Source organism: Streptomyces odontomachicola, from assembly GCF_039605595.1.
In the GTDB taxonomy this organism is placed as follows: domain Bacteria; phylum Actinomycetota; class Actinomycetes; order Streptomycetales; family Streptomycetaceae; genus Streptomyces.
The window spans coordinates 403,700-516,603 of sequence record NZ_JBCFOK010000003.1 but is presented as its reverse complement, the minus strand read 5'-3'; the positions used below and the strand labels follow the sequence as shown (position 1 = coordinate 516,603).

101 protein-coding genes, 1 pseudogene and 1 riboswitch (2 of these 103 running past the window's edge) are annotated in these 112,904 nt (G+C 72.6%); of the genes and pseudogenes, 56 read left to right on the top strand and 46 right to left on the bottom strand.

Annotated features, from left to right (window positions below; genetic code table 11):
* The 13 genes from ABEE00_RS07505 to ABEE00_RS07445 all read right to left on the bottom strand — a co-directional run.
* On the bottom strand, nucleotides 1-364 hold the beginning of the coding sequence (locus ABEE00_RS07505; protein WP_345744473.1) for a WbqC family protein. Its footprint begins 578 nt before the window's first position; 364 of the gene's 942 nt are visible here — the first part of the coding sequence; the start codon lies at nucleotides 362-364; its stop codon lies beyond the left edge, outside the window.
* A complete protein-coding gene (locus tag ABEE00_RS07500) occupies nucleotides 361-1,638 on the bottom strand; it encodes a hypothetical protein (protein ID WP_345744472.1) in 1,278 nt (425 codons plus the stop codon). The genes ABEE00_RS07505 and ABEE00_RS07500 overlap by 4 nt, the downstream gene beginning before the upstream one ends.
* Nucleotides 1,635-2,804: a phosphotransferase gene (locus tag ABEE00_RS07495; RefSeq protein ID WP_345744471.1), complete on the bottom strand. Its 1,170-nt coding sequence runs from the start codon at nucleotides 2,802-2,804 to the stop codon at nucleotides 1,635-1,637. Before ABEE00_RS07495 ends, ABEE00_RS07500 begins: the two co-directional genes overlap by 4 nt.
* Complete coding sequence (locus tag ABEE00_RS07490; protein ID WP_345744470.1) at nucleotides 2,801-4,342, bottom strand: Gfo/Idh/MocA family protein; 1,542 nt, start codon at nucleotides 4,340-4,342, stop codon at nucleotides 2,801-2,803. The genes ABEE00_RS07495 and ABEE00_RS07490 overlap by 4 nt, the downstream gene beginning before the upstream one ends.
* Before the next feature lie 70 nt (nucleotides 4,343-4,412).
* On the bottom strand, nucleotides 4,413-6,893 hold the full coding sequence (locus tag ABEE00_RS07485; RefSeq protein WP_345744539.1) for an SDR family NAD(P)-dependent oxidoreductase: 2,481 nt from the start codon (nucleotides 6,891-6,893) through the stop codon (nucleotides 4,413-4,415).
* 21 nt (nucleotides 6,894-6,914) lie between these two features.
* Complete coding sequence (locus ABEE00_RS07480; protein ID WP_345744469.1) at nucleotides 6,915-11,231, bottom strand: beta-ketoacyl synthase N-terminal-like domain-containing protein; 4,317 nt, start codon at nucleotides 11,229-11,231, stop codon at nucleotides 6,915-6,917.
* A complete protein-coding gene (locus ABEE00_RS07475; protein WP_345744468.1) occupies nucleotides 11,228-12,205 on the bottom strand; it encodes an SDR family NAD(P)-dependent oxidoreductase in 978 nt (325 codons plus the stop codon). The genes ABEE00_RS07480 and ABEE00_RS07475 overlap by 4 nt, the downstream gene beginning before the upstream one ends.
* Nucleotides 12,202-13,065 carry an acyl carrier protein gene (locus tag ABEE00_RS07470; protein WP_345744467.1) on the bottom strand — a complete coding sequence of 288 codons (864 nt, stop codon included), beginning with the start codon at nucleotides 13,063-13,065 and terminating at the stop codon, nucleotides 12,202-12,204. The genes ABEE00_RS07475 and ABEE00_RS07470 overlap by 4 nt, the downstream gene beginning before the upstream one ends.
* Before the next feature lie 75 nt (nucleotides 13,066-13,140).
* Complete coding sequence (locus ABEE00_RS07465; RefSeq protein ID WP_345744466.1) at nucleotides 13,141-13,902, bottom strand: ABC transporter permease; 762 nt, start codon at nucleotides 13,900-13,902, stop codon at nucleotides 13,141-13,143.
* The gene (locus ABEE00_RS07460) at nucleotides 13,886-14,800 is read right to left on the bottom strand and encodes an ABC transporter ATP-binding protein (RefSeq protein ID WP_345744465.1); all 915 of its coding nucleotides are present in this window, start codon (nucleotides 14,798-14,800) and stop codon (nucleotides 13,886-13,888) included. Before ABEE00_RS07460 ends, ABEE00_RS07465 begins: the two co-directional genes overlap by 17 nt.
* A gap of 23 nt (nucleotides 14,801-14,823) precedes the next feature.
* Nucleotides 14,824-15,387 carry a hypothetical protein gene (locus ABEE00_RS07455; protein WP_345744464.1) on the bottom strand — a complete coding sequence of 188 codons (564 nt, stop codon included), beginning with the start codon at nucleotides 15,385-15,387 and terminating at the stop codon, nucleotides 14,824-14,826.
* Nucleotides 15,388-15,454: 67 nt separating this feature from the next.
* The gene (locus tag ABEE00_RS07450) at nucleotides 15,455-16,600 is read right to left on the bottom strand and encodes an LLM class flavin-dependent oxidoreductase (protein WP_345744463.1); all 1,146 of its coding nucleotides are present in this window, start codon (nucleotides 16,598-16,600) and stop codon (nucleotides 15,455-15,457) included.
* A 99-nt stretch (nucleotides 16,601-16,699) separates the two neighbouring features.
* On the bottom strand, nucleotides 16,700-17,692 hold the full coding sequence (locus ABEE00_RS07445; protein WP_345744462.1) for an Ldh family oxidoreductase: 993 nt from the start codon (nucleotides 17,690-17,692) through the stop codon (nucleotides 16,700-16,702).
* A 660-nt stretch (nucleotides 17,693-18,352) separates the two neighbouring features.
* Between ABEE00_RS07445 and ABEE00_RS07440 the strand changes: the two genes are divergently transcribed.
* On the top strand, nucleotides 18,353-19,219 hold the full coding sequence (locus ABEE00_RS07440; protein WP_345744461.1) for a PIG-L deacetylase family protein: 867 nt from the start codon (nucleotides 18,353-18,355) through the stop codon (nucleotides 19,217-19,219).
* Nucleotides 19,220-19,323: 104 nt separating this feature from the next.
* Here the strand turns inward: ABEE00_RS07440 and ABEE00_RS07435 are convergent, their stop codons facing one another.
* Complete coding sequence (locus tag ABEE00_RS07435; RefSeq protein WP_345744460.1) at nucleotides 19,324-20,355, bottom strand: PhlD; 1,032 nt, start codon at nucleotides 20,353-20,355, stop codon at nucleotides 19,324-19,326.
* A 408-nt stretch (nucleotides 20,356-20,763) separates the two neighbouring features.
* Here ABEE00_RS07435 and ABEE00_RS07430 point away from each other — a divergent pair, with 408 nt between their 5' ends.
* From ABEE00_RS07430 to ABEE00_RS07410, 5 genes are all read left to right on the top strand, one after another.
* Entirely contained in the window at nucleotides 20,764-22,323 is a 1,560-nt protein-coding gene (locus tag ABEE00_RS07430) for an arylsulfotransferase family protein (RefSeq protein ID WP_345744459.1), read from the top strand.
* A 70-nt stretch (nucleotides 22,324-22,393) separates the two neighbouring features.
* Nucleotides 22,394-23,284 carry a 3'(2'),5'-bisphosphate nucleotidase CysQ gene (locus ABEE00_RS07425; RefSeq protein WP_345744458.1) on the top strand — a complete coding sequence of 297 codons (891 nt, stop codon included), beginning with the start codon at nucleotides 22,394-22,396 and terminating at the stop codon, nucleotides 23,282-23,284.
* Nucleotides 23,281-23,916 carry a sulfotransferase family protein gene (locus ABEE00_RS07420; RefSeq protein WP_345744457.1) on the top strand — a complete coding sequence of 212 codons (636 nt, stop codon included), beginning with the start codon at nucleotides 23,281-23,283 and terminating at the stop codon, nucleotides 23,914-23,916. Before ABEE00_RS07425 ends, ABEE00_RS07420 begins: the two co-directional genes overlap by 4 nt.
* Before the next feature lie 82 nt (nucleotides 23,917-23,998).
* Nucleotides 23,999-25,564 (top strand): glycosyltransferase family 39 protein, encoded by a 1,566-nt coding sequence (locus tag ABEE00_RS07415; RefSeq protein WP_345744456.1) that lies wholly within the window; start codon nucleotides 23,999-24,001, stop codon nucleotides 25,562-25,564.
* Nucleotides 25,565-25,766: 202 nt separating this feature from the next.
* Nucleotides 25,767-26,975, top strand: coding sequence for a hypothetical protein (locus tag ABEE00_RS07410; RefSeq protein ID WP_345744455.1), 1,209 nt, complete (start codon nucleotides 25,767-25,769; stop codon nucleotides 26,973-26,975).
* 79 nt (nucleotides 26,976-27,054) lie between these two features.
* On the opposite strand, the gene ABEE00_RS07405 is transcribed toward ABEE00_RS07410, so the two are convergent.
* Nucleotides 27,055-28,308: a cytochrome P450 gene (locus ABEE00_RS07405; RefSeq protein ID WP_345744454.1), complete on the bottom strand. Its 1,254-nt coding sequence runs from the start codon at nucleotides 28,306-28,308 to the stop codon at nucleotides 27,055-27,057.
* Nucleotides 28,286-28,951: a PadR family transcriptional regulator gene (locus ABEE00_RS07400; protein ID WP_345744453.1), complete on the bottom strand. Its 666-nt coding sequence runs from the start codon at nucleotides 28,949-28,951 to the stop codon at nucleotides 28,286-28,288. The genes ABEE00_RS07405 and ABEE00_RS07400 overlap by 23 nt, the downstream gene beginning before the upstream one ends.
* A 162-nt stretch (nucleotides 28,952-29,113) precedes the next feature.
* Between ABEE00_RS07400 and ABEE00_RS07395 the strand changes: the two genes are divergently transcribed.
* Entirely contained in the window at nucleotides 29,114-29,839 is a 726-nt protein-coding gene (locus ABEE00_RS07395; RefSeq protein ID WP_345744452.1) for a response regulator transcription factor, read from the top strand.
* 60 nt (nucleotides 29,840-29,899) lie between these two features.
* Here ABEE00_RS07395 and ABEE00_RS07390 read toward each other — a convergent pair whose 3' ends face one another.
* Nucleotides 29,900-31,735, bottom strand: coding sequence for a GAF domain-containing sensor histidine kinase (locus tag ABEE00_RS07390; protein WP_451918511.1), 1,836 nt, complete (start codon nucleotides 31,733-31,735; stop codon nucleotides 29,900-29,902).
* A gap of 274 nt (nucleotides 31,736-32,009) precedes the next feature.
* Here ABEE00_RS07390 and ABEE00_RS07385 point away from each other — a divergent pair, with 274 nt between their 5' ends.
* Both ABEE00_RS07385 and ABEE00_RS07380 read left to right on the top strand, forming a co-directional pair.
* Entirely contained in the window at nucleotides 32,010-33,500 is a 1,491-nt protein-coding gene (locus ABEE00_RS07385) for an NCS1 family nucleobase:cation symporter-1 (RefSeq protein ID WP_345744450.1), read from the top strand.
* A gap of 68 nt (nucleotides 33,501-33,568) precedes the next feature.
* A complete protein-coding gene (locus tag ABEE00_RS07380; RefSeq protein ID WP_345744449.1) occupies nucleotides 33,569-34,294 on the top strand; it encodes an aspartate/glutamate racemase family protein in 726 nt (241 codons plus the stop codon).
* Nucleotides 34,295-34,319: 25 nt separating this feature from the next.
* Here ABEE00_RS07380 and ABEE00_RS07375 read toward each other — a convergent pair whose 3' ends face one another.
* Nucleotides 34,320-35,507, bottom strand: a complete 1,188-nt coding sequence (locus ABEE00_RS07375) for a carboxylate-amine ligase (protein WP_345744448.1) — start codon at nucleotides 35,505-35,507, stop codon at nucleotides 34,320-34,322.
* Nucleotides 35,508-35,647: 140 nt separating this feature from the next.
* Nucleotides 35,648-36,283: an NAD(P)-dependent oxidoreductase gene (locus tag ABEE00_RS07370; protein WP_345744447.1), complete on the bottom strand. Its 636-nt coding sequence runs from the start codon at nucleotides 36,281-36,283 to the stop codon at nucleotides 35,648-35,650.
* 171 nt (nucleotides 36,284-36,454) lie between these two features.
* Between ABEE00_RS07370 and ABEE00_RS07365 the strand changes: the two genes are divergently transcribed.
* The 3 genes from ABEE00_RS07365 (at nucleotide 36,455) to ABEE00_RS07355 (ending at nucleotide 38,829) form a co-directional block, all read left to right on the top strand.
* Entirely contained in the window at nucleotides 36,455-37,414 is a 960-nt protein-coding gene (locus ABEE00_RS07365; protein ID WP_345744446.1) for an AraC family transcriptional regulator, read from the top strand.
* An 85-nt stretch (nucleotides 37,415-37,499) separates the two neighbouring features.
* Nucleotides 37,500-38,075: a TetR/AcrR family transcriptional regulator gene (locus tag ABEE00_RS07360; RefSeq protein ID WP_345744445.1), complete on the top strand. Its 576-nt coding sequence runs from the start codon at nucleotides 37,500-37,502 to the stop codon at nucleotides 38,073-38,075.
* A 55-nt stretch (nucleotides 38,076-38,130) separates the two neighbouring features.
* Nucleotides 38,131-38,829: a nitroreductase gene (locus ABEE00_RS07355; RefSeq protein WP_345744444.1), complete on the top strand. Its 699-nt coding sequence runs from the start codon at nucleotides 38,131-38,133 to the stop codon at nucleotides 38,827-38,829.
* A 14-nt stretch (nucleotides 38,830-38,843) separates the two neighbouring features.
* On the opposite strand, the gene ABEE00_RS07350 is transcribed toward ABEE00_RS07355, so the two are convergent.
* Entirely contained in the window at nucleotides 38,844-39,545 is a 702-nt protein-coding gene (locus ABEE00_RS07350) for a response regulator transcription factor (protein ID WP_345744443.1), read from the bottom strand.
* A gap of 414 nt (nucleotides 39,546-39,959) precedes the next feature.
* A complete protein-coding gene (locus ABEE00_RS07345) occupies nucleotides 39,960-40,550 on the bottom strand; it encodes a LysM peptidoglycan-binding domain-containing protein (RefSeq protein WP_345744442.1) in 591 nt (196 codons plus the stop codon).
* A gap of 972 nt (nucleotides 40,551-41,522) precedes the next feature.
* On the opposite strand from ABEE00_RS07345, the gene ABEE00_RS07340 reads away from it, so the two are divergent.
* The 7 genes from ABEE00_RS07340 to ABEE00_RS07310 all read left to right on the top strand — a co-directional run bounded on the left by ABEE00_RS07340 (nucleotide 41,523) and on the right by ABEE00_RS07310 (nucleotide 48,059).
* Nucleotides 41,523-42,668, top strand: coding sequence for an acyl-CoA dehydrogenase family protein (locus tag ABEE00_RS07340; protein ID WP_345744441.1), 1,146 nt, complete (start codon nucleotides 41,523-41,525; stop codon nucleotides 42,666-42,668).
* Between the two features lie 209 nt (nucleotides 42,669-42,877).
* On the top strand, nucleotides 42,878-43,963 hold the full coding sequence (locus ABEE00_RS07335; protein WP_345744440.1) for an SDR family oxidoreductase: 1,086 nt from the start codon (nucleotides 42,878-42,880) through the stop codon (nucleotides 43,961-43,963).
* Complete coding sequence (locus ABEE00_RS07330; protein ID WP_345744439.1) at nucleotides 43,960-45,267, top strand: aspartate aminotransferase family protein; 1,308 nt, start codon at nucleotides 43,960-43,962, stop codon at nucleotides 45,265-45,267. The genes ABEE00_RS07335 and ABEE00_RS07330 overlap by 4 nt, the downstream gene beginning before the upstream one ends.
* Before the next feature lies 1 nt (nucleotide 45,268).
* Nucleotides 45,269-45,817: a type II toxin-antitoxin system RatA family toxin gene (locus ABEE00_RS07325; protein ID WP_345744438.1), complete on the top strand. Its 549-nt coding sequence runs from the start codon at nucleotides 45,269-45,271 to the stop codon at nucleotides 45,815-45,817.
* 1 nt (nucleotide 45,818) lies between these two features.
* Nucleotides 45,819-46,337, top strand: coding sequence for a flavin reductase family protein (locus ABEE00_RS07320; RefSeq protein ID WP_345744437.1), 519 nt, complete (start codon nucleotides 45,819-45,821; stop codon nucleotides 46,335-46,337).
* A 94-nt stretch (nucleotides 46,338-46,431) separates the two neighbouring features.
* On the top strand, nucleotides 46,432-47,373 hold the full coding sequence (locus ABEE00_RS07315; RefSeq protein WP_345744436.1) for an SDR family NAD(P)-dependent oxidoreductase: 942 nt from the start codon (nucleotides 46,432-46,434) through the stop codon (nucleotides 47,371-47,373).
* Nucleotides 47,370-48,059: a sterol desaturase family protein gene (locus ABEE00_RS07310; RefSeq protein ID WP_345744435.1), complete on the top strand. Its 690-nt coding sequence runs from the start codon at nucleotides 47,370-47,372 to the stop codon at nucleotides 48,057-48,059. Before ABEE00_RS07315 ends, ABEE00_RS07310 begins: the two co-directional genes overlap by 4 nt.
* A 118-nt stretch (nucleotides 48,060-48,177) precedes the next feature.
* On the opposite strand, the gene ABEE00_RS07305 is transcribed toward ABEE00_RS07310, so the two are convergent.
* The gene (locus ABEE00_RS07305) at nucleotides 48,178-48,945 is read right to left on the bottom strand and encodes an SDR family NAD(P)-dependent oxidoreductase (RefSeq protein ID WP_345744434.1); all 768 of its coding nucleotides are present in this window, start codon (nucleotides 48,943-48,945) and stop codon (nucleotides 48,178-48,180) included.
* 104 nt (nucleotides 48,946-49,049) lie between these two features.
* Here ABEE00_RS07305 and ABEE00_RS07300 point away from each other — a divergent pair, with 104 nt between their 5' ends.
* Together ABEE00_RS07300 and ABEE00_RS07295 are read left to right on the top strand one after the other, a co-directional pair.
* The gene (locus ABEE00_RS07300) at nucleotides 49,050-49,691 is read left to right on the top strand and encodes a TetR/AcrR family transcriptional regulator (RefSeq protein ID WP_345744433.1); all 642 of its coding nucleotides are present in this window, start codon (nucleotides 49,050-49,052) and stop codon (nucleotides 49,689-49,691) included.
* A gap of 124 nt (nucleotides 49,692-49,815) precedes the next feature.
* Nucleotides 49,816-50,391 (top strand): cysteine hydrolase family protein, encoded by a 576-nt coding sequence (locus ABEE00_RS07295; RefSeq protein WP_345744432.1) that lies wholly within the window; start codon nucleotides 49,816-49,818, stop codon nucleotides 50,389-50,391.
* A 91-nt stretch (nucleotides 50,392-50,482) separates the two neighbouring features.
* Here the strand turns inward: ABEE00_RS07295 and ABEE00_RS07290 are convergent, their stop codons facing one another.
* On the bottom strand, nucleotides 50,483-53,176 hold the full coding sequence (locus ABEE00_RS07290; RefSeq protein ID WP_345744431.1) for a GH92 family glycosyl hydrolase: 2,694 nt from the start codon (nucleotides 53,174-53,176) through the stop codon (nucleotides 50,483-50,485).
* A 178-nt stretch (nucleotides 53,177-53,354) separates the two neighbouring features.
* Here ABEE00_RS07290 and ABEE00_RS07285 point away from each other — a divergent pair, with 178 nt between their 5' ends.
* Entirely contained in the window at nucleotides 53,355-54,221 is an 867-nt protein-coding gene (locus ABEE00_RS07285; protein WP_345744430.1) for an LLM class flavin-dependent oxidoreductase, read from the top strand.
* Nucleotides 54,222-54,231: 10 nt separating this feature from the next.
* On the opposite strand, the gene ABEE00_RS07280 is transcribed toward ABEE00_RS07285, so the two are convergent.
* Nucleotides 54,232-55,320 (bottom strand): sulfite oxidase, encoded by a 1,089-nt coding sequence (locus ABEE00_RS07280; RefSeq protein WP_345744429.1) that lies wholly within the window; start codon nucleotides 55,318-55,320, stop codon nucleotides 54,232-54,234.
* Nucleotides 55,321-55,537: 217 nt separating this feature from the next.
* Between ABEE00_RS07280 and ABEE00_RS07275 the strand changes: the two genes are divergently transcribed.
* The gene (locus ABEE00_RS07275; RefSeq protein ID WP_345744428.1) at nucleotides 55,538-55,825 is read left to right on the top strand and encodes a hypothetical protein; all 288 of its coding nucleotides are present in this window, start codon (nucleotides 55,538-55,540) and stop codon (nucleotides 55,823-55,825) included.
* Between the two features lie 51 nt (nucleotides 55,826-55,876).
* Here the strand turns inward: ABEE00_RS07275 and ABEE00_RS07270 are convergent, their stop codons facing one another.
* Nucleotides 55,877-56,035 (bottom strand): hypothetical protein, encoded by a 159-nt coding sequence (locus tag ABEE00_RS07270; RefSeq protein WP_345744427.1) that lies wholly within the window; start codon nucleotides 56,033-56,035, stop codon nucleotides 55,877-55,879.
* 118 nt (nucleotides 56,036-56,153) lie between these two features.
* Between ABEE00_RS07270 and ABEE00_RS07265 the strand changes: the two genes are divergently transcribed.
* The 4 genes from ABEE00_RS07265 (at nucleotide 56,154) to uppS (ending at nucleotide 60,117) form a co-directional block, all read left to right on the top strand.
* On the top strand, nucleotides 56,154-56,831 hold the full coding sequence (locus ABEE00_RS07265; RefSeq protein WP_345744426.1) for a hypothetical protein: 678 nt from the start codon (nucleotides 56,154-56,156) through the stop codon (nucleotides 56,829-56,831).
* 187 nt (nucleotides 56,832-57,018) lie between these two features.
* The gene (locus ABEE00_RS07260) at nucleotides 57,019-58,185 is read left to right on the top strand and encodes an NAD(P)-binding domain-containing protein (protein WP_345744425.1); all 1,167 of its coding nucleotides are present in this window, start codon (nucleotides 57,019-57,021) and stop codon (nucleotides 58,183-58,185) included.
* A 45-nt stretch (nucleotides 58,186-58,230) separates the two neighbouring features.
* Nucleotides 58,231-58,443: a helix-turn-helix domain-containing protein gene (locus ABEE00_RS35790; RefSeq protein ID WP_451918516.1), complete on the top strand. Its 213-nt coding sequence runs from the start codon at nucleotides 58,231-58,233 to the stop codon at nucleotides 58,441-58,443.
* 54 nt (nucleotides 58,444-58,497) lie between these two features.
* On the top strand, nucleotides 58,498-60,117 hold the full coding sequence (gene uppS / locus ABEE00_RS07255; protein ID WP_345744424.1) for a polyprenyl diphosphate synthase: 1,620 nt from the start codon (nucleotides 58,498-58,500) through the stop codon (nucleotides 60,115-60,117).
* Between the two features lie 21 nt (nucleotides 60,118-60,138).
* Here the strand turns inward: uppS and ABEE00_RS07250 are convergent, their stop codons facing one another.
* Nucleotides 60,139-60,816, bottom strand: coding sequence for a hypothetical protein (locus ABEE00_RS07250; protein WP_345744423.1), 678 nt, complete (start codon nucleotides 60,814-60,816; stop codon nucleotides 60,139-60,141).
* 319 nt (nucleotides 60,817-61,135) lie between these two features.
* On the opposite strand from ABEE00_RS07250, the gene ABEE00_RS07245 reads away from it, so the two are divergent.
* Entirely contained in the window at nucleotides 61,136-61,543 is a 408-nt protein-coding gene (locus tag ABEE00_RS07245) for a hypothetical protein (protein WP_345744422.1), read from the top strand.
* A 136-nt stretch (nucleotides 61,544-61,679) separates the two neighbouring features.
* Nucleotides 61,680-62,189, top strand: coding sequence for a peptidylprolyl isomerase (locus ABEE00_RS07240; RefSeq protein ID WP_345744421.1), 510 nt, complete (start codon nucleotides 61,680-61,682; stop codon nucleotides 62,187-62,189).
* 128 nt (nucleotides 62,190-62,317) lie between these two features.
* Here ABEE00_RS07240 and ABEE00_RS07235 read toward each other — a convergent pair.
* Together ABEE00_RS07235 and ABEE00_RS07230 are read right to left on the bottom strand one after the other, a co-directional pair.
* A pseudogene (locus ABEE00_RS07235) lies at nucleotides 62,318-62,674 on the bottom strand (transposase); the annotation flags it as partial.
* 424 nt (nucleotides 62,675-63,098) lie between these two features.
* Entirely contained in the window at nucleotides 63,099-64,097 is a 999-nt protein-coding gene (locus ABEE00_RS07230; RefSeq protein ID WP_345744420.1) for a LacI family DNA-binding transcriptional regulator, read from the bottom strand.
* 225 nt (nucleotides 64,098-64,322) lie between these two features.
* Here ABEE00_RS07230 and ABEE00_RS07225 point away from each other — a divergent pair, with 225 nt between their 5' ends.
* On the top strand, nucleotides 64,323-65,309 hold the full coding sequence (locus ABEE00_RS07225; RefSeq protein WP_345744419.1) for a nucleoside hydrolase: 987 nt from the start codon (nucleotides 64,323-64,325) through the stop codon (nucleotides 65,307-65,309).
* A gap of 14 nt (nucleotides 65,310-65,323) precedes the next feature.
* Nucleotides 65,324-66,355, top strand: coding sequence for an adenosine deaminase (gene add, locus ABEE00_RS07220; RefSeq protein WP_345744418.1), 1,032 nt, complete (start codon nucleotides 65,324-65,326; stop codon nucleotides 66,353-66,355).
* Between the two features lie 65 nt (nucleotides 66,356-66,420).
* Here the strand turns inward: add and ABEE00_RS07215 are convergent, their stop codons facing one another.
* Nucleotides 66,421-66,672 carry a hypothetical protein gene (locus ABEE00_RS07215; protein ID WP_345744417.1) on the bottom strand — a complete coding sequence of 84 codons (252 nt, stop codon included), beginning with the start codon at nucleotides 66,670-66,672 and terminating at the stop codon, nucleotides 66,421-66,423.
* A 72-nt stretch (nucleotides 66,673-66,744) separates the two neighbouring features.
* Here ABEE00_RS07215 and ABEE00_RS07210 point away from each other — a divergent pair, with 72 nt between their 5' ends.
* Nucleotides 66,745-67,428: an adenosylcobinamide amidohydrolase gene (locus tag ABEE00_RS07210; RefSeq protein ID WP_451918510.1), complete on the top strand. Its 684-nt coding sequence runs from the start codon at nucleotides 66,745-66,747 to the stop codon at nucleotides 67,426-67,428.
* A 38-nt stretch (nucleotides 67,429-67,466) separates the two neighbouring features.
* On the opposite strand, the gene ABEE00_RS07205 is transcribed toward ABEE00_RS07210, so the two are convergent.
* Genes ABEE00_RS07205 through ABEE00_RS07195 form a run of 3 tightly spaced genes read right to left on the bottom strand, consistent with a single transcriptional unit; the run spans nucleotide 67,467 to nucleotide 69,119 of the window.
* A complete protein-coding gene (locus ABEE00_RS07205; protein ID WP_345744416.1) occupies nucleotides 67,467-68,093 on the bottom strand; it encodes a hypothetical protein in 627 nt (208 codons plus the stop codon).
* 47 nt (nucleotides 68,094-68,140) lie between these two features.
* Nucleotides 68,141-68,623 (bottom strand): HIT family protein, encoded by a 483-nt coding sequence (locus ABEE00_RS07200; protein ID WP_345744415.1) that lies wholly within the window; start codon nucleotides 68,621-68,623, stop codon nucleotides 68,141-68,143.
* 34 nt (nucleotides 68,624-68,657) lie between these two features.
* Nucleotides 68,658-69,119, bottom strand: a complete 462-nt coding sequence (locus ABEE00_RS07195) for a MarR family winged helix-turn-helix transcriptional regulator (protein WP_345744414.1) — start codon at nucleotides 69,117-69,119, stop codon at nucleotides 68,658-68,660.
* Between the two features lie 156 nt (nucleotides 69,120-69,275).
* On the opposite strand from ABEE00_RS07195, the gene ABEE00_RS07190 reads away from it, so the two are divergent.
* The 3 genes from ABEE00_RS07190 (at nucleotide 69,276) to ABEE00_RS07180 (ending at nucleotide 72,000) form a co-directional block, all read left to right on the top strand.
* Nucleotides 69,276-69,833 (top strand): quercetin 2,3-dioxygenase, encoded by a 558-nt coding sequence (locus ABEE00_RS07190; protein ID WP_345744413.1) that lies wholly within the window; start codon nucleotides 69,276-69,278, stop codon nucleotides 69,831-69,833.
* A complete protein-coding gene (locus ABEE00_RS07185) occupies nucleotides 69,830-70,726 on the top strand; it encodes an alpha/beta hydrolase (protein WP_345744412.1) in 897 nt (298 codons plus the stop codon). Before ABEE00_RS07190 ends, ABEE00_RS07185 begins: the two co-directional genes overlap by 4 nt.
* A 149-nt stretch (nucleotides 70,727-70,875) precedes the next feature.
* Entirely contained in the window at nucleotides 70,876-72,000 is a 1,125-nt protein-coding gene (locus ABEE00_RS07180) for an FAD-dependent oxidoreductase (RefSeq protein ID WP_345744411.1), read from the top strand.
* Between the two features lie 27 nt (nucleotides 72,001-72,027).
* On the opposite strand, the gene ABEE00_RS07175 is transcribed toward ABEE00_RS07180, so the two are convergent.
* Nucleotides 72,028-72,786, bottom strand: coding sequence for an SDR family NAD(P)-dependent oxidoreductase (locus ABEE00_RS07175; protein ID WP_345744410.1), 759 nt, complete (start codon nucleotides 72,784-72,786; stop codon nucleotides 72,028-72,030).
* A 275-nt stretch (nucleotides 72,787-73,061) separates the two neighbouring features.
* On the opposite strand from ABEE00_RS07175, the gene ABEE00_RS07170 reads away from it, so the two are divergent.
* The 6 genes from ABEE00_RS07170 (at nucleotide 73,062) to mmsB (ending at nucleotide 80,417) form a co-directional block, all read left to right on the top strand.
* The gene (locus tag ABEE00_RS07170; RefSeq protein WP_345744409.1) at nucleotides 73,062-74,228 is read left to right on the top strand and encodes a mandelate racemase/muconate lactonizing enzyme family protein; all 1,167 of its coding nucleotides are present in this window, start codon (nucleotides 73,062-73,064) and stop codon (nucleotides 74,226-74,228) included.
* The gene (locus tag ABEE00_RS07165; protein WP_345744408.1) at nucleotides 74,225-75,292 is read left to right on the top strand and encodes a zinc-dependent alcohol dehydrogenase; all 1,068 of its coding nucleotides are present in this window, start codon (nucleotides 74,225-74,227) and stop codon (nucleotides 75,290-75,292) included. Before ABEE00_RS07170 ends, ABEE00_RS07165 begins: the two co-directional genes overlap by 4 nt.
* A gap of 124 nt (nucleotides 75,293-75,416) precedes the next feature.
* Nucleotides 75,417-76,388 (top strand): hypothetical protein, encoded by a 972-nt coding sequence (locus tag ABEE00_RS07160; RefSeq protein ID WP_345744407.1) that lies wholly within the window; start codon nucleotides 75,417-75,419, stop codon nucleotides 76,386-76,388.
* Complete coding sequence (gene chvE, locus ABEE00_RS07155; protein ID WP_345744406.1) at nucleotides 76,385-77,575, top strand: multiple monosaccharide ABC transporter substrate-binding protein; 1,191 nt, start codon at nucleotides 76,385-76,387, stop codon at nucleotides 77,573-77,575. Before ABEE00_RS07160 ends, chvE begins: the two co-directional genes overlap by 4 nt.
* 47 nt (nucleotides 77,576-77,622) lie before the next feature.
* Nucleotides 77,623-79,194: a multiple monosaccharide ABC transporter ATP-binding protein gene (gene mmsA, locus ABEE00_RS07150; RefSeq protein WP_345744536.1), complete on the top strand. Its 1,572-nt coding sequence runs from the start codon at nucleotides 77,623-77,625 to the stop codon at nucleotides 79,192-79,194.
* Complete coding sequence (gene mmsB, locus ABEE00_RS07145; RefSeq protein WP_345744405.1) at nucleotides 79,191-80,417, top strand: multiple monosaccharide ABC transporter permease; 1,227 nt, start codon at nucleotides 79,191-79,193, stop codon at nucleotides 80,415-80,417. The genes mmsA and mmsB overlap by 4 nt, the downstream gene beginning before the upstream one ends.
* A 104-nt stretch (nucleotides 80,418-80,521) precedes the next feature.
* Here mmsB and ABEE00_RS07140 read toward each other — a convergent pair whose 3' ends face one another.
* From ABEE00_RS07140 to ABEE00_RS07125, 4 genes are all read right to left on the bottom strand, one after another.
* Nucleotides 80,522-81,580, bottom strand: coding sequence for a PI-PLC domain-containing protein (locus ABEE00_RS07140; RefSeq protein ID WP_345744404.1), 1,059 nt, complete (start codon nucleotides 81,578-81,580; stop codon nucleotides 80,522-80,524).
* A gap of 191 nt (nucleotides 81,581-81,771) precedes the next feature.
* Nucleotides 81,772-82,662 (bottom strand): SMP-30/gluconolactonase/LRE family protein, encoded by an 891-nt coding sequence (locus ABEE00_RS07135; RefSeq protein WP_345744403.1) that lies wholly within the window; start codon nucleotides 82,660-82,662, stop codon nucleotides 81,772-81,774.
* A 47-nt stretch (nucleotides 82,663-82,709) separates the two neighbouring features.
* Nucleotides 82,710-83,501, bottom strand: a complete 792-nt coding sequence (locus ABEE00_RS07130) for an IclR family transcriptional regulator (RefSeq protein WP_345744402.1) — start codon at nucleotides 83,499-83,501, stop codon at nucleotides 82,710-82,712.
* A gap of 290 nt (nucleotides 83,502-83,791) precedes the next feature.
* A complete protein-coding gene (locus tag ABEE00_RS07125) occupies nucleotides 83,792-84,709 on the bottom strand; it encodes a SigB/SigF/SigG family RNA polymerase sigma factor (protein ID WP_345744401.1) in 918 nt (305 codons plus the stop codon).
* 448 nt (nucleotides 84,710-85,157) lie between these two features.
* On the opposite strand from ABEE00_RS07125, the gene ABEE00_RS07120 reads away from it, so the two are divergent.
* The gene (locus tag ABEE00_RS07120; RefSeq protein ID WP_345744400.1) at nucleotides 85,158-85,952 is read left to right on the top strand and encodes a VOC family protein; all 795 of its coding nucleotides are present in this window, start codon (nucleotides 85,158-85,160) and stop codon (nucleotides 85,950-85,952) included.
* A gap of 129 nt (nucleotides 85,953-86,081) precedes the next feature.
* Here ABEE00_RS07120 and ABEE00_RS07115 read toward each other — a convergent pair whose 3' ends face one another.
* Both ABEE00_RS07115 and ABEE00_RS07110 read right to left on the bottom strand, forming a co-directional pair.
* Entirely contained in the window at nucleotides 86,082-87,359 is a 1,278-nt protein-coding gene (locus tag ABEE00_RS07115; protein WP_345744399.1) for a GNAT family N-acetyltransferase, read from the bottom strand.
* 299 nt (nucleotides 87,360-87,658) lie between these two features.
* Complete coding sequence (locus ABEE00_RS07110) at nucleotides 87,659-88,468, bottom strand: alpha/beta fold hydrolase (protein WP_345744398.1); 810 nt, start codon at nucleotides 88,466-88,468, stop codon at nucleotides 87,659-87,661.
* A 97-nt stretch (nucleotides 88,469-88,565) separates the two neighbouring features.
* Here ABEE00_RS07110 and ABEE00_RS07105 point away from each other — a divergent pair, with 97 nt between their 5' ends.
* A complete protein-coding gene (locus tag ABEE00_RS07105; RefSeq protein ID WP_345744397.1) occupies nucleotides 88,566-89,627 on the top strand; it encodes a MerR family transcriptional regulator in 1,062 nt (353 codons plus the stop codon).
* 24 nt (nucleotides 89,628-89,651) lie between these two features.
* Here the strand turns inward: ABEE00_RS07105 and ABEE00_RS07100 are convergent, their stop codons facing one another.
* Complete coding sequence (locus ABEE00_RS07100; RefSeq protein WP_345744396.1) at nucleotides 89,652-91,313, bottom strand: ABC-F family ATP-binding cassette domain-containing protein; 1,662 nt, start codon at nucleotides 91,311-91,313, stop codon at nucleotides 89,652-89,654.
* 270 nt (nucleotides 91,314-91,583) lie between these two features.
* Here ABEE00_RS07100 and ABEE00_RS07095 point away from each other — a divergent pair, with 270 nt between their 5' ends.
* A complete protein-coding gene (locus ABEE00_RS07095; RefSeq protein ID WP_345744395.1) occupies nucleotides 91,584-93,704 on the top strand; it encodes an ankyrin repeat domain-containing protein in 2,121 nt (706 codons plus the stop codon).
* A 64-nt stretch (nucleotides 93,705-93,768) separates the two neighbouring features.
* Here ABEE00_RS07095 and ABEE00_RS07090 read toward each other — a convergent pair whose 3' ends face one another.
* Complete coding sequence (locus tag ABEE00_RS07090; protein WP_345744394.1) at nucleotides 93,769-95,391, bottom strand: ATP-binding protein; 1,623 nt, start codon at nucleotides 95,389-95,391, stop codon at nucleotides 93,769-93,771.
* Between the two features lie 228 nt (nucleotides 95,392-95,619).
* Entirely contained in the window at nucleotides 95,620-96,141 is a 522-nt protein-coding gene (locus tag ABEE00_RS07085; RefSeq protein ID WP_345744393.1) for an EF-hand domain-containing protein, read from the bottom strand.
* A 223-nt stretch (nucleotides 96,142-96,364) separates the two neighbouring features.
* Between ABEE00_RS07085 and ABEE00_RS07080 the strand changes: the two genes are divergently transcribed.
* From ABEE00_RS07080 to ABEE00_RS07070, 3 genes are all read left to right on the top strand, one after another.
* Entirely contained in the window at nucleotides 96,365-97,033 is a 669-nt protein-coding gene (locus tag ABEE00_RS07080) for a DUF2165 domain-containing protein (RefSeq protein WP_451918509.1), read from the top strand.
* Between the two features lie 402 nt (nucleotides 97,034-97,435).
* Nucleotides 97,436-97,717 (top strand): hypothetical protein, encoded by a 282-nt coding sequence (locus ABEE00_RS07075; protein ID WP_345744392.1) that lies wholly within the window; start codon nucleotides 97,436-97,438, stop codon nucleotides 97,715-97,717.
* Nucleotides 97,718-97,968: 251 nt separating this feature from the next.
* Nucleotides 97,969-98,124: a hypothetical protein gene (locus tag ABEE00_RS07070; RefSeq protein ID WP_345744391.1), complete on the top strand. Its 156-nt coding sequence runs from the start codon at nucleotides 97,969-97,971 to the stop codon at nucleotides 98,122-98,124.
* Nucleotides 98,125-98,331: 207 nt separating this feature from the next.
* Here ABEE00_RS07070 and ABEE00_RS07065 read toward each other — a convergent pair whose 3' ends face one another.
* Together ABEE00_RS07065 and ABEE00_RS07060 are read right to left on the bottom strand one after the other, a co-directional pair.
* Nucleotides 98,332-98,700 (bottom strand): hypothetical protein, encoded by a 369-nt coding sequence (locus ABEE00_RS07065; RefSeq protein ID WP_345744390.1) that lies wholly within the window; start codon nucleotides 98,698-98,700, stop codon nucleotides 98,332-98,334.
* Nucleotides 98,701-99,109: 409 nt separating this feature from the next.
* On the bottom strand, nucleotides 99,110-100,165 hold the full coding sequence (locus tag ABEE00_RS07060) for a LacI family DNA-binding transcriptional regulator (RefSeq protein WP_345744389.1): 1,056 nt from the start codon (nucleotides 100,163-100,165) through the stop codon (nucleotides 99,110-99,112).
* A gap of 312 nt (nucleotides 100,166-100,477) precedes the next feature.
* On the opposite strand from ABEE00_RS07060, the gene ABEE00_RS07055 reads away from it, so the two are divergent.
* From ABEE00_RS07055 to ABEE00_RS07040, 4 genes are all read left to right on the top strand, one after another.
* A complete protein-coding gene (locus tag ABEE00_RS07055; RefSeq protein WP_345744388.1) occupies nucleotides 100,478-101,815 on the top strand; it encodes an extracellular solute-binding protein in 1,338 nt (445 codons plus the stop codon).
* Nucleotides 101,812-102,840 (top strand): carbohydrate ABC transporter permease, encoded by a 1,029-nt coding sequence (locus ABEE00_RS07050; protein ID WP_345744387.1) that lies wholly within the window; start codon nucleotides 101,812-101,814, stop codon nucleotides 102,838-102,840. The genes ABEE00_RS07055 and ABEE00_RS07050 overlap by 4 nt, the downstream gene beginning before the upstream one ends.
* Complete coding sequence (locus ABEE00_RS07045) at nucleotides 102,837-103,685, top strand: carbohydrate ABC transporter permease (RefSeq protein ID WP_345744386.1); 849 nt, start codon at nucleotides 102,837-102,839, stop codon at nucleotides 103,683-103,685. The genes ABEE00_RS07050 and ABEE00_RS07045 overlap by 4 nt, the downstream gene beginning before the upstream one ends.
* A gap of 115 nt (nucleotides 103,686-103,800) precedes the next feature.
* On the top strand, nucleotides 103,801-105,492 hold the full coding sequence (locus ABEE00_RS07040) for a glycoside hydrolase family 13 protein (RefSeq protein ID WP_345744385.1): 1,692 nt from the start codon (nucleotides 103,801-103,803) through the stop codon (nucleotides 105,490-105,492).
* A gap of 65 nt (nucleotides 105,493-105,557) precedes the next feature.
* On the opposite strand, the gene ABEE00_RS07035 is transcribed toward ABEE00_RS07040, so the two are convergent.
* A complete protein-coding gene (locus tag ABEE00_RS07035; protein WP_345744384.1) occupies nucleotides 105,558-106,889 on the bottom strand; it encodes a hypothetical protein in 1,332 nt (443 codons plus the stop codon).
* A 249-nt stretch (nucleotides 106,890-107,138) separates the two neighbouring features.
* Nucleotides 107,139-107,855, bottom strand: a complete 717-nt coding sequence (locus tag ABEE00_RS07030; RefSeq protein WP_345744383.1) for a heparin lyase I family protein — start codon at nucleotides 107,853-107,855, stop codon at nucleotides 107,139-107,141.
* Between the two features lie 351 nt (nucleotides 107,856-108,206).
* A riboswitch (cobalamin riboswitch) is annotated at nucleotides 108,207-108,393 on the top strand.
* Between the two features lie 29 nt (nucleotides 108,394-108,422).
* Here ABEE00_RS07030 and ABEE00_RS07025 point away from each other — a divergent pair.
* The 5 genes from ABEE00_RS07025 to ABEE00_RS07005 form a co-directional block, all read left to right on the top strand.
* Entirely contained in the window at nucleotides 108,423-109,178 is a 756-nt protein-coding gene (locus ABEE00_RS07025; protein ID WP_345744382.1) for an energy-coupling factor ABC transporter permease, read from the top strand.
* Nucleotides 109,175-109,651 carry an energy-coupling factor ABC transporter substrate-binding protein gene (locus tag ABEE00_RS07020; RefSeq protein ID WP_345744381.1) on the top strand — a complete coding sequence of 159 codons (477 nt, stop codon included), beginning with the start codon at nucleotides 109,175-109,177 and terminating at the stop codon, nucleotides 109,649-109,651. Before ABEE00_RS07025 ends, ABEE00_RS07020 begins: the two co-directional genes overlap by 4 nt.
* Before the next feature lie 6 nt (nucleotides 109,652-109,657).
* A complete protein-coding gene (gene cbiQ, locus ABEE00_RS07015) occupies nucleotides 109,658-110,416 on the top strand; it encodes a cobalt ECF transporter T component CbiQ (RefSeq protein ID WP_345744380.1) in 759 nt (252 codons plus the stop codon).
* 75 nt (nucleotides 110,417-110,491) lie between these two features.
* Nucleotides 110,492-111,442, top strand: coding sequence for an energy-coupling factor ABC transporter ATP-binding protein (locus ABEE00_RS07010; RefSeq protein ID WP_345744379.1), 951 nt, complete (start codon nucleotides 110,492-110,494; stop codon nucleotides 111,440-111,442).
* 200 nt (nucleotides 111,443-111,642) lie between these two features.
* Nucleotides 111,643-112,904 carry the 5' portion of a family 4 glycosyl hydrolase gene (locus ABEE00_RS07005; protein WP_345744378.1) on the top strand. 97 nt of this gene lie beyond the right edge of the window, so the window shows 1,262 of its 1,359 coding nt (coding positions 1-1,262); its start codon is at nucleotides 111,643-111,645; its stop codon lies beyond the right edge, outside the window.

The following is a 112,904-nucleotide window of genomic DNA, read 5'->3' as shown; positions in this document are numbered from 1 at the left end:
CCAGGCGGGGCGCGTAGCGGGCGAAGTAGGGGGTGGAGCGGTAGAGGGAGCTGAGGGTGGCCCAGTGGTCGCGGAGGACGCCGTGGTCGGCGATCCGCTTGTCGCGGATCGGCTCGCGGCCGCGGTTGACCGGTACCGACAGCCAGCGCCGCTCGCCGCCGCGCACGAACACCTGCCGGTTCTGCCACTCGCGGGCGGCGAACTGCACGGTGTCCAGGGAGACGAAGACGTCGGAGACCGCCATTTTGTAGAAGTAGTACAGGTGGCGGTGGTAGCCGGGTTGGTGCGCTGCTACGCGGACGGTCTGCGCGGAGGGTGCTGTGCGGTCGCGGGGCTCTGCACCGGTGGCGGGATGCGGGCTCACCGCGTGGCCGTCCTCAGGACGATCGCGCTCTTCAGGCGCCGCCCCTCCAGGCCCCGCCACCGGAAGTCCGCCGTCTCGTCGCGCGGCCACTCCAGGTAGTGCATGCTGCCGAGCACCCTCGCCTCCCCCTTCTCCAGAAAGCCGATCTTCGAGGACTGGCCGCCGTCCAGGTGGTGCGTCTCGTCGGGCGGCATGCCGTCGGCCGCGCACAGGCGCACGGCCTCGGCCGGGGTGACCCCTTGGAAGGTCTCGGTCAGCGGCGCCCCGTCGAACACCCGGAACCACACCTCGCCGCCGCCGATCCGTACGAGGGTGCGCGCGTAGCGCACGTCGCGGAACGGCGAGAGCCCGAGCGAGGCGTCGTACGCGGCGACGCGCCCGGCCGCGGCGTCCGCCGCGCTGGGCCCGACCGACATGCCGCTGGAGATCTCCGAGGCGTCCAGCCCTCCGATGCCGAGCACCCGCACCGGCGCGCCCTCGCGCAGCACCGCGCCCTGCGAGACGTGCCCGCGCAGGACGAAGGAGCCCGCGAACAGGTCGGCCCCGCCGCCCTGCCGGACAGCGGAGATCACGTGACCGCCCCCGGGGAGGCGGACCACGGTGCAGTCGAGCGCGCCGGGGTCGGCCGGCGTCACGTTGCCCCGGCGGTCCACGAACCGTACGAAGCCGGTGCGGGGGTGGTCCTCGTACTCCACGCGGCAGTTGGCGGCGTTGAACACCCGGAGGGCTGCGGGCTCTTGGGCGGCATCCGCGGGGGCGGCCTTGGAGCCGCGCCAGGTGTACGTGGTCTCCCCCACCCGTACCCGTCCCTCGGCGGGGAGCGCGCGCAGCACCGGACGGTCGCGGTGTACGAGGAAGGCGGGCTTGGGCGCCGTCGGCAGGCTGACGATCTCGCCGTCCCGGCAGCAGAAGTCCAGGCACGGTTCGGCCGGCTGGTAGGAGGGATCGTCGGAGATGAAGGAGAACGAACCGCTCACGGCCACCGACACTCCGCAGGTGCCGAGGAGGTCGCGCAGGTAGAAGCCGGACGCGCTGGAGGCGACGGCCGCGGATGCGCGGTCCAGCCGGATGCGGAGGGTGAAGACGTTGGTGAAACACCCGCCGCCCAGCTCCACGGTCTTCGCCTCGAACCGTACGCCGGGTGCCGGACGCAGGCGCCGGGGCGGCACGCGGACGGCGAAGTCGCCCTGGTCCTTCGCGAGGGACTGGATGTCGGCGACCTCGTAACCGTGCGCGCGCAGGACCTGCACCGCCCGCCGTTCCTCTCCCGTCACCGGCGGTCCTCTCCTGGGGCGTCGGGTACTGGTGTCGCGGGCACTGGGACGTCGGGCGCCGGCCTCGCGGTGGTCCTTCCCCCGCCGGTCGGGCCCTCGGGCAGGAGGGCCACCGCGCGGCTCAGCTCCCGCAGCCCGACCGTGCCGTGGTCGAGCAACGCCACCACGCGGCCGTGCAGTTCGCGGCGCTGGACGGGGCCGAGGGGCAGTTCGTAGGGGACGGCGCCGTTGACGAGGCGGTAGAGCATGACGCCCGCGGTGACCTTGAGCATCAGGGCGTGGTCGTCCGCCGCGATCCCCTCGGGCCCCGCGTACCCGTGCAGCAGCGCGCGGGTCAGCACGTCCAGGCGCCCTGCGGCGGGGCCCGGGTGGTGGATGAGTACGTGGGCGAGGAGATAGCCCAGGTCGTACAGGGGCCAGCCGTGGTGCACGTTGTCCAGGTCGCAGATGGCCACGCCCCCGCCGGCGAGGCTGAGGTTCTTCGGACAGCAGTCGCCGAGGATGAGCTGCTGCCCCCTGACGCGGCGCAGTTCCCCGCACGCAGCGGTCAACGCCGGGTGCGGGGTGCTGCCGAGGCAGAACCCGAAGGTGTGCTCGCGGAACCACACGTCGCCCTGCGACCTGATGGGCCGGCGCTCCGCGCGGGTGGCCTCGTGCACGCGGCGCAGCGCGGCGCCCAGGCGCTCCAACTCCCGTGACGTCGCGGGCCGTTCGAGCAGGTGGTCCTGGTAGGTGCGGCGGTCGGGGAAGACGTCGGTCATGATCATGGCGTGCGCCTCGGGCAGGAAGTCCAGCACCCGGGGGAAGAGGGAGGGCGCCGCCGCCCCGTACACCTCCAGGGCCCGCCGCTCGTCGGCGATCAGCGCGGGGTCGGTGCGCAGTTCGGGCATCCGCGCGAACCTGTCGGTGCGCACCTTGAGGACGACGGTGCCGCCTTCCCCCTCCACCCGGAACACGTGGCTCACGTTCCCGCCCGTCAGACGCCGCACACCGGTCACGGCGCCGGTGTGCCGCGCGCAGCGGTCGAGCAGGCGGTGCCGCGCCCCGCCGGGGATGTGCGGGGGCCGCGTACGGGCGCCGGGCTCGGGCTCGTGCTCCGACTCCCTTGCGCGGGGCGGGTCCTGGGGCAGCCACGGGCCGCGCCGTGCTCCGGTGGGGGCGCTCACAGCGGCAGGTCCAGGAGACCGCGGGCGGTGGCTGAGCTCGGGCCGGTGCGGGACGGCTGGTCGGCGCTGGTGCGGAAGTCGAGCGTGGCGGTCGGGGAAGCGCCGGACCACTGCTGCGCGGTGGAGAGGTAGGCGCCGGCCATGAGGGTGGAGGAGCGCCGGTGGTCGGTGAGGTCGGAGACCATCTGCGCGCGGGTGCGCTTGCCGTTGAGGTACTCCAGGAACTCCTGCATGGCCCGTGCGCGGGACGACGACTGGGTGGGCTCGGCGCGTACCCCCTCCCACGCACCGTCCTGGGCCAGCTCCTCGTACCCGTACGTCGCGCACTTCTCCCAGCGCGGGTTGAAGCTGCTGTTGCGGAAGACGTGCACCTCGATGTGCTCGGCGCCGCCGACCTCGTAGGGGGCGCGGGGGCCGTCACCGCCGCCCAGCGACTGGAGCGAGTGGTAGTGGATGGCCTGGAAGGGGCCCTGTTCGATGATGTGGCTCTCGTGCCGTACCCGCCCGTTGCCCTTGTAGAGGTCGGCGTGCACGGGGGTCACGCTGCCGCGCTGCGAAAAGCCGTTGTGCACCAGGTTGATGCTGCCGAGCGTGAGGGTGCGGCCGCCGCTCTTGTACGCGGTGGAGACGAAGGCGTCGATCTCCCCGAACGCGCGGGTACGCGCGAGGAGTTCGGGCTCCGTGTAGGGGTTGGCGGCGGCGTACCCCGGAAAGAGGCGCTCGTAGTCGCCGACGCCGAGCTGGGCGAGGAAGTCACCGGGCCGGGTGACGTGGGTGTGCACCTCCACCTCGTCCAGCGTCTTGCCCTCGCTCTCCCCGGCCCGCAGCAGCCAGGGGACGATGTCGAAGAAGTGGTAGCCGGAGTGGGCGCACTTGCCGTAGCCCAGGTCGAAGGAGTGGTAGGAGATGTCCACCAGCTCGCCCGGCATGCGCCACTGTCCGTCGCTGTGGAAGGTCTGCACGGAGGTGACGGGGCAGCCGGTCTCGGCCGCCACCTCGGCGATCAGGTTCCGCATGGTGAGGAAGGCCGGGTGGTAGCGCCGCTGGCACTGGACGGTCACCAGCAGTTCGGGCCGCGCCTCGCGCGCACGCGTGTAGTGGTCCAGCATCCCGTCGAAGTCGGTGAGGATGGCGCGCGCCCTGGCGGGGTCGAGCGAGCAGTCGGCGTGCACGCTCAGCGGCTTGTCGAGCAGGACGTCCAGCCCGCGGTCGAGGGCCCAGTGCGTGTAGACCACGTGGAAGGACGGCTCGGTGGAGATCACCACCGCGTCGATCGCGCACCGGCGCACCAGCGCGTCCAGGGTCTCCCGCGCCGGGGGCGGCAGCTCCCGGCGTCCCGGCTCGAAGGGGTCGACCATCGCGACCGGGATGTCCTCGCCCTCGAAGGCCTTGTTGAACTGCGCGATCGCCTCGGACGCCGCCGGAATGTCCACCCCCGCGACCGTGCCGACCAGACCCGCCTTCTGGCCGGCGAGCAGCCCGGGTAAGTGGTTTCTGCGCGCGTGCGGCCCCACCCCGATCACCAGGATGTTCTTCACTTCGCCTCCCCCTTGACTGTGGACGGATCGCCCGGGCCCCCTGCCGCGGGCGCGGTGGCGCCGGCGCGTGTCATGCCGTGTCGGGACGCGTGAGCGTCAGATCGCGGACCTCCAGGAGGGTCCGGCCCCCGGTGTCGGCGAGCGTCACGTTCAACTGCTCGTCCTGTGCGTCGAGTACGGCCAGGCCCTCGGCGGTGGCGTCGCCGGGCCCCGCGTGCACCCGCAGTTCGGCCACCGCCGTGGGGAGGCCGCCGCGCCGTGTCGAGGGGTGGAAGCACAGCGACTGCAGGGCGAGGTCGAGCAGTCCGACGTTGAGCACGGACCGCCCGCGCACGTCCTCGTTCCAGTCGGCGAGGGTGCGCAGCTCCACGTGGTGCCGGGTGCCGTGGCGGCGGCAGGAGACGAGCTCCCGGAAGGCCGGGCCGTAGGTGATGCCGTTCGCCTCGAAGCGTTCGGCCAGGCCCTCCACCGGCACCTCGGCGGCGTCGTCGGGGAGCGCGGGCACCACGGCCCGCTGCCCGGGTGGCGGGTCGAGGCGCACGGTGGCGGTGAGGTGTTCCAGCGTGACGGGCAGCCAGGTGTGGTCGGGCAGCACGGGCGAGCTGGTCACGCACACGTCCAGCGCGGAGGGCGAGCGCCGTTCGACGGTGACGCGTACCTCCCTGCACCGCTCGGGCGCCAGGCTCAGCCCGCGCAGCAGCCGCAGGCCGGTGACGGTGAAGCCGCCGGTCTCCCCCAGGCACGCGTGCACCGACTGGCAGACCAGCTCCACGAAGTGCGCGAAGGGCACCCGCGCCGAGCCGCCGACGCGGTGGTCGGCGAGGCCCGCGTCCAGCTCGGGCTGGTAGGTCCAGCGCAGGTCCCAGGTGTCGGGCCCGGTCTCGTGGCAGGTGTCCACCAGCCGCAGGCGGCTGCGCGGCGCGGCGTTCCAGGGCGCGATGGTGCGGTTGCTGGTGGCCTCGGCCGGCATGCCCCGGTAGCCGAGGGTGAGTTGCGCCGGTACCCGTCCGGGGCTGCGCATCAGTGCGTCGGCCCAGGCCACGCCCTCCGCGACCTTCATGAACTCCACGTCGCGCTGCTCCAGCGCGAGCCGGGAGGAGGGCCGCACCGCCATGCCGACCTCGGCCCAGGCGGGCCAGGCGACCGAGCGGACCCGCGCTGCGGGGAAGTCCGCGGCGAGCCTGTGCGCGGCGACGGACAGGAACTCGCTCGCACCCGCGTAGTCGATCTGCCCGGGGCTGCCGTAGGTCCCGGCCGCCGAGCCGAACAGCATGACCAGCCGCGTCTCCTCGGACAGCAGCGGGGTCAGGTTGTAGAGCCCGCCGGTCTTCACGGCCGCCGTGCGCTCCCAGGACTCCCGCGTCTTGGAGCACAGCGCGCTGCTGGTCTCGATGCCGGCGCCGTGCAGCAGCGCGTGCACCGGCCCGGCGGAGGCGAGTGTCTCGTCGCAGAAACGCCGGGTGCGGTACGCGTCGGTGACGTCCAGGCGCACGTACTCGGCGCGTGCGCCCATGTCCCGCATCCGGGCCAGCGTGCGCAGGATCTCCAGGGAGTTGGTGATCTTGGACCAGTGGCGCTCGAAGGCGGGCGGCAGGAGCGTGCTGTCCTTCTCGCGCATGGCGGCGAACTGCCGCCGCTTGTGCTCGTCCAGCTGCTCGGCCGTCATGTGCAGCAGCTCGTCGCGGTCCCCCACGCCCAGCGCCGCACGGACGTTGGCCACCTCGGTCGTGCCCAGCAGCAGGTAGCGGCACGGCACATGGGAGGCCATCGTGCGCACCACCTCGGCCGTCACGCCGCGTGCCCCGCCCGTGGCCACGACCGTGCTGGTGCGGTCCAGCGGCAACTCGCCCTCGGCGCCCGGCAGGTCGGAGGGCTGCTCGAAGGCGGGGACCAGCGTCGTGGTGTAGGCGTGCGGCCCGGCAAGGCCCACCTCGCGGTGCGGGTGGCTGCCGTCGGACGCCAGGTCCAGCAGCCGGTCGGCCACCTGGCCCGCCGGTGTGGAGGGCGCCGCGTCCAGGACGACGGTGCGGATGACCGGCACCTCGCTGTGCAGGGCGCGGGCCATGCCGTGCAGGACGCCGGTGAGCGGGTCGAGGGTGCGCGCCCCGGACAGCCCGAACCTCCCGTCCGTCACGCTCACCACCGCGAAGCCCCCCGCGCCCCGCTCCACCCAGCGCCGCCCCAGCGGGGACAGGATGTGGAAGAGGGTGCGCATGGTCCCGGCCGCGTACATGCCGTCGGCCGGGTGGAAGGGCCGGTCCGTTCTGGCGCGCGCCGTGCAGCCGTCCAGGAAGAAGACCCAGTCCGGGAGGGTTCCGCCGGTCAGCCGCTGCGCCAGCTCCTCGGCGGTGACGGCCGCGCCCGCGTACCGTCCGGCGTGGTGGCGTACGGTCTCGCGCACCGTGACCACCTCGGCCTCGGCTCCGCACGCGGTCAGGCGCGCGGCGACCTCGCCGGCGAGTCCTTCACCGTCCGAGACCACCAGCACGCGTCGGCCCGCGAAGTCGTGCTGGACGGGCCGCAGGGTGCACGGGGTCGCTACCGGGATCATTCCGAGCACGTCGGCATCTCCTCACGCGGGGGTCGCGGCCAGGGCGCGTGCGGCCCCGCCCGCTCGTTCGCTGTCCGGCGGTACGGGGGCGGGGGCGAGGCCCAGGGCCCACAGCTGCGCCCGGGCGCGCTGGATCTGCGCGCGCTCGCCGCCCTTGGGGTGGAGCAGGGTCACCGTGCGCACGTCCGGCGCGTCGCCGAGGATCTCCGCGGCCAGCGCCGAGAGCGCCTTCTTGGGTCCTGCCTCGATGAACACCCGGGCGCCGCGGTCGTACGCGTCGCGGATCATGGTCTCGTAGTAGACGGGGAGCACGAACTGCTGCGCCAGGCTGTTCCGCAGCCGCGCGGGGCCCGCGTCGCGCGGGTAGGGCCGCGAGGTGAGCGTCTCGTAGACCGGCCGGTCCGGCGTGCGCAGCGGCACCGTGTCGAGGAAGGCGCGGTACGCGGGCACGGCTGAGCGGATCAGCGGCGAGTGGAAGGCACGCTCGATGGGCAGCGCGCGGCCCTCGACACCCCGCTCGGCCGCGCGCCCGAGCACCGTCCGCACCGCGTCGGCCGCCCCGGCGAGGACGCTCTGGCCGCGGCTGTTCCAGTTGGCGACGACCACGTCGGTGTCCTCGCCGATGAGTTCGGTGCCGGTGGCGCCCGAGGCGAAGAGCACGGCCATCGCCTGCTGACGCCCGCCGTCCGGCGCCTCGCGCGCCAGGCGGCCGCGGTGGTACGCGGTGCGCAGCGCGTCGGCGAAGGGGAGGCCGCCCGCCGCCGCGAGGGCGCTGACCTCGCCGAAGCTGTGCCCCAGGTGGCAACCGGCGGGCACCGACAGGCAGTTGAGCCAGTCGTCCAGCACGCCGCTCACCAGCAGGGTGGCGACCTGGCAGTGCGCGGTGCTGCTCAGCCACCGCTCGCCGCGCTCCGGGTCCGAGGTCCAGAAGCCCTCGCGCAGGTCGGGCACCTCCTCGGCGAGGACGGCCGCCGCCTCCTCGACGCGTTCGGCGGCGCCGGGCAGCACCTCGGCCGCCTGCCGCAGCATCCCCGCGTACGGGCTCCCCTGACCCGGATAGAGCCGGCAGACCGCACGGCGGTCCGGCGTGCCGGTGCCGAAGTAGAGCCCCATGTTGTCCCAGGGCGTGGTGCGCGCACCCTTCGCGGCAGCCGAGAGATACATGCGAACCCGCTTGCGCGCCTGAGCCAGGCCCTGCTCCCCCGGCTCGGTCACCAGGGCCAGCCGGTACGGGAATTCCGCGGGCGGCGGTCCGGACGGGGGCTCGCCTCCCGCAGCGAAGGCGTCGAGCGCGGCCGACAGCGCGCGGTCGTCTGGAGCTGCCCAGAGGTGGGTGGCGAGGGGGGTGTGCGGCGTGGGGGCTTCGGAGCGGTCGCGAGTCTCGCCGCGGCCGCTGACCTCCGCGTATGCGCCGGCCGGTGCCTCCGTACGGGTCCGCTCACGGTCGTCCGTCGGTGGCCGCTGCGGGCGGTACTCCTCCACGATCGCGTGGTAGTTGATGCCCGCCAAGCCGAAGGCGTTGACGCCCGCGCGCAGCGGTTCGTCGCCGTCGCGGGGCCACTCCCGGTCCTCGGTGACCACCTCGAACCGCTTGTCCGCCAGCCCCAGCGACGGGTTCGCGCGGGTGTATCCCGGGGTGGGCACCAGCCTGCCGTGCTGGAGGCACAGCACCGCCTTGATCAGCGCGGTCATGCCGGACGCGGCCTTCTGGTGGCCGAGGTTGCCCTTCACGCTGCCCAGGTAGACGGTCCCGCGGTTCTTCAACGAGGCGGAGAGCGCGTCCACTTCGGTGCTGTCGCCGAGCGCGGTCGCCGCTCCGTGCCCCTCGACGAAGCCGATGCCGGCCGGGTCCACGCCCGAGGAGCGGTACGCGCGCTCGATGGCCGTCCGCCGTCCCTCGGCGCTGGGCGCCAGCAGGCTGCGCCCCTTGCCGTCGCTGCTGCCGCATACCTCCCGCAGCACCGCCAGGATCTCGTCGCCGTCGCGCTCCGCGTCCTCCAGCCGCTTCATGCACAGCAGCCCGGCGCCGCCACCCATGATGAAGCCGTCGCCGTCCGCGTCGTACGGCCTGCCCACGCCCTGGGCGCTCAGCGCGCGGATCGCCGCCAGCGCGGAGTGGTTCATCAGGCCCAGGCCCATGCCGACCGCGCCGCACAGCACGAAGTCGAGGGTGTGCTGCCGCAGTTCCTGCGCGGCGAGCGAGACGGCGGCCAGCCCCGTGGCACAGGCGGCGCGCACCGCGTAGCTCTTGCCCCGCAGGTCGAAGGCGCTGGCCAGTACGGAGGCGAGGGTGGACCCGAAACCGGAGACCGAGGTGTCCTGGTCGACCGCGCGCAGCCGCAGCCCCGGGTCGTGCCACATCGCCTCGCGCAGCTCCGCCCACGGCACGTCGACGCCCTGCGCGCGGGCGAAGCGGCGCAGCGCGCGCAGCCACGGCCCGAAGCGCACGGACTGGATCAGCTCGAACTCGCGGTCCGAGTCGGGCAGTTGCCCCATCACGCAGCCGGCGCGGCCCCGTTCCATACCGGCGAGCAGCGTGTCGAGGCGGGGCGCGAGCCGGGAGGCGCAGGAGAGCAGCACGAGGATCTCGTCGCTCAGCTCCGGCACCTGGCGCGGCAGGATCCGCCACCTCAGGTGGTCCACGTCCCGCGACACTTCGGGGAAGGCGGCCCGGTGCAGGTATTCGCCCTGTTTCCGCAGGTCGGGGTCTTCCTGGTAGAGGTCGAGGTCCGCGATGAACTCCTCCAGCGCGGTCCCGGAGGCCACGCCGGCCCGCAGATTCCTCCAGAAGGCGGCCAGGTCGGGCGCTTCGGGGGCGACCGCCTCCATGCCGATGATGGCGATCGGCGAGCGGGCCGGGCGGAAAGCGGCCGTTCCCTTGGTTGCCGCGCCGGACCCCGTACGGGAAACCGTGCCGGTTGCAGGCGCGGAGGCGACACCGGCATCGCTTGCCGCGCCCTCGTCCTGTTCCAGCAGCAGGTGGTAGTTGATGCCCCCGTAGCCGAAGGCGCTCACGCCCACCCGCAGGGCGCGGCCGGGGTCGTCGGCGCCGAGCGGTGCCACCTCGCGCTGCAGGCGCAGCCGGTCGGCGGCCTCGGCCACCTCGGGGCGCGGCTGTCCGACGTTGAGCGTCGGGGGCAGGTGGCCGTGCCGGAAGAGGAACATCCCGCGCAGCATGCCGACCATCCCGGCGCTCTCCACGGTGTGCCCGATCATGCTCTTCGCCGAGCCGAAGGGCAGCGGCGCGGGGCGCCCGGCGGAACCGTACGTGCTGAGCATGGCGGCCAGTTCGGCCCCGTCACCCGCGTACGTCGAGGTGCCGTGCGCCTCCACGTAGTCCACGTCCCGCAGGCCGAAGGGCAGCCCCTCGAACGCGCCCCGTATCGCGCGCTCCTCGGCCTCGGCCGACGGCGCCCAGGTGGAGGTCGTACGGCCGTTGGTGCTGTGGCCGATGCCGCGGATGACCCCGAGCACGCGCCGGCCCGCGCGGCGCGCGTCCTCCAGGCGCATGAGCAGCATCATCACGCCGCCCTCCCCCGGCACCAGGCCGTCGGCCGCGGCGCCGAAGGGGAAGCTGCCGTTCTTGGAGAGGGTCTTCGCCGCGGAGTTGATGACGAAGACGTCGGGGGTGAGGATGCCGACGCCGGCCACGAGCACCGCGTCGAACTCCCGCTGGTGCAGACCCATGCAGCCGGAGTGCAGGGCGGCCAGCGAGCTGCCGCAGGCCGCGTCGATGCCGTAGTGGGTGCCGTGCAGGTCGAAGTAGTTGGCGATGCGCCCGCCGATGGTCGCGGACTCGCCGTTGATCGCCAGGTCCTCGCGCTTGTTCGGGTACTGCTCCCTGACCTGCTCCTGGAAGGCATCGAGTACGCCGTCGAGCGCGGGTTCGCAGCGGCGGGCGGCGGCGGCCCAGTGGGCGGTCTCCAGGTGCATGTTCGCGCCGACGCGGCTGCCCGCGCCGCCGGTGACGTTCGCGATGATGACCGCGGTCTCCTCGCGCGGCAGCGGCGCCTGCTCCTCGCCCTCCTCCAGCACGCGCTTGGCCAGGTCCATGGCCAGCATGTGCACCGGGTCCATCCGCTCGATGACCTTGGGCGCGATGCGGAAGGCGCCCGGCTCGATCCGCCAGGGAGAGAGGAATCCGCCGAGGTTGGTGTACGAGGTGTTGGGGTGGCCCCCGTCGTCCTTGTCGTACGCCTCGCAGCCGCGCCAGAAGGACTCGTCCGCCTCGCCGATGGAGCACACGCCGTTGCGGTTGTTGGCGAAGAACTCCTCCAGCGTCGCGGCGCCCGGGAGCCTGCACTCGGCGGAGACGATGGCGACCGGTTCGAAATTCATGACGTGCTCCCCCTCGACACGTGCTCCTGGTCGGCCCGTTCGGCGTGCTGCTCGGCTTCTTGCTCCGCGCGCTGCTCCCCGTTCTGCTGCACGTGTTGCTGCGCGTGCCCTTCCCCGTCCGGCTCGCGGGCGGAGAACGCCGGGCGGTGGACGGTGCTGAACCACCCGCCGTCCACGTTCACCACCTGGCCCGTCACATAGTCGGCGCCCGCGGCGCACAGCAGCAGCACCGTCTCCGCGATCTTCTCCACGGGGGGCGGGCCCATGGGCGTCTCGCTCTCGCACATCGCCAGCCACGCCTCGGCCTGGGAGAAGTAGCTCAGCGAGAGCGTGGGAAAGACGGTGGCGCGTACGGCGTTCACCGAGACGCCCCGCGGCGCCAGTTCGAGCGCGAGGGAGCGCACCAGCGATTCGCTCGCGGCCTTGGCGGCCCCCACGACCCCGTACCCCTCAGACGAGCGCACCGCTCCCACGCTCGTCATGTACAGCACCTTCCCCCCGCGCGGCATCAGCGGGGACAGGTGCCGCACGAGAGAGACGAGGGAGTACGAATTGACGGCCAGCGACCGCTGGAACATCTCCGCATCGGCGTCGATGACCCGCGCCTCGGTGCCGCCGGCCGCGCAGTGCACGAGGATGTCCAGCCTGCCGAAGCGCTCGCGGACCAGCGCCGCGAGCTCGGCTACCTGCGCCTCGTCGGCCACATCGGCGCGTACGTAGGTGGCGCGGCCGCCCTCGGCCTTGATCCTCTTGGCGACCAGCCGCCCGTCCACCGCCGTGTTGGCCGAGTTGAGGACCACGTGGGCGCCCTGCTCGGCCAGCAGTCCGGCCACGGCACGGCCCAGGCCGCGGCTGCTGCCGATCAGCAAGGCGACCTTTCCGGCGAAGCCCGGGAGTTCGGGCCGGCCCCTTTCCTCCCGGCTCGCCTCCACCCGGTCCGTTTCCGCCCGGCCCGCTTCCGCCCGCGCGGTCACGTCTCGGATTCCAGGCGCTGGGCTATGTACTCCGCGATCTTCCCGATGGTGGAGTAGTCCTTCATCAGGAAGCCCTCGTCCATCTCCAGGCCGTACTCCTCGCGCAGCCGGGCGAGCGTCTGCACCTGCTTGATGGAGTCGATGCCGAGGTCGACCTCCAGGTCGAGGTGGTCCTCGAAGATCTCCGGCGGATACCCGCTCACCTCGGCCACCAGCTCGATGAGCCGCGCCTTGACCTCCTCCACGGAGGCGGGCCGGTGCACGGCCGGCGCGGTCTCCTCGTCCTCGGGGTCGAAAAAGTCGATGCCGGCCTTTTCGGGGGGTGCGGGCGGTGTGGTCGGGGCGGCGGCCGGGGCAGTCGGAGCCGGTTTCGTCGCCAGGGTCGGTGCCGGTGTGGGTGCGGGTGCCGACGTCGGTGCGGGTGCCGGAGCCAGTGCGGATGCCGGCGCCGGTGTCGGCTCAGCTTCCTTTACGGCGGCGGGTGTTACGGGCGCCGCGGCTGGTGGTGAGGCGGGCGCGGCCGCCTGGACCGGAGCGGGGGTCGGAACGGGAGCCGCAGGCTCGGCGGAGGCGGCAGCGGTGGCCGTCACCGGAGCAGGGGGAGCCGTCTCGCGCGCCGGGACCGCCGGCCGTACCGCCGACGTCGCGGCGCCGTTGGAGCCCGGAGCCCCCGGAGCCCCTCCGGCGTCGGAGATCATCGACCAGGCGTAGAGCATCAGCCGTCCCCAGCGGTCCGGGTCCTCCTCGATGAACCGGAGGAATTTCTCGTCGGCCGCGTCGAGGAATTTCTCGCCCAACAGCACGCTGGCGGCGAGCTGTACGGAGACGGAAACGTCCTGGCGCACCTGCATCTCGGTCATGAGTCCCCCTCTGTGAAGAACCTCGGATTCGGTGAACGGCCTGGGGTTTCTACCGCTGTCTTCTGTCTGGTGCTTCTACTTCGCCTTCCATTGCATCTTGGAGCCCGCGACCCACAGGGTGACCGCGGTGAGTGCGGTCAGCACGCCGATGTCCAGCCACACTTGGCCGGTCACCGGGCCGACGAGCACTTCGCGCATGGCGTCGGCCGCGTAGTTGGTGGGGCTGAAATGGCTGACCGCGATGAGCCAGTCGGGAAGCCGGTCGGCCGGGATGATCACCGGCCCCAGGAAGAGCATCAGGATGGTCAGCATCAGCGTGAAGGAACTGGCTTCCTCCTGCGTCCTGGAGACCACCCCGATAATCGCCCCGATTCCCGCCAGGGGCAATACGCACAGCGGTATCACCAGAAGGACGAGCGGGCTCACCGACAGATCGACGTCCAGCACGAACGACCCGAGGAAAAGGGTCACCAGCACCGAGGGAACGGACAGCACGAAGAACGCCAGCACGGTGGCGAGGATGACGATGTAGCGGCGTATCGGAAGCGTGCCGAAGAAGTCCAGCGTCCCCATGGCCTTCATGAAGGAGAAGTTCTGCGCCACCTTGTTCTGGTTCTCGAACATGAGGGCCAGGACGATGCTTCCGGTCAACACGTACACCAGGGCCTGCTGCCCTCCGCTGCGCGCGAACGAGCCCAGCGCGATGATGCTCATCAGCGGGGTGATGATCCCGGTGACGACCATCGCGCGCCAGGACCAGCGCCAGTTGGAGAGCTGCATGAGGCCGAGGTCGATGAATTGGGGCAGCACGCCCGGGCGTTCATTCTGAGTTCGCATAATGCAGATACAAATCTTCCAGAGTCGCCGAGTAGAGCCTGTAGTCGATCGATTCGTTCAGCCGGAGCCCCGACAGGAGCGCGGGAACGTCCTCGCGCGGGACGGTGAGCACCACGTTGTCCGGCGACTTCCAGTGGTGCGGGAGCTGGAGGGGGAGGTCCGGGACCTCTCCGGGAGCCAGCCAGATCTCCAGCCGCATGTGGGTCTGGAGTTCCCGCTTCAGCTCCGCCGGCTGCCCCAGCGCGGTGAAGGAGCCGCGCCGCATGATCCCGACGCGGTGGACGATCCGCTCCGCCTCGATCGCGTCGTGGGTGATGAAGACGATGGTCGTGCCGTGCTCCGCGTTGCATTTGCGCAGCACTTCCCACACGTGGTTGCGGTTCACGGGGTCGAGGTCGTTCGTCGGCTCGTCCAGGATGACGACCGGGAGCCGGCCGGCCATGGCCAGCGCGAGCTGCATCAGCCGCCGTTGCCCTCCCGACAGGTGCGAGCTGGACTTGCCGCGCACCTCCCCCAGTTTCCAGGTCTCGATCAGCGCGTCGCGCTCCCTGGCGGCCTCCTTGCGCGGCATGCCCCGCAGGTGCGCCGCGAAGTAGAGGGCCTCGGAGACCTTCAGCCGGTTCAGCGCCATGCTGCTCTGCGGCATGAACGCGGTCGTCATGCTCACATGCAGCGGATTGTCCGGAACGGACTTCCCGTAGAGCCGTATCTCGCCGGAGGTCGAGCGCAGGAGATTGACCATCTGCCGTACGAGCGTGGTCTTCCCGGCACCGTTGTCGCCGAGGATTCCGAAGACTTCTCCGGTCCTGATGTCCAGGGACACGTGGTCGGTGGCGGCCTCGGTCTGGTTCGGATAGACCTTCACCAGGTCTTCGATTGCATAGGCGATGTCCGTCAATCCCGCTCCCGTTCCTGATCCGGTCAGAGTTCGTTGTAGACGCTGTGCGCCGGGTCGAGGGCCAGCCGGTCCTCGAGGACACGCACGCTGTACTTCCTGGACTGCTTCTCGTAGTACTCGAATTTCTTGTCCAGATGGATGTGCTCCGTCGCCACCGCGCTGAAGATCTGGTTCGGCGTCATGGTGAGCGGGTCGACCCCCATGCGCGAGAGGTCGAAACGCTTGAGCGCGATGGTCTCCTCGACCTCTTTGTTGAAGTAGTAGCCCCCCTCGACGAGCCGGGTCTCCCGGCTGCCGAAGTCCATCATGTAATCCTGCCCGTCCACCGTCATCTCCATGGCGATGTGCGCGGTGGACGGAATGAATCCGGGAACACGCCGCTCGTGGTAGACGACCATCGGGTGGATTCCGTGCCGGTTCATGAGCGCACAGGCCACCAGCGTGCGGTCCGGGCAGGGACCGAATGCCATGGCGTCGCCGTCGTCGAGGATCTGGTGGACATTGCGGTTGCCGAAGTCGTTCCGTAGCCGGTCGGAATCCCAGACGGTCTTCACCACGTGCTGGTGGATGAAATCCACCACGGACATCAGGACGTTGGACCCGGTCGCGCAGAATGCAGGAAAGGACGGTGCGTTCGCCATGCTCCCCCTCTCTCTAGGCCGGTTCGGCCGCCAGACCCTTGCGGCGCAGGCGCGGCAGCACGCCCTCGCCGACCCAGTACGCCTCCTCCAGGTGCGGGAAGCCGGACAGGATGAACTCCTCGATGCCGAGCTCCGCGTACTCCTCGATGCGCTCGGCCACTTCGGCATGGCTCCCCACCAGCGCGGTGCCGGCGCCGCCCCGCAGCAGCCCGATGCCGGACCACAGATTCGGGTAGACCTCCAGGTCGCGCGGCTCCCAGCCGGCGCGGAAGCCCGCGTGCAGCTCCCGCATCCTGGCCTGACTGGTCGACTCGCTGGCCGCGAGCGTCTGCTGGACCTTCCCGACGTGGTCCCTGTCCAGCCCCGCGAGCAGCCGTTCGGCAGCCGCCCACGCCTCGGCCGAGGTGTCGCGGGTGACCACGTGGAAGCGGATGCCGAAGCGGAGACTGCGCCCCTCGTCGGCGGCCAGCTTCCGGATGCGCCCGATCTTCTCGGCGGCCTGCTCCGGCGGCTCGCCCCAGGTGAGGTACGTGTCGATGTGCCGCGCCGCGACCGGCCCCGCCGCCTCCGAGGAGCCGCCGAAGTACAGCTCGGGCAGCGGCGAGGGCGGGGCGGACACGGTGGCGCCGGTCACCCTGTAGTGCGCGCCGTCGAAGTCGAAGGGCGTGCCGCTCCAGGCGCCGCGCAGCACGGAGAGGAATTCGTCGGTGCGGGCGTAGCGGTCGTCCTTGGACAAGTAGTCGCCGAATCTGGCCTGTTCGTCGGCCTCTCCCCCGGTGACCACGTTGAGCAGCAGCCGGCCGCGGGAGATGCGCTGGTAGGTGGCGGCCATCTGGGCGGCCAGGGTCGGCGTGATGAGCCCGGGCCGGAAGGCGACCAGGAATTTCAGGCGTTCGGTCTCGCGGATGAGCGCGGCCGTGGTCAGCCACGCGTCCTCGCACCAGGTGCCGGTGGGCGTGAGGATCGCGTCGAATCCCATGTGTTCGGCCGCACGCGCGATCTGCGCCATGTAGCCGATGTCGGGGGCGCGGAACCGGTCGGCCCCCTCCTCGCGGGCGCCCTCTCCCCCGTGGCCGGGGCCGTGCGTGCCGTGCGTGCCCACCGTCAGCGAGCGCCCGTCGCTGGCCGTCGGGAGGAACCAATGAAACCGGAGTGTCACCGTGCCTCCATTTCCTCCGGAGCCGGACCCCAGGGATCCGGATCGATCCCAGGGAGCCGGAACGTCAGTCGGTCCAGTCGCTTCAGTCGGTCAGTCGGTTCAGTCCGTGTCGAAATCACCCGCGGCGCGGGCGCGGAGTCGCGCGTGCAGTACGCCGTCCAGCGTCAGGTATCCGGATTCCAGCGCCGCCCGCATGCGCGCCTCCGACTCCCGCCCGGGAATCCGTACGGAGTCGCCCTCGCGGGTCGTGGCCTTCTCCATTGCCTCAAGGAGCCGTTGGTTGTCCGCGGCGAATGCGTTCAGGGCTCCGCCGAACGAGGGGTCGACCGCCATGAACGCGTAGCCGGTCTCCCATGTGGAGGTCACCTCGTGGCTCATCGGGAATCCGAAAAGGGAACCTGTCAGAATCTGCACCATCAGCGATACGGCGAATCCCTTGTGCCCGCCGAACACCACCGCGGACTCGGCCTCGTGCGGGTCCTCGGTGAAATCGCCGTGCGCGTCGACAAAGCAGCCCGGCGGCAAGGGAGTTCCACTGCGCCGGCACTCCCACAGCAGTCCCATGGGCGCCTTCGTGGTGGACATGTCGATCGCGACGGGCGCCTCGCGGGTGGGGAAGGCGAAGCTCAGCGGGTTCACGCCGAGGAACGGGGTGCGGCCGCCCTCGATGGTGCCGTCCGGCCTGGAGGTGTTCATCACCAGCCCGAACATTCCCTGGTGGGCAATGTGTTCGGCCCAGGGTGCGAGCACCCCGTACCGCTGCACGTTGAGCACCCCGACCATGCCGACGCCGGACTCGCGCGCCTTGCGCACCGCGGTGCGGACCGCGAAGTCCGCGCTCACGGGGCCCACTTCGCGCCGCCCGTCGACGACCGCCAGGCCGCCGTGCTCGTGCGTGATGCGGGGGCGGCCCTGCCGCTCGGCGAAGAAGCGGCATTCGAAGCAGAACTTCGCGATGCCGTGCGTCGGCTTTCCCCGCAGTTCTCCCTCCAGATAGTGGTCGACGACGAGATCGATGTCCTCTTCGGGGACCGCGGTGCGCAAGCACACCTCCGCCATCAGCGTTCTGATCTCCGCGATGCCGATGCGCATTGCTATATGCCCGGAGAAAGCCGCCGGACCGAAGGAGCACGGCCGGCGCTGCGGGGGCGGTGGGACTCCTCACGGGAGAGGCTTCGGGCGAGGTGCGAAGTCGTCCGATTCCCGGTGACCCGTAAGGAAGATCGTGAATGTCTCTGCATGCATGGTGTCGCATAAACACGAGGCATGTTGCAAACAGTGCCGTATCGCCCACCACCGGGGAAAGTCGGCGGTTTGTTGTTGGCCGGACGACGGATGTTCAAACACTGTACGGGCACCGTGCACCGGATCCCCCATGACCAGCGCCTTACGCCGCATCACCATGCACACCACTCGCCCCGACCGCCGCCACGATGTGACCCACGTCACCGCCGACTTGAGAGGTCTGTACCATTTTCTCCGTTTCCCCCGCCGCGTTTTCGGCCACTGTGTCAGGACTGGAGAAAGGGAATCCGCACCTCCGGAGATTCCGGATGCGCGAAGCGGCAAGAACACGAGCGCGGGATTCCCGGATTCACCCGCGCCTCCCCCGCATCACCTCGCAGGCCGTCAATTCCCTTCCCCGGAAGGGAAGATCGGGAAAGCGGCGGTCGCGGCGAGCGCGACTCCGCTTCCTCTTTCCTTCCGCGCAGCCGGTCAGCGGCACCGTGAGCGGTGCGGCAGGATGGCGGCATGGCAACGGTTCTGGCTTTTCACGCGCACCCGGACGACGAGGTGCTGATGACGGGCGGCACCCTCGCGCGTGCGGCGGCGGCCGGGCATCGCGTGGTCATCGTGGTCGCCACGGACGGGCTCATGAAGGAGGCGCCGGAGGACGGCGAGACCCCGCGCATGGGCGAACTGCGCGCGAGCGCGAGGCGGTTGGGCGTCTCCCGCGTCGTGCACCTGGGGTACGCCAGCAGCGGCCACGGCCCGGTGCTCTACCCCGACCCCGCCGACCGGCAGCGCTTCGTGCGCGCCGGCACCGAGGAGGCGGCCGGGCGGCTGGCGGCGATCCTGCGCGAGGAGGAGGCGCAGGTGCTGCTCAGCTACGACCCCAACGGCGGGTACGGCCACCCCGATCACGTGAAGGTGCACGAGGTCGGTCGCAGGGCGGCCGCGCTCAGCGGCGTGCCCCGGCTGCTGGAGGCCACCATGCCGCGCGACACGGTCGAGCGCCTGGTGCGTCTGATCCGCGCGCTGCGGATCCCGTTCCGCTTCGACGACGAGGCGCTGAGCAGCGCCTACAGCCCGCGCTCGGCGATCACGCACACCCTGCGGGTACGCCGCTTCGCCCGGGACAAGCAGGCGGCGCTCGCCGCGCACCGCTCCGAGGTGATGGGCCGCGGCCGCATCGCCCCCGTGATGCGCGCGCTGGTGCGCATGCCGGCCCCGCTCTTCGGCCTGCTGCTGGGCCGCGAATGGTACGTCGAGGTCACGGACACCGACACGGTCGGCGAGGTGTCGTCACGCGACATGGCGCAGGACCTCTTCGCACTCCTCCCGCGCGGCACCGGCACACCGGACCCGCACGGCGTCCACGTACAGGAGCGCGGCTAGCAACACCCGGCGTAGGGCGCCCGGTTCGAGCCATCGCGCACGGCGTTCCATGGCGCCTGCCGCACACGGCGCTCGACGCCCACCAGGCCGCCAGGCCCCCGCGCTCAGTTCCAGATTCCCCGTACGGCCGCCACCGTGAAGCCGGGGCCGAAGGCCAGCAGCAGGCCGCCGGTTCCCGGCGCGGGCGGCGACGCGTGGCTGCGGCGGAGGATGTCCAGCACCGCGTTGCCGCCCAGATTGCCGCTCTGCTCAAGGGAGTCGAGGGAGTGCCGGGCGCTGCCGGCGTCCAGGCCGAGGGCCGCGGTGGTGCCGGTGATGATGCGCGGCCCGCCCGGGTGGATCACGGCGAAGGAGGGCCGCCACCCGCGCAGCCACTCCAGCACGCGCGGCATCGCCTCGCCAGGGGCTGCCAACGCCTTCTTGGTGGAGTCGAAGTGCAGGCCGGCGGCGTCCACCCGGCCCCAGTAGCGGTCGAGGGAGTCGGGCAGCACGTACTCGAAGGTCTCCTCGACGGCCAGGCCGGGGCCCAGCGGCGCGTCGGTGACCACGCAGGCGCCGGCCGAGTCGCCGAACAGCGCCTTGTAGATCATGCTCTCCACGCTGTCCTCGTCCCTGTGGTAGATCGCGGAGAGCACCTCGGCCACCACGACCAGCACCTTCGCGCCCGGCCTGGCCTTGAGCAGGTCGGCAGCGCGGATGAGCGCCTGCGCGCCGCCGGCGCACGCGAGGGAGCCCATCGGGAGGCGGCAGATCTCGGGACGCAGGCCCAGCTCGGCGACCAGCCGTACGTCGAGATTCGGCACGGCCCACGAGGTGGTGTGGCTGGTGATCATCGCGTCCACCTCGGCGGCGTGCAGGCCTGTGTGCTCCAGCGCGCCCCGCGCGGCCTCCACGGCCAGCCCGGCGGCGTCGGTGAACGCCGAGGACATGCGGTGTGCGGCGCCGTTGGCCGCCACCACCTCCTCGAAGGGGCGGGTGAAGTAGCGCTCGGCCACCCCGCACCCCTCGATGACGCGGAGGAACACCGGGAGCCGCGGGTGCTCCGCGTGGCGCGCGCGGACGTCCGCGCCGATCTCGGCGGTGGTGACCTTGTACGGCGGTAAGACGGTGACGGGTTCGCTGACGTGGGCAGGCACGGTTCCCCCCGCGGTGAAAGTGGATGAGAGAGGCGAACTCTACTGCGTGACCCATGACGTACCGGAGGAAAACGGGTCGCCTACGACAAGGCGCATCTCCGGGTCTTGACACTCACTTCGGGCCGCGTCCACGATGCTTGCGCTGCGCGGTGCCGCATGCCCCGGACCCGGTGCGAGGTCCGGATCCGCGCCCCGCGCGCTTCTCGCCATTCCGCAGTTCCGTTTTCCGCTGTTCCGCTGTATTCAGCCCTTGCGCCCGTGCTCCGAGTGCCGATGCACGTACGGCCGATTCCCGGGCGCAGCACCACTTCTCACTTCCCGTACGCAGCGGGGGCGGGCTTTTCCGTACGCACACACCGCGCAGGACGACGGCATTCATCGACGGCATTCTTCGAAGGAGCGTCCAACGTGAGCGGCAGAGCACGGCACACGGCACGGGGGAACCGACGGCGCGGCACCCATCGGATGGTGCGCGCCGCGACGCTGTCCGTTCTCCTCGGCCTCTCCACCCTGACGATTCCCTCGGTCTCGGCGCAGCCCGCTCCCGAAAAAAGCCAGGCGGAGGACCAAAACCAGGACCAGCCGCACCAGTTCGTGACCCGCCCCGATCTGCGGCCCCCGCGCATCACCGTCCGCACGCCCGCGCAGGGCACCGCCCCGGGGTCGGTCTTCCTCTCGCCCAAGACCGACACGCTCTCGCTGGAGCCCGCGCTGCCGCAGGGCGGTCCGGAGATCGTGGACGACCAGGGGCAGCCGGTGTGGTTCGGCAAGCGCGGCGACGGCATGCTGATCCGCACGGCCGCGCTCCAGCCGCAGACCTACCAGGGCAAACCCGTGCTGACCTGGTGGGAAGGACTCCCCGTACAGGTCGACGAGCTCGGCAACCCGGTGTTCGGGAACTGGGTGGTCATGGACCAGTCCTACCGCGTCATCGCCCGCGTACGACCTGGCAAAGGCCTGCCGTTCTCGGACATGCACGACATGAAGATCACCCCGCAGAACACCGCCCTGATCCTGGTCTACAAGCAGACCCTGCGGAAGATCGGGAACGTCATCCAGCCGGTCATCGACAACGTCATCCAGGAAATCGACATCAAGTCGGGCCGGGTGCTCATGAATTGGAGCAGCCTCGACCACATCGGCATCCCGGAGTCCTATTTCCCGCGCAAGAACCTGGTGCCGTACCACTATCTGCACCTCAACTCGCTGACCCTGGACGACGACGGGAACATCCTCGTCAGCGGCCGGCACACCAGCACCGTCTACAAGATCGACCGGCATACGGGGAAGGTGCTCTGGCGGCTGGGCGGCAAGAAGAGCGACTTCACCCTCGGCAAGGGCGCGGCATTCGCCTGGCAGCACGACGTGTCCAGGGAGCGGGACGGCACGCTCTCCATGTTCGACAACACCGCCATCACGACGGGCAAGGAGGGCGGAGAGAAGCGGTCGCGCGGACTCGTACTCGATGTGGACGAGCAGAAGAAGACCGCCACGCTCAAGCACGAATACCTCAGCCCTGACGGCCTGCAGTCCGGAACGCAGGGCAGCATGCAGGTGCTTCCGAACGGCAACGCCTTCGTCGGCTGGGGAACGCACGGGTATTTCACCGAGTTCTCCCCGAAGGGGCAGGTGCGCTTCAACGCCTCCTTCGCCAAGGACCGCGTCAATTCCTACCGGGCCTTCCGCTTCCCGTGGCGGGGCAAGCCGGAGGACCGCCCTGCGGTGGCGGGCCGCGGCGAGGGCGGCGGCACGACCGCGTACGCCAGTTGGAACGGCGCCACCGACGTCGCCTCGTGGAGGTTCCTCGCCGGCCCGTCCCCGACCGCGCTCAAGGAGGTGAAGGAGGTGCCGAAGAAGGGCTTCGAGACCTCGGCCGGACTGGGCCGGAACGAGGCGTACGTCGCCGTGCAGGCGCTGGACGCGAAGGGCGGGGTCCTGCGCACCTCCGCCCCGGCCGCCGTGCGCTGAGCAGCACCCCCGTACGCCCCGCCCCGCCCCCGTACGCCACCACCAGGAACTCCCCCGGAAGGAACCGCCCATGGAGCCCGACCACGCCCTGCCCGACGAGCTCCCGCCGTCCGACGAGCCCTCGTTTGCCGACGACGCCCTGCTGGCCTCCCACCTGGCCGCCGGCGCCGGACGCGTACTCCTGGACCTCAGGCTCGAGCTGGGCTTCGAGGACCCGAAAGAGCTCAAAAGGCTCGGCGACCAGCGCGCCCACGAACATCTCACCGAGGCGCTGCGCCGCCACCGTCCGGCGGACGCCGTGCTCTCCGAGGAGGGCGCGGACGACGAGCGGCGCCTGTCGGCCCCGCGCGTGTGGATCGTCGATCCGCTGGACGGCACGCGGGAGTTCTCCGAGGAGGGGCGCACCGACTGGGCGGTGCACGTGGCCCTGTGGGAGAAGGGGGAGCTGGTGGCCGGGGCCGTGGCGCTGCCCGCGCGCGACACCGTTCTCGGCACGGGCGAACCGCTCCCGCATGCGTCCGCCCGGGCGGACGCCACCCGCACACAGGGCGGTCGCATCCGCCTCGCCGTCAGCCGTAGCAGGCCCCCGCGCCTGACCGCTCCCCTCGCCGCGGCGCTCAACGCCGAGCTGGTGCCCATGGGTTCGGCTGGCGTGAAGATCGCGTCCGTGCTGCTCGGCGAGGCGGACGCCTATGTGCACGCCGGCGGGCAGTACGAGTGGGACTCGGCCGCTCCCGTGGCGGTGGCGGCGGCGCACGGGCTGCACGCCTCGCGCATCGACGGAACACCGCTCACCTACAACAAACAGGGCGCCTGGCTGCCTGACCTGCTCGTATGCCGTCCCGAGCACCGGGACAGGCTGCTCGCCGCCGTCCAGGAGGCCTGCCTCGCAGAGCCAGAGCCAGAGCCAGGGCCCGCGTCAGAGCCAGGGCCCGCGTCAGAGCCGGAGGGAACCGCATGAAGGTCATAGGCGCCGGGTTCGGCCGCACCGGGACACTCTCGGTCAAGGCCGCGCTGGAACAGCTCGGATTCGGTCCCTGCTATCACATGCTGACCGCCTTCGAGCGGCCCGAACACCTCAGGCAGTGGCTGCGGGCGCGGCAGGGCGGCGGCGTCGACTGGGCCGGGCTCTTCTCCGGCTTCGAGGCCACCATGGACTGGCCGGCCTGCGACTTCTGGGAGGAGCTGCTGGCCGCGTTCCCGCAGGCCAAGGTCGTCCTCACGGTGCGCGATCCGGAGCGCTGGTACGAGAGCTTCCGGGCGACCCTCGCCCCGCTGTGGGACGGCGAGGGCGCGGGCGAGGCCCCTGCACCCGAGTTCCGCGCCTATCTGGAGCTGGTGCACCGCATCGCGAGCGACACCTTCGACGGGCGCCTCGACGACAAGGAGCACGTCATCTCCGTGTTCGAGGAGCACAACAGGAGGGTCCGCGAGAAGGTGCCGGCCGAGCGCCTGCTGGTGCACGAAGTCACGGAGGGATGGCAGCCGTTGTGCGACTTCCTCGGCGTGGACGTCCCCGCCGACACCCCGTTCCCCCGCCTGAACGACCGCGAGAGCTTCCAGGAATTGGTGCGCCGGCGCCTGTCGACGTGAACGGGGCCTCGTTACGGGGCGCTGGAAAGGGGACGACGGGCGGGCACGGGACGACGGTGACGGTTGCGGGGAGGGAGCGACGGTGACGTACGCGGCAGCCCGGCACCCGGGCGGGGCGCTCCACCACACGCGCACGCCGTCCCCCTCCCCGCCGCTCCCCCCGTTCGCGCGCCTCCCCGTGCTGGGCCTCGCCGCCGCGTTCGCGCTGGTCCTCCTCGTCACCAGCGGCCGCTTCGCTTACAAGGGCGACGAGCTGTACTTCCTCATCGCCGGGCGGCATCTGAGCTGGGGTTACGCGGACCAGCCGCCGCTCGTCCCGCTGCTCGCCCGCCTCATGGAGACGCTCGCGCCCGGCTCCCCCGTCGTGCTGCGCCTGCCGGTGACACTGGCGGTCCCCCTCGCCGCCGTCGTCACGGCCCTGACCGCGCGGGAATTGGGCGGGGGCAGACGCGCGCAGTTCCTGGCGGCCGCCACGTTCCTCACCGCGCCACAGGTGCTCAATGTCAGCCACAACCTGGTCAAGCGCCCCCTCGAACTGTGCCTCTGCGCGGTCATGCTGTGGCTGCTCGTGCGCTGGGTGCGTGCGCGCGACGACCGGCTCTGGCCGGCGATCGGCCTGGTCACCGCCCTGGCGCTGCAGAACAACTACCTCATCGGCGCCTTCTGGGCCGCCGCGGCTCTGGCGATCGCCGCGACGGGCCCACGTGAGGTCTTCCGCCGCCCGCTGATGTGGGCGGGCGCGGCGATCGTCGCGGTGTCCCTGGTCCCGGGCCTGCTGTGGCAGGCGGCGCACGGCTGGCCGCAGCTCGCCATGGGCTCGGTGATCGGCGCCGAAGTGGCCTCCGAATCGGGCCGGTTGCTGTTCGTTCCGCTGGTGTTCCTGGCCGCGGGGCTGGTCGGTTCGGCGCTGTTCTGTTCCGGACTGTGGTGGCTGCTGCGTTCCCCCGGCCTGCGCCCGTACCGCTTCCTCGGCTGGACCGTCCTCCTGCTCGCCGTCCTCATCTGCGCGGTGAACGGCAAGCGGGACTATCTGGCCGCCATGTCCTTCCCGCTGTGCTGGGCCGTCGCCGCCGTCCAGGTCGAGCGGCACGCCACGGCCCGGCTGTGGCGATGGCTCCCCACCCTCCCGGCGCTCGCCCTCTCGCTGCTGGTGTGCCTGCGCGGACTCCTCCCGTTGCAGGTCGACTGGATGTGGGGCGCCGACCGCTACCTCGTACTGACCCGCGACAGCGACTGGCACGCCCTGTCGGCCGAGGTCGCGGCGGCCTCCCGGGACCTGCCGCCTGACGAGCGGAAACGCACGGTGGTCATCGCCGGGGACTACTGGCGGGCCAGCGCGCTGGAGTGGCTGCGGCCCGAGTACCGCCTGCCGCCGGTGTACGGGGACATGCGCGGCTCCTGGTACTTCGGCACCCCGCCCGCGACCGCCCGCACCGTCGTGTACGTCGGCCCCGTGCCCGGCACGCTGCGGAGACACTGCGGGGAGCTCCGGCGCACGGGGGCCGTCTCGGGCGAGCGCGCGACGACCGCCCCGGGCACGGACGCCGACGCGCCGGTCTCGGTCTGCTCCGACCTGCGCACACCGCTCCCCCAACTCTGGCCAGCGCTGCACCACTTGGAACTGCACGAGAACGGCCGCACGCGATAGCCCGACCCGCACCCCGCAGCACGGCGGGGAACCCGGCGGGAGCCGCGCGCGTTCCGCTGCACGGGCGGCGCACGCGCGTGCCCGGCATGTCCTCCCACCCTCGCCGGGGTTCGGGGACTTCACTGCCCGCGGAAAGGAAGGAGCGGCCGGAGTCCGCCGCCGGACGGGCAGGCGCAGACGTGACCACCGGGCCGCGCAGCACGTGGGGCACACGATCCAGCGCCGTGCCGGGTGGAGCGCTCTCGCAGCGGCGGCGCTCACCGGTCTGCTCACCGCGGGGACGCTGCCCACCGCGGCGACCGAGGCCGCGCCGCGGGCCGGCGGGCGGTACGCCGACGCGCGCTTCCTCGACCTGGACATCGGCGAGGTGGGGCCGCTCGGCACGACCGGTTTCCGCGGCTCGTACGGTTCGGCGCACTCCGAGTCCACCGGACAGGACAGCGCCGACTACCGGGACCCGGACGGGGTGGAGCGGTACGCCAAGACCAGCGGGCAGAAGGTGACCCGCACCTCCTACAACGACGCGCAGCTCACCGCCGACAACTCCCTCACCGGGCTGGACCTGACGCTCGGCGACCCCGCGATCCGGCTGCTCCACATCGGCACGGTGCACACCCACGCGATGTGCGTGCCGGAGCCGTACGGGCCCTACGCGCAGGCGTATGTGCGCACCGACTCCAACACCATCAACGTGCTGGGCCGTCAGGTCCCGGTCGGCACCACCTCCTTGGAGGTCTCCGGCGCCGAGCTGGGGCACCCGGACACGCTGGGCACCAGCACGCTGAAGGTGAGTTACGAGCAGCACGAGGACCCGCCGGGCGGTGCGGCCGTACGGGGCAACGCTGCGACGGCGAGCGTGCGGATCACCGTGACCGGGCAGCTCAGGAACCGGCAGGGCGAAGTCGTGTACGACGGGCCGATCACCTCGATGGAGCTCGGGAAGGTGGAGGCGCGCTGCGGCGAGGACCGGCCGTCGCCCTCGCCGTCGGCGTCCTCCAGCCAGGTCCCGCCTCCGGAGTCCCCCGGGCCCCAGTCACCCGGCCCGACCGACCCGACTCCCGAGCCCAGCGACGAGCCGTCCAGCGAGACACCGGCCCCGACTCCCACGCCGAGTGACACGGAGTCACCGGAGCCCTCGCCGTCCGGGAGCGCGACACCGACGCCCAGCCCGACGCAGACCCCGACTCCGACCCCGAGCAGCACGGGCTCGGAGAGCGTCCCTCCGGCCACCGGCACGCCGAGCACGCCCAGCACGCCGACCGCCCCGAGCACACCGGGGAAGCCGGACAAGCCGGGCCCCTCCCTGCCGGACACCGGGCTCAGCTATCTCGCCGCCGCGCTGCTCGCGGGGCTGCTGGCCTCCGTGGGCCTGGTGCTCCTGTACGTCTCCCGGGGCCGCAGGCCGGAATGAGCGGCACGGGGGCCTCGTACGCGGCGTTCGTGCACCGGTCCCCGCGCGGAATCCCCGTACGCGCGGCCTCGTACGCCGCTCAGTCCCAGCGCACCGGCACCGCGTCCACGCCGCCCGTGACGCGGTCCGAGTGGACCGGGATCTCGTCGACGGGACGCGCCAGGCGCAGCGTCGGGAAGCGGGTGAAGAGGGCGGCGAAGACCGTGCGGAGTTCGATGCGGGCGAGGCTCGCGCCGATGCAGAAGTGCGCGCCGTGGCCGAAGGCCAGGTGCGGGTTGGGCTGGCGGTCCGCGTCGAACTCCTCGGGTGCGTCGAACGCCTCGGGGTCCCGGTTGGCCACGCCCGGCGGGATGAGCACGGCGTCGCCCTCGGGGATCGTCTCGCCGCTTGCCAGGACCACGTCCTCGTGCGCGTACCGGAGGATTCCCAGGCCGCCGGGTGACGCCAGCCGCAGCACCTCCTCGACCGTGCTGTTGACCCGGCCCTCGGGGTCGGCGGTCAGCGCGTCGCGCCGGGCCGTGTCGGTGAGCAGCATGAGGACGCCGAGGTCGATGCGGTTGACGGTGGTCTCGTGCCCGGCGAAGAGGAGCCCCGAGGCGATGCGGGTGAGCTCGTCGTGGCTGAAGATGGGGTCCTCGGCCTGGGCGCGGGCCAGGTCGGTGATGACGTCTTCGCCCGGGTCATCGAGCTTGGCCGCGGCGAGCCGGCCCATGTAGGCGCGGAACTCGTCCATGGCGTCCTGCGCGTCGCTTCCGGTGTCGATGCGGCCGACGCGCTCGGACAGGCCGCGGAAGTAGCCGCGGTCGGCGAAGGGGATGCCGAGCAGTTCGCAGATGACCATCACGGGCAGCGGGAACGACAGGTGCGCGTGCAGGTCGACGGGCTGGTCGGGGGCCTGCGCGCGGGCCGCCTCCATGGCGTCGAGGCAGGCGTCGACCAGCTCCCGCACGTGCTCGCCGAGCAGCCGCATGCGGCGGGCCGAGAACGCGGGGGTCAACAGGGCGCGCATGCGCCGGTGTTCCTCGCGCTCGGTCTCGTGGTCGCCGTTCGGGCCGCCCATGATCGCGGCGTCCGAGACCGCCGCCGCCTCCTCGGGGCGCGGGTGCGAGCGTCCGAGGCGTACGTCGGCGAAGAGCTCGCGCGCCTGGTCGTACCGGGTCACCAGCCAGGCCGTGTCCCCCGCGGGAGTGCGCACCCGCACGAGGGGCGCCTCCCGGCGCAGCACCGAATACAGCGGCGCGAGGTCCACCGCGTCGGGCCGGTCGAAGGGCAGGCGGGGCGCCTGTTCCGTCGCCGGGCCGCGGGTCGTTTCATGATCGAGTACGTCGCTCATGCGGTTCCTCCTCGCCTTCGGGTGGCGCGTGATCGCCTTCGGGTGGTGCGTTGCCGGTGCTCCGTGGGTCGTGCTCCGTGCGGTGTGCGGGCGCTGCGGGGTGCGGGGCGGGGCCGGCGGGGTGCGCGGCGGGACCGGCGTCTTCGACCTGCGCCAACACGCCGTCCAGCCAGCGCAGTTCGCTCCGTACCCGGCGCGTCACCTCGTCCAGCGCGACCCGGTGCCAGGTGCCCTCCTCCTGGGCCTCTCCCAGGGCGGCCACCCGGTCGTGGCGGCTCACCAGCGCGCGCCGGCGGGCGTGCAGGACCTGAGCCTGCTCCCCGGGCTCCAGCCAGCCGAAGTGGCTGAGGCGGGCCAGGAACTCCGCCTCGTCGCCCGCGAGTTCCCCTGGGAGGTCGGCGAGCATGTCGTGGAGGAGTTCGCGGCCGACGTCGGTGATCGTGTAGACGTGCCGGGGCGGGCGTCCTGGAAGCTCCTCGGCCGCCTTGTGCACCGCGCCGGCCTCGGAGAAGCGGCGCAGCGCGGGGTAGAGCGAGTTGTTGGAGAGCGCGAAGCCGCTGCTCTCCTCCACCCGTCTGCGCAACTCGTAGCCGTGCGACGGCCGTTGGGCCAGGTTCGCCAGCAGCACCACGTCCACCCACACCTAAGTCACCGTAACCTAGGGCACGGTGACACACCAGGGTCGGCGGCCGGACGGCTCGTGCGCCAGGGCCGTTCGGCCCTGGCGGGGATCCGTCCGTTCCGGGAGGCTCGTGGGCGGACAGGCACGTGCGTACATGCGGGAGGGGCCGGGATGAGTGCCGGTATGAGTGAGAGCGCACCGGAGTTCTCGGCGCAGAATCCGATCAGGGTCTTCCTGCTCGACGACCACGAGGTGGTACGCCGCGGGCTGGCCGATCTGCTCGGCACCGAGGGCGACATGACGATCGTCGGCGAGGCCGCGGGCGCCGAGCAGGCGCTCGCGCGCATCCCCGCGCTGCGGCCGCATGTGGCGGTGCTGGACGTGCGGCTGCCCGACGGGGACGGGATCTCGGTGTGCCGCGACCTGCGGGCGCGCTTCCCCGAGACCGCCTGCCTGATGCTGACCTCCTTCGACGAGGAGGACGCGCTGCTGGACGCGATCATGGCGGGCGCCGCGGGCTATGTGCTCAAGCAGATCGAGGGCGCCGACATCGTGGCCGCGGTGCGCACCGTGGCGTCGGGGCGCTCGATGCTCGACCCCAACACCACGGCGCGGCTGATGATTTCGCTGCGCCAGGAGCCGGAGGAGGCGCCGCCGGGCGATCCGCGGCTCTCGGCCCTCTCGCCGCGCGAACGCGACATCCTCCAGCTCATCGGCGAGGGCCTGACGAACCGCCAGATCGGCCTGCGGCTCTACCTGTCCGAGAAGACGGTGAAGAACAACATCTCCCGCATCCTCGCCAAGCTGGGCGTCCAGCGCCGCATCCAGGCGGCGGTGCTGGCGCCGCAGCTCGGCGCGTCCGGGGGCGGTGCCGGCGAGGGGTCCGGCGGCGGGTCGCACCGGGGCTGAGCCGCCGGAGCCGACCGGAAGCTTCTGCCTGAGCGGAGCCCGCCCGAGTGAGGCCCGCTCCTACGCGGGATCCTCCGGTCCGCTTCCGCCGAGGGCCGGCGCCCGCCACACCAGCCGCGTACCGGCTCCGGCTCCGCCTCCGTCGGCACTCCCGCCGCCCGCCGTACCACCCGCTGAACCGCCCACCGCGCCGTCCGCCGGGCCGACCTCGAAGGTGCCGCCGCACTGGCGTGCCCGCTCGGCGAGGTTCTTGAGGCCGCTGCGGTGGCCCGGCTCGGGGATGCCGCGCCCGTCGTCGGTGACGGTCAGGGTCAGCTCGCCCCCGGACACGGCCAGGTGTACGTCGACGGAGGACGCCTTCGCGTGGCGCGCCACGTTGCTCAGCGCCTCCTTGAGCACGGCCGTGACGTGGTCGGCGACCTGCCCGGACACCTCGGTCTCCACCAGGCCCTCCACGCGCAGCGCCGGCGGGAAGCCCAGCATCCCCGCCGCCTCCCCCACCGCGGCGGCGACCCGGGAGCGCAGCCCGGTGCTCTCGCCCGCCTCGTGGCTGCGCAGCCCGAAGATCGTGGAGCGGATGATCTTGATGGTGGTGTCGAGGTCGCTGACGGCCCGGGCCAGCCGTTCGGAGAGCTCGGGGTGGCCGGTGAGCCGCTGGGCGCTCTGGAGCGTCATGCCGGTGGCGAAGAGCCGCTGGATGGCCAGATCGTGCAGGTCGCGCGCGATGCGGTCGCGTTCTTCGAGGAGGGCGAGCTGCTCGGCGTCGCGGCGCCGCTCGGCGACCTCCATGGCGAGGGCCACCTGCCCGACGAAGGCGCGCAGCGCGCCGGTCTCCCCCTCGGTGAACGGCAGGCTGCCGACCGCGCGCGCCAGCGCCAGCACGCCCCGCGCCTCCCCGCCCGTACGCATCGGCACGGCCACGGCGGGCCCGAGCCCCTGCCACAGGTGCGGCTCCCCCGCGACCCTTCCGTCGTGCTGGATGTCGGCGCTGGTCACCGGCTCGGAGGTGCGGAAGGCGGCGGACATGAAGCCGTCCTGCCGCGGAAGCGTGATGCCCTGGTGCGCCTCGGCGCCCAGGCCCAGGGCCCGTCCCGTGCGCAGTCCGCCGCCGCCTTCGACGGGAACGGCGACCACGCCCAGGTCGGCCCGTACGCCGTCCATCGCGTGCCGGACGATGAGTTCCAGGACGTCGCCGCGCGGAGCCCCCGACAACAACGCGGCCGTCACCTCACCACCCGCCGCCGCCCAGCGTTCGCGCCGCCGCGCCTCCTCATACAACTGCGCATTCTCGATCGCCACCCCCGCCGCCACCGCCAGCGTCGACAGCACCGCCTCATCCTCGGCGTCGAACTCCTTCGCCCCCCGCTTCTCCGTCAGATAGAAATTCCCGAACACCTCATCCCGCACCCGGATCGGCACCCCGAGAAAGGAGTGCATCGGCGGATGGTTGGGCGGGAAACCGTACGACGCCGGATGCTCCGACAACTCCGAAAGACGCAACGGCTCCGGATGACGGATCAACTCCCCCAGAATCCCGTGCCCGCGCGGCAGATCCCCGATCACCGCCCGCTGCTCCTCACTCACCCCCACCGTCAAAAACTGCGCCAGCTCCTGCTCCTCCCCCACCACGCCCAGCGCCCCGTACTCGGCATCCACCAGCACCACCGCGGCCTCCACGATCTGCCGCAACACCTGCGACACCTCAAGACCCCGGCCAATGGAGAGCACCGCCTCCAACAAACCGTGCAACCGATCCTGCGTCCCCCGCACCGAACGGATGCGCCGCTCCATCTCCTCCAGCAACTCATCCAGGCGTAACCGGGGCACGCCCGTCGCCCCGCCGACCGCGCAGTCCTCACTCACCGATACCCCCACCAATGCCCCGCCGCAGGCCATTCGGGCCCTTGCGGACTCCCCTCACGCAATCCCCCGGGCCACAACGTAACTCCCCAACGCCCCGGGGTCTGAGCCGAGTTCGCGCCCTCGTGTGCGTTGTCCCGTTATGGGCGTGTACGAGGTGGACGAAGCCACGGCGGGGCCCTGCACGACCTGGCCGGACTCCGGTGAGATCGCACAAGGGCGGCTATTGACCGGCGCCGTTGCGCCTCCGTAGATTCCCGTTCCGCTAGAAGGACACTGCGTTTCACATGATGGAAACCTGGAGAGCCTGATGACTGCCGTCCACGATCAGTCTCCGGCGGGTACGAACAGCACGCACCCTCCCACGAGCCCCGATCTCTACAGCTACGACCTCGCCCCGACGAAACGGGAAGGCCGCAGGTGGGGCGCCTACAACGTCTTCACCCTGTGGGGCAACGACGTACACAGCCTGGGCAATTACGCCTTCGCCATCGGGCTGTTCGCGCTGGGGATGAGCGTCTGGGACATCCTGCTGTCCTTCGTGCTCGCCTCGGCGCTGCTGTTCCTCCTGCTGACCCTCTCCGGGTACATGGGGCACAAAACCGGTGTCCCCTTCCCCGTGATGAGCCGGATCTCCTTCGGCATCAAGGGCGCGCAGATACCCGCCGTGGTGCGCGGCGCCGTGGCCATCGCGTGGTTCGGCATCCAGACGTATCTGGCCGCGAACGTGCTGCGTACGCTGCTCAAGGCGATGTTCCCCGGGCTGGCCTCACTGGACGGCAACTCGCTGCTCGGGCTCTCCACGCTCGGCTGGATCACCTTCCTCGCGCTGTGGGCGCTCCAGGTGCTGCTCGTGAGCTACGGGATGCACGTCATCCGGCGGTACATGGCCTTCGCGGCGCCGACGATCCTCATCACCATGACCGTGCTGGCGGTCTGGATGTTCTTCCGCTCCGGCGGCTCGATCGCGATGTCCACCGGGCACGCGCCCACCGGCGGCGCGAAGTTCCTGCACATCTTCGAGAACGCGGCGCTCTGGGTCGTCATCTACGGCACCTTCGTGCTCAACTTCTGCGACTTCACGCGCTCCGCCAAGAGCCGCGGCGCCATCGTGCGCGGCAATCTGATCGGCATCCCGGTCAACATGCTCTTCTTCGCGGGCATCGTGGTGGTGCTCAGCGGCGCGCAGTTCAAGCTCAACGGCAAGGTCATCACGAGCCCCACCGACATCGTGCAGACCGTCCCCAACATGGTGCTGCTGGCCGCCGCCTCGCTGGCCCTGATCGTGCTCACCGTGGCCGTGAACCTGCTGGCCAACTTCGTCGCGCCGATCTACGTCCTGGTCAACCTCTTCCCGCGGAAGCTCAACTTCCGCAGGGCCGGGCTGGTCAGCGCCATCATCGGGCTGGTCATCCTGCCGTGGAACCTCTACAACAACCCGACGGTGGTCAACTACTTCCTCGGCGGCTTGGGCGCCCTGCTGGGACCGGTGTTCGGCGTGGTCATGGCCGACTACTGGCTGATCCGCAAGACCCGGGTGAACGTCCCCGCGCTCTACACCCAGGACCCCGAGGCCGACTACTTCTACCGCGGCGGCTTCAACGTCCGGGCCATCGGCGCCTTCGTGCCGGCCGCCGTCATCGCCGTGGTGATCGCCCTGGTGCCGTTCTTCAGCACCGTCTCCGGGTTCTCCTGGTTCTTCGGCGCCGGGATCGCCGCGCTCGTCTACCTGGCCGTCGCCGACCGCGACCGCCCGGCCCAGGACGTGGACGGCGAGCCCCTCGCGGTCGCCGCCGAGTGAGCCAGGGCCCTGCGACACCGGCCACCACCCCGCACCACCCTCCGCACCACTCTCCCGAAAGCCGAGCCATGCGCATTCTCGTCGTCAACGTCAACACCACCGAGGCCATCACCAAGGGCATCGGCGAACAGGCCGCGGCCGTGGCCTCGCCCGGCACCGAGATCGTGCCGCTCACGCCGAAGTTCGGCGCGGAGTCGGTGGAGGGCAACTACGAGAGCTACCTCGCCGCGATCGCGGTCATGGAGACCGTCCGCTCCTACCCCGAGCCCTTCGACGCGGTGATCCAGGCCGGGTACGGGGAGCACGGCAGGGAGGGCCTGCAGGAGCTGCTCGACGTGCCGGTCGTGGACATCACCGAGGCGGCGGCGACCACCGCGCAGTTCCTCGGCCACAAATACTCCGTGGTCACCAGCCTCGATCGCACCGTCCCGCTCATCGAGGACCGCCTCAAGCTCGCGGGCCTGACCGACCGCTGCGCGAGCGTGCGCGCCAGCGGCCTCGCGGTGCTCGACCTGGAGCGGGACCCGCGGGCGGCCGTCGAGGCCATCGCCGAGCAGGCCGTGCGCGCGGTCGAGGACGACAGGGCCGAGGTCGTCTGCCTGGGCTGCGGCGGCATGGCGGGCCTCGACGAGCGCGTGGTGGAGCGCACCGGCGTACCCGTGGTCGACGGCGTGAGCGCCGCGGTCACCATCGCCGAGTCGCTGGTGCGCCTGGGGCTGAGGACCTCCAAGGTGCGCACGTACGCGTCCCCGCGCCCCAAGACGATCGCCAACTGGCCGCCGCAGCAGGGCTGATGGGGCCGTACGTGGGAGGGCACCGCTAACCCACCGCGGTGTCCTCCCACGGCGAGTGCGCGACCGGCACGGCCAGCGCGTCCACCGCGTCCTCCAGCCGCCTCGCGGTGTGGAAGGCCGCGCGCTGGCGGGCAGCCCCTGTGCCCTGCTCGCCCAGATACCGGAGCCAGCCGCGTACCCGCCGGTCGTCGCCCGTCGCGGTGAGCTGCTCGTCGAGGAGGCCGGCCAGCGCGTCCGCCAGGTGCCTGGCCGGTACGAGGCGGGGCGCGGCGGTCGCGGGGAGCGCGAGCACCTGACCCTGCAGGCCCTCGCGGGCCGAGCGCCACAGCGCCGCGCGCAGCACGGCGTCCTCGACGGGCACGGCGCGCCGCCCGCGGCGCACCTCGGCGACCGCCGCGCTCACCAGGGCGCGGACCAGCGCCGCGAAGGCGACGGTCTCCTCGACGCCGGGCATCACGTCGGCGACCCGCACCTCGATGGTGGGGACATGGCGGGAGGGCCGGACGCCCCAGTAGACCATCCCCGTGTCCAGGGCGGCGCCGCTGTCGACCAGGGCTTCGGTGAGCTGCCGGTAGTGCGCGGCGGAGCGCAGGTACGGGGGTGGCGCTGCGGTCGGCCAGCGGTCCCACAGCATGGTGCGCCAGCTCGCGTGGCCGGTGTCGCGGCCCTGGCAGTAGGGCGAGTTGGCGGTGAGCGCCAGCAGCAGCGGCGTCCACGGCCGCAGGTGGTTGACCACCTGCACGGCCTCGTCGACGTCCGGTACGCCGATGTGCACGTGGCAGGCGTTGGCGCACATCCCGTGGATGAGCGCCCCGTACCGGTCGGCTATGCGGTGGTAGCGGGGCTTGTCCGTCACGGGCGGCGGTCCCGCCTCGCCGAGCGGCGCGGTGCCGGAGGCCACCAGCACGCAGCCGTGCTCGCGCGCGGCGCGGGCCGCGCAGCTCCGTAACCGCTGTAATTCCGCGCGCAGTTGGGCGGCGTCGGCGCACACCGCGCTGACGGTCTCCACCTGGGCGCGGGACATCTCGGCGACCACGTGCCCGGGGCCCGCGAGCCGCTGCGCCTCGGCCACCACGGCAGGGGCCACGGCGGCGGGCCGCCTGGTGACGGCGTCGGCGAGCAGGAACTCCTCCTCCACGCCGAGGGTCGGCCCGCCGTGGCCGATCCGGTCCGTGCCGAGGGGTTCCGTGCCGCCGGTTGTGGAGTCCGCCATGCCGCCTCCCGAATCCGCGCACCGCGTGCTCTGCGTGCTCGCGGCCAGGTCTCCCATGTTCAGCGACGGGAGGACCTGACGCACCGTCGCCGCAGGACGAGGATGCGGGCACGACGGGCGCGCGGGGCCCTGGGACCGCCTCAGTACGCGACCGAGAACCGCTGCCGGGGGTGCGCGTTCCCCTCCAGCTCGTCGACGAACGCGATGGCGTAGTCCTCGGCGCTGATGCGGCTGTTGCCGTCCGCGTCGGTCAGCAGCTCGTCGCCGCCGAGCCTGAAGGTGCCGGTGCGCTCGCCGGGGCCGATCTCCGCGGCGGGCGAGAGGTAGGTCCACTGCGGGTCCTCCACGCCGCGGTAGAACTCCAGCACCTCCCCCTGCGCCCGCGCCTCGCCCTCGTACGCGGCGGGGAAGCCGGGGGTGTCGACCAGCGCGGTGCCGGGCGCGGCCAGCAGGCTCCCGGCGCCGCCCACCACCGCGAGGCGCCCGACGCCGGCGCGGCGCACGCCCTCGGTCAGCGTCCTGTTCACGGCGAGGAACAGCGCGCGCGGGTCGGAGCCGTCGCGCGGCGGGGCGAGCGCGGAGGCCACCACGTCGTGGCCCTCGGCGAGTTCGGCCACCCGCGCGGGGTCGGCGGCGTCGCCGGAGAGCGCGGTCACGCCCTCCAGCGGGGCCTTGCCCGACCGGCTCACGGCGGTGACCTGGTGGCCGCGGCTCTTCGCCTCGGCCGCGATGCGGCTGCCGACCATTCCGGTGGCGCCGAACAGCAGAATCTTCACGGGTGGCTCCTCGTGTACGCAGGTATTGCGCAGATATGGGGTGTGCATTTCCGTCACCGCGCCTCCCGGAGGTCCGGCGCGAACCCGGCTGCTTCCTGCCGCTGAGCTGCGGTGACGCTCTCCACGTTAGGGCGCCCCACCACGGGTTCCCCGGTACGCTGGCGACTCACCATGGTGAAAAACCGACACCCGCGCCGTCCCTCCCCGATTCCCGAGGTCTCCTTCGCGCCGCCGCCCGGCACCCCTGCGGGGATCGAGGTGATGTCGCTGGAGACGCTGCGCGCACGGGTGCCCGGCGGGCGGATGCCCGATGCACCGCAGCGCCCGGACTTCCACCACCTGCTCACGCTCTCCTCCGGGACACTCCGGCACACCGTGGACTTCGACGCCTGCGAGCTGCGCCCCGGCGACTGGCTGTGGGTGCGCCCTGGACAGGTGCAGCAGTGGGCGGGGCCGCTGGCCTGCGAGGGCACGTTCGTGCTGTTCGAGCCCGGCTTCCTCGACCAGGAGACCGCGGCGGCCGCGCGCCTGGACACCTCCTGGGGCAGCCCGCCCGTGCTGCGCCCCGAGGGCGCGCGCCGCGAGGCGCTCGGCTCGGCGGCGGCGCTGCTGGCGGCGGAGTTCGCGCTGCCCACGGCCGAGGCACCCGCGCCGGCCACGCACGCCGCCGTGCTCAGGCACCTGCTGTCCGCGCTGGCCCTGCGGCTGGACTGGCCGGCGCCGCGGGTGCCCGAGGAGGGCGCTACCGACGGCCCGTACGGCACCTATCTGCGCTTCCGCGCGGCCGTCGAGCGGGACTTCGCGCGCACACGCCGCGTCGAGGACTACGCGCGGGAACTGGGTTACGCGCCGCGCACCCTGGCCCGTGCCGCGTACGCCGCGGAGCGGGTCGGCGCGAAGGAACTCATCGACCGGCGCGTCCTGTTGGAGGCCAAGCGGCTCCTCGCGCACAGCGCGCTGCCGGCCGCCGCGGTCGCCCGCCGCCTCGGCTTCCGCGACGCCGCGAACTTCTCCGCCTACTTCGCCAAGGGCACCGGCACCTCCCCCGCCGCCTTCCGCGCCTCCGTACGCGGCACCGCGCCCGCTCCAAGCCACGACGGCCCCAGCCAAGGGGAGACGGGCGGGCGTTGACGCCCCGCGTACCGATCGGTACGGTACGGGCACACGAGGCGTACCGAACGGTACGCACACGCGAAGCACCAGAAGGGGCGGCGGCATGGAGGAAGCGCGGACACCGGCCGGGCAGCGGGTGTGGGACACCGCCTGCGAGCTCTTCTACAGGGAGGGCATCCGCGCGGTCGGCGTCGCCGAGATCGCGGAGCGGTCGGGCGTCGGCAAGCCGAGCATCTACCGCAGCTTCGAGTCCAAGGACCGGCTCGCCGTCACCTACGTACAGGCCCAGGCGCAGCCGCCGCGCGCCTGGCTGGAGGAGGCGTGCGAAGCCTGTCCCGGCGATCCGCGCGGGCAGCTGCGGCACGCCGTCGGCGCGATCGCGCGGCGGATCTCCGAACCGGGCTTCCGCGGCTGCCCGTTGGCCAACGCCTGCGTCGAGTTCCCCGACAGGGAGCACCCGGTGCACCAGGCGGCAGGTGAACTCAAGGCCGCGTACCTGGAGATGTGGACCGAGCTGATCGCGCCGCTCCCGGTGCGCGACCCGGCGGGCCTCGCGTACCTGCTCCAGATGCTCGTCGAGGGCGCCAACGTGACCACCCAGATCTTCTCGGCCGAGCGCTCGGCGCCCGCGCTCGAGGACGCGGCCGAGCGCCTGGTCGACTCCTTCCTGGAGCGCTAGCCCCGGGACCGCCCCCTTCACACACCATTCCCACCGCACGAGAAACGGGACCCCCATGTCCACCGCCCTCTCCCCCACCCCTGCCCTGCGCGAGCACGCGGAGCGGCTGATACGCGGCCGCCGCGCGGTGCGCGCCTTCCGGCCCGAGCCCGTTCCGGAGGAGACGCTGCGCGCCGTGTTCTCGCTCGCGGGCGCGGCGCCCTCCAACTCCAACACCCAGCCCTGGTGCGTCGAGGTGGTCAGCGGCGCGGCCAGGGACCGGCTCGGCGCCGCGCTGCGCACGGCACACCGCGCCGGGCACAGGACGCCGGACTTCCCCTACGACGACGGCATGTACACGGCCGTACACCAGGAGCGGCGCAGGGCCGCGGGCGCGGCGATGTACGGCGCGCTGGGCATCGGGCGCGAGGACCACGCGGCGCGCGCCGCGTACGACGAGGAGAGCCTGGACTTCTACGGCGCCCCGCACGTCGCCCTGCTCTTCCTGCCGGGGACCGCCGAGGAGCGGATGTCCGCCGACGCCGGGATGTACGGGCAGACCCTGCTCCTCGCGCTGACCGCGTACGGCCTGGCGAGCTGCCCGCAGGGGATGCTCAGCTTCTACGCGGAGACCGTGCGGGAGACGCTGGGCGTGCCGGACGACCGCAAGCTGCTCTTCGGCGTCTCCTTCGGCCACCCGGATCCGGACGCGCCGGTGAACGGGATCAGCGTGCCGCGCGCGGAGCTGAGCGAGACGACCCGCTTCATCTCGTAGGCCGGGCAGGGGGTTCAGGCTCCTGGCACCGACAGGCGGAAGCCCACCCCGCGCACGGCCTGTATCCACTGGCGGTGGCCCAGCTTGGTGCGCAGGGTACCGACGTGGACGTCGAGGGTGCGGGTGGAGCCGTACCAGTTGGCGTCCCACACCTCGTTGATCAGGTCCTCGCGCAGCCGCACCGCTCCCGCGTCCGCCATCAGCGCGGCCAGCAGGTCGAACTCGCGGCGCGTGAGCGCGAGTTGCCGCCCGCCCACGGTGGCCTGGCGGGCGCGCAGGTCCAGCACCAGCGGACCGAAGCGGCTGGTCTCGCCGCCCGCGGCGCGCGCCCGCGCCTCCGCCATCTCGGCGCAGTGCCGGTTGCCGTGCACGCGACGGCACACCGCCTCCATGCGGGCCACCAGTTCGCGGATGCGGTAGGGCTTGACGACGTAGTCGTCCGCGCCGTCGCGCAGCAGGAGCACCCGGTCCAGCTCGGCCTCGCGGCCCGTGACCACGATGACCGGCACGTCCGAGTGCTCCCGCAGCCGCCTGCACACCTCGTGCCCGTCCAGGTCGGGCAGGCCGAGGTCCAGCAGCACGAAGTCGCTGTCGGGCGCGAGGGCCAGGGCCCGTTCGCCCTCCTCGACGTGCCGCACCTCGTGCCCGTACCGGCGCAGCGCCTCCCCCAGCAGCTTCGCCACGGTCTCGTCGTCCTCCACCACCAACACGCGCATGCGTACCCCCGCTGCCCCCGTCGCCGCCCGCTCTCCCGACAGGCCGGGCGGGGCGGCGCTCGCTTTGAGCCTAGGGGCTCCTCAGGGAGCCGCCACGAAGGCTGCGGAGCACACACGGATTGCTCGACGGCCGGAAAACCGCCGGAAACCGGCGCGGGCGCGCGCCGCGTGTCGCACGCCACTCCCCGGGACGCCTTGGCCCCCGCTTCCGCCGCCGGCGCCGTGGACGCGCGCGGGACGCGATACAGGTCATGCCGCGTACGGGCTGCGGGGTACGGAGTGCGTAGCGTGCCCGCGCCCGCCGCGTACGACCCTCGTGTACGCGGCGGGCGCGGGCCCTCCTCCGGCCGGTGGGCCCGTCAGCCGGCCGATCGGCCAGCCCCCTCCCCGGCCCCCGGTCGGTCCTCCGGATGCTCAGCCGTGGCCGAGGGTGAGGCGGGTTCCCGGCATCACCAGGGCCGGATTCCCGCCGATCGCCGCGCGGTTGAGGCGGTAGAGCCGGGGCCAGCTCGTGCCGTGCACGGCCGCGATGGCGCTGAGGGTGTCACCGCTGCGGATGCGGTAGACGCCTCCGGAGCCCGTACGCCGCGGGGTCGCCTGGCGGATCTCCGGGGCGGGGCGCGGCGCCGAGCGGACCGCCGTGCGTTCCCGGGGCGGGTCGGCCGGCGCGGCGCGCGAGCCCATGGCGCGAGCCGAGCACACCGGCCAGGCGCCCCAGCCCTGGCGGGCCAGCACCCGTTCGGCGACGGCGATCTGCTGCGCCCTGCTGGCCTGCGCGGCGCGCGGGGCGTAGGCGCCGCCGCCGTACGCGCGCCAGGTGCCGGCGTTGAACTGCAGCCCTCCCGAATAGCCGTTGCCCGTCTCGGTGCTCCAGTTGCCGCCGCTCTCGCAGGCGGCGACCCGGTCCCAGGCGCCGCCGCCGGCGGCCTGCGCCGGCGCCGCGGCCAGCGCCGGCAGTCCGCCCGTCACCGCCAGTACGGCGCCGATGGCGGTCGCCCGCCGCATGCGGCGGCCTCGGTTGTCGTCACGCCCGGCACCTTCCACCGGTACCACCGGCCGGAAAGCATTCATGGCTATTCTCCCCTCGCATCGCTCCGCATTCCCTGTCGTCACCGCGGTGGTCCCCCGGTGAATCCGCCCCGGAATGCGGGCTGTTCGGAATTCGGCTGGTCCGGCCGCGCCGGAATGCGCGGCGGCGATACGGCCGTACGGCACACCGGGTGTGTGCCGCCTGGCCGTATGCCGTCCGGAATTCCGGCGCGGATCAGGCGAGTAAGAGAAGAGCACGCGGCCGGGAGGCACCGGCAGAGCGCGCGGGGGCGCCGTGCTTCCGCCGCTCCGCTCCGCCGACGCCGGGATTCCGGTTCCGTGCACCCGCGGTGCGCCCCGTGCGGCAAGGGGGCGCACCGTCGCATCACGCCTCCGTACGACGCCGCTCCGGTGCGGGGTCCGTGCGAGGGCGCGCGGTGCGCGGCGGAAGCGGGGCTGACACCGGCCGGACGCAAAGATTCCTCCACGGCCGCATAGCCGCCGGGCACGGGCACGCGGCGCGGGGCGGTGCGACGGCGCGCACGCGCAGCTCCGCTGCGGCCTTGGCCCGTACCGCGACGCTGTGTCACCGTGCGCCGGTCCTCCACCCGCCGGCCCGCACCGCTGCCCCGGTGGCCAGTCCGCTACGCGGCCGTGCGTACGCCGCGCCATCCCGACCCGGGCCCGCGGACGCTCCGTTGAAGCCTTGCGCAAGGTTGCGTGCTGCCGGATTCCTTACCGGGCACTGCACTCGCGCTGCATGGCTGCTGAACCTGCGGTTCCTAGGGTTGCTCGGCATGAACCGGGAGTGCGCCCGGCGCCGGAAGCGGCGGGCGGCACCCGGGCCCCCGCCGGGGACCGCAAGGGGGAACCGGTGCCCGGCGGGCGGCGCCGATCCGGTGAACGCCACCGAGTTCGGTACGGGGACCGACAGGGGGAGGGTGCCCGATGGGACCGCGGTATCTGGAAGAGGAACGCGGCCTGCTGGAACAGGTCATGCCGGGCCTGGACGCATGCCTGGCCGAGACGCCGCTCGCCGAGCTGGAGCGCCCGGGCGGCCCGGCCCTCGCGGCGTTCCGCGCTGCGGGCGGACCCGCGCTGCTGGTGCCCGCGGTGCACGGGGGCGCGGGTGCGGGGCTGCTCACCGCGGTGCGGGTGCAGCGGGCCGTGGGGTCCCGTTCGCCGTCGCTGGCGGTGGGCACCACGATGCACCACTTCTCCGTGGCCTCCCTCGCGGAGGCAGCGGCGGCGAGCGACGGCATGGAGTGGCTGCTGCTCGCCGCGATCGCCCGCGAGAACCTGCTGCTGGCCTCCGGCTTCGCCGAGGGCGACCCGGGCCGGGGCATCCTCACGCCCTCGCTCACCGCACGCGTCGAGGACGGCAAGATCTGGCTGAGCGGCGCCAAGAAGCCCTGCAGCCTGGCCCGTTCGATGGACCTGCTCACCGCGTCCGTTGCGCTGCCCGAGCCGGACGGGTCCAGCCGCCTCGCGGTGGCGCTGGTGCCGGCAGCGGCGGCGGGCCTGACGGTCAGGCCGTTCTGGAACAGCCCCGTGCTGGCCGGCGCGGAGAGCGAGGAGGTCGTCCTGGAGGACGTGGAGGTGCCAGCCGATCTGGTGGTGCGCACCGAGGTCACCCGCGACGGGCGGCTCGACCGGCTCCAGACCGCCGGCTTCGTGTGGTTCGAGGCGCTGATGACCGCGAGCTATCTCGGGGTGGCATCGGCCCTGGTGGAACGGGTGCTCGCCGCGCCGCGCGCCGAGGCGTCCGTACGCGCCGAAGCGGCGACCGCCGTGCACGGAGCGGTCCTCGCGCTGGAGGGCCTGGCCCGCACCGTGGACGCCGCGGGCGACGCGGCGCCGGACGACAGGACCCTGGCCGACGCCCTCGTGTGCCGCTACACCGCGCAGCACGTGATCGCCCGGGTCGCCGGCGAGTGCGCCGAGGCGCTGGGCGGCATGGCGTTCGTGTCCTCGGGCGACGTCGCCGCGCTGCACGCCGCCTGCCGCGCGCTCGCCTTCCACCCGCCGTCACGCGCGAAGATGGGCGAGGCATTGGCAGGGCATTTCAACGGGGGCCCGCTGCGTATCGGTTGAGGAGCGCGCGGGCGCCGCACGACGGGGTGCGGCGCCGCGCGGGAATTCACCCTCCGACTCCTACGGCATTTCCGCCGCCGTGCGTCGCTGCCCTGACGCCATTTCGGCCCTACCGCCATTACGGGACACCGGAATTCCCGTACTCCCGACCTTCCTTCTCTTTTCGCACACTCTCTTTCCGCACACCGCCTTCGTGAGGTGACACCACCGTGCCCACCCATCCGACCGTTCTGCTCACCGGGGGCTCCGGCGTGCTCGGCACAGCCCTGCTGCCCGAGCTGGCGTACTGCCGCCCCCTCGCGCTGACCCACAGCGCGCCGTGTCCCGGCGCCGCCGAACAGGTGCCGGGCGATCTGACCGCGCCCCGCCTGGGCCTGGACGCGGGCACGTACGCCGCGCTCGCCGCGCGGGTCGACGTGGTCGTGCACACCGCGGCCGAGACCGGCTTCTCCAGCGGCGCCGCGGCCTCGCACCGCCTCAACGTGGGCGGCACGCGGCGGCTGCTGGACTTCGTGTCCGACGCGGGCGCGCGGCTGTGCCACGTCTCCACCTCCTTCGTGGCGCGCCGCGAGCTGACCCGCGCCGGGCTCGGGCGCGCCGCGGGCGACGCGCTCGCGCGGCCCGAGGACTACATCGACTCCAAGCGCGCCGGCGAGGCCGAGGTGCGCGCGAGCGGGCTGCCCGCGGTGATCGTCCGGCCCTCGGTGATCATCGGCGACGCGGCGAGCGGGCGGATCTCCGCGTTCCAGGGGCTGCACGCGGTCATCGACGCGCTGTTGCGCGGGATGCTGCCGCTGATGCCGGTGCCGGGGCACTCGCGGGTGGACTTCGTCCCGTGCGACGTGGTGGCGCGGGTCGTCAGGGACCTCGTCGACCAGGGCGTTCCCACCGGCGAGATGTGGGCGACGGCGGGCGACAGCGCGGTGACCGTCGAGCGCTTCCTGGAGCTCACGGCGGCGACCGCACGGGAGTTGGGGATTCCTCCGCACGTCCCGCGGATGGTCGGCCAGGACATGATCGACCGCCTGATCCGGCCGGTGTTCATCAGCACCCTGCGGCCCGGGGTGCGCCGGAGGTTCGACGACATGCTCGCCATGACCGCGCTGTTCGCGGGGGCCGGTCCGTTCCCGTGCAGCCTGGGGCGGCCGCCGGTGGCCGAGCCCGCGCCGACCCCGTACGCGGTCGAGGTTGCGTACGCGCACACCGTCCGGCACTTCGCCCGCGCGCGGAATCTCGTACGGGAGAACGCGGCTGCCCATCGGGCGGACCCTGGCCGGGAGTTGATGGCCGGATGAGCGCCACAGGCACCCCCGGAACGGACACCGCGGCCGTGCTCGACGCGTACCGGCGGCACCTCAGCCGCGGGCGCGCGCGGCTCGCGGCGATGACCGGCGCGGCGACGGAGATCCTGTCGGAGGGAACCCGGGTGTGGGGCGCCGACGGCAAGGAGTATCTGGACTGCTCCGGTTACGGCGTCTTCCTGCTCGGCCACCGGCACCCGCGCGTCGTGGAGGCCGTGGTCGCGCAGATACACCGCCATCCGCTGGCCACCCGCATCCTGCTGGAGCCCGTCGCGGCACGCGCGGCCACGGCCCTGGCGCAGGTGACGCCCACGGGCCTGGACCGGGTGCACTTCGTGAACTCCGGCGCCGAGGCCACCGAGACCGCGCTCAAGCTCGCCCGCGCGCACGGCAAGCGACGCCTGGTCTCCGCCCACGGCGGCTACCACGGCAAGACCACGGGAGCGCTGGCGGTGACCGCCGAGCCCCTCTATCAGGACCCCTTCCGCCCGCTGCTCCCCGCCGAGCATGTGCCGTACGGGGACGCCGCCGCGCTGGACACGGCCCTGCGGGAGGGTCCCGAAGCGTGCGTGGTGCTCGAACCCGTGCAGGGCGAGGGCGGCGTCGTCCTGCCCCCGGCCGGATACCTGCGCGCGGTACGGGAGTCGTGCACCGAGCACGGCGCGCTGTTCGTGCTGGACGAGATCCAGACGGGGCTCGGCCGCCTGGGCACCTGGTGGGGAGCGGACGCCGAGGGCGTGCGGCCCGACGTGCTGCTGGTCGGCAAGAACCTCTCGGGCGGCGTGGTGCCGGTCGCCGCCGCGGTGGCCACCGAGGAGGCGTACGCGCCCTTCGACCGCGACCCGTTCCTGCACACCTCGACCTTCGCCGCGGCGCCCATCGCCATGGCGGCGGCCGAGGCGGCGGTGACCGCGATCGCGCAGGAGGGACTCGTCCGGCGCGCCGCCGAACTCGGCCCCGTGCTCCTGGACATGCTGCACCGCGCGCTCGCGCCGCTGGCCGGACACGCGGTCGTCGCCATACGCGGCCGCGGCCTGCTCCTGGGCGTCGAGCTGGCCGACGCGGGGCTGGCAGGCGAGCTGTTCCTGCGGCTGATGGACCACGGCGTGCTGGTCAACCACTCGCTCAACGCCCACCGCGTGCTGCGGTTCACCCCGCCGGCGCTGCTCACCCCGCGCGACCTGGACACGCTCGGCGGAGCCCTCACGGCGGCTGCCGAGTCGCTGGCCTCCGACCTGCCGGACTCCCCCGCGCACGCTGCCCGTTCGACCGCTCCATCCTTACCGAAGGGACCCTGACATGCCCCGTGTGACGCTGGACGCCACCGTTCCCGGCCTGGACGCCGCGGCGGTCTTCACCCGGCTCGCCGACTTCACCGCGTACCCGCGCTACACCGACACCGTGCGGGAGGTGATCATCACAGGCGCCGGCCCCACGCACGGGAACGGCACCGGCAAGGGGAGCACCGTCGCCTCGCACTGGTCGGTGAACTTCCGCAACGGCGTGCTGTGCTGGTCCGAGTACGACCGCATCGACCCGGTGGCGCTGACCATCGACTTCGCCCAGTTGGAGGGCGACTTCGAGCGCTTCGAGGGCGGCTGGCGGGTGACGGCCGAGGGCGCGCACACCCAGGTGTGCTTCACCGCGCTGTTCGACCTGGGCATCCCCACCCTCGCCGCGATCCTCGACCCGGTCGCCCGCCAGGCGCTGGTGGAGAGCATCTCCTCGATCCTGCGCGGGCTGTTCGGCCCGCACACGGCGGTACGGGAGCGGGAGGCCGCAGCACCGTGCGAGCCCGGCGGCTCCCTCGGGGCCGGCGCCGGCTACGTCACCGCGCCGGGCGGCTGAGGTGTTCCGGCCCGCCCTCGCGCCCGGGGTGCTGAGCGAGGGGCACGTCACCGCGCAGCAGTTCCGCGACGCCTTCGCCCAACTGCCCACCGGCGTCACCATCCTGACCTGCTACACGCCCGACGGGCGGCCCGCCGGGATGACGGCGAGCGCGGTGTGCTCCCTCTCCCAGGACCCGCCGATGGCCCTGGCGGCCGTCGGCAACGCCGGCCGCACCCTGTCCTTCATCCGCGCGCACGGGGCGTTCGGCATCAACGTGCTGCGCGCCCAACAGGCCCCGCTGGCGGCCCTGTTCGCGCGCGCCGCCGCCGACCCGGCCGACCGCTTCGCCGGGCTGCGGCACGACCGGATCGCCTCGGTCCCCGTACTGCACCGGCCGCTCGCGTGGCTGGCCTGCGAACTCACCGGGGCCCACCCCGGCGGGGACCACACCATCCTCACCGGCCTGGTGCGCGCCGCCGAGCACGGCACCGGGCGGCCGCTCATCCGCCACGACCGCGGCTTCACGGCCACGGCATGACCCGTACGAAGCGCACGCACGCGAAGCCCATGCATACGAAGCTCACGCACACCCCGTACAACCCGACGCCCCTCCACCCCACTTGGAGCATTCCATGTCCGTGAAGCTCAACGGCACGACCGTCGCCGTCACCGGCGGCAGCCGCGGGATCGGCCTCGCCGTGGCGGCGGCCTTCCGCGCACAGGGCGCCCGCGTCGCCATCGGGGCGCGCGGCGTGGCCGAGGCGCGCGCCGCCGCCGGCCGCATCGGCGCCTCGGCCCATCCGCTCGACGTCACCGAGCCGGACAGCGTGCGGCGCTTCGCCGAGGCCGTGGAGGCGGAGTTCGGGGAGATCGACGTCTGGGTGAACAACGCCGGGGAGATGCTGGTCGGCCGCTTCGAGGAGGAGACCGACCGGGCCACCAGGCACCAGCTCGACGTCAACCTGCTCGGGACCGTGAACGGCATGAAGGCCGTGCTCCCCGCCATGCGGGCGCGCGGGGACGGCCACATCATCAACATCGTCTCCGCCGTCGGCATGGTCGGACTGCCCGGCTGCGCCACGTACTCCGCAGCGAAGCACGCCGTCACCGGGCTGTGCGAGGGGCTGCGCGGCGAACTCCGGGGCTCCGGCGTGCACCTGTCCCTGATCATGCCCATCCCGGCGGCGACCGGGCTCACCTCGGGTGTGGGCAAGGGCCGCTTCGTACCGCTGCTCGCCCCGGAGGCCATCGCGGCCCGGGTCGTCGCCACCGCCCGGCACCCGCGCCGGTATCTGGTGTACGTGCCGGGCTGGACGAACGCGCTCACCCGCTCCCTCTCTCTGCTCCCGCAGAGCTGGCGTGACGCGATGGGCCGCTTCCTCAAGGCCGACCAACTGCTGCGCACCACCGACGGGGCGGCGCGGCGCGGGTACGAGCAGCACGCGCTCTATCCCGCGCACATGCCGGCGCCGGGGGCGCGGGGGCAGGCCGCGGACACCGCACACGCCGACCCCGCCACGCACACCGCGAACGCCGACGGCACCGACCGCTCCGACCGTGGAGCCCTCGCATGAGCGCCCGTACACCGGAGGCGGCGGCCGGCGACCGGGACAGCAGCGGCCGGGACCCCAGCGGCAAGGGCCTCGGCGACAAGGACAGCAAGGGCGCCGTGCGGCGCGGCCGGGCACCCGCGCAGTTCTCCAGCCCCGTGCTCGACCACCTCGTGCACGTCCATCCGTGCGTGAGCGCGGCCCTGTTCGTGCCGGTCATCGCGGTGTGCGCGGTGCTCGCGCGCGGCCAGGCCGGAGCGTGGGAGCTGGCCGGATGGGCGGCGGCCGGATACGCGGCCTGGACGCTCTCGGAGTACTGGGGCCACCGGCTGGTCCTCCACTACGAGCCCGAACGCGGCCCGGGCGCGCGGCTCCACTGGCTGCTGCACGGGGTGCACCACGCGTACCCGAAGGACGCGCGCCGCTCCATCCTCAGCCCTCTGCTGAGCGTGCCGATGGTCGGCGGAGCCATCGCGCTGGCCTGCTGGGCGGGTCCGCTGCCGCCGACCTTCGGCGCGGGATACGCGCTGGGATATCTGAGCTACGACCTGTTCCACCTGTATCTGCACCAGGCCACGCCCCGCACCCGCCTGATGCGGCGGCTGCGCAGGCTCCACATGCGCCATCACTTCCGCGACGACACGCGCGGCTTCGGCATCTCGGCCCCGTACTGGGACACGGTCTTCGGCACGGCCCCGCCGCGCGGCTGAGCGGTGCCTGCGGACGGTGCCTCCGTGCGGGGTGCTTCCGGTGCTGCCGTACGGGGGCCTCCGCACGGCTCCCGTACGGCTCCCGGCTCACAGCTCCCGGCTCCCATACGGTCCCTCCTCAGACCGCCGACCAGCCGTTGTCGACCGGCAGCACCACGCCGTTGATGTTGGAGGCCGCGTCCGAGGCGAGGAAGACGATGGCGGCGGCCTGCTCGTCGGCCTCCGAGGCGCGGCCGATGTTGTGCATGTACGAGCCGACGACGCCGGGTCCGTGTGCGCCCTGTTCGGCGTCGACCCGGATGTTGGTGATCGTGCCGCCGGGCGCGATGGCGTTGGCGCGCACGCCGCGGTCCCTGTACATGATCGCGACCGACTTGGTCAGCCCGACCACGCCGTGCTTGGCGACGGTGTACGCGGTGCCGGCCGCGCTGCCCCGCAGGCTCGCCTCGGACGCGGTGTTGACCACCGCGCCGCGTCCGGCCTCCAGCATGTGCGGCAGCGCGGCGCGGGTGAGCAGGAAGGGCGCGGTCAGGTTGATGCGCAGCAGCCGTTCCCACTCGGCGTCCTCGACATCGGCCGCGGCCGACATGCTGTCCATGATCCCGGCGTTGTTGACCAGCACGTCGATGCCGCCGTGCGCGTCCACGGCCGTCCGTACGACCTCGTCGACCACGCCCTGCTCGCTGAGATCGCCGGCAACGGTGCGCGCGGTGCCGCCCGCCGCGGCGATCTCCTCGGCCGCCTCCTTCGCCGCCTGCCCGTTCAGGTCGGCGATCAGGACCTTCCCGCCCGCGGCGGCGAACCGCAGCGCCGCCGCGCGCCCGATCCCCGAGCCGCCTCCGGTGACGATGACGCTGCGCCCCTCGAACTCCCTGCTGCCCGCCATGCGGCCGCTCCCTTCGCTCCACCCACGATGACCCTCTTTAATTGGCACGCTGTGCCATAAAATAGCGGAGCGGCACGCGGGAGCGACGAAGGGGTGGAGCGGCGATGGCGGCGACGGTGGACAAGCGCGCGGACTCGGGCGCACGCGCGCGCAAGGGGCGCCCGCCGCAGTCCGAGGCGCAACGGAACGCCGTACGGCTGACGATCGCGCGCGAGGCGGTGCGGCTCTTCGCGGAGCGCGGCGTGTCCGGCACCTCCAGCGCGGAGATCGCCCGCGCTGCCGGGGTCTCCGTGCGCACCCTGTGGCGGCACTTCCCGTCCAAGGAGGAGTGCGTGCGCCCGCTGCTCCTCGGAGGCCTGGACGCGACGGCCCGGCTCCTGGAGGAGTGGCCCCGCGACCGCCCGCTGCGCGAGGCCCTGGAGCGCGAACCGCTCACCTCGCCGGCCGCAGAGGAGGACGCGGGGCTGCTCCGGCATCTGGTGCGGCTCACCCTGGAGGAGCCTGCGCTGCGCGCGGTGTGGCTCCGGGTGCACCACGAGGCCGAGGCCGTGTTCGCGCGGGTCCTCGCGCGCCGCGCCGGGAGCAGGCGGGACGCGCTGGAGCCCCGCGTGCAGGCGGTGATGCTGAACGGCGCGCTGCGCGTGGCCGCCGAGGAGTGGGCACGCCGCGACTCCCCCTCCGATCCCGGCGCCTCCGGGGCGCTCCGCCGCGCGCTGCGCATCGCCGCGGACGGGCTGCCCATCTGACCGGCGCCTCCGGAGGTTGGGCCAGGACCGCGCCGCGCGCATGATGGGCGTACGCGGCCCAGCCCGGGCCGCACGGCGGCAGCCGACCGAGTCCAGCCGCCCTCCCTCGGGCCTTGGAGGTGCCGTGGTCGCGGACCCCGCCGCCACCGCGCTGTTCGTGGTGGACGTGCAGAACGGCTTCGTCAACCGGCACAGCGCGCGGGTGCTCTCCCCCGTCGGCCGCCTCGTCGACGGGTGGCTGGATTCGGGCGCGCCCGTGGTCTTCACCCGGTACGAGAACAGGCCGGGCAGCCCCTTCGAGCGGCTGCTCGGGGCGCGGCGTTTCCGCGCGGCGCCGGAGACCGATCTGCACGAGGAGCTGCGGGAACGGGTGCAGCGCGCCGCAGCGGTGCTGACCAAGCACACCTACACCTGCTTCACCGACGACGCCCTCGCGCTGATCCGCGAGCGCGGCTGGCGGGAGCTGGTCTTCTGCGGCATCGCGACCGAGTCCTGCGTGCTGACCTGCGCCACCGCGGCCTTCGACCACGGCCTCGTACCGTGGCTGGTCCCCGACGCCTGCGCCTCCCACGCGGGGCCCGAGCTGCACGCGGCGGGCCTCAAGGTGGCGGCCCGCCTCATCGGCGCGGGCCAACTGCTCACGGTGGAGGGGGCGTTGGAACGAGTGCGGGGCGGTCGGGGAGAGAGCGCGACGGCCTGACGCCGTCCGGCTCCACACCCGTTGCGCCCCGCACCGCACATCCGAGATCAGGCCGGGTCAGCGCACTGTCTGCGCCGCGCCGCGAAGGCCCTCACTTCTCCGCCTTCACCTCGACCTCGACCGAGCGCCGCACCGGTTCACCCGCCGAGCCCCGTACCGTCAGCGGCACCTCGTACCGTCCCTCGGGCGTTCCCTTCTCCGCCTTCACCGTCAGCTTCGTCACGCCGGATCCGGTGTGCCGGTCGAGGGGGATCCGGGTGCGGGCCGGCGTGACCGTGAGGCCGCGCGGCGGTGTTGCACCGACCGACAGCGAGCGGTCATGGGACGCCAAGCGCTGCACGGACACGGTCACTTGGCGGCCGTCACCTCCGGGGCTCACGCGCACGCCGCCGTTGGGGGTCGCGTTGGCGAGGAAGGGCTGCTCGCCGTCGCGGTAGGAGGGCGGGGCCGCGTGCTTGCCCGTGGCCCACGAGGTGTCGGGCTTGCCGGAGAGGGTGAAGTCCAGCGTCCCTCCCGTACGGGCGAGGCGTTGGGGCAGCCCGGTGCGCTCCCAGGAGCCGCCGTTCAGGCGCAGCTCGTGCACGTACGGCGTGTCCTTGCCCGCTCCCGGCGCGCGGATGTCCAGGTCGCGGCCGCCCGGCAGGTCCAGCACGGCGCGCTCGAACAGCGGGCTGTGCACGGCGAGGTCGGGGGTGCCGGGGGTGGCCGGATAGACGCCGAGCGCGGCCCACACGTACCAGGAGGACATGGCGCCGAGGTCGTCGTTGCCGGGCTGCCCGTCGGGCGTGGGCCCGAACAGGGTGTTGGCGATCTTCCGCACCGCGCCCTGCGCCTTCCACGGCCGGCCCGTGTGGTTGTAGATCCACGGGACGCCGAAGTTGATCTCGTTCCCCGCCCACATGGTGGGCTTGTTGGGGCCCGAGTTGAGGTTGCCGGCGAAGAAGGCGTCGAGGCGCTTCTCCGCCGCGTCCCGGCCGCCCATCGCGGTGATCAGCCCGGCCGTGTTCTGCGGCACGAGCCAGGTGTACTGGGCCGCGTTGCCCTCGTCGAAGCCGTCCTGCCCGAACTCGCCCTCCTTGGGCGGCACGAACGCGGGGCCGTCGGGGAAGCGGCCGTCCTCGCCGCGCGGCTGGAGGTAGCCGGTCGCCGGGTTGAGGATGTTCTGCCAGTGCTGGCCGCGGCGCGCGAACTCCCGCGCCGTGTCCCGGTCCCCGGCCGCGCGCGCCAGCCGCCCGATGGCGAAGTCGTCGATGGCGTACTCCAGCGTGACCGAGGCGCCCACGTTGCGGTGATCGCCCCGGTTGGCGGGGGTGTTGCGTGCGTAGCCGCGCTTCACGTACTCGCGGATGTCGGGGCGCTCCTTGTACGCGCCCGGCCGCTCGTCCACCGTGGTCGCGCCCTTGACCATGTGCTTCAGCGCACTGCGTACGTCGAAGTCGCGGGCGCCGAAGGCGTGCAGGCTCGCGATCAGCGGCACCGAACTGTCGCCCGTCATCTGCCCCGTGTAGCCGTTCGCCATCGGCCAGCGCGGCATCCAGCCGCCCTGCTCGGCGTCGTTGACCAGCGACTGCGCCATATCGCTCGCCTGCTGGGGGAAGAGCATCGCGTGCAGCGGCGCCAGGCTCCGGTACGTGTCCCAGTCGGAGAAGTTGGCGTACTGCGTCCGGCCCTTGGGCAGCGTGCGGATCTTGTCGTCGAAGCCGATGTAGCGCCCGTCCACGTCGTTGAAGGCGTTGGGGTGCATCAGCGCGTGATAGAGCGAGGTGTAGAAGGTCTCCAGCTCGCCCTCGTCGCGCCCGGCCACGCGGATCCTGCGCAGCGCCGCGTTCCACTGCGCACGGGTCTGCTTGCGCAGCGCCGCCAGGTCCCAACCGGGCACCTCGGCCCGCATGTTGGCCTGCGCGCCGCGCTGGTCCACGTACGACATGGAGACCTTGGCGCGCACGGTGCGGGACTTTCCGGAGTCCGCCTTGCCGAAGTCGAGGTACGTGCCCGCCTTCGGCGCGTCCACCTCGCCGCTGCCCGGGGTGACCTTCTTGCCGTCCCAGGTGCCGTGCGCGGCGAAGGGCCGGTCGAAGGTGACCGTGTAGTGCAGGTCGTAGGAATTCCCCTTGCCGCAGAAGTTGCCGCCGGTCAGCGAGCCGGTGACGGTGCGGTCGCCGCTCACCCTCATCGCGGCGCGCTTGTTGCCCGCGAAGCTCGCACCGCCCTTGACCAGCACCTTCGCCGCGCTGCCCGAGGGGAAGGCGAAGGAGGCCAGACCCGTACGGGGTCCCGCGGCGAGCTCCGCGCGCACCCCGGAGTCCTTCAGCGTGACGCCGTAGCCGCCCGCCTCGGCGTGTTCCTCCTTGTGCGAGAACCGCTCCGTGCGCTTCCACGGCGTGTCGCCCACCTCGCCGGTGACCGGCAGGATCGGCACGTCGCCGAACGCGGCGCACCCGGCCGAGGCGTGGTTGAGGCTGAAACCCCTGATGCGGTCGCTGTGGTACTGGTACCCGGCGTACGAGCCCTCGGTGTCCGGCGAGAACTGCATCATCCCGAACGGCGCCGCGGGCCCGGGAAAGTTGTTGATCTCCCCCACGGTCTCGCCGCCCTTGCCGGTGCCGTTGAGCGGATCGACATGGGAGGCGGGATCGTCCACGAGGCGAGCGGCCTCGGCCGCCTTCTCCGCATCCGACAACGTTGTCTGAGTGGACTGTTCCGGTGGTGCGGGCGCCTGAGCGCCGAGGAGCAGCGCGGAGAACAGCACCGCGGCCACGGCCGTACGGGGTCTGTGAAGGGGCACGTCAACTCCTGGGCCACGAGGGGCAGATGACCGCATCACTTTCGGCGCGGCACCATGCGCGGGTCAAGACCGCGTAAGGCCCCGGTCACCTGGCCTCCCGACATTCCGCCGTGAGCCGTCCTCCGTACGCGCGGACCGCACGCTTGCGCCCCCGCTCGCCCCGCCGCACGATGCCCTGATGCGCTTCTCCGTGAACATTCCGAATTTCGGGGACTTCTCCGACGCGCGTACGGTCGCCGACGTGGCGCGGGCCGCTGAAGGTGCGGGGTGGGACGGGCTCTTCGTCTGGGACCACCTGCTGCACGGCAAGTACCGGGAGCGCGGCTTCGGCGATCCGTGGATGCTGCTGACCGCCGCGGCGCTTGCCACCTCCCGCATCCGGCTCGGCACCCTGGTCACCCCGGTGCCGCGGCGCCGCCCGCAGCAGCTCGCCCGGCAGGTCGCCACGCTCGACCGGCTCAGCGCCGGGCGGGTGATCCTGGGCGCCGGTCTCGGCGGGCCGATCGAGGACGAGTACGGGCGCTTCGGCGAGCCCACGGAGCCGCGGGTGCTGGCCCAACGCCTCGACGAGGGGCTGGACTTGCTGGAGCGCTACGGGTCGGGCAGGGCGGTCACCCACCACGGCCCGCACTTCACCGTGGAGGACGCGCAGCTGCTGCCCACTCCGGTGCAGCGCCCCGGCGTACCGGTGTGGATCGCGGGCCGCTGGCCCCGGCGTACCCCGATGCGGCGCGCCGCGCGCTGGGACGGCGCGGTCCCGCTCTTCGAGTCCGCCACGCACGGCCACGCGCCGCCGGTCGAGGAGGCGCGCGAGCTGATCGCCTTCGTACGGGGGCAGCGCGCCGAGCAGCCGCAGCGCCGCGGCTCCTTCGAGTTCGTCTTCGGCGGCGCCAGCGACCCGGACCCGGCGAAGGCGCGCGACCTGGTGGGCCCGCTGGCGGACGCGGGCATGACCTGGTGGGACGAGCGCCGCCCGCTGGGCGAGGACGTGGACCGGCTGGCCCCGACCCTGCGCCGCGTCGAGGCGGGGCCGCCGCGCCTGTGAGGGGTCGGGGTCACCGGACGCAGCGCACGCGCACCCGGGGCCAGGAGGTGTTCACGTACCCCTTCGGATTCCACACGCATTCCGCCGTCTCGGGCTGCACGGCGCCTGTGGCGTCCCAGGCGCGCGCCACGAGCTCCGTCTCGCCCTCGTACAGCAGGACGTCGGCGTGCCACCGCCGCCAGCTCCACGGTTCGGCCGGCCCCTCGAAGGCGGCGGGCGCCCAGGTCGCGCCGCCGTCGGCGGAGACCTCGACGCGTACGACGTCGCGGCAGTCCTCGGCCAGCGCGTACCCGGTGACGCGGGTGGTCCCGGGCGGCAGCGGCGCCGAGCCGTCCGGCTGGAGCAGGGCGCAGTTGAGGGCGAGCGGGCCGAGCGTGATGCCCTCGCCGGGCGCGGCGCACTCGGGGTCGGCGCCCGGCGGGAGCAGGCGGTAGGCGGTGGTCTGGAAGTAGTTGTCCGAGGGCGTGACCTGCGCCGTCACGCGGCGCAGCCACTTCACGCTGCGCGCGCCGATCCACCCCGGCACGACCGCGCGGAGCGGCGCGCCGTGCACGGCGGGCAGCGGCTGCCCGTTCATGCCCCAGGCGAGCAGCACCTCGCCGCCCAGCGCCTTGCCCACGGGCACCGAACCGCCGTACGGCTGGGGCGGGTTGGCGCCCGGCGCGCGGTCGGGAGCGGCGAAGGCGATGTGCGCGGTCCCGGGGCGCAGGCCGGCGGCGGCCAGCACGTCGGCCAGCCGTACGCCGGTCCAGCGCGCGGTGGAGACGGCGCCTGGCCCCCATGCGGCCTCGCCGGGGATGGCGTGCACGGCGGTGAGCCCGGTGCGCCGGTTGCCCGCGCACTCCAGGGTGGCCAGCACCTCGTGCTCGGGGAAGCGGTCGCGCAGCTCCTCGGGTGTCAGCTCCAACTCCCGCTCCACCAGGCCGTCCACGGTGAGCCGCCAGCCGTCGGACGCCTCGGGTACGGGGCCGTGGTTGCGCACGTAGAAGGCGTCGAGCGGGGTGATCGCGCGCTCGGCGAGGGCGGCCGCGGGCGGCTCGGCGTTGAGCGGTTCCCGCTCGTGGATCCGCATGCCGGGCCGTTTGCCCCATGCACTCATGCGACCCGGTTACCCGGGGGCGTGCCGCCCATGCGACCGGTTCAGGACCCGCTGAGGGGGCCCGCAAGGCGCCGCTCAACGCCCGCACCCGTACGCGGCGTTGGCGGCCCCGTCGTCCCCCGACCTCCGGCGCTCCACCCTTCCGTCCCTGCTCGGAGGCGGTGTCCGGGCGGTATCCGGGTGGCATGGAGGGCCCCCGAGGCGGCACGGTGGAGGCATGGCACAGCGGATCATCGTGTACCCGCCCGACGACGAGGGCGGCAGGCGCGTGCGGGCGGACGGCAGCGTCCTCGGCCGCGCCTTCAACGTCTACGACGTCCTCGAATTCCTCCGCAGGGCGGGACTCGACCCGGAACAGGTGCGGCTCGACGACGCCGGCCTGATCGACTGGCGCGGCGGCGGCTCGTACGTGTGGAAGCCCTCCGACGCGCCGAACCGGGAGCCGGGCGGGGAGTCGGCCGGGGAAGGGAGCGGAAGCAGCGGCGGCGGCTCCGGCGGCCGCTAGTCCGCAGCGTCCAGCCCACCGCCTCTGGCCACGGCCGCTGGCTCACGGCCGCTAGTCCACCGCGTGTTCCATCGCCGACATCACGCTGTCGCCCAGCGAGTCCATCGAGTCCGGAAGGCTGCTGGGGTCGCTGGCGATGGCGGCGCTGCCGATGCCGACGAGGGCGGTGACGGCGAGCAGACAGGCGGCCAGCACGGCTCGGATACGCATGGACGTCTCCCCTCGGTGAGGCCAGTACCCGCCACGGTGTGCCGCCCCCTCCTTGATCGCCTCCCGCGTTGGGCCGTTCCGGTGCCGCGCCCCGCGGGCGGTCGAGGGGCCGATGGTGATGACAACCCGCGCGGCCGCGTCCCATGATGGGCGGGTCATGGCGCCGTCGGAGCTCCTGTCCGGTCCGCGCCGCGCCGGCGGGATGCGGCCGGGCGCGGCGCCGGTACGGGGTGTGCGCGCCGCACTGTGCGCGCTGCCCGCCGCCGGGGCCGCCGAGGCGCTCCAACAGGGCCGCGCCGGCGGCCCGTTGTGGTGGCTGTGCCTGTTCGCCGGGCTCGGCCTGTTCGCCGTCGCGCCGCCGAGGGCGCGGGTGCACGCGCCGCCGCCGGTGGCCCGGCTGCTGCCGGGGCTGTGCGCGCCCGTCACGGCGGAGTACGGCTTCCTGCTCGCCGTCGGCTCGCTCGCGCCGCACGCTGCCCCCGCCTCCCGGCGCGGGGTGACCGCTCCGGCCTACGCGGCCCGCGCGGTCCTCCCGCTGCTCGCCGCCCCGCCACCGCGCCGCGCAGGGATGCTCGCACGGCTCCTCGGCGCGCTGCGGCGGCTGCTGTACGCGCTCCAGCGCGCGGTGTCGCGCTGCCTGACCCCGGCGCCCGGCTCCGCCGCTGCGCCGCTGCCGCCCGCGCCCCGGCACTCCCGGGCGCGGTACGGCGCCGTGCCCTCCCCCGCCGCTCTGCTCCTCGCGCACCAGGTGGTACGCCGCGGCCCGCCCGCTCACGCGGCGCCGCGCGCGACCTGACCCCGGCCCGTATCCGCGCCGCGGGGCGGCCCGTCAGCGCGTCGCCGCGCATCGCCCCACCGCACACGCGGCAGTGCGCCGCATCCACATACCCGCACGTCATGCCGCCGCGCCCCCTCGCGGCGCGGCGGAGGGGAGGGACCTCGTGTCAGCGGTACCAACGGAATCAGCGGAAGAGGAAGCAGTCGTGATCGGGGCGGGCCCGTACGGCCTGTCGACCGCCGCCCATCTGCGGGCGCGTGCCCTGCGCGTACGGGTCTTCGGCGCGCCCATGGAGGACTGGGCCGCCTCGATGCCCCGCGGGTCGCTGCTCGCGGAGCCGCCCCCGGCCTGCTCGCTCTCGGCCACCCGTCCGGGCTTCACGCTCGCCGCGTACTGCCGGGAGGCCGGAGAGGGCGCGCTCGACGAGCGCGCGCCGGTGCCGCTGGACCTGTTCGTACGGTACGGGCGCTGGTTCGCGCGGGAGCTGGTCCGCAAGGTCGAGGACGTACGGGTGCTGTCGGTTGACCGGCACAGGGACGGCTTCCGGCTCAAGCTGACCTCGGGCGAGGAGGCACGGGCGGCGGCGGTCGTGGTCGCGACCGAGACGTCCTGCTACCCGCATCTGCCGGAGGAGCTGGGCCGGGCCGTCCCTGACGGCCCCTCGGCGCACGGGCCCGTCGCGCACAGCTCGCAGCTCACCGACCCCGAGCGCTTCGCGGGGCGCGAGGTGCTGGTGGTGGGGGCGGGCCAGTCGGCGCAGGAGAGCGCGGCGCTGCTGCACGAGGCCGGGGCGCAGGTACGGGTGGTCACGCGCGGCCCCGGGCTGCGGCAGGGGCGGCCGCCGCGGCAGGGCGCGCGCGGCGCTCCCCCGGCGGAGGGCTCCTGGGCGCTGCGCGCGGCGGTGCGGCGGCCCGCGGCGTTCCGCCTGCTGCCCGCCGCCACCAGGCTGCGGCTGCTCGGGAACGCGCCGAGGCCGCACGGCGCGTGGTGGCTGCGCGAGCGCGTGGCGGACATCCCCGTGCTGACCGGGCACGCCGTGACCGGGGCCGCCCGCGAGGACGAGGGCGTCACTCTGACCACGGCCACTCCCGACGGCGCGTCGCACCGCCTCACGGCGGACCACGTGCTCGCCGCCACGGGGTACCGCATGCGCCTGGAGTCCCTCGACTTCCTCTCCCCCGAGCTGCACGCGGCCCTCGACCGCGTGGGCGGATTCCCATTGCTGGGCCGGGACTTGGACTCCTCGGTGCCGGGCCTGTACTTCACCGGCTACCCCGCGGCGGCCACGTACGGCCCGGCCCTCCGCCTCCTGCACGGCACGGACTTCGCCGCTCCCCGTCTGGCGGAGGCGATACGGGCACGGCAGGCGTGAGACGGCCCGGCCGTACACGGCTGGAGGGAAGGCTGGCGTTGGCCGCTGGCGAGGATCTCGGTGCTCATCGCCCGGCGCTTCCGCGTGCGCTTCAGCAAGCCGCAACTGTCGCGGCTCCTCCGGCAGATGGGCTTCACGGTCCAGGCCCCGGTGCATCGGGCCGCCGAACGGGGTCGTTCACAGACACTCAATGACTGCTGTCGGTGGCTTGCCAGGAACGCTCTGCGGGTGGGGTGGAGGTGCGTGGTTCGCGACTGAAGTGTCTGCGGGTCGTTAGTGCTGGTGATGACTGCGGCGAGAGACAGGGATGGAATGGCTGGGAGCGATCGTGGTGGCGAGCCGGCCGAGCTGCGCGCTGCGTACGAGGTGTGTGAGGCCGAGGCCCGGCAGTTCGCCGTGGAGTTGTGGGCGGCGGCCGAGACGCTGCCCGTGGAGACGAGGCCGTCCTTGTACGCGATTGCCAGTTGGTCTGCCTACACGGACCGGATCATCGATGAGGGCCCGCTCGAGGGCCGTGAGGAGCGGCTCGCACAGTGGTCGGCCGACACTCTGGCCGATCTGCGCGCCGGGCACAGCTCGCATCCGCTGCGCTGGGCCCTGGTGGACACGGTGCGCAGATGGGGTCTGGACGAGGCGCTGATCGAGGAGCACCTCGACTCGGCGCGCGCCGACTGTGCGGCTGCTCCGGTGTTCGAGACCTTCGGGGATCAGCGACGCTATCTGCGGGGGTGTTCGGGGGCCTTGGCGGAGCTGTGGGTGCCCCTGTTGGAGCCGCGTGGGCCGGAGGCGTTCCGGCTGATGTCGGTGCTGGGCGAGGCATGCCAGATGGCGGACCTGTTCGAGGATCTGCCGGATGATCTCGCGGCCGGCCGCTGCTACCTCCCCCGGCAGGACCTGCGCGGACTGGGGTTGGACGTCGATGGCCTTCGACGCGGTGAGCGGGAGGAGGCATTGGACGCGTTCGTGGACACGCAGCTTGCGCACTGGCGCGAGCTGCTCGAGGAGGCCGTCCTGGCCCCTTCGACGGTGGAGGTTGGCCACCAGACCTTCGTGCACACGTTGCTGCTCGGCGCGCAGATGCACTATGACGAGGTGACGCTGCTGCGATCCCGGGTGCTGACGGAAGGGCTGGAGTCGTTGGTGACGGGGGACGGCCAGATGTCCCGCCGTGCAGCCCGGCCGGGCCCGGGGCCGGCACCCGGCCACATCGCGGTGATCGCGGACGGCAATCGGCGCTGGGCGGAGGCGCGCGGTCTGCCGGCGGACCAGGGGCACCGCGCGGGTATCCGCGCGGTGTTGAGACTGGTCAATGCGGCGCAGCGGACGGGCATCCGGCATGTGACCGTGTACATGTTCTCCACGGAGAACTGGCATCGCTCGCAGGGCGAAGTGGCGGACCTGTTCGATGCTTTCGCCGACTGGTTCGCCCGGGGGGCGCAGACAGTGCACGAGCTGGGTGTGAAGGTGCGCTGGAGCGGGCGCCGGGACCGGCTCGAGGAGTCGCTCGCGTCCTCGTTCGAGCTGCTGGAGAGCATGACGGCGAACAATGACAAGCTCACCCTTACCATCTGCCTCGACTACGGCGGCCGGGAGGAACTGGCCGCCGCCGCCCGCGCGCTGGCCGCCGAGGCGGTGGCGGGAACGATCCGCCCCGAGCAGGTCGGGATGGCCGAGGTGGCCCGGCATCTGTACGTACCGGAGATGCCCGACGTCGACCTGCTGGTCCGCACCTGCGAACAGCGGATCAGCAACTTCCTGCTCTGGCACCTCGCCTACGCGGAGCTCGTGTTCGACCCCGCGCCCTGGCCCGATTTCGACCTGGCCCGGCTGCGGGATGCCGTGGACAGCTACGCGGGCCGCGAGCGCCGTTTCGGCGGGGACGCCGAGCTGCCTGCTCAGCCCGGCAACCTGGAGCCGGCCCGGAACGGATGAACGGTCCGGGCCGGCTCTCCCTCAGCCCTTGGGCGGGGTGTACAGGCCCTCCCCGGTGACGTGTGCCAGCACCGTGTCCAGGGTGAAGGAGGGTTTGCCGAAGGTGTGCGCGAACCTGTCCAGCAGTTCCTGCGTGGGCCGCAGCGGCACCTCGGCGACCTTGACCCTCATCGGCTTGCCCGGCGCCACTCTCTGTGTCGTCAGCCGGCCTTCGGCCAGGCCCGGGCGGAACACCGGGGCGTGCCGGACCTCAGCACCGTTGCCGACGTACTTCCCCGACACCTCCCCGTTATGGAGAACGCCCTCCAGGTCCTCCACGTGGAAGTTGGCCCTGGGGGTACGGAAGACGACTCCGCCGTCCAGCCGTCCGGCACCACTGGCCCGCTGCAGGTCGGCCAGGGACGGATCGCCCTCGCTGGGCCGCAGCGGGAACCGGATCGCCGTGCCGGGGGCGTCCTTGACCAGCCGGGCCGGGGCCACCGGCTCCACCACCACCTCTTCGCGATCCAGCACCGCCCGGCCCCGCGGGGTCCAGCGGACCTCGACCCAGCCGTCCGAGACCGTGCCCAGCCTCCCGGCTCCGGCCGCATCCGGCACCCCGGCCGCAGATGCCGCGGCGTCGGGCGCCGCGCTGGTGAACGAGGCCAGCAGGGGCAGGGACAGGCCCGCTCCCACCACCGATCGTCGCTTCGCGCTCATTGAACCGTCCTCTCTCGGGCCGCAGGGTCACGGCCCAGAAAGATCAACGGACGACTCGAGGGTCCGGGAGGCGGGCACGGCCGGGAATCACTCGAAAGCAGGGGACGGCTAGGGCGTGTTTTGAAAGTGGATCTCGGACCGTGAATGATCACGGTTTCACCGTGTGCCACACCCGCTCACCTCTCCTCAATCGCTATTGGTCACTGCGCAGATGCAGTGCGTGTGCGCACTGCATCTGCCCCTCTAGGGAGTGAGGCAGGGTGCGCGCCCGCGCGCCTGCGCGAGAACAGGAAGCTCCATAGGAGGAGAGGAGTGACGCATGTACCGCGTGGTACGCCGAAGTGCCGTAGCAACAGCCCTGGCCCTGGCATTGGGCGCGGCAGGCTTGATCACCGCCGCCAGCCCGGCGTCGGCCGGCGCAAAAACCTGCCCGCTGGCCCTGACACAGGCCAAAGAAGCGAACGATGACGCACTCCTCTTCGACCGGCAGAGCATGTTCGACAAGGCCGAGCGGGAGAACGAACATGCGCTGTTGTCGCTGGCCGATGCATCGGCGTTCTGCGAGGGCGTGCTCACCGGCGACGCGTACAAAGCGATCGGAGAGGCACAAAACAGCGAGGAGCTCGCCTGGAAGGCCAACGGTGACTCCAACCTCCTCCAAGTCATGGCGACAGAGGACGCCGCCCGGGGCAGCATTCAGACCGCTCTGAACGCTGTCACGGCCTAGGGCGTGTTTGGGAATCGTCTGCCCGCCAGGCAGCGGCAGGGGCTGAGGCCTACTTGGGCGACCATCTACAGCAGGAGCCGCTTGTCTATACCCTCTGAAGTCATTCGACCACACTACGTGTGGCAAGATCGTAGTCATGAGTGACACCAGCCAGCCCACGGTCTACTTCGACATCTCGATCGACGGCAAGCAGGCAGGCCGTCTCGTATTCAGTCTGTACAGCGACATCGTGCCCCGCACCGCCGAGAACTTCCGGGTACTGGCGAACAACCCGCCGGGCGAAGGCTTCCCCGGCTCCTGCTTCCATCGCATCATCCGCAATTTCATGGCCCAAGGCGGTGACTTCACCAAGGGCGACGGCACAGGCGGCCGGAGCATCTACCCCGACGGACGGTTCAAGGACGAGAACTTCACCGTCAAGCACACCAAGCGCGGCCTACTGTCCATGGCGAACGCGGGCCCGGACACGAACACCTCCCAGTTCTTCATCACCTTCACCGAGACCAGATGGCTGGACGACAAGCACGTCGCCTTCGGCGAGCTGGTCGAGGGCTGGCAGGTCCTCGAAGCGATCGAGAAGATCAAGACTGACAGCCGCGACAAGCCGGTGAAGGCCATCCGCATCGACGCCAGCGGCGAACTCTGACAAGACTCCGCCAAAACCGCCCCCGGCCATGGCCTGCGCCGGCCGCCCAACCTCGGACACCGGCAACAGCGGCTCAAGCACAGCCCATTGCTCATCGCACAGATCCCCACGCACCACAGCGAAGATCATCGCGTCAGTCGATTGATTCCGCATTCGACCGCATGGCGCTCACGGTAGTCGGCCAGGTCGAAACGGGGCGGTCAGCCGCCGAGAGAGCCGCACTTGGGGCGGTTGCACGCCTGGTCTGCCTTGTCCGGGATGGTGCAGTGGATCCCACGGCGGCGCTGGTAGGCACGGTTGTTCCGGGAGGCGTACGCCTTGTCAGCGCGCACCCGGTCAGGGCGCACGCGTGGCCGGGCCGGCCCAATGCGGGGCACTCGGACCTTCTCCAGTACAGGTTCGAACTGCGGCGAGTCGCCGCGCTGCCCTGCCGTCACCACTACCGACAGGAGCTTCTGGCCCTGCTCGACGGCCAGGTGGAGCTGGCCCCAAGATCCACTTTCGAAACACGCCCTAGCAGGCGCCCTCTCAGTGCTGAGCCTGTCCGTTCACACCATCGCCGTCGTGAGAGGAGCTCTGCGATCAGCAGGCCCCAGCTACCCGACGGGTTCCAAGCCACGGGCAGACCCTGCCAAAACCCGACAGCTCGTCACCGCGCTGCGCAGCGGAGACTCGGCGCAGCCTCAGGCCATCGAGACGAGGCGATTCCACCTCCTCGAATGGCAATGAAGCTTACTCCCTGGCTCTAGTCGTCCACTGCTTCCCTGGGACATGGGTACGACCAGGCTCCTGCCTAGAAGAGCAGCGTCGTCGGCGTAGGTTCGATGTTCTCTCCTCAGCGCGGAGCGGTCGCCGCCCAGATACCCCCGCATGGGGCCGGGTTTCTGCCGGGGAAGCAGTGCCTTGCTCCTATTCGGGTGGGCAGCCGCAGCTTTGGCGCAGGACCAGTGAGGCGTGTGTCGGGGCCCGCTGGGGAGAAGTGCCGTCGAGGAGGAGGGCGACGGCTTGTTGGGCCATGGCGTGCAGGGGTTGTTCGGTGGCGGTGAGGGCGGGGGCGGTGTAGGCGCTGTCGGGGGTGCCGTCGAGGCTGATGACGGCCAGCCGGTCGGGGACGGGGAGTCCGTGGGCCCGGGCGCCGGCGAGGACCCCGATGGCCTGCTCGTCGGTGGCGGTGATCAGCGCGGGGGGCATGGCGTCCTCGCTGATCAGGCGCTGGGTCAGGGTGGCCGCCGCGGCGCGGGCGTACTCGCTGCGCAGTAGGGGTGCGTCGGCGTCTGCGAGGGTCGTTTCCCAGGTGGCGCGACGGCGGCCGACCGGGCCGGCGTCGTGGGGTCCGGCGAGGAAGGCGATGCGGGTATGTCCGTGGCTGCGCAGGTGGGCGACAGCTTGCTGGACGGCGGCTTCGTTGTCGGCGGTCACGGCCGGGAACTGCCCGTCCTCGGGCTGGTTGTGGACGTATACGGACGGAACGCCGGCCCGCTGGGCCTGGCCGGCGACGTCGGCGCCGCCGTCGGCGGAGACGATGAGGAGGCCGTCGACCTGGGCGGCGAGGAATTTCTCGGCGAGGTGCTTTTGCCGGTCGGGTGAGTAGCCGGCGTTGCCCATCAGGGTGAGCTTTCCGTGCTGGTCCAGCTCCTGCTCGATGTGCCGGGCCAGCGCGCCGAAGTACGGGGTGGAGGCGTCGGCCAGGATCAGGCCGACCACGCCGGTGGTGCGCGAGCGCAGGGCCCGGGCGATGCGGTTGGGCCGGTAGTCCAGCTCGGCCGCGGCGGCCAGGACCCGCTCGCGGGTCTCGGTCGCGACCGGGCGGGGCCCGTCGTTCATCACATAGCTGACCACCGCTGTCGAGGTCCCGGCCGCGCGGGCCACGTCCGTCAGCGTCGGCGCCTTGCCTGCTCGCTTCGTCATAGCCCTTGCATCCTCCCATCTAAACGATTAGACAGGAAGGGTGAACGGCCCGTCCCCAGGCCGCGGAGTGGCCACCACCGCCACCGCGGCGGGCGGCTTGGCCGTCGCCGCGCTCGGCGCCCGGGGCGCCCTGCCCCGCCCGCGTGACCTTGCCCGCATGCGGGCCCGCTGACCGTGCACGGGCCCGCGCCCATCCCACATCACCAGCACGTAAGGAGTACGGCCTTGCCTGCCCTTCCCTTGATCATTGACACCGATACCGGATCCGACGACGCGGTCGCGCTGCTGCTCGCCGCCGTCGGCGGGCTGGGCGACATCCGGGCGGTGACCACGGTGGCGGGCAACGTGCCGGTGGAGACCGGCACGCGCAACGCGCTGATCTCCCTCCAGATCGCGGGTCGCACCGACATCCCGGTCCACCCCGGTTGCGCCCGGCCGATGACGCGGACCCTGTCCAGCGCGCAGCACGTGCACGGCGAGGACGGCATGGGCGACATCGGCCTGCCCGACCCGGCCGCCGTCTGCGAGAGCACGCACGCGGTCGATGCCCTGCTGGCCCACCCCCACCAGCGCCCGGGAGAGCTGACGCTGGTCACGCTTGCCCCGCTCACCAACATCGCCGCCGCCCTGCTCCGGGACCCGGAGCTGTTCACCCGCTACCGGCATGTGTACTGCATGGCCGGCGCCGCCGACCTGCGCGGCAACATCTCGCCCAGCGCCGAGTTCAACGTCTGGGCCGACCCCGAGGCGGCCCGGATCGTCACGCAGGCCGCCACGCCCGAAAAGGTCACGTGGATCGGCTGGGACGTCTCCCGCAAGGACGCCGTCATGAACGAAGCCGACCAACAGCGCCTGGAGCAACTCGGCACCCCGATGGCGACGTTCGCGCACCGCATCAACCGCACGGTGGCCGACTGGACCCGCGACGTCACCGGACTGGCAGGTTACGACCTGCCCGACCCCGTCGCCATGGCCGTGGCGCTCGACCCCGGCCTGGTCACCGAGGCGGAGCAGGCCCATGTCGACATCTCCGTCTCCGACGACACTCGCGGTCAGATGATCATCGACCGGCGCGTGTCCGCACCCGCCCCCAACCTCACCCTGGTCCGCCGCGTGGACGAGACCGGCTTCAAGAGGCTCCTCTTCGACACCGTCACCACGCCCGCTCCCGTCGGCATGCCGCTCGGCGGCGCCACCCCTTCCGCCCTCTGACCTGGATCGACCTCATGAGCACGCACACCACGCAGATCCCCCGGCACGAACTGCACTGCCACCTCGACGGCTCCGTACGCCCGGGCACCGTCGCCGACCTCGCCCGCGAGCAGGGCATCGCTCTCGACCGGCCGGTCGAGGATCTCGTCGTGGCCCCGGCCGACTGCGGCAGCCTGACCACCTTCCTGGCCCACATCGACCTCCCCCTGCAGGTTCTGCAGACGCCCGAGGCCCTCACCCGGACCGCCCGGGAACTGACCGAGGACTGGAAGGCCGACGGCGTCGTCTACGGCGAAGTGCGCTTCGCCCCGCAACTCCACGGCGGCCACGGCATGAGCCCCGACGAAGCCGTGCTGGCGGTGACCGACGGACTGGCCCAGGGCCGGGCCACCACCGGCGTGGGCACCGGGCTGCTGCTGTGCTGCCTACGCCACCAGAGCCCGGACGAAAGCCTCGCCGTCGCCGAGACAGCTCTGCGGCACCGGGACGTCGTCGCCGGCCTCGACCTCGCCGGCGACGAGACCCTGTACACCGCCCGGCCTCACCGGGCCGCCTTCGACCTCGCCCACAGCGCCGGCCTGCCCTGCACCGTCCACGCCGGGGAAGCCGCAGGTCCGGAAAGCATGTGGGAGGCCATCGACGTCCTCGGCGCCCGCCGTATCGGCCACGGTGTGCGCTGCACCTCCGACACCGCACTCCTGAACCGGCTGCGTACCGATGCGATCGCCCTGGAGATGTGCCCCACCAGCAACGTGCAGACCGGCGCCGTCCCCCGCCTCACCGACCACCCCGCCGCCCCGCTGCTCGCCGACGGGCTGCCGGTCACCATCAGCACCGACACCCGCACCACCTCCGCCACCACGCTGCAGCGCGAATTCGACGCACTGCGCCGCGCCACCGGCTGGACCAGCCGGCACGAAGCCCGCGCACAAGCGAACGCCACCCAGGCATCCTTCAACCCCGGATCAAGCGGTAGGGACGGGCACGGCGGCCAGGCGGTTTCGTTTGGATCATCGGATCGTTGGTCTGGTTGTGCCGGTGACTGACGCCCAGTGGGCCCGGGTTGAGCCGCTGTTGCAGCGCAACACCGTCGAGCGGCGCATCAACCGCCTCAAGCAGTGGCGCGGCTGTTGGTGATCCAGCCCTTGTCGGCGGCATCCATGACGCCGTAGTGGAAGTCGTCGCCGAGTTGCGCGTAACCCTCGTCATTGGGGTGCGCGTCGTACTGGAGCCCCTCGCTCACGCTGAGGTCACTGAACGCGTCGATGCTGGCCTGCATGGTGTCCTTGCCCGTCGGGATGACCTTCGCGAGCACGACCACCGCCTTCTGCGAATCCCGAGCGCCTGTCCCGATAGCACGCACCCCCGGATAAGGTGTCGCGGCCGTTCCGCGGACGCGTGCGGCTCGGGCATCACGTGCGGGGAGAGAAGTTCCATGACGTTGGCCGCCGCTCCGGGGGTACGGGTCGAGCTGCTGGAGCCCGGGGCCGACGCACTGCCGGAGGCGGGTGACGCGTGGGTCGCCGCGCTGCTGTGGAGGGCGGGGCCCGGGTGGCGGATGGTCGGGAGCGCCGTGCTGGGCGGCGGGCTCGGCGCGCGGGAGTGGGTGCTCAACGCCCAGGTGCCGCCCGGGTATGCGGGGCTGGACCCTGAGGGGCATCTGCGCCGGCTCGCCGGGGCCGCGGGCGCCGAGGGCCCCGGCATGGGGCTCATGACGGCGGCCAGGGTCGCGGCGTACGGCGAGTGCGAGGACGGCGGCGTGCGCGCGGTGGTCACCAGCGGGCTCGGCGTGACCACCTGGGCCGCTGCACCCGGCGAGGGCGGGGTGGCCGTCCCCGCGCCGGGAACGGTGAACATCCTGGTCTCGGTACCGGTGCCGCTCTCCGACGCCGCGCTGGTCAACGCGGTCGCGACGGCCACGGAGGCGAAAGTGCAGGCACTGTTGGAGGCGGGTTACGACTGTTCCGGCACGCCCACCGACGCGGTCGTCATCGCCGCACACGCCCCCGGCGACGACGCCCCGCACCCCGAACCCTTCGCCGGGCCGCGCTCGTTGTGGGGAGCACGCCTGGCCCGCGCCGTGCACACGGCGGCACACCGCAGCTTCACGGCCTGCTGAGCCGACGTAAGCGAGCAGCACAGAAGCCCCGCTGGGACTCAGAGCGTGCCGGCCAAGGCGAGGCTCAGTGCCAGCGACGCGCCTCCCGCCACCAGCACCACGGCGATCACCTTCGCGGTCCAGAGCAGGGCGCCGAACAGGACCCCCAGGCAGGAGTCGGAGGCGGACTCCTGCGGCCACAGGTACTCCCGCGCGCCGTTCGACACGCGGAGGCGGCCGCCGCGCGGCGGGTGCTGGACGGCCTGCTTCACGCCCCTCAGGACGGAGGCGTCGGCGGCGTTGCGCGGCTCCACGGCGAGGCGGACGCCGTGCGCGTCGGTGAGCAGGAGCATGTTCACCGGGGACGGCTGACCGGGAATCTCCACGTGACCGACCCGGGTGAGCCGGTCCAGGTCCACGGTGCGGCGGCCGAACGGCGTGCGCGCGGTCAGCAGCCGGCCGCGCCGTTCGATCCGCCCCGGGGCGAGAGCCGTCAGATGGACCAGGGCGGCGGCGAAGGGCGCGACGAGACCGAGCAGACACCAGCCGTCGCCGACGGTCCCCGCCCGTACGAGGAGCGGCAGCACCACGGTCATCGTCAGGAACACCAGACAGGTCGCAACCAGGGTGCACAGCCAGGCGGTTCGCCCCTGTCCCGGCGCGCAGAGCGGATCAGTGGTGGGCACGGGCGGACACCGTATCCGAGCCCGTGCGCGTAGGCGCCGGAGGGTACTCAGCCGCGCCGCAACGCCTCGCGTACGCGCTCGCAGACCTCCTCCACGCGGGCCGCGTCCGGCAGCCGTCCCGCGAGGAACATCGCGGTCTGGAGCGCGGGCCCGTACGCCTCGTGCTCCCCCATGTCCTCCCCCGACACCGGCTGCACGACGAAGTGAATGTGCCCCGGCACCGCCCCCGCGTGGGACCACAGGCACGCGTACACCTGCTCCGGCTCCAGCACCGCGTCGAGCGCGCCGCTGACCCGCTGGAGCAGGGGCCCGAGTTCGGCCGCCTCCTCGGGGACCAGGTCCGCCAGGCGCACCACGTGCCGCAGCGGCTTGACGACCATGGTGCCCACGCCGAGCGGGCCGACGCAGTGCTCGACGGTCCAGCGCTCCGTACGGTGCACCGTCCCGCCCGGCAACGGCGCCTCGCCGGTGATGAGTTGGCACGCCTGGCAGCCAGCCGCTCCGCCCGCCTCTCGGTCGTCGTACGTCACGATCCCTCCCCTTTCGACTCCCTCTCCCCTGCGCTCATCCCAGAGTCGGCGGCTCTCCCCACGGCCGCTCCAGCGCCGCGCGCAGGGCGGTGACGGCGTCCTCGCCGATCCTCGCGGTCAGCTCCTCCTCCAGGCGGTCCAGGATGCGCCCGGCCCTGCGGTGCGCGCGTTCGCCCTCCGGCGTGCGGCGGATGAGGCGGCGGCGGGCGGAGTCCGGGTGCGGCACCTGTTCCAACAGGCCCTCGGCGACCAGTCCGTGGACCGCCTGGTGCGCCGTCTGGCGGGTGACGCCCATGCGGCGGGCCAGTTCGGAGACGGTGGTGCCCTCCTTCTCCAGTACGGCGAAGAGCCGCGCCTGCGTGGGCGAGACCCGCGTCTCGCCCTGCTCCTCCAACGTCGACAGCAGCGCCTCCTCGAACCAGCGGCGCGCGTCGCCGAAGAGCTGCGGCAGATCGCGTCCCGCGCCTCGGTGCTGGGGGCTGTCGGTGCCGGTCATGGGGTCCTCACGTGCGGAGAGCTGACGGGGCGAGCCTAGTCGCGGGGCGGCCGCGCGTGCTTGCCGCCCGCCTCCCGCTTATGTCAGGCTGCCTGACATACCCATCGGCAGCGTACCGACTCCGTACGAGGCTCCGCACGCCCTCCGGGAGAGGCCATGACCATCGAGTTCGCCACCTGCTACCGCCGTGCCTCGCGCATTCCGCCCGAGCCCGGCACTCCGTACTTCATCGAGAAGGGCGAGGGCGACCGCGCCCACCTCTTCGGCGACCTGATCACCGTCTACGCGGGCGGCGAGCAGACCGAGAACGCCTTCAACTTCTTCACGTGCGAGGGGCCGAAGGGCGACATCATCCCGGCGCACGTGCACGCCGACACGTACGAGGTCTTCTACATCACCGACGGCGCGGTGCGGCTGTTCGTGGAGGACACCGCGGGCGCGCAGCAGGAGAAGCTGCTGACCGCGGGCGACTTCGGCTTCGTGCCGAAGAACTGCCCGCACGCCTACCGCATGGAGCGGCACCACAGCCGGGTGGTCGGCGTGGCGGCCGGGCCCGGCGGCACCTTCGAGCGGTTCTTCGAGAGCCTGGGCACGCCGACCGGTGAACGGGGGCTGCCGCGGGAGCCGTACGTGCCCGAGGGCCACAAGTTCGGCACCGTTCCGCAGGAGTACGACGTGCGCTTCCTGCCCGACCACGAGTGGCGGACGCGGTGAGCGCCGCGCAGGGTCCCGGGCCCGGGGTGCTCGCGGCCATTCCCGCCCCGCACCCGGACGAGGCGCCGCTGCCGCCGGCCGCGCCGTGCGAGCCGGGCGTACGGCTGCTGCGCGGCGTCCCGTACGCGAACGTCGAGGGCTCCCGGCCGCTGGAGCTCGACCTGTGGCTGCCGGGCCGGACTGGTGATGACGCCGCAGCGGTGATCCTCTGTCTCCACGGCGGGGCGTGGCGGCGCGGCCGCCGGGAGGATCCGACGCTGCGGATGCGGGACTGGAGCCCCGGCCCCTTCGCGCGGATGGCCGCCGCCGGATTCGCCGTCGCCTGCGCCGACTACCGGCTCAGTGGGGAGGCCCGCTTCCCCGCGCCGCTGGACGATCTGCGTGCCGCGCTGCGCTGGCTGGGCCTGCGCGCCCCGGAGTTGGGGATCGACCCCGCGCGCACGGTGGTGTGGGGCGAGTCGGCGGGCGGCCACCTCGCCGCGCTGCTCGCGCTCACCGAGCCGGGGCTCGCAGGCGCGGTCCTGTGGTACGCCCCGAGCGACCTGACCACCTCGCGCGGCCCCTTCGACCCCGCGAACCCGGCGACCCCCGAGGCCCTCCTCCTCGGCGCCGCCCCGTCCGAGGTCCCCGAACTGGCCCACGAGGCGAGCCCCGTGACCCGCACACACCCCGACGCCCCACCGTTCCTCCTGCTCCACGGCACCGAGGACACGATGGTGCCCGCGTCCCACAGCGAGGACTTGGCCGAGCGCCTGCGCGAGGCCGGATCCCTCGTGGAGTTCCGTACGGTGCCGGGCGCCGACCACGGCTGGTACGGGGCGACGCCCGAAGCGGTGGAGGACGTCTTCACGCGCTCCCTCAGCTTTGCGCGGGGTGCCGTGGACATGCGCTGAGCGCCTGGTCGCGGGCCTGCCGGACCGCGATGTCCGTCGCCTGTCGGCGGCTGTCGGCCCACTGTGGGCGGCCTGTCGGCGTGGCCGTGGAGGCTTGGCGGAGATCCTGCCGGAGGCCGTCCGGCGGGCGTGCGAAGGCGAGGAACAGCATGACCACTCACGTCACGATCATCGGCGCCGGGCTCGGCGGACTCACGCTGGCCCGCGTCCTGCACCTGCACGGCATCGGGGCCACCGTCTACGAGGCGGAGGAGTCACCGGCGGCGCGTACGCAGGGCGGGATGCTCGACATCCACGACTACAACGGTCAACTGGCCGTGCGGGCGGCCGGCCTGATGGACGAGTTCCGCGGCATCGTGCTGGAGGGCCGTCAGGCCGCGAGGGTCCTCGACCGGCACGGCAACCTGCTGCTCGACCACCCCGACGACGGCGCCGGCGGCCGCCCCGAGGTACAGCGCGGCGAACTGCGCCAGATACTGCTCGACTCGCTCCCCGAGGGCACCGTGCGCTGGGGGCGCAAAGTGAGCACCGTCCGCGGGCTCGGCGACGGGCGGCACGAGGTGGTCTTCGCCGACGGCGGCACCGTCGTCACCGACCTCCTGGTGGGCGCGGACGGCGCGTGGTCCCGGGTGCGGCCGCTGCTGTCGGAGGCCGTCCCGGCGTACTCGGGCCAGGCCTTCGTCGAGACCTACCTCTTCGACGCCGACACGCGGCACCCCGCCGCCGCGAAGGCGGTCGGCGGCGGGTCGATGTTCGTGCTCGAACCGGGTGACCGGCAGATCGCCGCCCACCGCGAGAAGGGCGGAACGCTCCACACCTACGTGATGCTCAGCGCCTCGCAGGAGTGGCTGGCCCGCTTCGACTTCACCGATCCCGCCACCGCCACCGCGCAGCTCGCGCGGGAGTTCGACGGCTGGGCCCCCGAGCTGGTCTCCCTCATCACCGACGGCGACACCGCACCGGTCCTGCGCCTCCACCACACCCTGCCGGTCGGGCACCGGTGGGCCCGCGTGCCCGGAGTGACCCTGGTCGGCGACGCCGCACACCTCATCCCGCCGAACGGCGAAGGGGCCAACCTCGCCATGCTTGACGGCGCCGAGCTCGGCGAGGCGCTCGCCGCGCACCCCGGCGACACCGAGGCCGCGCTCTCCGCGTACGAGGACACGATGTTCCCGCGCGGTGCGGCGGCCGGCGAAGAGGCGGCCAACGTCCCCGACAACCTCACGCTCGAGGACCTGATCGCCTTCTTCGACTGGGAGGAGCAGCCCCGCTGAGCCGCGGGCGCGGGGGCCGGCGGCGGCTCAATGCGCGGTCAGCCCGCCGTCCACGACCAGCTCCGTACCGGTGACGAAGGACGACTCGTCGCTCGCGAGGAACAGGATCGCGGGGGCGACCTCCTCGGGGCCGCCCGCGCGGCGCATGGGCGTGCGCACGATGTCCGGTTGCCGGTCCCCTTCCTCGTCGAGGATGCCCTGGATCATCGGGGTGGCGATGACGCCGGGGTGGAGGGAGTTGACACGTACGCCCTGCTGCGCGTACTCGACGGCCGCGGTCTTGCTCAGCAGGCGTACCGCTCCCTTGGCCGCCTGATAGGCCGCGGCGGCGCCGCTGCCCACGAGGCCCAGCACGGACGAGGTGTTGATCACCGAGGCGTTGCCGGCGGCGCGCAGCAGGGGCATGGCGGCCTTCATGCCGAGCCACGTGCCCTTCTGGTCGATGTCGATGACGCGGTCCCATTCGGCTTCCTCGGTGTCCTCGATGCCGGGCCAGTCCACGACGCCCGCGAGGTTGACCAGGACGTCGAGGGTGCCGAAGCGTTCCCGTACGGCGGCGATGACCTCCTCCCACTGCCGGGCCGAGGACACGTCGAGGCGGGCGGCGAGCACGTCGGCGCCCGCGGCCTCCGCCTCCTTCGCCAGCGCGCGGAGGGGTTCCGCGGCGATGTCGGTGAGCACCAGCGAGGCGCCCTCGCGGGCGAAGAGCAGCGCGGTCGCCGCGCCGATCCCCCCGGTGGCGCCGGTGATCAGTGCGGTCTTGCCGAGGAGGCGGGTTCCAGGCATGGGGCCTCTGCTTTCTCTGTGGTGACGGGAGGGGCGGCACGGGCCGTACGTCGACCTCGTACGCGGCAACCGACCCTCCCCCCAACGCACCCCGCCCACCAGGCCCTTCGGAACCTGGGTCCGGCGCACCCACCCAGCGCGAACACGACCGCCCCCGCACGCAGCCCACGGCGAAAGCGCGACGCAACCATTGACCCGCCGCGGAACCCCTCCTACATTCACGTCAGCTTTTCGAACACTGGTCGAAATCTCGAACGTGGCGGGAGTCAACTGCCGTGCGTATCACCGGAATCAGCACCCATGTCGTCGGGACTCCCTGGCGCAACCTCACCTACGTCCAGGTGCACACCGACGAAGGGCTCACCGGCGTCGGCGAGACCCGGATGCTCGGGCACACCGACGCGCTCGCCGGATATCTGCGGGAGGCGGAGGCGAACCACATCGCGGGGTCCGACCCGTTCGCCGTGGAGGACCTCGTACGCCGCATGAAGTACGGGGACTACGGGCGGGCCGGCGAGATCGTGATGTCCGGCATCGCCTGCGTGGAGATGGCCTGCTGGGACATCAAGGGCAAGGCCCTCGGCGTCCCCGTCTGGCAGCTGCTGGGCGGCCGGGTCACCGACCGCGTCAAGGCGTACGCGAACGGCTGGTACACCACCGAGCGCACCCCCGAGGCGTACCACGAGGCGGCCCGCGCCGTGATCGCCCGCGGCTACCGCGCACTGAAGATCGACCCCTTCGGCACAGGACATCTGGAGCTGGACCACGACGCGACGCTCTACGCGGTCGGGCTGATCGAGGCGGTGCGGGACGCGATCGGGCCCGACACGGAGCTGATGCTGGAGATGCACGGCCGCTTCAGCCCGGCGACGGCGGTGCGGCTGGCGCGCGAGCTGGCCCCGTACAACCCGGCGTGGCTGGAGGAGCCGGTGCCGCCGGAGAACCTCAAGGCGCTGAGCAAGGTCGCCGACAAGGTGGAGCTGCCGGTGGCGACGGGGGAACGCATCCACGACAGGTTCGAGTTCCGCGAACTGTTCGAGAGCCAGGCAGCCGACATCCTCCAGCCGGACGTCGGCCACCTCGGGGGCATCCTGGAGACGCGCAAGCTGGCGGCCACGGCCGAGACGCACTACATGCTGGTCGCCCCGCACAACGTCGGCGGGTCCGTACTCACCGCGGCGTCCCTCCAACTCGCCGCCTGCACCCCCAACTTCAAGATCCTGGAGCACTTCAACGACTTCGCCGACGCGGAGATCAAGAAGGTCGTGCGGGGCGCGCCCGAAGTGGTCGACGGCTACTTCGCGCTGCCGGACGCGCCGGGGCTCGGCGTCGAGCTGGACACGGATGCGGCGGCCGAATTCCCGCAGCAGCAGGCCAGGTTCGACCTGTGGGCCGAGGGCTGGGAGAAGCGCGAGCCGGCCCGGGCGGGAGACACACGGTGAGCGGGCCCCACGACGCGGCAGCCCCCTCACCCCGTACGCAGCGCTCCGTGCTCGTGGAGGGCCCGCGCGCGCACCGGATCACGCACCACGAGGCACCCGAACCCGGCCCGGGCGAGGTCCGCGTCGCCGTGCACGCGGCGGGCGTGTGCGCCAGCGACCGCGAGGTGTACGAGGGGACGCGGGCGCCCGGTTATGTGCGCTATCCGGTCGTGCCAGGGCACGAGTGGTCGGGCACCGTGGACACGGTCGGCGACGGCGTGGACCCGAAGCTGACCGGCCGCAAGGTGGTGGCCGAGGGCTTCCGCGCCTGCCTGCGCTGCGACCGCTGCCGCGAGGGCAGCACGAGCCTGTGCGCCTCGGGGTACGAGGAGACCGGCTTCACCTGCCCCGGCGCCTTCGCCGAGACGCTGAACGTGCCGGCGCGGCTGCTCCATCCCCTGCCCGACGAGGCCGACTTGAGGGCCGCGGCGCTGCTGGAGCCCTCGGCGGTGTCGGCCGCCGCGGTGCTCGCGGGCGCGCCGCTGCCCGGCGAGCGGGTGGCCGTGGTGGGCGCGGGCACCCTGGGCCTGCTCGCGGCGCAGCTCCTCGCCGCGTACTCGCCCGGCGAGCTGCTGGTGATCGACCCCCGGACCCGCCGCGCGGAACTGGCACTGGAACTGGGCGCCACGCACGCGGCGGCGCCGGACGAGGAGGCAGCACCCGGACACGGCGAGGCCCCGGACGCCCGCTACGACCTCGTGATCGAGACCGCGGGCGCCCCCACCACGGCGGAGGCCGCGTGCGCGCTCGCCCGGCGCGGCGGCCGGGTGGTCCTGACCGGCATGTACGAGCCGGGCGTACGCGGCATCGATCCCCTGCGGCTGGTGACCGGGCAGCTCACGGTGCGCGGCGTGTTCGGCGCCTCCTCGGCGGCGTGGGCGCACGCGGTACGCGCGTTCTCGGCCGGGCTGCTCACCCCCTCGGCGCTGATCACCCACGAGCTGCCGCTGGAGGAGTTCGGCGCGGCGATGGACCTGCTCTCCGGCGGCGACGACCGGGTCGGCAAGGTCCTGCTCCGGCCCTGAGCAGCCACCGCGCCCCGAGCGGCCAGTGCGCCCCGAGCAGCCGGCGCGCCTTGAGCAACCCACGCGCCTTGATCAGCCAACACTCCTCCCCCACACCACATTTGCCACACCCCTAAGGAGTCCCGTGTCTCTCCCCTACCGGCAGCCAGGTGACCGCGCCCTGGGAGCGCTCGGCCTCGCCGGGCCCCCGCCGGATCCGGCCGACGCCTCCCCGTACGCCTTCCCCGACGGCGGCACCTGGCGCACCGAGATCCCGTCCTGCGAGGGGCCCGAGGTGCTGGCCGCGGTGCTCAAGGAGGCGGCCGCCCTGGAGCTTCCCGTGCACCGGATCAGCCAGGGCAGCGGCGTCTGGATGCTCACCGACGCCGAGATCGCCGAGATGGTCGCCGCGTGCGCCGAGCGGAACATCGAGCTGTGCCTGTTCACGGGCCCGCGCGGCACCTGGGACATCGGCGCGGCCACCCGTACCGACTCCGGCGGCGGCGGACTGCGGGCGCGCGGCCACGGCGCGGTAGCGGGCTGCGTCGAGGACGCCCTGCGCGCGGCGGAGTTGGGCGTGCGGTGCCTGCTCGTGGCCGACGAGGGCGTGCTGTGGACCCTGCACCGCATGCGCGCACAGGGCCTGCTCCCCGCGGACACCACGCTGAAGGTGTCCGCGCTGATCGGCCCCGTGAACCCGGTCTCCTTCGGGGTGCACGAGCAGCTCGGCGCCGACTCCCTCAACATCCCCTCGGACCTGACCCTGGAGCACCTCACGGAGATCCGCCGCGTGAGCCGGGCGCCGATGGACTTCTATCTGGAGGCGCCGGACGACCTGGGCGGCTATGTGCGGATGTACGAGGCCGCCGAGATCGTCCGGCGGGGCGCGCCGGTCTACCTCAAGTTCGGGCTCAGCAAGGCGCCCGGCGTCTACCCCTTCGGCGCCCACCTGCGCGACGCGGCGCTGGAGTCGGCGCGCGAGCGGGTGCGGCGCGGGCGGCTCGCCCTGGATCTGCTGGCCCGGCTCGGCGCCGACGGCGGCATGTCCCCGCTGGGGTCCCGGCTGCCGGGCGAGCTCCAGCGCTTCCCCCTACCGGAAGGGAACCGACCGCGATGAGACCAGGTGCAGCACGCAGTCCCCGTACGCCACTTCGCCCGCGTACACCCCGTACAGCTCGTACAGCACGTACGCGCAGCTCAACGCGCAAAGCAGCCGCGGCCCTCGCGCTCGCCGCGCTGCTCACCGGGTCGCTCGCCGCCTGCGGGCAGGAGGCGAAGGGCGGCAGCCGCTACCGGCCCGAGGCGGGCAAGGGCGGGACCGTCGGCCTGGCCATGCCGACCAAGGCGTCGGAGCGCTGGATCGCCGACGGGAAGAACATGGCGAGGCTGTTCGAGGCGCAGGGCTACAAGGCCGACCTCCAGTACGGCGACGACAAGGTGGAGAACCAGGTCGCGCAGATCGAGAACATGATCTCCAAGGGCCACCGGCTGCTGGTGGTCGCGGCGATCGACGGCCGCGCGCTCACCGACGTGCTGCGCCGCGCCAAGGAGCAGGGCGTGCACGTGATCTCGTACGACCGGCTCATCCTCGGAACGAAGGCCGTGGACTACTACGCGTCCTTCGACAACGAGCGGGTCGGCGAACTCCAGGGCCGCTATATCGCGGACAAGCTGAAGCTGGACGAGGCGGGGAGCGGCGGGCGGAAGTTCAACATCGAGCTCTTCGCGGGGTCGCCGGACGACAACAACACCAAGTTCTTCTGGGACGGCGCGATGAAGGTGCTGCGCCCGTACCTCAAGAGCGGCAGGCTCGTCGTGCGCAGCAAGCAGACGAAGATGAACCAGGTCACCACCCTGCGCTGGGACGGCGGCACCGCGCAGAAGCGCATGGACGACCTGCTCAGCAAGAGCTACGGCTCGGCGGACGTGGACGCGGTGCTCTCCCCGTACGACGGGATCTCCATCGGGGTGATCTCGGCGCTCAAGAGCGCGGGCTATGGCACGGGCGGCAAGCCGTTCCCCGTGGTGACCGGGCAGGACGCGGAGCTGGCCTCGGTGAAGTCGATCCTGCGCGGCCAGCAGACGCAGACCGTCTACAAGGACACCCGGGCCCTGGCCAAGCGCGCCGTGCAGATGGGCGACGCGGTGCTGACGGGCAAGAAGCCGCAGGTCAACGACACCAAGACGTACGACAACGGGGAGAAGGTCGTGCCCTCCTATCTGCTCAAGCCGGTCAGCATCGACAAGAGCAGCACCGACCGCCTGGTCGAGGACGGCTACTACAAGGCGGGGCAGCTCAAGTGACGGGCCCCGTGCAGTCCTTGGACGAGGGCCGGGAGCCGGTGCTGGAGATGCGCGGCATCACCAAGACCTTCACCGGCGTGACCGCGCTCGACGAGGTGTCCCTGCGGGTGCGCCCGGCGGAGATCCACGCGGTGTGCGGCGAGAACGGCGCAGGCAAGTCCACCCTCATGAAGATCCTCAGTGGGGTGCATCCGCACGGGAGTTACGCGGGCGAGGTGCTCTTCGAAGGGGCGCCCGTCCGCTTCCGGGACATCCGGGACGCGGAGCGGCACGGCATCGTGATCATCCACCAGGAGCTCGCGCTCGTCCCGCAGCTCTCCCTCGCGGAGAACATCTTCCTCGGCAACGAGAACGCCACCCGCGGCGTGATCGGCTGGGGCGAGACCCTGCGCAGGGCGGGTGAGCTGCTGAGACGGGTGGGGCTCGCGGAGCGGCCGCAGACCCGGGTCGCGGACATCGGGGTGGGCAAGCAGCAGCTCGTGGAGATCGCCAAGGCGCTGTCCAAGGAGGTGCGCCTGCTGATCCTGGACGAGCCGACGGCCGCGCTGAACGACGAGGACAGCGCCCATCTGCTCGCGCTCATCCGGGAGCTGCGCGACCAGGGCATCGCCTGCATCGTCATCTCGCACAAGCTCAACGAGATCCGCGAGATCGCCGACACCGTGACCGTGCTGCGCGACGGCCGCAGCATCGAGACACTGACGGTGCGCGAACACCCGGACGCCGACCCGGAGTTGTCGGAGGACCGCATCATCCGCGGCATGGTCGGCCGCGACCTGGGCCACCGCTTCCCGCCGCGTACCCCGTACGAGGGCGAGCGCGCCGGCGAGACCGCGCTGGAGATCCGCGACTGGACCGTGCGCCACCCCGTCGACCAGCAGCGGAAGGTCGTGGACGGCGCGTCGCTGCATGTGCGGCACGGCGAGATCGTCGGCATCGCCGGGCTGATGGGCGCCGGCCGCACCGAGTTGGCGATGAGCGTCTTCGGCCGCTCGTACGGACGGTACGCGGGCGGAACGGTGCTGGTGCACGGCCGCGAGGTGTCCACCCGTACGGTGCCGGCCGCGGTGGCGCACGGGATCGCGTACGTCACCGAGGACCGGAAGACGTACGGGCTCAATCTGCTGGACGACATCTGCCGCAACATCTCGCTGGCCGGACTGCCCGGGCTCGCCCGGCGCGGGGTGGTCGACGAGCACGCGGAGCGCCGGGTCGCTGAGCGGTTCCGGCGCTCGATGGGCATCAAGGCGCCGACGGTGCGCGAGGAGGTGTCCCGGCTGAGCGGCGGCAACCAGCAGAAGGTCGTGCTCAGCAAGTGGATGCACACCGGACCCGAGGTGCTGATGCTGGACGAGCCGACGCGGGGCATCGACGTCGGCGCCAAGTACGAGATCTACACGGTCATCGCCGATCTCGCCGCGCAGGGCAAGGCGGTCCTGCTCATCTCCTCCGAACTCCCGGAGCTGCTGGGCATGTGCGACCGCGTCTACACGATGGCGGCCGGCCGGATCACCGGCGAGACCGACGGCGCCGAGGCCACCCAGGAGCTGCTGATGCGCCACATGACCATGGACACCCGCGCCGCGCGCGGCGCCGAGAGAGCGGGGGCGCGCCCATGACCGACACCCTCACCAGGCCGCCGGCCGATCCCGGCCCCGGGCAGGACCGCTCCCCCGGCGCCCTGCTGCTGCGCACCCTGCGCGCCAACACCCGGCAGTACGGGATGCTGGTGGCGCTCGCGCTGATCGTGGTGCTGTTCCAGATATGGACCGACGGGGCGCTGCTGCTGCCCAACAACGTGTCCAACATCGTGCAGCAGAACAGCTACATCCTGATCCTGGCCATGGGCATGATGATGGTCATCATCGCGGGGCACATCGACCTCTCGGTGGGCTCCCTCGCCGCCTTCGTGGGCGCGGCGGCCGCGGTGATGATGGTGCGGCACGACATGCCGTGGGTGCTCGCGCTGGTGCTCTCGCTCCTGATCGGCGCGGTGGCGGGGGCATGGCAGGGATTCTGGATCGCGTACGTCGGCATCCCCTCGTTCATCGTGACGCTCGCGGGGATGCTGCTCTTCCGCGGCGGCACGCAGATCCTCCTCGAAGGCCAGTCCATCGCGCCCTTCCCCAAGGGCTTCCAGGACATCGCGCAGGGCTTCATCCCGGAGATGGGCCCCTACACGCAGTACCACAACCCCACCCTGCTGATCGGCCTCGCGGTGATCGTCTTCGTGCTGGTGCAGGAATGGCGGGACAGGCGGCGGCAGTTGGCGTACGAGCTTGAGGTGCTGCCCCGCGGGCTGTGGGCCCTCAAGTGCGGCGCGATCGTGGCGGCCGTGGTCGCCTTCACCCTGACCCTGGCCAGCTACCACGGCGTTCCCGTCGTCCTGCTGCTGATGTGCGCGATCCTCATCGCGCTCGGCTTCGTGATGCGGAACGCGGTGGTCGGGCGGCACGTGTACGCGCTCGGCGGCAACAAGGCGGCGGCGCAGCTCTCCGGGGTGAAGGACCGCCGGGTCACCTTCTGGGTGTTCGTGAACATGGGCGTGCTGGCGGCCCTCGCCGGCTGCGTCTACGCGGCGCGGCTCAACGCCGGCACACCGCAGGCGGGCATCAACTTCGAACTGGAGGCGATCGCCGCGGCGTTCATCGGCGGCGCCTCGATGAGCGGCGGCGTGGGCACGGTGCTGGGCGCGGTCATCGGCGGGCTCGTGCTGGGCGTGCTCAACAACGGCATGTCGCTGGTCGGCATCGGCACCGACTACCAGCAGGTGATCAAGGGGCTCGTGCTGCTGGCGGCGGTGGGCTTCGACGTGTGGAACAAGCGGAGAGCGGGAGGGTAGACCGCGCCCGTGTACGAGTGGTCCGGGCCCGTACGCGAACGGCGGCCCGCCCCGGGAGAGTTCCGGTGCGGGCCGCCGTCAGCGCGTGCGCCGTACGGCCGGGATCAGCTCCCGAAGGGCACGTCGGCCGTGGTGGCCATGCGCCGCGTGTCCTCGTGCGCGCGCACGAAGTCGCCGATGTGGCCGATGGCCTGCTGCGCGGAGGACTCGTCCTTGCCGCAGCCCTTCACGCCCGAGACGCCGTCGGGGTAGCAGGAGGCGCGGTGGCCGTAGATGAGGCCGTCCGCGTTCCCGCCGTCCTCGCTCAGGAGCTGCTGGACCGCGTCGCCGTCGCGGGCCGCGGTGGTCCAGCCGAAGGTGCTCTTGACCTCGCCCTTCTCACGCATTTCCGCGCCCAGGCGAAGCTGCTCGGTCTTCTTCTTGAGCACGGTCGGCAGGTTCAGGTTGAACAGGCCGCTGTCCATCACGCGCTGGTTGTGCGGGATGGCCGCACCGTACTGCTCGAAGCCCTTCTTCACATCGGCGGCGTCACCGCTGATGTCGACGCCCTCGCGCTTGGTCAGACCGCCCTTGGTCAGGTCCTTCCAGCCCTCGCCGCCCTGGGTGCCGCCGTAGAAGCCGTACAGCACGCGGACGCCCGCGGGCTCCAGCTTCTCGCGGGCCAGGTCGCGCAGCGCGTTCAGGGAGCACACGTGCTCCTTCGCGTCGCCGCTCTTGCAGTGGTCCGGGTTCTTGAGGTCCAGCCACACGAAGTTGATGTTCTTCCCGGCCCGGCGCTGCTCCGCGATGCGGTCGAACATCGCGCCCATGGTGTCGCCGGAGCTGGTGGGAGTGCCGTCGTGGTCGGCCCACCAGCCCTTCTTCCAGGCGGTGGCGTCGATCTCGATCGCGTTGGCGCCGTGGTCCAGCGCCTTGTTCACCCCGCCGGTGGTCAGTACGCGGTGGGCGATGGCCCACACGGGCCGCTTGTTCTGCTCCTGCGACTCCTTGTGAGCCGACTTCTCGGCCGACTCCTTCTGAGCCGACTTCTGGTGGTCCCCCTGCGCCGCGGTGCCGCCGGCAAGCGCCGACGGAGCCGCGACCAGACCCATCACCGTCGCAGCGCCGACGGCAGCCAGCGTTGTGACCCGGGCAGCCGGGCGGGTGCGGGTTCTCTTTGTCACGGTCGTCTCTCCATCCGTCCCAGTACGCGCCGCCGCCGGCTGCGGCCCTGGGGCGGCGCCGACGGCGGCGGCGTGCCGGATGCCTGATGCTCATCCGGTCTCTCGGGGTTCACGCCTGCCCACTGCCCCCGGTTCAAACCAGCCGGTAACAAAAGGTGGCGCGCACCACACGGGGACGTGGTCCCGGACTCTCACCCCGCGAAGGCCGGCTGCTCCAGCCCCTCCCCCACGCCGGGGAAGACCAGCAGCGATCCCGCCAGGGGTTCCGCGGCCGGATCGGCGGTGACCGAGGCCGTCGTCACGTACAGATCGCGCAGCCCGGGACCGCCGAAGGCGCAGGCGGTCGGGTTCTTCACCGGTACGGGGAGTACGCGGTCGAGTCTCCCGTCCGGGGTGTAGCGGCGCACCGCCGCGCCGCCCCACAGCGCGACCCACACGCAGCCCTCCGCGTCCACGGTGAGCCCGTCGGGGAAGCCCGCGCCCTCCTCGACCTCCGCGAGGGGGCGACGCCCGGAGAGCCGGCCGCCGTCCGCGCCCTCGGCGGGGTCAGCGTCCGGGTCGTGGTCGAAGGCGTCGATGCGACGGGTGGGCGAGTCGTTGTAGTACATCAGCCGCCCGTCCGGGCTCCAGCCGGTGCCGTTGCTGACCGTCACGCCCGTCAGGACCGTCTCGACGCGCCCGTCCCCGGCGAGCCGGAACAGCCCGCCCGCGCCCGGCTCCTCGTCGTACGCCATCGTGCCCCACCACAGCGAGCCGTCCGGGGCGACGGCCGCGTCGTTCCCCCGGCGTCCGGGGCGCGGGTCGCGGTGCAGCCAGGAGAAGGAGCCGTCGACGTCGTAACTCCCCACCCCGTCGCGGAGGTTGACCACGAGACCGCCGCCCACGCGGGGCTTGGCCGCGCCGACGTGCTGGCCGGTCAGCATGACCGTGCGGTTGCCCGCGCCCGGGTCGTACGTGTGCACCCGCGAGTTGAGGATGTCCACCCAGAGCAGCGCGCCGCGCGCCGCGTCCCAGGTGGGGCCCTCACCGAGCGCCGCCTGCGTGTGCACGGCCACCTCGTGCCGCGGTCCGGTGCTGCTCATGCGCGTCCCCTCTCCCTGGCTGCGTGTCTGCCCCGTCTCCCTACCCCTTACGGGGCGCCGAGGCTGCGTGCCGCACCGCGGTGGCCCAGGCGCGCGGAGAGTTCGCCCGCGCCCTCGGCGGCCAGCCGCTCCAGCTCGCCGCGGCGCTCCGCGCTCCAGCGGATGCTGGGTACGGAGATGCTCAGCGCCGCCACGACCGCTCCCGTCTTGTCCCGTACGGGCGCCGCCACGCAGCTCACATCGGGGTTGGACTCCCGCTCCTCGACGGCGACTCCGCGCTCGCGCACCTCCTCCAGTGCCTCGCGCAGCGCGCGCGGCGAGGTGAGGGAGTTGGGGGTGAGCGCAGCCAACGGGCCTTCCGCCGGCAGCCGTTGGTCGAGCTCCCCCTCGGGCAGCGAGGCAAGCAGCATCTTGCCGACGGCCGTGCAGTGCGCGGGCAGCCGCCGCCCGGCCGCCGAGACCATGCGCACCGCGTGGGTGCTGTCCACCTTGGCGATGTAGATGACGTCGGCGCCCTCCAGGAGCGCCACATGAACCGTCTCGTCGCAGGTCGCGGCCACCCGGTGGGCCACCTGCTGCGCCTCGGAGGGGAGGTCGAGCTGCTCCGCGTACCGGCTGCCGAGCTGGTACGTGCGCACCCCGAGCCGGTAACGGCCCGGCTGGTCGGGGACCTGCGACAGGTAGTTGCGGGCGGCAAGGGTGGTCAGGAGCTCGTGCACGGTCGTGCGGGGCAGGCCCGTGCTGCGGGTGATGTCGGGCGCCGAGAGCGACTCGCCCTCGTCGAGGAACAGCTCCAGTATGTCCATGGCCCGTGTGACCGCCGGCACCAGACGCCCCATGCCCCGCCTCCTCGCGTACGCCCCGCACTCCCGGGCCGAGACTCCCGGGGCCGAACCGGCTCCGTGCCTCCGGCAGTTCGGCCTGCCGAATCCCGGCCGGTATCTCGAACGCACTTTAAGCGGGGGCAGGTGGACGCGGCAATGGGCGGGCTTCGCCCCGGGGCAGCACATGAGTCCGCCCGGAGAGCTGGGCTGGGGCTCTCCGGGCGGAAACCACTCACCTTGTCGCCGGTCTCACCGGGTGTCCGGTTTCACCGGGGTCAAACACGCGGCGCACGGCTCTCTTCCCGTCACCCCTCGTCGATCTCGTCCCGCACCCTGCGGCAGGCCCGGGAGAGCAGGCGCGAGACGTGCATCTGCGAGACGCCCAGCCGCGCGGCGATCTGCGACTGCGTGAGCTCGCGGAAGAACCGCAGGTAGAGGATGTACCGCTCGCGCTCGGGCAGCTCGCTCAGCCGCTCGCGCACGGCCTCGCGGTCCACCACGTGCTCCTCGTAGCCGCCCTCCGTACCGGCCAGGAAGTCCAGCAGGCTCGACCCGTCGTCGCCGCCCTGGAGCTGCGCGTCCAGGGACAGCGAGCTGAAGCCGTGCAGCGCCTCCAGACCCAGGTGCACGTCCTCCTCGGAGAGGCCGCTGTGCGCGGCGAGCTGCCCGACGGTGGGCGACCTGTCGCCGGTGCCGAGCTCCTGCATGCTGGCGCGCACCTGGTTGCGCAGGGTCTGCACGCGGCGCGGCACGTGCACGTCCCACAGGTTGTCGCGGAAGTGCCGCTTGAGCTCGCCCGCGATGGTGGGCACGGCGTACGACTCGAAGGCGTTGCCACGCGAGGGGTCGTACCCCTCCACCGCCTTGACCAGGCCCACGGCCGCCACCTGCTGGAGGTCCTCCAGGTCCTCGCCGCGGCCGCGGTACTTGCCCGCCAGCCGGTGCGCCATCGGCAGCCACGCGGCCATCACCCGCTGCTGGATGCGGCGCTTCTCCGCGCCGTCGGGGAGCCCGGCGGCGCGCTCGAAGTCCGCCGCCGTGTCCGGCGCGTCCTCGTGCCGGCTGCGCCGGGCCGGATTCCGCGGGTCACGATTCCCCAGGTCACGCGCGGTCGCTTCACGCGCGGTCACCTCACGCGCGGTCGTCTCGTACGGGGCCGGTTCGCGCGCGGTCGTCGCGTACGGAGCCGCTGCGCGCGCGGTCGTCTCATGCGCGGTCGTCATGGGAGTCCACCCCCACTCACATCTCGGGGACGGCTCGACGGGGCGGGCTCGGCCGCCCCTCATCCGGTTCTCAGGCCCTCATCCGGTTGTCCTGGATCCGGTGCCGGGAAGCCGCGCGGACACGGCCTCCGCAAGGTCCGGACCGTGCCCCCACCATGCCATCGCAGCCGCCGTCCGGCACCCTCACGCGTGCCTGCCCGCTCATGCCGCGTCGGGCGCCCTCCGCACCGCATCCGGCGTCCCGCGCATCGGACGTTCTGCGCATCGGCCGCGGCCCCACGGGCGTGCTTTCCGCCGCGGCGGCTACGACTTCGGCACCCGTGTCTGGTGCGGCGCGCGGAGCGCCCAGCAGACTCACCGCCGCACATGCGAAATCCCGGACCCACCGGACCTCACGGACTTCTCCGACCCGGGCATCTCAGGCCCGTACCTCTCGGAAGGGGCACCCATGCTCAGCACCCGCTTCGTCACCGGCTCCCCGTCCTGGCTCGATGTGACCACCCCCGATCTCGACGGCGCGAAGTCCTTCTACCAGGGCCTCTTCGGCTGGACCTGGACCTCGGCAGGGCCGGAGGCCGGCGGCTACGGCACCTTCGCGAACGCCGGGAAGACGGTCGCGGGCATCATGCCCACCCCGGTCGAGCAGGCGGCGCCGCAGTGGACCGTCTACTTCCAGGCGGACGCGGCCGACGCCACCAAGGCCGTGCAGGCGGCCGGGGGCAAGGTCACCCTGGAGCCGATGGACGTGCTGGCGCTGGGGCGGATGGCGGTGTACGAGGACCCGGCGGGCGCCGCCTTCGCGGTGTGGCAGCCCGGCACGCACAAGGGCGTGGACCAGGTCATGGACCGCAACAGCCTGTGCTGGCTGGAGCTGTACACCACCGACACCAAGGGCGCCGAGTCCTTCTACAGCTCGGTGTTCGGCTGGGACACGGTCACCATGCCGCTGCCGGGCGGCGAGGGCGACTACACGATGGCGAACCCGGCGGGCGAGGGCCAGGAGGCCATGTTCGGCGGCATCGTCCCGCTGGACAGCGAGCCGGACGGCGCCGTGCTGGGCCCGTACTGGACCCCGTACTTCGAGGTCGCCGACGCCGACGCGACCGTGTCCAGGGCGGAGGAGCTGGGCGGCGCGGTGCGCATGGCGCCGGTCAGCATGGAGGGCATCGGCCGCGCGGCGAAGCTGACCGACCCCTACGGCGCGCGCTTCGCGATCCTGGCCAGCGCGACGAGCGGAAACTGACCCGCACACAGCGCCCGCACGCAGCGGAGCCGCACGCGCCGGAACCGCGCTCAGCCGAACCGCACGCGGCTCAGCCGCACACTCATGAGGGAGGCCGGACACCCGGCCTCCCTCCCCGCGCGCCGCGTCCTAGACCGGCCGCTCGTACACCCGGTAACGCCGGATGACCTGCGCGCCGATGCGCCGCAGCACCGCGTTGCCCTGCCGGTTGTCCTCCAGCACCCAGGACGCCTCGCCGGTGCGGATGCCCGCGCGCTGGGCCGCGCGCGAGAGCTCCTGGTACATCAGCAGCTCCAGGCCCCGGCCGCGGTGTTCGGGCAGCACGCCCAGTGCGGCCAGCCGGGCGCGGTCGACGTGCCGCTGGGCGCGCAGATACCGCAGCAGCCCGGTGGGCAGCCCGCCGTGCACGAGGCGGCCGTCGGCGGCGGCGAGCGCGGGGGCGATGTCGGGAACGGCCAGCGCGAAGCCCGCGGGCTCGCCGGCCACCTCGGCGATCACGACCAGCTCGGGGCGTACGACCCGCCGCAACTTGCGCGCCCGCAGTGCGAATTCCCGCTCGCCGATCGGGGTGAAGCCCCAGGTGCCGTCCAGCGCCGTGTTGTACAGGCGCCGCAGCAGGGCCGTCTCCTCCCCGTACCGGCTCATGTCGAGGGGGCGCACCCGCAGCGTGCCGTCGCGCTCCACGCGCGCGGCCGCGTTCCGCAGCCGCTGGTCCTCGTGCAGGGTCGTGGGGAACTCCCAGGCCAGCAGGTCCTTCGCCGCGGTGTGCCCGGCGGCGTCCAGCAGGCCCGGGTAGTACGCGGGGTTGTGCGGCATCAGGACGGCCGGCGGGCGCTCGTAGCCGTCGACCAGCAGCCCGCACGCGTCGTGGGTGGTGAACGAGACGGGCCCGAGCATCCGTTCGAGGCCACGCCCGCGCAGCCATGCGGCGGCGGCCTCGCTGAGCACCCGCGCGGCCCCGGCGTCCTCGGCGCATTCGAAGAGCCCGAAGAAGCCGTCGCTGCCGCCGTGGTGGCTGTTGTGGCGCGGGTCGTCCACCGCGGCGATCCGCCCGATGGGCCGCCCGTCGCGGCGCACCAGGAACAGTTCCACCTCGCCGTGTTCGAAGAACGGGTTGGCGCGGCGGTCGAGCAGCCGCCGCTGCTCACCGCGCAGCGGCGGCACCCAGGTGTCCGCTCCGGCGGGGCCTCGCGCCGCGCCCCCCGCCACGCCTCTCTCCGCGCCGCCGGGCGCCGGGACGAGGGGTTCCGCCGCGCGGTCCGCACCGGGGTGCTCCGCCGCCCGGTGCCGGGTGTGCTCCCCGTACAGCCGGTAGGGCAGTTCCAGGAACTCGGCCCTGTCGGTGCGGCTGCGTACGGGGGCGATGGTGAGACCTGTGGAGCCGGTCGTGGGGGTGAGCAGTGCCATGGGCTTCCTTTGCGGACGACGGTGTCTGGGTCCGTGTGCGAGTCCGTGAGGGGAGATCGGCGCTCAACGCGGCCTCCTGTTCGAGGACTTGGCCTGCTAACGAGGAACGAGCGGGCAGATAACGCAGGATGCCCGCGATGTCCATCTATCTCGGTCACAACGCGTACCACTCGGGCCTGTCGTCGCTTGCGGGGGCGAATACGGAGGTAAGGTCCGCTGCCCACACTCGGCAGACGGACCATCCCCCTTGGTTCCCCCGTCTTCTGGTTTCCGCGTATTCCCCAGCGGCCGCCGCGTTCCTAGGCGGCCGCCGCCGGCGCGATCCGGTGCCCCTCCCCCGCGATCCCGCGCAGCAGCACGTCCGTCAGCTCGTCCGGCGCGGAGAGCATCGGCCAGTGGCCCGTGTCGAGTTCGAAGAAGGTCGCGCGCGGGTCGGTGAGCGGCCGGAACCGCGGCGCACCGGTGGCCACCAGCTCCTCCACCATGGCGAGCGTGGTCCCGTTCCCCGTGCAGAAGATCCCGGTCAACGGCAGCTTGACCTCGGGTCCTTCCAGCCGCAGCGGCTGGTCGAAGGTGCGCAGCGGCTGCGGCGCTGCACGGCGCGCCAGGCGCTCGACCACATCGGCCGGGACGTCCCCGGTGTTCCCCGCGGTGCGCCACTCCTCCAGGGTCGGCGGGGGAACGAGCAGGTCGGCCCGCCGCGCGCCCTCCGCGGCGTGCCCCAGGATGTGGGCGCGCGCCTCCGGGTCGGCCATCTGTTCCCGTACCTGGTCCAGCATCGAGCGCCCGTCCTGCGGCAGCGCCGCGTCCAGGTAGACGGTGTGCACGACCCGTCCGGGGCGCCGGTCGGCCGCGCCGACGACCGGGTAGATGCCGTAGCAGTGGCCGACGAGCACCACGTCGGGCTCGTCCACGTGGTCGATGATCTGCACCAGGTCCTCGATGTGGGTCTCCAGATCCGTGCCGGGCCCCGCCAGGTGGCGCCGGTCGCCCAGGCCCGTGAGCGTCGCCGGGTACACCTCGTGCCCCCGCTCCCGCAGCGCGGCCGCCACGTCCCGCCACACCCAGCCGCCTGTGTGTCCGCCCGCCACCATCACGAACGCCGTCATGAACTCCTCCTCGCACGCCGTGGTCACCGCGCACGCCCAAAGGGGGCGTCCGCGCTCGCCGGTACGCTAGGAACTCCCCTTGAGGGAGGTTCAAGAGGTGTCTCCTGACGGTCTGCTGAGCATCGGTGAGCTCGCCCGGCACGCGGGCGTCACGGTCAAGACGGTCCGCTTCTACTCCGACAGCGGCCTGCTCCCCGAGGCCCGCCGCAGCGCGGGCGGCCACCGCAGGTACGGGGACGCCGCGCTCGCCCGGCTGCGGCTGATCCGCTCGCTGCGGGCCCTGGACCTGCCGGTTCCCGAGGTGCGCCGGGTGCTCGCACGCGAGGACGCGCACGGCGCCGAGGCCGCGCAGGACGTCTTGGAGAGCGCCATCGCCGGTCAGTTGCAGGAGCTCGGCCCCCGGCTGACCGCCCTGCGCTGGCGCGAGGCGGCGCTGCGGCTGCTCCGCGACTGCGCGCCGGAGGAACGCCCCGAGCGCCTGCGCCTCATCGGCGCGCTCCCCACACCGCCCGACACGAGCGCGCTGGAGCGCTTCTGGCGCCGGGTGCTGCCGCCGCGCATCCCCCGCCGCCAGCTCTCCGTGCTCCTCGACGCGGGCATACCCCGGCTTCCTGACGACCCCTCGCCCGCCCAGGTGCTGACCTTCGCCCGGCTGTACGCGCTCGCCACGGACACGGCCCGCACCCCCGACATCCTGGTGCCACCACCACCCCCGTACGACCGTGTCTGCCGCACCGGCGCGCTCTACGACGGCCTGATCGAGGCGTACGGCATCGCCCTGCCGCTCCTCCGCTCCGGCCGCCCACCACACCCCGGCGAGGCGCTGGACTGCTTCGTCGCCGCACACGCCGGCCTGCGCGGCACCCGCGACACCCCCGCCTTCCGCCGTGACCTGAACGCCTGGCTCACCCGCATCGCCGACCCGACGCTGGAGCGGTACTTCACGCTGGCGACCGAGCTGGGCGAACCCGGGGGCGGGCTCGGGGCTGGACCTGAGGCCGGGTCAGGTTCAGGGTCCGACTCCGGGGGCGGGTCCGGGTCTGAGCCCAGGTCTGAGTCCGAGTCCGGCTCCGGCGCCGGGCTGCGGGAGCCGACGTTCGGGTCGATCGACGTGTGGCTGCAGACGGCGCTGGACGAGCAGGTCGCGACGCTCGGCTAGGTACACCCGGTGGGGGCTTTTCGATCACCGCGCGGGCGGTGCCGGCTCCAGTCGCTCCCAGTGCGCGACCTCCCTCCTCAGCCGGCGGTCGTGGGTGGCCAGCACGACCGCAGCGCCGGTCTTCTCCAGCGCCTCGGTCAGCTCGTCGACCAGGGTGAGGGAGAGGTGGTTGGTCGGTTCGTCCAGGAGCAGTACGTGTGGGCGCGCGGCCAGTGCGAGGGCCACGTCGAGCCGCCTCCGCTGCCCCACGGACAACTCCCGTACCGGCCGCTCCAGATCACACCGCTCCAGCAGCCCCAGCGCGCCCGGCTCCACGGCCTCCCCCTCCCCCAGCCGCCCCGCCCAGACGAGGGCCGCGACCCGGTCCTCGTACACCTCGCGCGCTAGGCGCCGCCCCGCCTCGGCCGACTCCTGCGAGAGCAGCTCGATGCGCGCTCCGGGGGCATGGTGTACGCGGCCCGCGCCGGGCTCCAGACGCCCCGCCAGCACGGCCAACAGGGTCGACTTTCCCGCTCCGTTGGGGCCCGAGACAACCAGCCGCGACCCGGACTCCAGCGTCACGTCGGCCGGGGTGTCCAGCCGCCCGGCGACCGCCACGCCCTCGGCGCGTACCAGTGTGGCGCCGGGCCACGTGGGCAGTTCCGGCATGTGCAGGCTCAACGGCGGTTCGGGCACGGTCACTTCGTGCCGGGCCAGCTCCTCGCGCCTGCGGTGCACGGAACGCACCAACCCCGGCGCACGCGTGGCGCGCGTGTGCTTTCCGGTGCCCTTGGCCGGGCGCCAGCCGGAGAGCAACCGGTCCTGTGCGGCAGCCAGTTGGCCCGCCAGGCGGTCGGTCTCGGCCTGCTGCCGCGCGTACTCCTCCTCCCAGCGCCTCCGGCTCGCCCCGCGACCGGCCGCATAACCCGCGTACCCGTCGCCGTACACGGCCGGCCGCCCGTTCCTGCTCGGGTCGAGATCGATGATCGACGTGGCCACGTCCTGGAGCAGCGCGCGGTCGTGACTGACGACCACCACGCCGCCCTCCCACTCCCGCAGCCTGCGGGTCAGGAAGTCCAGTCCCGCCTGGTCGAGGTGGTTGGTCGGCTCGTCCAGCAGCAGGAAGTCGCCGGCCGCGCCGAGCAGGCAGGCCAGGCGTACGCGGTAGCGCTGCCCGACCGACAGCGGCTCCAGCGGCCGCGACCTGTCGGAGACCGCGCCGAGTGCCTCCAGCCCGACGTCGACGCGCCGGTCCGCGTCCCAGGCCCGCAGGGTTTCCGCGGCCTCCAGGGCTTCCCGATACGCCTCGGCGGCGCCGGGACGTTCCTCGGCGAGGTCCGTCGCGCTCGCGTCGAGCGCCGCCAACGCCGCGCGTACGTCGGCGAGGTGGGTGTCGACGACATCGCCGACAGTGCGGCCGTACGCCGCCATCTCCTGTTCCACCCCGCCCAACGTGCCCACCCGGCGCACGGTTCCCGCATCGGGGGCGAGCGCTCCGGCGAGGACCTGGAGCAGGGTGGATTTGCCGCGCCCGTTCTCGCCGACCACGCCCCAGCGGGAGCCGGGCACGACGGTCATGTCGACGCCGGTGAGAACGGGCCTGCCGCCGCGCGCGAGGTGCACGTCGGACGCGATGAGCTGCGCGCGGGCGGGCAGGGTGAGGGAGCTGCCGGTGGCGGAACTGCCTGATTCGGCAAGGGGGTTCATGATTCTCCAACTTCCTTGTGGGACGGGAACGCGCGAAGCGGCAGCCGCATGGGGCCGCCGCGCGTCCGCCTGTCACAGGAAGTAGAAGAAGGTCATGGGGACACCTTAACACGTCGCGAGACGCAGCGTCTCGCTGCGCGTCTCGCAGGGCTCTCACCAGGCACTTCGACCCGTTGTCAGTGGCGGCGTCTAGCGTCGTGGACGGTGGCTCGGAGACGACGGGCACACGAGTGCAGGACGCGCACAGAACGAGGACCAGGGGGATGCAGCATGGGGTTCTTCGACGGCTTGGCGCCGGCGGACGCGGACGCTGACCGCGGAGGGGGCGAGGAGCGCGGAGAAGGCGAGGAGTTGGAGGGGGCCGGGGTCGGGGCTGGTGCTGGGGATCGAGCTCGGGCACCGCTGCCCGCGTGGTCGCCCGACTGGCAGGGGCCGCCGAGCGCGTGGTTCCTGCCCGCGATGGTGCCGGACGGACGGGAGGTGGGTGCGGGCGACGGAGTGCGCGTGCTGCTCGCCGGTACGTCGGTGTGGCCCGGCGCGCTCACCCTGCACCTGGCGGTGTTCAGCCGCAGCCCGCGGGTGGCCGCGCCACCGAGAGAGAGCGCCGTGCTGTGCGGCTTCGGGCCCGTGACGAGACAGCACGCGAGGAGAGGGCACGTGCCCTTCGGTGAGCGCTTCTTCCTGCCGTACGGGGGCGAGCACGGGCCGAGGGTGGGGCTGCTGCTGTCCGACAGACGACGGGTGACGAATCTGGATGCGGTGCGGCCGGTGGATGCGGAGCAACCGACGGATCACCTCGACTCCGGGGAAGGCACGGCGCTCCAACACGACGTGGGCGGACAGCCGTTGACGTTGCGTCAGCTCCAGCAGCTCGACGGCGGTTATTCCGGGCGCCTCGGGCTGCACCTGTCCGCACTGCCGCCCGAGGGGCCGCTGACGCTGGTCGTGGAGTGGCCGGAAGAGGGCCTACGGGAAACCCGCACCGCGCTGGACGCGGGCATGCTCCGGGCCGCGGCTGCGCGGGCCGTGGAGGTATGGCCGGACCTGGATCCGGTGCCGGACGAGGAGCTCCAGCGCGGGATGGTGGGCTGGTCCGAGTACGAACAGGGCGGCCCGGCCGGCGCCACGGACTTCGGCGGTCCGCTCGCCCCCTTCGGCCCGTACCCGTCCCCGGGGCCGTGGGAGGACAACCCCGTGGTGGGTCCCGCCGCTGCGTACGCGGAACGGCACGTGCTCGCGGGGCCGGGACCGTTCGGCGGGGTCGCGTCCTTCGCGGGCCTCAGGTCGTTCGACGAGACCACGCCGTTCGCCGACCACGGCTCACCGGACGCGTACCGGCACATCCCGCTGGACGATCACGACCCCGACCCCGTGCGTGGGCCGGACGAGGCGCATGAGCCGGACGACCACGAAGAGGCGCGGCCGGGCGAACCCCGCGCCGACTGGCAGCGGTTCGGCTCCCGATCCGACTGGCACGACCTGGACCGCGTCCGCGCGCGACTGGACGCCGGCGCTCCCGTGGACGTGCCGGAGGGGACCCCGCCTGAGGAGTGCCCGCTGCACCAGGCCGCCGAATACGGCAGCGCCGAGGTGGTCGCCGAGCTTGCGGCCCGCGCCACCAACCTCGACGTGCCCGACGAGTGGGACCACACGCCGCTGTGGACCGCCGTCCTCCACGGCCGCGCGGCCACAGCAGCCGTGCTGCTCGCGGCAGGAGCCGATCCGGTCCGCCCGGTGATGGGCGGCTGGTCGGCGGGACGGCTGATACTCGCCTCCCCCTTCGCCCCGTATGCACAACACCTCGTCCGCTCCGGGCGGTTGGAAGCCCTCACCGGGGCCGAACTCGCCCGGGTGGAGGAAGCCCGGCGGCTCGCGGAGGTGTTCGGCGAGGAGGCTCACCTGGAGGGGCCCGGCATCACCTTCGTCGGAGGGCTGGACGCCGACGAGGCCGTGCGCCGCCTCGGGGCGCGGGAGTGCGAGCCGCCGGAGGACCCGTTCGAGCCGGAGCCCGGGCAGATCGGCGTGGTGCCGGTGGAAGGCGGCTGCGTGCTGGTCCAGCCGGACAGTTTCGAGATCACACGGGCGGAGTCGCTGACTCCGCTGTCCTCCTCCGGCGCCTCGGCGTACGGCGTGTTCTTCAATGCCAAGAGCGGCCCGCAGGGCGGGTTCGCGCACGACGGGGTGTACGAGCATGACGACCGGGTGGGCCTTGAGCCCAGCACGGACGATCCGCCGGAGCGCGTGCTGCTGCGCTATCTCTACGCACAGCACGACTCGGCGGGCGAACTCGGCTACGGGTGCGCCATGGCGGGGATACGCCCCACCCGGGCCGAGGCCGAGGAGATGCTGGGCTCACCCCGCCGCTGGGTGGAGGTGCCGCGCTGGGGCTGACCCGCGCCCGCGGTACGGGGTGAGCGCGCCGCCACGCCGCCGGGCCACGGCGTGGCGGCCCAGGTCAGCGGTGTCGCCGGAGGGGCCGGTAACTCGCCGAGTAGCGGACGGACCCACCACGGACCGGGCCGGCGCCGCCCCCGCCCTCCTCACCGCGTTCGCCCTCGTCTTCCTCATCCATGTCGAAGTCCTCGGCGCCCTCGGCGTCTTGATCGCCGTCCTCGTCCTCGTACGCCTCCTCGTCATCCTCGTCCTCGTACGCGTCGTCCTCGCCCCGCACGCCCAGCAGGCGCCGGGTCAGGCGGTCGTTGTCGCCGAGGAGTTCGTCGAGCGCGGCGGACAGGTCGGAGGGGGTGGGAGTCTCCTCGTCGCGCTCGGCGGCGAAGAGGACGGTGCGGCGCACGGCCTCCTTGGCGAAGGAAGCGGTCGTGCCCTCGGTCCGGCGCACCGCCTCCGCCACGGCGTCCTCCGGCAGGCCGAGGCGCCCGCCGTAGAGGGCGAACAGCGCGCGCCGTGCCGCGGCGTCGGGCAGCGGGATCTCCACCGCCATGTCCACCCGGCCCGGGCGCTGTGCGAGGGCGGGTTCGAGCAGGTCGGCGCGGTTGGTGGTGAGCAGGAAGGCGACGTCGGCGTCGTCGCCGAGGCCATCCATCTCGTTGAGCACCTGGAAGAGCAGCGGCTGCTCGTCGTCGCTCAGGTCCCGCGCCTCGGCGACCAGATCGCAGTCCTCCAGGACCACCAGCGCGGGCTCCAGCATCCGCGCGAGGGCGCAGGCGGCGCCGACGAACCTGATGGAGGTGCCGGACAGCACGATCACGGTGAACTCCGGCAGCCGCGCGAGCAGATACCGCACGCTGTGCGTCTTGCCGGTGCCCGGCGGCCCGTACAGGAGCAGTCCGCGCCGCAGGTGCTGGCCGTGTGCGAGGAGCGTGTCGCGGCGGCGGGCCACGCCCACCACCTGGCGCTCGATGCGCTCCAGCAGCCCGAAGGGCAGCACGATGTCCTCGCGGCCGAGGCCGGGACGCGCGTGCAGCTTGAAGGGGCCGACCCCCTCGCTGAAGGGGCTGCCCTCGAAGGAGATCACCTTGCCCCGGAAGACGTTGTGCTCCCGCATGATCCCGCCCAGTGCGGCCAGCATCGCGCGGGCGTGCTCGCGGGTCGGCGCGAGGACCTCCAGCTGCACCTCGTTCTCGCCGTAGCAGTCCTCGGGGCCGCGGAGCAGCACGGCATAGGGGTCGACGCCGTCCCAGCCGAGGTAGAGGCCGAAGGCGACGACGGCCAGTTCCTCGTCGGCGGAGACCGGTACGTAGGCGTAGTCGACGGTGCCGAGCTGGACGTTGCCGAACTGGTCGGCGGATTCGACGAGTTCGGACAGCGATTCCATGCGCCGGTTCTGGCCGGCGATGCCGAGGAGTTCGTACTCGCGCTCCTCCGCGCCGAACCAGCGCTCCAGCGCCAGGTGCACGTTGGCGTGGTCGTAGTGCGGATAGCGAGCGCGCACCACGGGCACGTCGACCGGTTCCCTGCCCAGGTGCTCGCGCAGCCGGGCGATCAGGGAGCGGTCCGAGTCGGGGCGCCGGGATCGGAGGGACTTCTCCAGGAACTCCCTGAACAGCTCCCCGAATTCGGAGAGACGGTCGGTGCGGTCGGGCGGGGCGTAGGGTCCGCCCGCGGTTGCTCGTGCCACGGAAGTCCGTGCGTCGCGCGAAGCCCGTGCGTCATTCATGGCGATGGCTCACTCCCCCGGAACTCCAGCGGATCACCCGGCGGATTCCCCGGTGATGCTGTGGTCACCGCGCACGGTAGTGCCCCGCAGGGCCCTCGGACGAGGTGTTTTCCAGGCCGAAGGAGCCGGGATGCGCCGGGGACGGCCGTCGCCGTGCCGTCCCCGGCGGGAGCGCACTCGTACGTCGGCTCAGGCGTCGGGCTCGGGGGTGGTGAAGTACGCGGCGAAGGCGCTGACGATGTCGTCCTCGCCGATCTTGCCGTCGCCGTCGGCGTCCAGGGCCCGCGCGGCGGCGCCGCACTGCTCCTCGGCCACGCCCATGGCCCGCAGCGCGCGCTCGGCCTCCTGCGGGGAGACCATGCCGTCGCCGTCGGAGTCCGCCACGGCCACCACGGAGCGGAGGAAGGGGCGGGCGATCTCGCCGAAGCGGTCCGGGCTGTCCCGCAGCCGCTTGACCGCGCTGCCCACGAACTCCTCGCGGGTGATGCGCTGATCGCCGTCGCTGTCCGCTATCCCGGCCATGCCCTGCCAGAACGCCTCGGCCCCGAGGAGAGTGGCCTGCCCCTGCTCGGACCGGGCCGTGACCCCGAACTCGCTGCGGACCGCTGCCGCCGCCACCGTGAAGTCCTCGCGGGAAATGTAGCCGTTGCCGTCCTGGTCGAAGGAGGCGAACCGGACGGCGATCTTTCGCTCGTACTCGCTGCTGTCCATCGTGGTGCGTACCGTCTCACATGTCGGGTGGGTCAGTTCGCTTCGCAGCGTACGACGTCAGCGGGGGTGCGGGACCGGATATGCGGTGGTCGCACGGAGGTTGTCGCATTTCTCACCCGGGCTCCGGCCGCCGCGCCGCGGCGGGCGGGGGCGCGACAACGCCGCGGAGGCGTCGGCGCGTTGAGCAGGTCATGGCGCCGCGGCGCCGGGAGGGGAGAACGGAATGACCTCGAGATCCGAGTCCGGGATACGCGTACGCGGACGGGCGCCGAAGGGGGTGGACGGCGCGGCGGCCTCTGCACTGCCGGTGGCGGCGGGGCTGCTCACCGCGACGCTCGCCCTGCTCATGGCGCTGATCGCGTTCGGGAACATCACCGACTTCGGTACGAACCAGGCGTTCGTGCGGCATGTGCTCGCGATGGACACCACGTTCAAGGATCCCGATCTGATGTGGCGGGCCATCACCTCGCACACGCTCCAGGACCTCGCCTATGTGGCGATCATCGCGTGGGAGACGCTGGCGGCGCTGGTCCTCATAGCGGCCTGCGCCGTCTGGCTGCGCGACGGGCGGCGGCGTGCGGGGAACGCGCGTGCGCGGCAGTTGGGCACATACGGGCTGCTCATGGTGCTGCTGCTGTTCGGCGCCGGGTTCATGGCCGTCGGGGGCGAATGGTTCGCGATGTGGCAGTCGAAGGACTGGAACGGGCTGGAGGCCGCGACCCGCAACTTCCTGCTGGCCGCCGCCACCCTGATCCTCCTGCACCTGCCGGGCGCGGCCACACGATCGGAAAGCGACGCGGGGAACGAGGCAGGGAACGAGGCGGGGAGCGGCGCGGGGGACGACACGGAAAGCGCGCGAATTCCGCAACCGCAGTCACGCGAATCCCAGTGACCGGAGCGGGCGCGCACTCCGTGAGCCGCTGAGGGAGGCGGCGCGCTCCGGGCGTTCCGGTTCAACCGGGCCGCACGCGGCGGGAATTCCCGCACGGGTGTGCGCGCCCCCGGGCGGGGCGCGGTCGTCGCGCCCCGCCAACCGGCAACTTTCAACATCCGCGGGGCTTCACCGCCGCGTGCCCGTGTGCTGCTCGGCCCATGCTGGAGAACACGGCGGCCATCAGCGCGGGGCGTTCCGTTCCGTGCCCGCGGGGCGCCGTGCGGAATTCCGCGCCGGGCATGCGCGTACGCCCCGGATGTCCGGTGCGGGTTCCGGCGTCAGCGGACGTACCGAAGAAGTACCTACTCGGCGTTGAGGATTCCGTATGGCTCGGAAAGAGGAGACGGGAAGGGGGCCGGTATGACGTCGGAGACGGACACCGGCAGCGACCGGATCGAGGCGGCGGTGCGCCGGCGCCTGGCGGAGGAAATCCGGGTGCCCGAGGAGCTGTTGGACGGCAGAACCCCGCTCGCGGACCTGGCGGGCTCCTCCCCCTCCAAGGTGCACCGCGCCGCGCGCAGGCTGGAGGAGGACTTCGGCCTCAGCATCGCGGGAGCCGACGCGCAGTGGCTCACCTCGGTGCGCGCCGGGGTCGAGCGCATCACGAAGGCGCTGGAGCGGCAGGGCAGAGCGGCCTCGTAGCCGCGGCGTCCGCGCGTCACACCCCCGCGCGCACGCCGCACACCGGGCACCGTGCCGGGCCCGCCGCTCCCGCGGCGCGGACCGGCCTCCACCGGCGCGGTGCCCGGCACCCGGCCGCCCGGCCCCGCTCCTGCCGCCGGCCCCGCTCTCGCCGCCGGGTACGCAGGTGACGATCTGGTTGCGAAAGGCGATGACCGGCAATAAGCGAGACGCGGCCGCTTGTTGAGGCGGATATGGATACTTCTTGCTCGATGGAGACAGAGGCAGGTTCGGCGGCGGATTCCGGGCCCGGTTCCGGCCGCCTCCGGTCGGCGAAACGGCGCCTGGAGAGCCTGCCGACGCGCGAGGTCATGGTCGGCCTCGCCACGGTCACCGTGATCGCCGCGACCGTCCACGCCATCTGGTGACCGCACCCGGGGCCGCCCTCGTGGCCGCGCCCCGCAGCGGAGGGCCCCGGCGACCCGGCCGCGACCGATCGCGCCAGGGCCCTCGTACGTGCTGCGGCGAGCACACCCCGCGCTCAACCGCACACGCACCGCCATTCCCGCACGCCACCTGGCCCGCCGGGACATGGAGGACTCGTCCCGCGCGGGCCGGGTGGGGCCGGGGTCAGGTCAGCCGCGGTGGCCGGCCTTCTGGACGTGGCTGGTGACCACGCCGTTCTTGTGCAGCGTGATGATCAGGCCGTGGTTGTTGAACTTCGGGTGCTTCGCGGTCAGGGTCCGCAGCGTGACCTTGCCGTATTTGATCTTGGCGTCGTACCCGTGCTTGGTCTTGATCACGTGCGCGGTGTACCCGTACTTGAGCTTGTAGACCTTCACCTTCGCGTGGTGGCCGTGCTGCGCGGCGGAGGAGGAGACGGCGGGCGCGGCCGGGGCGGCGGAGGCGTCGGCGGCCATCGCGGTGCCGGCGGGGACGAGCAGCGCCCCGGCGAGCACGGTGGAGGCGGCGACGGTACGCAGGGAGAAAGTGCGAGAGGTCATGGTGTTCTCACTTTCGGGCAGCGCGGCGCACAGAAAGGGGCGCACCGCGACGAGATCAGGGGTGCGGCCGCGCACGGTGGGTCGGGCGGGGCCGCGGAGGGTGAGGGCGCCGCGCCGTTGCGGCAAGCGCGCCGGTTCGCTGCCGGCGGCGTGACCGAGGCCGTGTGGCCTGCGTCACCATCCATGTAGCCAGACGCCCCGCGCCGCGCCCAGGGACTTCCGCCCCCAGTTCCGCCGGCCGCAGGTCCGTGCCCTTCAGCCCCGTACGGGACGGCCCCGTGGCGTTCAACCCCGTACGGGACGGCGTGGATCACACACCGCGTACGCCGCCATGCACGTCAACGCGCCGCCGTACGCGCCGAGTTGCTCGCCCGTACAGAGAACCTCCGTACCTCACGGCCGAGTTCCCTCACTCGCCGGCCCCCTCCTCGCCGCGAGCGGCGGTCCGCGTCACCGCCGCCGTGCTGCCGCGCGGGAGGAGCCGGGTGGGGAGTTCGATGTGGCGGGCCTGGTCGGGCGTGCCGTCGCGGAGGAGTTCGCAGGCGAGTTCGGCGGCCGCGCGGCCCAGGTCCTCGGGTGACTGGGCGATGGTGGTCAGATCCATCCACTCGGCGAACTCGTGGTCGTCGAAGCCGAGCACCGACATCCGCTCCGGCACGCCGATGCCGGCGGCCCGCAGCACCCACATCACGCGCATCGCGAGCTGATCGCTCTCCGCGACCACGGCCGTCGGCGGGTCGGCGAGGCCCAGCAGCCGCCCCACGGCCTCCTCGACCGGCCGCCGCTCGCAGCGCGCGGCCACCACCAGGTCTTCGTCCAGCGGCAGCCCGGCCCCGGCGACCGCCTGCCGGTAGCCGGTCAGGCGCGCGTCGGCGCTGAAGGCGAAGCCCCAGTCCGTCTCGGCCGCGACATAGCCGATGCGGCGGTGGCCGAGGTTGAGCAGGTGCTGGGTGCCGCGCCGCGTACCGGCCACGTCGTCGACGTACACGCTGGCCCGGCCCGGCGCGTGCTGGCTGATGTAGACGACGGGGACGTCGAGTTCGTCGAGGCGCGCGCCCTCCTCCTCGGTGAGGTCGAAGGAGACGACGAGCAGCGCGTCGGCGTTCCTGCGGGCGGGCAGCCGCTCGAAGAACGCGGCGCGCTGCTCCACGTCGGGCACGCAGTAGACCTGCATGTCGAGCCCGGCGTCGCGGAGCACGGAGCCGACGGCGCCGATGGCCGTGCTCATGAACCAGGAGTCCAGCGAGTGCGTGAGCACGGCGATGTTCCCGGTCCTGCCGGTGACCAGGCTCGACGCCTGGCGCGAGACCACGAAGGAGAGTTCGCGCACGGCCTCCTCGACGCGGGCGCGCGCGGAGGAGGACACCGTGGGCAGCCCGCGGAGCGTGCGCGAGACGGTGGAGACGGAGACTCCGGCGCGCTCGGCCACGTCGGTCATCGTCGGATGGCGCTGTGCTGGCGGCATGGCGGGGACGTTACACAAGGCTTCGCGCGGGCGGCCAGCCTCGTGCCAGCGTTTGCAGCTACCGGCAGTGACCGTCGGCGGCCGCGCGCTCCGGGGTCAACCGGGCCGTGGGGACGGTACGTTGCGCCCTCTCCCCCGTCAACAGGACGAACGCAGGCGCGTATCGGTGGCACTCACACCGTTCATGACACCCCGTCACTTCTGTGCGTTCCCTTGACGCCCTCTGGGGGCACTTCTAGCTTGCAAACGCTGTCAGTGGCCCTTCCCGGGTGCCCCGGGCACCTCCTCGAATCCCGCTCAGGAGCCCAGCCCATGCCGTTGAGCCGCAGAAGAGTCCTCACCGCGGGCGCCGCCTCGGCGCTCGCCGCCGGGACCGCGACGGGCTGCGGCGCCGCACGCGGCGCCGCGCCCGGACCGGCCGGCCCCGAGCCCGTCCCGCGGGGCCCGACCACCCTCCACTGGTGGTCCTTCCACATGGCCGCGAAGAACGGGGGCGACCTCCGCACCCACCTGATCAGCGCCTTCGAGCGCCGCCACCCGAACATCACGGTGGTCTCCACCGATCTGCCCGCCAACACCGACATCATCCGCACGACCCTGTCCACGACCGTGGCGAGCGGTTCGCCGCGGCCCGACGTGTACATGGGCGACATCACGTGGCCGGCGCAGTTCGCGCACAACGAGCTGGCGCTGCCGGTCGGCCCGGCCGTCCCCGAGGGCCACTGGCAGCGCTATCCCGGACCGCTGACAAAGGCGCTGTCCGCGCGCGGGACGGTGTACGCCTTCCCGCTGTATCTGGACGAGGCGTTCCTCTATTACCGCAAGGACCTGCTGCACAAGCACGGCCTGCGGGTGCCCCGCAGCTGGGAGGAGGTGGCCCGCACCGCACGGAGGATCCAGCGCGCGGGCGACGCCGAGCAGGGGCTGCTCCTCCAGGGCGCGGTGGCCGAGGGGCTGACGGCGAACACGGCCGAGTACGTGGCGGACGCGGGCGGCAGCATCCTCGACCCGTCCGGCACCCGCCCCACCTTCGACAGCCGCGCCAACGAACGCGCCCTCGGGTACCTGAGCGAGCTGACCGGCTCCGGCGTGCTGCCGCGCGCCGCGACGACCTTCAAGGAGCAGGACACGATGGACGCCTTCACCGCGGGCCAGGCGGTCTTCCTGCGCAACTGGTCCTACTCGTGGGAGGTGATCCAGGACCCCGCCGCCTCGAAGGTGGCGGGCAGGGCCGGGGCGATGCGGCGGCCCGGCTTCGAGGGCGGGGCGACGGAGGGCAACAGCTGCCTGGGCGGCTGGTGCAACTACATCAACCCGCACTCGCAGGAGCGCGGAGCGGCGATCGCCTTCGCCCGGTTCTGCGCGGAGGAGGAGGGGCAGCAGGTGTTGCTGCGCCACTCCTCGTACGTACCGGCCCTGCTGGACGCGCTGGAGAGCCGGGCCGCGCGGCGTTCGCCCAATCCGACGATCGCGCTGTCGCGGAAGGTGCGGCTGGTGCCGCGTCCCTCGCAGACCCCGCAGTACCCGCAGGTCAGCAAGGCGGTCTACACGGAGGTCAACTCCCTGCTCAACGGGGCCTCCTCGCCGCGCGGCGCCCTCTCGGCCGCGCAGGAGAACCTGCGCGCCGCGCTGGAAGGGAACGCGCTGTGAGGGCCCCGGAGCAAGCCCGAGCGGACGCGGAGGACGTGCCGGAACGGGCGGCCGCCGTACCCACCGCCCATACGCCCCAGCAGCGTTCCCCACGTGGGGCCCGCCGCCCCCGCGGCCCCGCGACCGGCATCGAACGCCGCCGGGCCCGCACGGGCTGGCTCTACACGGCCCCCGCGCTCCTCGTCATCGCGCTGGTCACGATCTTCCCGGTGCTCTACTCGGTCGTGATGAGCTTCGCCAAGGTGCGGCTCACCTACGGCGGCATGCGCGTCGAGGAGTGGACGCTGGGCAATTACGCGGTGATGGGCAGCAGCGCGGCGTGGCTGCAGGCGCTGGCCTTCACCGTCGGATACACGCTGGTCACGGTGGCCGTGGAGCTGGCGCTCGGCGTCGCGGTCGCGATCCTGCTGGACCGACTGGAGGCAGGGCGCGGCTGGCTCCTGGCGCTGCTGCTCATCCCCTGGTCGATGATCACCGTGGTGTCCGCGCAGCTGTGGAGCTACCTCTACAACGCGTCGTACGGGGCTGCCACCTGGTTCTTCGAGGTGCTGCTCGGGGAGCCGCCGGTGATCCTGGGCACGCCCGTTCCGGCCTTCACGGCGCTGGCGGTGGCGGATGTGTGGAAGACGACGCCGTTCGTGGCGGTGATCGTGCTGGCGGGCCTGGTGCGCATTCCCCAGGAGCATTACGAGGCCGCCGAGATGGACGGCGCCGGGGCGTGGAGCACCTTCCGGCACGTGGTGCTGCCCGCGCTGCGGCCCGTGCTGGCGGTGGCGGTGCTCTTCCGGGTGCTCCAGGCGTTCGGGATCTTCGACCTGCCCTTCGTGCTCACCCAGGGCGGTCCCGGGACGGCCACCCAGTCGCTCGCGATGCTCGGTTACAAGACGCTCTTCCAGGACCTCAACTTCGGCCTCGGCGCGGCGGTCGCCACCGCGACCGGGGTGCTGGTGATGCTGGGGTGCCTGCTGTTCCTGCGGATGTTCCGCTCGCAGGTGGACGAGGCGGAGGAAGGAGGCGCCGCATGAGGCGCAGCAGAACGCGGCGCGGGGTGCGCCGCTATCTCAACCCCGTCACCATCGGCGCGGTGCTGCTCGCCGTGGTGACGGCCGCGCCTCTCTACTGGATGGCGGCCACCTCGTTCAAGACCCCGGGCGAAGCGGGCAACCCCTCCCCCACCTGGTGGCCCGAGGACCCGACCCTGGCCAACTACCGTGACGCGCTGGGTGCTTCGGGCATGGGGAACTACCTGCTCAACAGCGTGATCGTGTGCGTCAGCTCGACCGCGGTGGTGCTGGGCCTGGGGCTCTTCGCCGGGTACGCGCTGGCCAGGCTGCCGGTACGGGGGCGCGGGCCGATCATGGTCGCGCTGCTGATGATCTCGGTGTTCCCCACGATCGCCGTGGTGACCCCGCTGTATCTGGTGGAGCGCGAACTGGGACTGCTCAACAGCCGCCCCGGGCTGATCATCCCGTATGTGGCGTTCAACCTGCCGTTCGCGGTGTGGATCCTGCGCAATTCGCTGCTGGACATCCCGTACGAGATGGAGGAGTCGGCGACCGTGGACGGCGCTGGCCCCACCCGGGCGCTGCTCTCGGTGATCCTGCCGCAGGCGCGGCCCGCGCTGTTCACCGCCGGGGTGTTCACCTTCACCGCCACCTGGACGGAGTTCCTGATGGCGCTCACGCTCAACAGCGAGAACGGCTACCGCACCATCCCGGTCGGCATCGCGCTGTTCAACGGGCAGCACCAGGTGCTCTACGGGACGATCTTCGCGGGCGCGATGGCCGCGACGGTGCCGATCGCGCTGCTGGTCCTGGTGTTCCGGCGCGCCGTGCTCTCGGGGCTGACCGACGGCGCGGTGAAGGGATGAGCGGCGGCCCCAACTCCCGAGCACCACCGGCCCGCAGCCAGAGACCCCGCCCCAGGAAGGCCCGCATCGCTTCGTACGACCACCCCCGCACACCAAGGCTCACGAAGGAGTACGCGTGACCGAGCGCGCCTCGCAGCACCGCACCGAAGAGCGGCCGCCGGACAACTCACCGCAGGAACCCGACTGGTGGCGGCAGGCCGTCGTCTACCAGGTCTATCCGCGCAGCTTCGCCGACGCCGACGGCGACGGGGTGGGCGACCTGCGCGGCATCACGCAGCGCCTGACCCACCTGAGCACGCTGGGGGTGGACGCGCTGTGGCTCAGCCCCTTCTACCCCTCGGCGCTGGCGGACGGCGGCTACGACGTCGCCGACTACCGCGACGTGGACCCGCTGCTGGGCACCCTCGACGACTTCGACGCGATGGTCGCCGAAGCGCACCGCCTGGGCCTGAAGGTGCTGGTGGACATCGTGCCCAACCACACCTCCGACCAGCACGTATGGTTCCAGGAGGCGCTGAATTCGCCGCCCGGGTCCGCGGCGAGGGACCGCTATGTCTTCCGCGACGGGCGCGGCGCCGAGGGCGAACTGCCGCCCTCCGACTGGCAGTCGGTCTTCGGCGGGCCGGCCTGGCGGCGGGTGCCGGACGGGCAGTGGTATCTGCACCTGTTCACGCCCGAGCAGCCCGACCTCAACTGGGACAACGAGGAGGTACGGGCCGACTTCCGGCACACGCTGCGGTTCTGGTCGGACCGCGGCGTGGACGGCTTCCGCGTCGACGTGGCACACGGCCTGGCCAAGGACCTCACCGAACCGCTGCGCGACCTGGGCGAGGTCGAGCGCGAGGAGTGGGCCGCCGCGCTGCCGCCCGGCACCCACCCCTTCTACGACCGCGACGAGGTGCACGAGATCTACCGCGACTGGCGCAAGGTCTTCGACACCTACACTCCGCCGCGCATGGCCGTCGCCGAGGCGTGGGTGCCCGACGACCGGCGGCCCGCCTACGCGCGCCCGGACGAGCTGGGCCAGGCGTTCAACTTCGAGTACCTGCGCACCGGTTGGAACGCGCGGGAGCTGCGCGACACCATCGCCGTGTCGCTGGAGACCGCGCGAGCGGCCGGCGCGTCGGCCACCTGGGTGCTGTCCAACCACGACGTCGTGCGGCACGCCTCCCGCCTCGGGCTCCCCTCGGACACCGACTACCACGCGTGGCTGCTCACCGACGGCCGCAGCCCCGAGCCCGACGAGGCGGGCGGACTGCGGAGGGCGCGCGCCGCGACCCTGCTGATGCTGGCGCTTCCGGGGTCCTCGTACGTGTACCAGGGCGAGGAACTGGGCCTGCCCGAGGTCGCCGACCTGCCCGCCGAGGCGCTGCGTGACCCGGTCTGGGAGCAGACGGGCCGCACCCGTAAGGGCCGCGACGGCTGCCGGGTGCCGCTGCCGTGGACGCGGGAGGGCGGCTCGTACGGGTTCGGGCCCGGCGGCGCGTGGCTGCCGCAGCCCGCGCAGTTCGCCGCGCTCTCGGTCGAGGCGCAGGACGGTACCCCGGGCTCGACGCTGGAGCTGTACCGCGAGGCGCTGCGACTGCGCCGCTCGCTGCTCGGCGACGAGACGCTGACCTGGATCGATCACCCCGATCCCGAGGTGCTGCACTTCGCGCGCTCCTCGGGCTGGCAGTGCGTCACCAATCTCTCGGACGCACCGGTCGCGCTGCCCGAGGGCACCGAAGTGGTGCTGTCCAGTGGGCCGTTGCCGGAGGACACGCTGCCGCCGGACACGACGGTGTGGGTGCGGGGGTCGGACGCGTAGGCGGTACCCGGTGTCAGGGGCACCGGCCGCCGCGGCCGGTGCCCCTGACAGTCACCCCTGACAGGTCAGGTCTTGGTCTTGCCCGTCTTCACCGGCTTGCGGTCCTGCGGCCGCTGGGCGGCCTTGAAGTCGTCGAAGAAGCCGTAGTTGTGGGCGGGCAGACCGCTCTTCGGCTTTTCGACGGTGCGGTTCGCGTACAGGCTGTTGAGCAGCCACGGGTCCTTCTTCGGACCGAAGTCACTGCCCATGAGCGCGGACTGGGTGACGCCGTACGTGGCGACCGCGAGGCGCCCGGTCTTGCGGAAGCGGGCCATCTGGTCGCGCAGGAAGTGCTTGTTGTTCTCGAACCAGGGGCTCATGGCGAGGAAGTCGTGCCACTTCTTCTCCGGGAAGGGCTGCTCCAGCGCCTGCTTGATCACCTTCCAGACCGGGGTGTCCTTCGGCAGCTTGTACTGGTCGGCGAAGCGCGGCGACACCTTGTCCGTGAGGTGCTTCCTCCACAGCGGCATCAGGGAGAACTCGGTGACCAGGAACTTCTGGTCCTTCCGCAGCCGCGGCAGCACATAGTCGAGGTAGGCCTGCACGCCCTGCTGCGCGTCCACGTGCGGGTGGATGTCCACACCCTCCAGTTGCGGCGTCTTCTTGGCGAAGGCGAGCCAGCGCTCGGTGGCCTTGGTCCGCTTGTCCGGCTCGTCGATGTGGTTGAGGGCGCCCATGTAGAGGCGGGTGCGGCACTCCTTGGGGAACTTCTTCTTGCGGGCCTCGATGACGTGTGCCGCGACCTTTTCGTAGAACTCGTTCAGCGCGAGCGAATTCTTGTCTGCGTCGACGCTCTCGATGAAGGGCTCGTTGCCGATGACGAGAATGTCGACGGAATCGAGCGCGGCCTCCAGGACCTTGTCGACCTTCGCGAGTTCGTCCTTCATCTCCGGGCTTCCGGGCTTCGGCACCGGCTTGTTGTTATAGGGGAACTTCAGCGAGAGAACCGTTCCGAAACCGCGGCGGTGCGCGGCGAGCAGCTTCTTGACGGCGCGGTTCTGCGCGGCGTCGTCCTTGATCTCGGTCATCACCGCGAAGCCGCGCAGCCACCCGGCCGAAACGCCGTCCAGCTCCTCGAAGCTGACGCTCGCGGCGGCCTCGTTGAAGTTCGCGCCGAGCACGCCGGCGATCTGACCTGCGCCGCCGCCGTCCGCGCCGCTGCTCATGGAGCCGACCGAGGACTTCTCCCCTGCCTTCTCAGCGCCCGCGCCCTTCTTGTCGCCCGAACACCCCGCAGCGCCCATGGCGAACAGCGCGCCGCCGGACACCGCCAGGGCGCGGCCCAATACGCCGCGTCGTGAATGTGCGGCCTTGGGCGCCTCCGTCGGCCCCGTACCCGGGAAGGCGTCGTTCTCCATTGCACTCTCCTGGTTCACCGTCGCGGCTCTTTCCTCATGCCGGCCCCGATACTTCCATTCCGCTGCGCCGCGAGGCGAGTTGGGGCGGAAGCTCCAGGGTCCGACAGTCCGAAAGGACGCGCGGAAACACCCGCCCGGTTGCCGACGCCACTCAGTTTTTCCCACCGGGTCACGCCGCACTTCCCGTCCCCGGACCCGATTGCCGGTCAAATCCGACGATGCCGCATTTACGGTTCGAGGGCGCGGGTTCTACTTCGCGTCCCCATAGGTCGTGCCGATGCGCAGCCCGTCGACCCAGTTGATGACCGGCTGATCCTGGACCTCCGCCCCATAGCTGCCCCAGCGCGGCACATTGCCCTTGTCGTCCCACGTGCGGCCGTGGAAGTCGGCCTTCTTCGCGCCGTTGTAGTACAGCTCCACCCGCCCCTCGTCGGCGGATTGAGAGGTGTGGATGCCCAGGACGATCCGCTTCCAGGTGTCCTTGCGCACGGGGGTGCTCCACTGGAGCGTCCACTTCTCGCCCGGTTCGACGTGGAAGAGCTTGAGTTCGCCGCCCTCGACCTTCATGAGCACCGGATAGTTCTGCTGGTTCTCGTCGTTGGTGCCCCAGGACTTCCACTGGAATATCGTCCCGGCGTCGTCCGTGTTGGTGCGGGTGTCCCAGCCCACGTAGTACGTCGCGTTGTTCCGGAACGCGTAGGGCGAGCCGTCCACGCGGCTTCCGTGCCCTTCACAACGCTTGAGCCCTCGTGGCTTGTTGAACTTGAACACCTTGCCGCGCCCGTCGTGATTGTCCTGCGCGGTCACGCTGCCCGGGTCGTCGCACAGGGTGCTCGCGAAGACCCCCGTACCCTGCCCCGCATCGCCGTCCCACACCGGCGCCGCCCCCGCCTGATTGCTCACGGTCAGCGCGACGGCGCAGGTCAGGGCGGCTGCCGGGAGGGCGGTTCGCTTACGCAGACGCATGAGGTCCCCTTCCGCTGGCGGCGGCGCGCGGGCCGCCGGAGATGGCCGGCGCGGGGTCGGAGCGTGGTCGGTGCGCCGGTACGGCCTCGAACGGTCCGCCATCGTTCCGGCGCCAGAGGTACGGGACAACCGGTCAACGGAAACGCTCACAAGACAAACACTCAAGCGAAAGCCCGCGCGGGGCGAACGTTCAGCAAAGCGCGCAAACGCTCGCCGCACTCGACGGCCCGAGCACCCTGGCCGCCAACTCCCCGCCCGCGTACGGATGTTGCCGTAGGCGCCACGCGTACGCGCCGCTCACGCGCCACTGCGCCCCCGGCGGCCAGCTTGTCCTGGACACGTCCGTCGCATTACTGTCCAACGGCCTTGGTGTTCGGGAAACCGGTGAGAAACCGGTGCGGCCCTCGCCACTGTGATCGGGAAGTCCGGCTCCTCCCTCCGGGAAGCCACTGGACCTCCGCGTACGACCGCGGAGTCCGGGAAGGCGGAGTCAGGTGCGCCCGTGAGCCAGGAGACCGGCCAGGGTGCGTTGTCCATCCACGAGGTGCTGGAGAGGTCTTCCCTAGCATGCATATTGCCGAGGGGTATCTTCCCCCTGCGCACGCGGTCGCCTGGAGCGTCGCGTCCGCACCGTTCGTCATACACGGCGTGCGCTCCCTGACCCGCGAGGTCAAGTCACACCCGGAGAGCACCCTGCTGCTCGGCGCCTCCGGCGCCTTCACCTTCGTCCTCTCGGCCCTGAAGATCCCCTCCGTGACGGGCAGTTGCTCGCATCCCACGGGTACGGGGCTGGGCGCCGTGCTCTTCCGGCCGCCCATCATGGCGGTCCTGGGCACCATCACGCTGCTCTTCCAGGCGCTGCTGCTCGCCCACGGCGGGCTGACCACGCTGGGCGCGAACGCGTTCTCCATGGCCATCGTCGGGCCGTGGGCGGGGTACGGGATCTACCGGCTGTTGCGCGGGTCCGGCGCGCCGCTGATGGTCGCGGTGTTCTTCGGCGCGTTCGTCGCCGACCTGAGCACGTACTGCGTCACCAGCGTCCAGCTCGCGCTGGCCTTCCCGGACGCGAGCAGCGGCTTCCTGGGCGCGCTCGCCAAGTTCGCCGGGATCTTCGCCGTCACCCAGATCCCGCTGGCCGTCAGCGAGGGACTGCTCACGGTGCTGGTCATGCGGCTCCTCCAGCAGTCCAGCAAGGGCGAGCTGATCCGCCTGGGCGTCCTGAAGCGGGTCGGCGCCGCGCGGAAGCAGGAGACCCAGGATCGCGCGGACGGCGGGGACACGGCCGGCGAGCAGGGCGAGCGGAAGGAGGCGGTGTCCGAATGAGCCGCAACGCGAAGATCAACACGCTGCTGGTGGTGGCCGTGCTGGCGCTGGCCGTCATCCCGCTGGCGTTCGGCCTCGGCGACCACAAGAAGGAGCCCTTCACCGGCTCCGACGCGCAGGCCGAATCGGCGATCACGCAGCTCAAGCCGGACTACAAGCCGTGGTTCTCGCCGCTCTACGAACCCCCGTCTGGCGAGGTCGAGTCGGCGCTCTTCGCACTGCAGGCGGCGCTCGGCGCGGGCGTGCTCACCTACTACTTCGGCCTCCGCAGGGGCCGCAAGCAGGGCGAGGCGCGTGCGCTGGCCGCACAGCGCGAAGGCACGAGCGCGGGCACGGACACGGGCGAGGGCGACGGCAAGGTCGAGGGCGAGCACGGAACGGACGCCGCGGATGCCGGTAGCGCCGGTGCCGGTACCGCCGCCACCGGCACCGCCGACGCCCGTACCGCCGCCACCCCCGACCAGCGCCCGTAACCCGCCGTGCTGCCCATCGACGCGGCCGCGTACAGCAGCCGCTGGCGCCACCGCCATCCGGCCGAGAAGGCGTTCCTCGGGCTCGGCCTGACCATTCTCGCGATCTCACTGCCGCCCTGGCCCGGCGCGGCGCTGGTCGCCGCGGCGGCGCTGTCCGTGCTGCTCGGCCCGGCCCGCGTACCGCCCCGCAAGCTGTGGCGCGCCTACCGCATTCCGCTCGGCTTCTGCGTGACCGGGGCCATACCGCTGCTGTTCCAGGTCGCGGGTCCGCACGGGCTGATCGCCCTCGCGCCCGGCGGGCCCGCGCACGCGGGAGGGCTCCTGCTGCGCACCTCGGCCGCCTCGCTCGGGGTGCTGCTGTTCGCCTTCACCACTCCGGTGGCCGACGTGCTGCCGCGGCTGGTGCGCGCCGGGGTGCCCGCCGCTGTCGTGGACGTGGCGATGGTGGTCTACCGCATGAGCTTCCTGCTGCTGGACTCCATGAACCAGATCCGGCAGGTGCAGGCGGCCCGCCTCGGCCACACCACCCGCTCCGCGGCGTGGCGTTCGCTGGCGGCGCTGGGCGCGACCTCGTTCGTGCGCGCCTTCGACCGCGCGTCGCGACTGCAGACCGGGCTCGCGGGCCGGGGATACGACGGCACGCTCCGTGTCCAGGTGCCGCCCGCGCACCTGTCCCCGCGCTTCCTGGCCTCCTCCGCCACGCTCCTCGCGGGGATCGCCGCGCTCGCCCTCGTACTTCCCCTCGTCCTGCGGAGCCAGATGTGAGGGGGACCTGCGCGCTCCTTCCCGAATGTCCTCCCCCACTCCTCCCAACCGCATTTCCACGCAAGGAGTTCCCGTATGACCCGCGCCCCCTCCCCCGCCGCTGAGCCCGGCACCGCGGGCGCTCCCGGCGCCGGCGGCCCCTCCGGGTACGGCGTCCCCGTGGTCGAGCTCGCCGGGGCCGGCTACGCGTACGAGGAGGGGCCCGCCGTCTTCGAGGGCGTCTCCTTCGCGCTCAGCGCGGGGCGCCGTACGGCCCTGCTGGGCCGGAACGGCAGCGGCAAGACCACCCTGCTGCGGCTGCTCAGCGGCGGCCTGCCCTGCACCGGCGGCGAACTCCGTCTCGAGGGCGCCGCGCTGGGCCGCTCGCGCAAGGAGCTGACCCGGCTGCGCAGCACGGTGCAGCTCGTGCTCCAGGACCCCGACGACCAGCTCTTCGCCGCGTCGGTCGGGCAGGACGTCTCGTTCGGCCCGATGAATCTGGGGCTGCCCGAGGAGGAGGTGCGCGCACGGGTCGAACAGGCCCTGGAGTCCCTGGACATCACCCCGCTCCGCGACCGGCCCACCCACCTCCTCTCGTACGGGCAGCGCAAGCGGTCCGCGATCGCGGGCGCCGTGGCGATGCGACCGCGGGTGCTCATCCTCGACGAGCCGACCGCGGGCCTGGACCCGGACGGTCAGGAGCGCCTGTTGGAGACCCTCGCGCGCCTGCACGAGGAGGGCACCACCGTGGTGATGGCCACGCACGATGTGGATCTGGCGCTGCTGTGGGCGGACGACGCGGCGGTGCTGACCAGGGAAGGCGTGCGTACGGGGCCCGTCGACACGCTCCTCGCCGACCAGGACCTGCTCGCCGCCGGCGGCCTGCGCCGCCCCTGGGGCATGGCGGCCGCCGCCGCGCTGCGCCACCACGGCCTGCTGGCACCCGACGCACCGGGGCCGCGCACCGCGGAACAGCTCGACGGCTGGGCGGAGGGCGAGGGCACGCCGGCAGGCACACCGCCCAGCGCACCGGACAAGCCGCGCTGACCCCCGGGCTCCCGCGCCTCTCCGCCCCGCCGCTGGAAGACTGGGCCGCGCCGCCGTCCGTACGAGGGGGCGGTACGAGGCCGTCCGTACGAGGCGTACGCGATCGGCGGCGCGCGGCGCGGAACCGAAGACGCGGAAGCGCAGGCGCAGACAGGCGCAGAAGCGATGGCGCGGAGACATAGCGGAAGGGCGGAGTGGAGATGCGACTGACCGTGCTGGGCGGGGGCGGGTTCCGGGTGCCGCTGGTGCACAGGGCGCTGCTCCAGGACGCGGCGGGCGGCGAGGGCGCCTGCGGTGAACTGGTGCTGTACGACAGCGATCCCGCGCGGCTCGACGCCATCGGCCAGGTGCTCGCGCACCAGACGGCGCGGCACCTCGCGGCGCACCCCGGCACGGAGGCGCGGCCGCCCGCCGTGCGCACGACCACCTCGCTCCAGGAGGCCCTTGCGGGGGCCGACTTCGTGTTCTCGGCGATCCGCGTGGGCGGACTGGAGGCGCGCGCGGGCGACGAGCGGGTGCCGCTCGCCGAGGGCGTGCTCGGTCAGGAGACCACCGGTCCCGGCGGCGTGCTGTACGGGCTGCGCACGCTCCCCGTCGCGCTGCGCCTCGCGGAGGAAATCGCCGAGCACGCGCCGGACGCCTGGGTCATCAACTTCACCAACCCGGCCGGGCTGGTCACCGAGGCGATGTCCGCCACGCTCGGCCACCGCGTGATCGGCATCTGCGACTCCCCTGCCGGACTGTGCCGCCGCGCCGCGCGGGCCGCCGGCGCGGATCCGGACCGTGCCGCGTACGACTACGTCGGGCTCAACCACCTCGGCTGGCTGCGGCGGCTGACCGTGGGCGGCGAGGATCTGCTGCCCGGGCTGCTGGCCGACACCGCGGCCGTGGAGTCCTTCGAGGAGGGCCGGCTGTTCGGCGGCGAATGGCTGCGCACGCTGGGCGCGCTGCCCAACGAGTATCTGCACTACTACTACTTCAACCGCGAGGCGGTCGCCGCAGCGCGCGAGGCCGAGGCCACTCGCGGGGAGTTCCTGCACGAGCAGCAGGACCGCTTCTACGGCACTCCGTACGGCGATCCCGCGAAGGCCTGGGAGGCGTGGGAGGCCACCCGGCTGGAGCGCGAGGAGACGTACATGGCGGAGAACCGCCAGGCCACGGGCGGCTGGCAGCGCGACGCCTGCGATCTGGAGGGCGGCGGCTACGACCGGATCGCGCTGGCCCTGATGCGCGCGATCCACCGCGACGAGACGACCACCCTGGTCCTCAACGTGCCCAACGGCAGCGCCGTCCCGGGGCTGGACGCGGACGCCGTGGTCGAGGTCCCCTGCCTGGTCGACGGCAACGGCGCGCGCCCGCTGGCCACCGGGCCCGTGGCCGCCGACCAGCTCGGCCTGATGCTCACGCTCAAGGCGGTCGAGCGGGCCACGCTGGAGGCCGCTTCGACCGGTTCGCGGGAGGC

Coding starts and splice junctions, on each gene's coding strand:
- ABEE00_RS07350 (WP_345744443.1), bottom strand. CDS start 39,545: ATGCGCGTGTTGGTGGTGGAGGACGACGAGACCGTGGCGAAGCTGCTG.
- ABEE00_RS07265 (WP_345744426.1), top strand. CDS start 56,154: ATGACAACCCGCGCGGCCGCGTCCCATGATGGGCGGGTCATGGCGCCG.
- ABEE00_RS07365 (WP_345744446.1), top strand. CDS start 36,455: ATGGTGAAAAACCGACACCCGCGCCGTCCCTCCCCGATTCCCGAGGTC.
- ABEE00_RS07120 (WP_345744400.1), top strand. CDS start 85,158: ATGCTCAGCACCCGCTTCGTCACCGGCTCCCCGTCCTGGCTCGATGTG.
- ABEE00_RS07310 (WP_345744435.1), top strand. CDS start 47,370: ATGAGCGCCCGTACACCGGAGGCGGCGGCCGGCGACCGGGACAGCAGC.
- ABEE00_RS07455 (WP_345744464.1), bottom strand. CDS start 15,387: ATGTCCGTGGTGGATTTCATCCACCAGCACGTGGTGAAGACCGTCTGG.
- ABEE00_RS07325 (WP_345744438.1), top strand. CDS start 45,269: ATGCCCCGTGTGACGCTGGACGCCACCGTTCCCGGCCTGGACGCCGCG.
- ABEE00_RS07445 (WP_345744462.1), bottom strand. CDS start 17,692: ATGCGCATCGGCATCGCGGAGATCAGAACGCTGATGGCGGAGGTGTGC.
- ABEE00_RS07465 (WP_345744466.1), bottom strand. CDS start 13,902: ATGCGAACTCAGAATGAACGCCCGGGCGTGCTGCCCCAATTCATCGAC.
- ABEE00_RS07360 (WP_345744445.1), top strand. CDS start 37,500: ATGGAGGAAGCGCGGACACCGGCCGGGCAGCGGGTGTGGGACACCGCC.
- ABEE00_RS07085 (WP_345744393.1), bottom strand. CDS start 96,141: ATGGACAGCAGCGAGTACGAGCGAAAGATCGCCGTCCGGTTCGCCTCC.
- ABEE00_RS07135 (WP_345744403.1), bottom strand. CDS start 82,662: ATGAGCAGCACCGGACCGCGGCACGAGGTGGCCGTGCACACGCAGGCG.
- ABEE00_RS07075 (WP_345744392.1), top strand. CDS start 97,436: ATGACGTCGGAGACGGACACCGGCAGCGACCGGATCGAGGCGGCGGTG.
- ABEE00_RS07250 (WP_345744423.1), bottom strand. CDS start 60,816: ATGAGCGCGAAGCGACGATCGGTGGTGGGAGCGGGCCTGTCCCTGCCC.
- ABEE00_RS07380 (WP_345744449.1), top strand. CDS start 33,569: ATGCGCATTCTCGTCGTCAACGTCAACACCACCGAGGCCATCACCAAG.
- ABEE00_RS07065 (WP_345744390.1), bottom strand. CDS start 98,700: ATGACCTCTCGCACTTTCTCCCTGCGTACCGTCGCCGCCTCCACCGTG.
- ABEE00_RS07035 (WP_345744384.1), bottom strand. CDS start 106,889: ATGGAGAACGACGCCTTCCCGGGTACGGGGCCGACGGAGGCGCCCAAG.
- ABEE00_RS07175 (WP_345744410.1), bottom strand. CDS start 72,786: ATGCCTGGAACCCGCCTCCTCGGCAAGACCGCACTGATCACCGGCGCC.
- ABEE00_RS07020 (WP_345744381.1), top strand. CDS start 109,175: ATGAGCCGCAACGCGAAGATCAACACGCTGCTGGTGGTGGCCGTGCTG.
- ABEE00_RS07485 (WP_345744539.1), bottom strand. CDS start 6,893: ATGATCCCGGTAGCGACCCCGTGCACCCTGCGGCCCGTCCAGCACGAC.
- ABEE00_RS07055 (WP_345744388.1), top strand. CDS start 100,478: ATGCCGTTGAGCCGCAGAAGAGTCCTCACCGCGGGCGCCGCCTCGGCG.
- ABEE00_RS07240 (WP_345744421.1), top strand. CDS start 61,680: ATGAGTGACACCAGCCAGCCCACGGTCTACTTCGACATCTCGATCGAC.
- ABEE00_RS07285 (WP_345744430.1), top strand. CDS start 53,355: ATGCGCTTCTCCGTGAACATTCCGAATTTCGGGGACTTCTCCGACGCG.
- ABEE00_RS07315 (WP_345744436.1), top strand. CDS start 46,432: ATGTCCGTGAAGCTCAACGGCACGACCGTCGCCGTCACCGGCGGCAGC.
- ABEE00_RS07210 (WP_451918510.1), top strand. CDS start 66,745: ATGACGTTGGCCGCCGCTCCGGGGGTACGGGTCGAGCTGCTGGAGCCC.
- mmsA (WP_345744536.1), top strand. CDS start 77,623: ATGCGCGGCATCACCAAGACCTTCACCGGCGTGACCGCGCTCGACGAG.
- ABEE00_RS07405 (WP_345744454.1), bottom strand. CDS start 28,308: ATGAGCGACGTACTCGATCATGAAACGACCCGCGGCCCGGCGACGGAA.
- ABEE00_RS07045 (WP_345744386.1), top strand. CDS start 102,837: ATGAGGCGCAGCAGAACGCGGCGCGGGGTGCGCCGCTATCTCAACCCC.
- ABEE00_RS07330 (WP_345744439.1), top strand. CDS start 43,960: ATGAGCGCCACAGGCACCCCCGGAACGGACACCGCGGCCGTGCTCGAC.
- ABEE00_RS07100 (WP_345744396.1), bottom strand. CDS start 91,313: ATGAACCCCCTTGCCGAATCAGGCAGTTCCGCCACCGGCAGCTCCCTC.
- ABEE00_RS07180 (WP_345744411.1), top strand. CDS start 70,876: ATGACCACTCACGTCACGATCATCGGCGCCGGGCTCGGCGGACTCACG.
- ABEE00_RS07395 (WP_345744452.1), top strand. CDS start 29,114: ATGAGTGAGAGCGCACCGGAGTTCTCGGCGCAGAATCCGATCAGGGTC.
- ABEE00_RS07345 (WP_345744442.1), bottom strand. CDS start 40,550: ATGCGGCGGGCGACCGCCATCGGCGCCGTACTGGCGGTGACGGGCGGA.
- ABEE00_RS07230 (WP_345744420.1), bottom strand. CDS start 64,097: ATGACGAAGCGAGCAGGCAAGGCGCCGACGCTGACGGACGTGGCCCGC.
- ABEE00_RS07190 (WP_345744413.1), top strand. CDS start 69,276: ATGACCATCGAGTTCGCCACCTGCTACCGCCGTGCCTCGCGCATTCCG.
- ABEE00_RS07375 (WP_345744448.1), bottom strand. CDS start 35,507: ATGGCGGACTCCACAACCGGCGGCACGGAACCCCTCGGCACGGACCGG.
- ABEE00_RS07270 (WP_345744427.1), bottom strand. CDS start 56,035: ATGCGTATCCGAGCCGTGCTGGCCGCCTGTCTGCTCGCCGTCACCGCC.
- ABEE00_RS07070 (WP_345744391.1), top strand. CDS start 97,969: ATGGAGACAGAGGCAGGTTCGGCGGCGGATTCCGGGCCCGGTTCCGGC.
- ABEE00_RS07340 (WP_345744441.1), top strand. CDS start 41,523: ATGGGACCGCGGTATCTGGAAGAGGAACGCGGCCTGCTGGAACAGGTC.
- ABEE00_RS07275 (WP_345744428.1), top strand. CDS start 55,538: ATGGCACAGCGGATCATCGTGTACCCGCCCGACGACGAGGGCGGCAGG.
- ABEE00_RS07125 (WP_345744401.1), bottom strand. CDS start 84,709: ATGACGACCGCGCATGAGACGACCGCGCGCGCAGCGGCTCCGTACGCG.
- ABEE00_RS07010 (WP_345744379.1), top strand. CDS start 110,492: ATGACCCGCGCCCCCTCCCCCGCCGCTGAGCCCGGCACCGCGGGCGCT.
- ABEE00_RS07110 (WP_345744398.1), bottom strand. CDS start 88,468: ATGACGGCGTTCGTGATGGTGGCGGGCGGACACACAGGCGGCTGGGTG.
- ABEE00_RS07355 (WP_345744444.1), top strand. CDS start 38,131: ATGTCCACCGCCCTCTCCCCCACCCCTGCCCTGCGCGAGCACGCGGAG.
- ABEE00_RS07390 (WP_451918511.1), bottom strand. CDS start 31,735: ATGGCCTGCGGCGGGGCATTGGTGGGGGTATCGGTGAGTGAGGACTGC.
- ABEE00_RS07425 (WP_345744458.1), top strand. CDS start 22,394: ATGGAGCCCGACCACGCCCTGCCCGACGAGCTCCCGCCGTCCGACGAG.
- mmsB (WP_345744405.1), top strand. CDS start 79,191: ATGACCGACACCCTCACCAGGCCGCCGGCCGATCCCGGCCCCGGGCAG.
- ABEE00_RS07470 (WP_345744467.1), bottom strand. CDS start 13,065: ATGACCGAGATGCAGGTGCGCCAGGACGTTTCCGTCTCCGTACAGCTC.
- ABEE00_RS07245 (WP_345744422.1), top strand. CDS start 61,136: ATGTACCGCGTGGTACGCCGAAGTGCCGTAGCAACAGCCCTGGCCCTG.
- ABEE00_RS07440 (WP_345744461.1), top strand. CDS start 18,353: ATGGCAACGGTTCTGGCTTTTCACGCGCACCCGGACGACGAGGTGCTG.
- add (WP_345744418.1), top strand. CDS start 65,324: ATGAGCACGCACACCACGCAGATCCCCCGGCACGAACTGCACTGCCAC.
- uppS (WP_345744424.1), top strand. CDS start 58,498: ATGGCTGGGAGCGATCGTGGTGGCGAGCCGGCCGAGCTGCGCGCTGCG.
- ABEE00_RS07060 (WP_345744389.1), bottom strand. CDS start 100,165: ATGCCGCCAGCACAGCGCCATCCGACGATGACCGACGTGGCCGAGCGC.
- ABEE00_RS07280 (WP_345744429.1), bottom strand. CDS start 55,320: ATGAGTGCATGGGGCAAACGGCCCGGCATGCGGATCCACGAGCGGGAA.
- ABEE00_RS07095 (WP_345744395.1), top strand. CDS start 91,584: ATGGGGTTCTTCGACGGCTTGGCGCCGGCGGACGCGGACGCTGACCGC.
- ABEE00_RS07300 (WP_345744433.1), top strand. CDS start 49,050: ATGGCGGCGACGGTGGACAAGCGCGCGGACTCGGGCGCACGCGCGCGC.
- ABEE00_RS07480 (WP_345744469.1), bottom strand. CDS start 11,231: ATGAATTTCGAACCGGTCGCCATCGTCTCCGCCGAGTGCAGGCTCCCG.
- ABEE00_RS07305 (WP_345744434.1), bottom strand. CDS start 48,945: ATGGCGGGCAGCAGGGAGTTCGAGGGGCGCAGCGTCATCGTCACCGGA.
- ABEE00_RS07385 (WP_345744450.1), top strand. CDS start 32,010: ATGACTGCCGTCCACGATCAGTCTCCGGCGGGTACGAACAGCACGCAC.
- ABEE00_RS07195 (WP_345744414.1), bottom strand. CDS start 69,119: ATGACCGGCACCGACAGCCCCCAGCACCGAGGCGCGGGACGCGATCTG.
- ABEE00_RS07025 (WP_345744382.1), top strand. CDS start 108,423: ATGCATATTGCCGAGGGGTATCTTCCCCCTGCGCACGCGGTCGCCTGG.
- ABEE00_RS07130 (WP_345744402.1), bottom strand. CDS start 83,501: ATGGGGCGTCTGGTGCCGGCGGTCACACGGGCCATGGACATACTGGAG.
- chvE (WP_345744406.1), top strand. CDS start 76,385: ATGAGACCAGGTGCAGCACGCAGTCCCCGTACGCCACTTCGCCCGCGT.
- ABEE00_RS07420 (WP_345744457.1), top strand. CDS start 23,281: ATGAAGGTCATAGGCGCCGGGTTCGGCCGCACCGGGACACTCTCGGTC.
- ABEE00_RS07080 (WP_451918509.1), top strand. CDS start 96,365: ATGACCTCGAGATCCGAGTCCGGGATACGCGTACGCGGACGGGCGCCG.
- ABEE00_RS07030 (WP_345744383.1), bottom strand. CDS start 107,855: ATGCGTCTGCGTAAGCGAACCGCCCTCCCGGCAGCCGCCCTGACCTGC.
- ABEE00_RS07115 (WP_345744399.1), bottom strand. CDS start 87,359: ATGGCACTGCTCACCCCCACGACCGGCTCCACAGGTCTCACCATCGCC.